Source organism: Sphingomonas sp. EC-HK361 (assembly GCF_902498785.1).
Classification (GTDB): Bacteria; Pseudomonadota; Alphaproteobacteria; order Sphingomonadales; family Sphingomonadaceae; genus Sphingomonas.
The window spans coordinates 113713-226946 of the sequence record NZ_LR701494.1 but is presented as its reverse complement, the minus strand read 5'-3'; the positions used below and the strand labels follow the sequence as shown (position 1 = coordinate 226946).

Below are 113234 nucleotides of genomic sequence, written 5' to 3'. Positions count from 1 at the left end.
CACGAAATCCTCAAGCAGCGTCGGACCGCGCGCCCCGCTCTTCAGGCTGTTCTGGTTGTCGGACACGCGGATGCCCTGGTTGGTCGTCAGCGCATCGCCGCCACCCGCCTGCTGGTGGGTTTCTCCGCCGTTGCCGGTCGTCGTCTTGATGGCGTCGGTCACTTGCGCGCTCCTGATGCGAGATGTGTCGTTGGTGTCCGAACGCCCTACCTCTCCGCTATGTCCCGTTCAGGAACGATTTCTCTTCCCGCAGGTAATGCCGAGCGCAGCGCCGCGTCACCAAGCTGTCGGCGCCGGCACAGGAGTTCGTTATGCGCAGATTTTCGATTACCCTCGCCGCAGCCGCGCTTTCGATCGGAGCCGCGGCGTCGATGCCCGCCCTCGCCCAATCATCCGCGGACGACGCTCGCTTCCGCGCAGCGCAGGATCGGTTCGACCGTGAGTATCAGATCTTCCGGCAGGAGGCCGATCGCTATCAGGCCGCGAGATCGCGCGGCGGATATTACGCCCCCCCGCCCCCATCCGGCGCATACCGCGAAGCCCCGGACTACACGCAGGACGATCGCTACGAGAACGGTTACGATCCGTCTCGCTATTATCGTTCCGGCTCCAGTTATCAGGAGCGGACGCTGAGCGCCGACGACCGTGTCTATGCCGGCACGGACGGGCGTTATTACTGCAAGCGGTCGGACGGCACGACCGGCCTTATCGTCGGCGGCGCGGCCGGCGGCATCCTTGGCAACGTGATCGATGGCGGCCATTCGCGTATCGTCGGCACGTTGCTTGGGGGTGCGGCGGGCGCGCTGGCCGGCAAGGCGATCGATCAGAACAACAGCCAGGTGCGCTGCCGCTGAACGGCCGATGCGCGGTCGGGTCAGTCCGGCTCGACCGCCATCAGCACCGATCCCGCATAGCGCGCATCGGTCGCGTCGAACTGCTCGCTGACTGTAAAACGCCGCGGCGTGATGCGGATCGGGCCGAGGCCCGCCAGCTTGAAGGTGCCGAACTTTTCCTCACGCGGCGGCTTGCCGTCGCGTTCCAGCGTGATGGCATCGACGTGCAGCTCGTCGTGGCGAGTATACAGGACGTGCGGCGCGAGGATCACCTCACCCCGATTATAGGTCGCGGCGACCGCCTGCTTCTTCACGATCGCCTCAAACATGGTCGGGGTCGTCGGAGGTGGCGGCTGGGTAGGACGCGGTGCTTCGGTCATCGCCCGCGTCCCTACCGCCCGCCGCTGCGTCGCAGCAAGACCCAAAAAGGTATCGGCCGTTACGGCTTTGCCGCTCCCATCAGTTTCTGCGCGAAATAGGTCATCTGCAGCGCCTGCAGCCGCGCGCCCTGCTTGATATCGGCGTCGCCGGAGTGGCCTCCCGCGGTATCCTCGTAGAACAGATAGGGCAGGCCGTATTCCTTCATCCGCGCCGCGAACTTGCGCGCATGCTGCGGTCCCACCCGGTCGTCCTTCGTCGTGGTCCAGATATAGGGCTCGGGATAAGCCACGCCCTTCTTCAGATTCTGGTAGGGCGAGATCTTCGCCAGGAATGCGCGCTCCTCGGGCACATCGACCGACCCGTATTCATCGACCCAGGACGCGCCCGCCGCGATCTTTTCATACCGCATCATGTCGAGCAGCGGCACCTGGATCGTCACTGCCTTCCACAAATCGGAATGCTGGTTGAACTCGACCCCCATCAGCAGCCCGCCATTGGAGCCGCCATAGATGCCCAGCTTCGCCGGCGACGTGATCTTGCGGGCAAACAGGTCCTTCGCGACGCTGGCGAAATCGTCATAGATCACCTGCCGTTTGGTCTTGCGGCCCGCATCATGCCACTTCGGTCCGAACTCGCCGCCGCCGCGGATGTTGGCGAGGACATAGGCCCCGCCCCGCTCCAGCCAGAGCTTGCCCGTCGTGGCCGCATAGCTTGGCGTCATCGGCAGCTCGAAGCCGCCATAGGCGGTCATGATCGTCGGCGTCGTGCCGTCGAGTTTTGCCCCAGCCTTGTGGACGACGAAATAGGGCACCTTCGTTCCGTCGGTCGAGGTCGCCTCGAACTGATCGACGGTAAGACCGGTGGCGTCGAATTTCGCGGGCAGCGTCTTGACGGTGCGCGGTCTGGCGTCAGCGCTGGCATCGAACCCCTGGAGCGTCGTCGGCGTCGTGAAGCCGGCGACCGTCAGATAGGCACGGTCGCTGCGATCGTCGCTTGCCGCCATATCGACCGACAGGTTGTCGGGAAGGTCGAGCGTCCGGCTCGTCCATCCCGACTTGCCCGGCGTGAAGACCATCGCGCGGCCACGGACGTTGTCATAGACGGCGGCGACCAGCGTGGACTTGGTCGTCATGACGCCATCGACCGTCTGGCGCGGCCCGGGGGCGAAGATCACGGTCGGGGTGAATTTGCCGGTCAAAACGCTGGCGAGCGGTGCGGACGCTATGGCGCCTGCCGGCACCGCTCCCCATTGCTCGCTCGTCTGGAAGATCACCTGACCATCGACCATCCCCGAGATCGTGGTGCGCGGTGGAATGTCGAGCTTCGTGATCCCCTTCGGCGTCCAGATCGCGGTTTCGCCGCCGAAAAAGGTCACGCCGCGGTATAGCGCGACGAAACGATTGCCCTGCCCGTCGGTCACGACTCCGGCCGCAGTGCGCAGCTGATCGGTCGGCGCGCCCTTCCACACCTCGGTTGCGGCCTCCAGGGGTTGGCCGCGCTTCACCATCTTGATGACGAACGGATAGCCCGACGCGGTCAGCGTATCCTTGCCCCAATCGCGCGAAACGAGCAGCGTGTCCTTGTCGATCCAGGCGGCACTCTGCTTCGATTTGGGCAGCGCGAAGCCGCCATCGACGAACTTGCCCGCCGCGAGATCGAACTCGCGCCACGTCACCGCATCCTCGCCGCCCTCCGACAGCGCGACGAGGCAGAGCCGCTCTTCGGGCTGGAGGCAGGTCGCGCCTTTCCAGACCCACTGCTTGCCCTCGGCCTTGCCGAGCGCGTCGAGGTCGATCAGCGTCGTCCATCTGGGCGACGCCGACGCGTAATCCGCCTCGGTCGTCCAACGCCACAGCCCGTGCGGATGATCCGCATCGCGCCAGAGATTGACGACCTTGCCACCCACCAGCCCCGGCATCGGAATCCGGTCCTTGGCGGCCGCGATCGTCAGCGCCTCGTCGTAGAAGGTCTTGTAGCGTGGATCGTTCTGCAGCCGCGGCAGCGTCTTCGCGTTCTCCGCCTCCACCCAGGCAAGCGCCTTGGCGCCGTCCTTGTCCTCGAGCCACAGATAGGGGTCTTCAGCATTTTTGGTCATCGCGGTGCTCTGCGCATGGATCGCGCCGCCGGCAAGCGTGCCACCCATCATCATCGCAGCCACAATCGCCCGCACACCGCTTCGCATCATTATCCCCTTTCGAACTTTCGCGCGATCATGCCGGCCAAAAAAGTGCCGCGCAATGCATCGCTTGGGCGATTTCGGTGTTAAGCGCGGCATCCATGCAGGACGGCCTTCCCAAACCCCGCCGCTACGTCGCGATCGCGGCGATGTCTTTCGGATCGGCGCTCGTCATCATCGATGGCGGCGTTGCGAACGTCGCGCTGCCGACGATCGCGCGCGATCTCCATGTCGATCAGAGCGCGGTCGTCTCGATCGTCACCGTCTATCAGGTGATGCTCGTCATGCTGCTCCTGCCTTTCGCGGGTCTCGGCGAACGGATCGGGCTGAAGCGCACCTACCAGGCGGGTCAGGCGATCTTCACGATCGCGACGCTGCTGTGCTTCTTCGCCAAAAGCCTGCCGTTCCTGCTGATCGTGCGGGCGGTTCAGGCGCTCGGCGCGGCGGGGGTGCTGAGCGTCGCGTCCGCGCTCATCCGCCAGATCTACCCGGCCAACCAGCTCGGTCGCGGACTGGGTATCAATTCGGTCGTGGTGACGAGTTCGGCCGCGATCGCGCCGACGATCGGCGGGCTTGTCCTCGCGGTCGCGCCGTGGCCCTGGGTTTTTGCCAGCGCGATCCCCTTTGCGTTGATGAGCCTCGCGCTCGGTCGCGCGATCCCCGACCCGAAACCGCGGCTCGCGACCTTCGATGTTCCAGGCGCGGTGCTGTGTGCATCGATGTTCGGGCTGGTGATCGGCGGGCTGGAAAGCGCCGTGCACGGCGACAGCCCGGTCATCTCCGCCGCCATCGTCATCGTCGGCATTCTCGTCGGCGTCTATTTTGTCCGGCGGGAGCGCGGCGAGGCCAACCCGATCCTGCCGATCGATCTCCTCGCGCGGCCGGTCCTCGCGCTTTCCGCGTTCGGCGGCTTCGTCGCCTTTACCGCGTCTATGACGCTGCTGATCTCCACGCCGTTTCGCCTTGCGACGATGGGCTTCGGTGCCGCCGCGATCGGCGCCGCCATCGCGCCGTGGCCGATGACCAACATGATCGTCGCCCCGCTGTCCGGCTTTCTCTCGGATCGCATCCCGGCAGGGCTTCTCGGTGGCATCGGCATGACCGTATCAATCACCGCGCTGCTCCTGATCGCCTTCATGCCGGCGCATCCCGGCTATTTCGACGTGGCTTGGCGGATGGCGCTGTGCGGATCGGGGTTCGGCACCTTCCTGCCGCCCAACGCCCGCCTGATCGTCGGCTCCGCCCCGCGCGAGCGCGCAGCGGCAGCCGGGGGCCTCGTCTCGACCGTGCGGCTTGCGGGGCAGACGACCGGCGCGACTCTGGTTGCCGCCCTGCTCGCGGTCGGGATCGGCACGGGTATGGCGCCGCCACTCGTCGCGGCCGGGCTGGCGCTCGTTGCAGGGCTGTGCAGCGTCGCGCGGCTTCGCCCGTCCATCCGCAACCCGACGATGACGGAAACGCGCGACGAAGTGCCGGTGCTGCGTCAGGCGCGCTGATCCACACATGCGCGGAACGCCTGCCAAGCCGCATCGTTAACGAAAACGTTCCTCCGACCAAAAGGACGTTCTTCAATGCCCTATATCAAGACGCGCGACGGCACCGATCTCTACGTCAAGGATTGGGGCAGCGGCCGCCCGGTCGTCCTCGTCCACGGCTGGCCACTCTCCGCTGACAGCTGGGATGCGCAGGCCATGGCGCTGGCTGATGCGGGCTTCCGGGCCATCGCCTATGATCGTCGCGGGTTCGGTCGCTCGGGCCAGCCGTGGAACGGCTATGATTACGACACGCTGTCGGACGATCTTGCCGACGTGCTCGACCAGACCGGCGCCGGCCAGGACGCGACGCTTATCGGCTTCTCGATGGGCGGCGGCGAGGTCGCGCGCTATATGAGCCGCCATGACGGCAAGGGCGTGATCGGCGCAGGGCTCATCAGCTCGGTCGTCCCCTATATGCTGAAGACCGAAGACAATCCTGACGGCGTGCCCGAAGAGACGCTGCAATCGATCGCCGACGGCATCAAGAAGGATCGCTACGGTTTCTTCCCCGGCTTTTTCCAGGATTTCTTCGGGGTCGGCTTTATTTCAAGCCCGGTCAGCAGCGAGACGGTCGACTGGGCCTGCCAGGTCACCAATCAGGCGGGACTGCGCGGTATCCTGAAGTGCGCGGAGAGTTTCGGGCATACCGATTTCCGGGGGGACCTTCCGGCGTTCCGCGTCCCGACGCTGATCGTCCACGGCACCAGCGACAAGACAGTGCCCATCGACGCGTCGGGCCGCGCGGCGGCGAAGGGCATCAGCCAGAGCCAGCTGGTCGAATATGACGGCGCACCGCACGGGCTGACGGTCACGGAAAGCGACCGCTTCACGGGCGATCTCCTGACGTTCCTGGGGCGCTAGTTCAGCGGAACGATGACCTCGTCCGGATGAGCGACATTCAGCTCCTTCCGGACGAGTTCGTCGACCATGTCCGGATTGGCGTGGCGCGGGTCAAGCAGGGCTACCCGGTTCTTCAACGTCGCACGCCGCGCGTCGAGCGCGGCATAATCATGCTCGCGCTTCGCAAGCTGACGCTTGTAATCGCCATAGGCGAGCAGGCCGTTGGGGCCGAGGACGGCATAGGCGCCGAAGAACGCCATCACGACCAGCGCCGCCGCGGGCAGCGCTGCACGCCGGAAGACGGCGTTGAATCGTGATGGTTTCCTGCTCATTAGCTACCGTCTTCGCACCGGCGAATCCCGGGATCAAGCGGTTTCAGCGCCGGATGATCGAACGTCCCGCATAAACCGCCGCATCGCCCAGTTCCTCCTCGATCCGGATGAGCTGGTTATACTTCGCGAGCCGGTCCGAACGCGCGAGGCTGCCGGTCTTGATCTGCCCGCAATTGGTAGCGACCGCGAGGTCGGCAATGGTCGCGTCCTCGGTTTCACCCGACCGATGCGACATCACCGCGGTGTAGCCCGCGCGCTGCGCCATCGACACCGCCTCCAGCGTTTCGGTCAGCGTGCCGATCTGGTTGACCTTTACCAGCAGCGAGTTGGCAATCCCGCCCTCGATGCCGGCCTTCAGTCGCTTCGGGTTGGTCACGAAATTGTCGTCGCCGACAAGCTGCACCTTGTGGCCGAGGAGTGACGTCAGCGCCTTCCACCCCTCGATATCGTCCTCCGCCATGCCGTCCTCGATCGAAAGGATGGGATAACGCGCGACGAGATCGGCGAGGTAGTCCGCCATCGCGCCCGGCTCCAGCACCTTGCCCTCGCCCGAAATGTCGTATTTGCCGTCCTTGAAAAATTCGGTCGCGGCGCAGTCGAGCGCGAGCATGACGTCATCGCCCGGTGTGTAGCCCGCGCGCTCGATCGAGGTCATGATGAAGTCGAGTGCGTCGGTCGTGCTCGCCAGATTTGGCGCAAAGCCACCCTCGTCGCCGACCGCGGTGTTCAGACCCTTCTCGCTCAGCCCCTTTTTCAGCGTGTGGAAGATCTCCGCCCCGCAGCGCACTGCCTCGACCAGGGTCGGCGCGCCGACCGGCATCACCATGAATTCCTGGAAGTCGATCGGGTTGTCGGCATGCTCGCCGCCATTGATGATGTTCATCATCGGGACCGGCAGGACGTGCGCCGCGACCCCGCCGACATAGCGGTAGAGCGGGAGCCCGCGCGAATCCGCCGCCGCCTTCGCCGCTGCGAGACTGACGCCAAGGATCGCGTTGGCGCCCAGCCGCCCCTTGTTGTCGGTGCCGTCGAGCGCGATGAGCGCCTGGTCCAGCTCGACCTGGTCTTCGGCTTCGAGGCCGAGCACCGCGTCGGCGATCTCGTCGTTCACCGCCGCAACAGCCTGATCGACGCCCTTCCCGCCCCAGCGCGTCTTGTCGCCGTCGCGCTTCTCCACGGCCTCGTGCGCGCCGGTGGATGCGCCCGACGGCACCGCCGCGCGGCCGAACGCGCCGTCCTCCAGCATCACCTCGACCTCGACGGTCGGGTTGCCGCGGCTGTCCAGGATCATGCGGCCATGAATGTCGATGATTGCGGTCACGAAATGATCCTTCTACGATTGCGGACGATGGATGCGCGCGCCTCTACATGCCCGTGCCCCCCGCCGTAAACCCGATCGCGGGGAAGGCGACGGAACCGGGCTCGGCTTCGCGTGGTTCTAGCGATCGATAATGGAAAGGCTTGGATCATGGCTGACACGCTGAAACCCGCCGATATCGCGACCGATATCGATGCGACCGCCGAAGACGCCGCCGGCAAGTTCGACAACGCCCGGCAGGCGCTCAAGGACAACACGCAGAAATTCACCGCCCAGGCCGGCGACAAGGCGCGCCTGTTCGCCGAGGACGGCAAGACGCGGGCTGGCGGCGCGCTCGACCAGCTCGCCGAGATGCTGACCGAAGCGGCCGGCAAGGTCGATGACAAGCTCGGCGAGCAATATGGCGGGTATGCCCGCAGCGCCGCGCAAGGCGTGGCCGGTTTTTCCGACAATCTGAAGGCGAAGTCGGTCGATGACCTGATCGGGGACATGCGCGAAATGGTGCGCAAGAGCCCGGCGGTTGCGATTGGCACCGCGGCGGCGCTCGGGTTCGTCCTCGCGCGTGTCATCGGCGCGGGTTTCGATCAGCGCGACAAGGACTGACCAATGACGGGGGCCGATCCGGAGGGTGGCGTCGGGGAGCTGTTCCAACGCCTGATCGAGGACGGGCGCGAAGTCGCCCGGTCCGAGATCGCGTTGCAACGCGCCAGGGTGTTGGCGCGAGTCGATCGCTACCGGGCGGCGGCGATCTTCTTCGCGGTCGCTGGCGCTTTGGCGCTTGCTGCCCTCGTCGCGCTGCTCGTCGGCCTCATCATGACGATGGCACCGCGGATCGGGCCGGGATGGGCAACGACGGTCACGGTTGGCGGGGCGATTTTGGTCGCAGGGCTCTTCGCCCTCATTGGCCGTGGCCGGCTGGAGCCGAGGGAAGTTTGATGACGACGAGCGTGACAGCGGCGGAATTGCGCGCGCAGGCGGCGAGAGCACGACTGTCGGGAACGGTCGGCGAATTGCAGGAACGTCTCAGCCCGCGGTCACTAGCGCGTGAAGCGACGCAGGGCCTTGCCGATACCGCAGACCGCGCTGCACGCGCGGGGGTCGATACCGTGCGCGACAATCCAGGTAAGGCCGCAGGTGCGGTTGCCGTTGCCGTCGCATTTCTCGCACGGCACCAGATCGCGCGGCTGCTGCGCAAAGGAAAACGCAACCTCACCGATTGACGGGCGTTCGAACCGACAAGCGGCCCCATGGGGCCGACAAGGAAGGAAGTTACGATGAGCGATACGATCTCCGACCCCAAGGCGACCGACCGCGTGAAAGACGGTATCGATACCGCCCGCGAAAAGGCCGCCCACGCCTACGAAGCCGCACGCGAACGGGCGACCGACGCCGTCGAAGCCTCGCGCGAAAAGGCGCAGCAGGCTGCTCGTCAGGCGGCGGAAACAATGGAGAGCAATCCGGTCGGCGTCCTCGTCGGCGGCCTTGCGCTCGGTGCGCTTGTCGCGGCAGTGATCCCGCGTGGCGAGCGCGAGAAGAAGCTGCTGGCGCCGATCGGCAAGGGCGTCGGCCTTGCCGCAACCGCCGCGATCGCGGCTGCAAAGGAAGCAGGCAAGGGTGAACTGGAGGCGCGCGGGCTGACTGCTTCCGCTGCCAAGTCGCAGGTCCGCGGGCTGCTCGGCGATATGGTCAAGGCCGCAACCAGCGCGGGAAATGCTGCGGTCAAAGCCGGGTCGGAGCAGGTCCGCAAGCGCTGATTTCCCACACGCAGCGGGTTCAATGTTGCAGCGCACAGCGCTAGAGGGTCCCGAAATCCATTTCGGGACCCTTTTCATGAGCAAGCTCCACCTTGTCTTCGGCGGCCGCGTCAGCGACCCGCGCACCCTCGACTTCAGCGATCTCGCTAGCATCGACGTCGTCGGGGTCTTCCCTGATTATGCCAGCGCGGAAAAGGCTTGGCGTGCGGCCGCCCAGCGGACCGTCGACGATGCCGAGATGAAATATGTCGTGGTGCATTTGCACCGCCTGCTCGAACCCGACCTGCTGAGCCCGCCCGCCGCCTGACCCGTCAGAACAGCTCGTCGAGGCAGCGGTGAAAACGCAAGCGACGTTCGTCGAGCTCGATGCCGAGCGCGGCGACGAATGCGTTTTGCGCCCCTTCTCCGAATTCAGCGAGGTTCTGCCAGAATATCGCGATGTCCTGATATGGATCGGCGAGCCCCGCGCGCCCGACATCTATGCAACCGACGACCGCGCCGTCTGCGAACAGCAGGTTGCCCAGCGAATAATCGCCATGGGTGACCGACCGCTCGGCCGCGAAGGGCTGGAGCGCGACGAGTTCGTCCCACACATCCTCCGCCGACCAGCCGTCATGATCGCTGTCGAAGTCCTCCTCGTCCACCAGCCCCGCATCGATGTTGCGGCGCGCGGCTGCGAGGCGGTGAGCATGGCCGGCCTCGAACGGGCAGTTCGCGGCAGGAATCGCGTGAAGGCGTCGCAGAAAAGCGGCTGCACCGTCGATGATGGTGGGAAGGTTGGCCGCGTCGTCCGCCAGCAGCGCATCCGCCGTCTGCCCCGGAATCGCGGTGGTCAGCAGCCAAGCTGCATCCGGCGTCGCCACGAAATGCCGCACTTCCGGCACCGGCAGCACGTCCGCAAGCCAAGTCAGGCGGGTCGCTTCATCAAAAATGTCGGCGGCGACGCGGCCTTTGCCGTGCTTCAAATAAAGGGATGGCAAGGCTTCGGCATCCAGCCGGAAAACCGTACCGCCGGATTCACCCGAGCGTTCACGCGCCCAGCGATAGCCATCGATCGTATCGGCTAGCGACGGCGGTAGCGTCACGGCCATATCAGGCGCTGCGGTAGCGCCAAAGAAGCAGCGGCCGGGCCAGCGCCAGCCCCGCGAGAAAGCCACCGATATGCGCGCCGATCGCGATGGCGCCACCCGCTATGCCGGCGACCCCGATCAGCAGTTGGATGCCGATCCAGGCGATGGCGAGCCACGCGACGTGGACGAACCCGGCGGAGAGCGGCCCGATCGCCCGGGTACGCTGGCGTCCGAAGAGCAGTGCATACGCCCCCACGACTGCGGAAATCGCACCCGACGCGCCGATCATCGGCATCGGCGAAGCGGGCTCGAACGCCCAGTGGCCGAGCCCAGCCGCATAGGCGCCGACCAGATAAAGCACGAGTATGCCGCCCGCCCCGATCGCGCGCTCTGCGATCAGCCCGCAATATACGAAAATGACGAGGTTGAGCGCAAGATGCGCTATGCCGCCATGGATCAGCGTCGCTGTAAGCGGCGTGAGCCAGGCGGGAACGGCGAAATAATGATCGGCCGGCGCAACCCCGCCATCGAAGCGCAGCGGAATGAACCCGCCCGCAATCGCCATGCCGGAGAGATTGTCTGTCGCAAGGATCGCAAGGGACACGGCAGCGGTGACGACCGCGATGACGATCGTCGCCAAGCCGCCGCGCGCCGCCATGCCGGTCAGATGAACTCGATCTTCGACACGACGTAATAGCGGTCACCCGAGGGCACCGTCACTTCGACCTCATCGTCGATACTGCGCCCGATCAGCGCGCGGCCGAGCGGTGAGTTGTAGCTGATCCGGCCCGTCTTCGCATCCGCCTCGGTCTGGCCGACGATCTGATATTTCACCGGCTTGTCATTCTCGTCGAGCAGCGTGACGGTGGCACCGAACACGACCTTGTCGCCGGAAAGATCGCGCGGATCGATGATCTGGGCGCGCGCCAGCTTGTCCTCGATATCGGCGATCGACGCCTCGATCTGGCCCTGACGTTCCTTTGCGGCGTGATATTCGGCATTTTCCGACAGATCGCCGTGCGCGCGCGCCTCCTCGATCGCATCCACGATCTCAGGGCGTTCCACCTTCAGCCGTTTGAGGTCGGCATTCAGTTTCTCATACCCCTCCTGGAGCATCGGCATCTTTTCGACGGTCGCCATCGCGTTCCCCAATTCCTCTTCGCCCCAAGCAGCCCGGTCAGGACCGCCCGCACATCCTCTTCAATTGTCGGGGATCAATTGTGCGATTGCGAATAATAGGATTGCAGCGGCTTGACTTCAAGGTGCGCGTCGCCCCCCGCCGCGATTGCCTTGGCTGCCTCCACGCTGGCCGGGGCCGTCGTGAAATACGGAATCTTCTGCCCCAATGCCGATGCGCGGATCGGCTGTGAATCCTTCAGGCTCTGCCACCCTTCGGTCGTGTTGAAGATCAGGTCGATCCCGCCGTCCTTGATCCGATCGACGATATGCGGGCGGCCTTGCGCCACCTTGTTCACCCGCTCGACCGGGATGCCCGCTGCTTGGAGATGATCCGCCGTGCCGCCGGTCGCGACGATCGACCAGCCGGCATCGACCAGCGTCCGCGCCGCGCCTGCGATCTGCGCCTTGTCGCCGTCCTTCACGCTGACGAACGCGGTGCCCGTGCGCGGCAGGATCGTGCCTGCGCCAAGCTGAGACTTCGCAAACGCAGTGGTGAAGTCCTTATGGATTCCCATGACTTCGCCAGTGGATTTCATTTCCGGTGACAACACCGGATCAATCCCGGGGAAGCGATTGAAGGGGAACACCGCTTCCTTCACCGCATAATAATCGATGTGACGGTCGATCGGCGGCAGGTCGGCAAGCTTCTCCCCGGCCATGACTCGCGCGGCGATCTTGGCGATGGGCGTGCCGATCGCCTTGGCGACGAAGGGCACGGTGCGGCTGGCGCGCGGGTTGACCTCGATGAGGTAGACCTTGCCGCTTTTCACCGCGAACTGGATGTTCATCAGCCCGACGACCGATAGCGCCTGCGCGAGTGCAACAGTTTGGCGCTCGATCTCGGCGATGACGTCGGCCGAGAGGCTGTAGGGCGGGATCGAGCAGGCGCTGTCGCCGGAATGGACGCCGGCTTCCTCAATGTGCTGGAGCAGCCCGGACACCACGACATCGGTGCCGTCGGCGATCGCATCGACATCCACCTCGATCGCGTCGCGTAGATATTGATCGATGAGAACCGGTGAATCGCCAGACAATTGCACCGCGGTCTGGATATAGTCTTCGAGCTGCTGGTCGCTATCGACGATCTCCATCGCGCGCCCGCCAAGCACGTAGCTCGGCCGCATGAGGACCGGGTAGCCGATGCGATTAGCGACCGCGAGCGCCTCTTCCCGACTGCGCGCGATGCCGTTCGCTGGCTGCTTGAGCTTCAGCTTGTTGACGAGCGCCGCGAAACGCTCACGGTCCTCGGCCAGATCGATCGCATCGGGTGATGTTCCCAGGATCGGAATCCCCGCCGCCTCCAACGCGCGCGCGAGGTTGAGCGGTGTCTGCCCGCCGAACTGAACGATAACCCCGACGAGCTCGCCCTTCGACTGCTCGACATGCAGGATTTCCAGTACGTCTTCTGCCGTCAATGGCTCGAAATAGAGGCGGTCCGAGGTGTCGTAGTCGGTCGAGACCGTCTCCGGATTACAGTTGACCATGATCGTCTCGAACCCGGCATCCGCCAGCGCGAAGCAGGCGTGGCAGCAGCAATAGTCGAACTCGATCCCCTGCCCGATCCGGTTCGGCCCACCGCCCAGGATCACGATCTTGCGCCGGTCGGACGGCTGCGCCTCGTTCTCCGGCTGGCCGAAGCCTGTTTCGAGCGAAGTCGAGAAGCTGGGCGCTTCGTAGGTCGAATACATATAGGGGGTCTTGGCGTCGAACTCCGCCGCGCAGGTGTCGATCCGCTTGAAGACAGGGCGGACGCCGAGCTTCAACCGGTGCTCGCGCACCTCGTCCTCGGTCACCCCGCCGGTCATCGCCTTTACCGCCTCGTGGATCAGCCCCGATCCCCGCGCGATGCCGCGCTGCATCCCCGCCAGATGCGCCGACTGGAGCGCAAGCCAGGCGAGCCGCTTGTCGCTGAACCCCATGGCTTTCAGCCGCCGCATGCCCGGTTCGTCGATCGGAAGGCCGTGCGCCATCACCTCGGCTTCCGCCGCAACGATCTCGGCGATCCGCTCAAGAAACCAGGGGTCGTATTTCGCGATCGCGTGGACCTCGGACACGGTGAACCCCTCACGCAGCGCCTGTGCCGCCACGAGCAGCCGATCGGGCGTGGCTAGTGCGAGCGCCGCCTCGATCTCGGCGCGCGGCGCGCCGACGAGCCGGTCGACCTGATTGAAACCCGACAGCCCCGTCTCAAGCCCGCGGAGCGCCTTTTGCAGCGATTCGTGGATGTTGCGCCCGATCGCCATGACTTCGCCGACCGACTTCATCGCCGTGCCGAGCACCGGCTCCGCGCCCTTGAACTTTTCGAAGGCGAAACGCGGGATCTTGGTGACCACGTAATCGATCGTCGGTTCGAATGACGCGGGTGTGGCGCCGGTGATGTCGTTTTCGATTTCGTCGAGCGTATAGCCCACCGCGAGCTTCGCCGCGACCTTGGCGATCGGGAAGCCGGTCGCCTTGGATGCGAGCGCCGACGACCGAGAGACGCGAGGGTTCATCTCGATGACGATGAGCCGCCCGTCCTTGGGGTTGACTGCGAACTGGACGTTCGAACCGCCTGTTTCGACACCGATTTCCCGCAACACCGCGATCGATGCGTTGCGCATGATCTGGTATTCCTTGTCGGTCAGCGTCAGCGCCGGCGCGACGGTGATCGAATCGCCGGTGTGAACCCCCATCGGATCGACATTCTCGATGGAACAGATGATGATGGCGTTGTCCGCGCGGTCGCGGACCACCTCCATCTCATATTCCTTCCAGCCGAGCAGCGACTCCTCGATCAGCACCTCGGTGGTAGGTGACAGGTCCAGCCCGGAGCGGACGATGGTCAGGAATTCCTCGCGATTATACGCGATCCCGCCGCCCGACCCGCCCATCGTGAAGCTGGGCCGGATGATCGCCGGCAGCCCGACCTTGTCGAGCCCTTCCAGCGCCTCGGCCTCGGTATGCGCGATCGCCGAGCGCGCGCTTTCCAGCCCGATCCGGTCCATCGCATTGCGGAATTTCAGCCGATCCTCGGCCTTGTCGATCGCCTCGGCATCGGCGCCGATCATCGTGACGCCGAACTTCTCCAGCGTGCCGTCGCGGAACAGCGCGAGCGCGGTGTTGAGCGCGGTCTGCCCGCCCATCGTCGGCAACACCGCATCCGGCCGCTCCGCCTCGATGATCCGCGCGACGACTGCGGGCGTGATCGGCTCGACATAGGTCGCGTCGGCCAATTCCGGATCGGTCATGATCGTCGCCGGGTTCGAATTGACCAGGACGATCCGGTAGCCCTCTTCCTTCAGCGCCTTGATCGCCTGGGTGCCGGAATAGTCGAACTCGCACGCCTGCCCGATGACGATGGGGCCGGCGCCGATGACGAGGATGGAGGAGATGTCGGTGCGTTTGGGCATTAGTAAGTTATCACCTCGACGGAACCTCCCAAAAAGGCCCCCGGATAGTGTTTATCGCGCCAGCGGACTGCGCAGATATGCTCTTCAGATTTGAACAGATAATCCGTTTTGATCTCGCGTCTCCCGTGCTTAGTTTTCACGTTCTTGAAGTCGCAATTACTTAGCGCGATGACGGCCTCCCGACGAAATCGAGCGTCTCCACTGACCGTTGTAACCGCAACAGTCCCTGATGTCGCCGCAACGAAGAATAGGACGAAGTTCACCGCAACGACCCCACGAACCGCTCGAACAAATAGAAGCTGTCCTGCGGCCCGGGGCTTGCCTCCGGATGATACTGCACGCTGAACGCCGGCCGATCCGTCAGTTCCAGCCCCGCGTTCGAGCCGTCGAACAGCGACACATGCGTTTCGCGCGCATTCGCCGGCAGGCTGTCGCGCTCTACTGCGAAGCCGTGGTTCATACTCGTGATCTCGACCGCGCCGTCCGAGAGGCGCTTGACCGGATGATTGGCGCCGCGATGGCCCTGGAACATCTTGGTCGTCTTAGCCCCCACCGCGAGCGCGAGGAGCTGGTGGCCGAGGCAGATGCCGAACAGCGGCTTGCCGGCTTCCAGCAGCTGCCGGATCACCGGGACGGCATACTCGCCCGTCGCCGCGGGGTCGCCGGGGCCGTTCGACAGGAAGATGCCGTCGGGGGCGAGCGCCATGATCTCGTCGAAGGTCGCGGCTGCGGGGACGACGGAGACTTTCGCGCCGGCGTGAACGAGGTTGCGGAAGATGTTGTGTTTGCTGCCGTAATCGATGGCGACGATGTGGGGCTTCTCGACTTCGGTTCTCGACAGGCTCGACCCTTCGCTCGAAACGAACGGGGCATTAGGGGTTCCGTTCGGTTCGAGCAGCTTCGAGCGAAGCCGAGAAGCGTCGGTCGAGAACCCGTCGCCATACCCGAACCCCAGCCGCCAGACGCCGCCATCCCAGCCGCCATGCGTCTCGCGTGTCACGGCCTTGGCGAGATCCTTCCCCTCCAGCCCAGGCCACGCGCGCGCCATCGCCAGCAGCGCATCGACGTCGAACACCCCATCCGGCGCATGTGCGATCACCCCGTTCGGCGCGCCGCCCGTTCTGATCCGCCGCGTCAGCGCCCGCGTGTCGATGCCGGACAGGCCGATCCGCGCATGCCGCTTCATCCAGCCGTCTAGACGCTCGACCGCGCGGAAGTTCGACGGTGCGGTCACGTCCTCGCGCACGATCATTCCGAGTGCGTGGGGCATATCCGCCTCCACGTCATCAGGGTTCGCGCCGACATTGCCGATGTGCGGGAAGGTGAAGGTGATGATCTGCCCGGCGAAGGACGGGTCGGTCATGATCTCCTGATAGCCGGTCATCGCGGTGTGGAAACACACCTCGCCAACCGCCTGCCCTTCCGCGCCAAAACCGCAGCCCCACACCACCTCGCCGCTCGCCAGGACGAGGACTCCCGTCGCCCCTTCAGGTTTTGGCGCAAGGCTAGCGTTGGCGTCGGCCATGATCGGCGGGCACTCCTTGAATGGATCAGCGATGTCGCTAAGCCCCGTGCGCTAAGGCCGCCCATCCGCGGCGTCAATCTGATATGAGATGAACCCATGATTCGAGACGACATCAAAGCCGCCCAGATCGCCGCGATGAAGGCCGGCGACAAGGACGCGCGCGGCGCGATCAGCCTGATGCAGGCCGCGATCAAGAACCGCGATATCGAGGCGCGCACCGGCAGCGCACCCGCGGATGACGACGCGCTGGTCGTCGAGGTTCTGCAGAAAATGGTGAAGCAGCGCCGCGAATCGATCGAGATGTACGAAAAAGGCGGCCGCCAGGAACTGGCCGACGCCGAAAAGGCCGAAGTCGCGGTGATAGAGCGCTTCCTCCCCACCCAGATGAGCGAAGCGGAGACGACGGCTGCGATCGAGGCGATCAAGGCCGATCTGGGCGCGGCCGGCATGAAGGACATGGGCCGCGTGATGGCGGAGCTGAAGGCGCGCCATGCGGCGAACCTCGACATGTCGAAGGCGAGCGGGCTGGTGAAGGCGGCGCTCGGCTAACTATTTTCGCGCGGCTTGCCACCGCCCCGCCTATGAGGGCATGGGTGTGATATAATGCCTGTGTGACCCTCACCCCCGCCTTCCTCGACGAACTGCGTGCGCGCACCGCGCTGTCGACGCTTATCGGCAAGACCACGAAGCTCACCAAGGCGGGCCGCGAATATAAGGGCTGCTGCCCGTTCCATAACGAGAAGACGCCCAGCTTCTACGTCAATGACGAGAAGGGCTTCTACCACTGTTTCGGCTGCTCGGCGCATGGCGACGCGATCCGCTGGATGACCGACCAGCGCGGACTGCCGTTCATGGATGCGGTGAAGGAGCTTGCCGCCGCGGCTGGGCTCGAAGTCCCCGCGCAGGACAAGCGGTCAGCGGAGAAGGCGGAGCGCGCGAAGGGCCTGCACGACGTCATGCAGGCCGCGGCCGACTGGTTCGAGGCGCAGCTTGGCGGGCTGGACGGCGCCGAGGCGCGCGCATTGCTCGAACGCCGCGGCGTCACCGATGCGGCCCGACGCGCCTTCGGCTTCGGCTTCGCGCCCGACGCTCGAGGCAAGCTGCGCACCGCCTTGCGCGATTTCGGTGACGCGATGCTGATCGAGGCGGGGTTACTCATCAGCGTTGAAGGCAAGGAGCCCTACGACCGGTTCCGCGGCCGGTTGATGATCCCGATCCGCGACCAGCGCGGGCGCGTGATCGCGTTCGGCGGGCGGATCATCGGAGACGGCGAGCCGAAATATCTGAATTCGCCCGACACCCCGCTCTTCGACAAGGGCCGCACGCTCTACAATCTCGACCGGGCGAGCCCCGCGACGCGCAAGGCCGCGCGGGTCTTCGTGGTCGAGGGCTATATGGATGTCGTCGCGCTCGCCCAGGCGGGGATCGGCGAAGCGGTCGCCCCGCTCGGCACGGCGCTCACCGAGCATCAGCTGGAGCGGCTCTGGCGGATGGTCGACGTGCCCCTCTTGTGCTTCGATGGCGATGCGGCCGGTCAGAAAGCCGCGATCCGCGCCGCGCACCGTGCGCTGCCCCTGCTCGCGCCCGGGCGAAGCCTCGCCTTCGTCACGCTGCCGCAGGGACTGGACCCCGACGATCTGGTAAAGGCGAAGGGCGCGGCCGGGTTGGAGCTACTCGTCAGCGAGGCGGAACCGCTTGTCGATCGGATTTGGACACATGAATTCGCAGCGGAACCACTAACCACACCGGAGCAGCGCGCCGGGCTCAAGAGCCGGCTTGGCGAGCTGGCGCAGACGATCGCCGATCCCTCAGTGCGCGGCGAATATCAGGCGGAGTTCCGCAACCGCTTCGATGACGCGTTCGTCCGCAAACGGCCGGAATGGACGCCGCGTGCACCGCGCAAGCCCGGCCAGAAGTGGGCGCCCCCACCCGCCCCTGTCACCGAAGACGCGAAGGCGTTCCGCGCCGCCGGCATCGACCGTGTTCTCGCCAAGGCGGTGCTGGCAGGGTTGATCCGCCATCCCATCGAGATTGCACGCCATATGGAGGTGCTTGGCGGCCTGCGTCTGGCTGGCGGCGCGCTGGGGCGGCTGTTCGAAGCAGTGGTCGATCTCGCGCTGGAAGATCAGGCGCTTGATAGCAGGCGCCTCGTCACCATATTGGTGAAATCCGGTTTCGAAACGGTCGCCAACGACCTGCTGAGAGCCGACACGATGCCGTATTCGTTCACTCAAGCCAGTGCCGATCCCGCTATCGCCCGTTCCGATCTGGACGAAGCGATCGCGATCCTTGTCGCAAGGCCTGAGGTCGACGCGATGCTCGCCGAGGCAACATCGACGATGCAGGCGCGTTTCAGTGACGAGGCATTCGAACGGCAGGTTGCGCTGGTGAAGGAGAAGCAGGCGCTGGAGCTTCGACTTGCAAATCTCGTGCAGTCGAACGAAGACGCCCGCGCGTTGGGACAGGCCTTAGGACTTAGGGAAGATTGATGGCGAAGGCGAACATGGCGGAAAACCCCGAAGTGAATGAAACCGGGGACGCTCCGCTGATCGACTTGAACGACGCGAACGTGAAGAAGCTCTTCGCGCGGGCGAAGAAGCGCGGCTACATCACCTACGACCAGCTGAACGACGCGCTGCCGCAGGACCAGATGTCGTCCGATCAGCTCGAGGACATCATGTCCGCGCTGAACGAGATGGGCATCAACGTCGTCGAGAACGAGGAAGCCGGCGAGGAAGGCGATTCGGACGAGGCGGCCGAGGAAGAGGTGGAATCGGTCGATTCTTCCGATGACAACGCCCCGCCGGTCGAAGCGAAGAAGAAGGAGACGGTCGATCGCACCGACGATCCCGTCCGCATGTACCTCCGCGAGATGGGGGCGGTCGAGCTCCTGTCACGCGAGGGCGAGATCGCGATCGCCAAGCGGATCGAGGCCGGACGCGACACGATGATCCTTGGCCTGTGCGAATCGCCGATCACCTTCAACGCGATCATCGACTGGTCGACTGCGCTCAACGAGGGCACAATGCAGCTGCGCGAGATCCTCGATCTCGACGCCATGCTCTCCAAGGACCCCGCTCCCGAGAGCCTGAGCGACGACGAGGAAGACGGCGACGGCGAGATCAGCGAGAAGAACGCCGGTCCTTCGTTCAAGGAGGAGGAAGAACCGGAAGAGGCATCCGCCGACGACGACGAGGAATCGATGACCGAGCGGCGCACGCCGCGCCCGTCCGACGACGAGGAAGAGGACAACACGCTCTCACTCGCGCAGATGGAAGAGACGCTGAAGCCGCAGGCGCTCGAGAAGTTCGCGAGCATCACCGCGCTCTACAAGAAGTTCTCGAAGATGCAGCAGTCGCGCCTTGACGCGATGGCGGTGGGCGGAGAGCTGTCGACTGGTGACGAGCGGAAGTATCAGAAGCTGCGCGAGGAGCTGACCGCAGAGGTCGAAAGCGTCCAGTTCCACAACGCCAAGATCGAATATCTCGTCGATCAGCTCTACAGCTTCAACCGGCGCCTGACCGCGCTGGGCGGTCAGATGCTGCGGCTGGCGGAGCGACACAAGGTCAACCGCAAGGATTTCCTCGACCGCTACATGGGCCATGAGCTCGACGACACCTTCCTGGCGACGGTGAACGGCCTCGACAAGAAATGGACGGCGTTTGCGACCAACGAGGCCGATGCGGTCGATCGCATCCGCATCGAGATCGCCGAAATCTCGCAGCAGACCGGCATGGCGCTCGGCGAGTTCCGCCGCATCGTCAACATGGTCCAGAAGGGCGAGCGCGAGGCGCGGATCGCCAAGAAGGAAATGGTCGAGGCCAACCTGCGCCTCGTGATCTCGATCGCCAAGAAATATACCAATCGCGGGCTGCAGTTCCTGGATTTGATCCAGGAGGGCAATATCGGCCTGATGAAGGCGGTCGACAAGTTCGAGTATCGCCGCGGCTACAAGTTCTCGACCTACGCGACCTGGTGGATCAGGCAGGCGATCACCCGCTCGATCGCCGATCAGGCGCGCACCATCCGCATTCCGGTTCACATGATCGAGACGATCAACAAGCTGGTGCGCACCAGCCGCCAGTTTCTCCACGAGCAGGGCCGCGAGCCCACGCCGGAGGAAATGGCGGAGCGGCTGAGCATGCCGCTCGAGAAGGTCCGCAAGGTGATGAAGATCGCCAAGGAGCCGATCTCCCTCGAAACGCCGATCGGCGACGAGGAGGATTCGCATCTGGGTGATTTCATCGAGGACAAGAATGCGGTGATCCCGGTCGATGCCGCGATCCAGGCGAACCTCAAGGAAACGGTGACGCGGGTGCTGGCGAGCCTCACGCCGCGCGAGGAGCGCGTGCTGCGCATGCGGTTCGGGATCGGCATGAACACCGATCACACGCTGGAGGAGGTCGGCCAGCAATTCAGCGTGACGCGCGAGCGTATCCGTCAGATCGAGGCGAAGGCGCTGCGCAAGCTCAAGCACCCGAGCCGCAGCCGCAAGATGCGTTCCTTCCTCGACCAGTAAGCAAAGAAAATCCCGGCGGAGAGGGACCAGCGCCCCGCCGGGATATGTTGCCTGCCTCCTTTGCAGGCCTTGTGCATTCGCCTGCCGGACCGTGCGGCGAACGGCTTTTCTGGGACCCTCGCGGCCCATTTCATGTGATGCCGCGACAGCCATGCTTCTAGCGTCGGGACGTTACGCGAGCACTGTCGCCATTCGGACAAAAACTCCGCAAACTGCGTAGTGCTAGGCCCGGCCTTGTCGCCCGCGGCCAAAACTGTTCGCTCCAATGCTAAGCCCCATCTCGCAAAGAATGTCCGTATCGGAGGGGTTCGGTTGCGTGGCCCCGCTTGGCTGGGGATCACCGACACATGATCCCGCATCCCCCGGTCCCGCAAAGTCGCGTCCCGCAAGGTCATGATCGCGCGAATCTCGTCACGGCGTCCGTCCTGGTGCGCCAGTTCGGTGTCTGGCAGGAGCGCGCCGCGCACGCGCCCGTCTATATCCTTCACCGCGGTCGCCCGCGGCTGGCGATGCTCTCGGTCGAGATCCTCGAGGCCCTGCTTGCGCCCGCAGCACGGGATGCCGATCCGCAGGGAGGCGCGTCCGAGATTATCGATTCTGTTCCGTCACCGCTGTTGCTGGTCGACGATCAGGCACGGATCACGGCGATCAACGGCGCGGCTCGCGCTTTGCTCGGCGCGCGTCCCGGCAACGGCACGACGCTGACTGCGCTGGCCGGAACCTCGGCCGGGCCGCTCGCATCCGCCATCCAACGCGCGTCGTCGGGTTCGCTTGGTGAAACGGCAGAAATCGCGTCCCCGCGCGACTCGGCCCGCACCCTCGCACTGACCATGACTCCGGTCCATGACGGGCTACTCGTCGCGATCACGGATGCGACTCTCAACGACGACATCCGGACGATTCAGGCCGAACGTCATGCCGAGGTCGAGGCGCGACAAGCAGCAGGCCGGTCCGCAAGCGCGCGGATTTCGTTGCGCGGCTATGTCGAAGTGCCCGACGAGTCGCTCATGGCGCTCACGGGGCTTGCTGCCGAAACGCTTGCGACCGCACGGTTCGTGTCGCTGTTCGACGTCGCCACCCGTGTGTCGGTCGGGTCCGCGATGGAGCGGGTCATCGATGGCAGCGGCGCTACCGGCCTCTCCGCTACCCTGCTCGTCAATCGTGGCGACCCGCTGTCCGTGCGAGTCGGCCTCGCGCCGATCCGCCGCGGGGCCGCCTCGATCGAGGGGGTCAGCGCCGCGATCGCGCACGCCGGCGATGATTTTCGGGACGGCTAACGTGGCATAAACCCTGTCTTTACGCGCTTTGCTATATCCCTGCTGCGAAGGACGGTGCCGCGGCGCCATGATCCGGTGGCACCACGGACGGGACAGCAGGATTTTGAACAGCGCAGAACGGGCATCGATGGCGGTTTCGGCGGGCGGGCTCGGCTCGCTGGTCGGACTGGACGGCAGCGACAGCCTCGCCCACGTCCATCGACTGTGCGGCTACCAGTCGCCGATGGTCGACCTGGCGGATGCGGTTCACGGCATCTGCGCAGTCCACGGCGCGCACCCCGGCATCGTCGATCACGCTCTCGCGCGCGATGGCGGCAGCCCCGCGGCCGAATGGCTCGCACGCGCCGCCACCGGGTTTGCAGTTGAGCGCACATACATCGCGACGCTGACGGCCTCGGTCGGCCCCCTGCCCTCGACTCCCGGCCAGGCGGAAACCGAAGCCGCGCTCGTCACCCAGCGTCATGCCCTCGACATGCTCGCCTGCTCCGATCGGTTCGGCGTTTCGTTGGGTGCGGCGGTGGCGCTGGTCCTCGACTGGCCGGCGATCCGCACGCTTCTGGATCACGCGGCCGAACGCTCGGGTATTGCGTGCGATGCGATGCTCCTGCCTCGTCCGGCAGCGACCAACGCGATGCTGGGTGCGCTTGCGCTGACGCCGGCGATCGACCGCGCGATGAAGTTCGGCACGCAGCAGGTCCTCGCCCAGCACCGCGCGCTGTGGCAGCTCCTGGAAGCGCGCGCCGAGGCCCGCGGCGCCCGCTGACCCGCGGCCGGGTTGCGCTGCCTCCCCAAAGCCCGCTATCGCCAGACCCGGTCTTCGAAAAGGACGGGACGGACGGCATGCAGCGCTTCGAGGGAACCCACAGCTACGTCGCAACCGACGACCTGAAAGTCGCGGTCAACGCGGCCGTCACGCTGCGCCGCCCGCTGCTGGTGAAGGGCGAGCCCGGAACCGGCAAGACCGTCCTCGCCTATGAAATCGCGAAGGCGGTCGGCGCGCCGCTGATCGAATGGAACATCAAGTCGACGACCAAGGCGCAGCAGGGCCTCTATGAATATGACGCCGTCGCGCGGCTGCGTGACGGGCAGCTCGGCGACGAGCGGGTGCACGACATCGCCAATTACATTCGCCGCGGCAAATTGTGGGAGGCGTTCACCCAGCCCGCCCCGCCCGTGTTGCTGATCGACGAGATCGACAAGGCCGACATCGAGTTCCCAAACGACCTGCTTCAGGAGCTCGATCGGATGGAATTCCATGTCTACGAGACCAAGGAGACGGTGCGTGCGGCCGAACGCCCGATCGTCGTCATTACCAGTAACAACGAGAAGGAGCTGCCCGACGCGTTCCTGCGCCGCTGCTTCTTCCACTACATCAAGTTTCCCGATCGCGAGACGATGCAGGCGATCGTCGACGTGCACTTTCCGGGTATCCAGAAAATCCTGGTCTCCAGGGCGATGGACATCTTCTACGACGTGCGCGACGTCCCCGGCCTCAAGAAGAAGCCGAGCACGAGCGAGCTTCTCGACTGGCTCAAGCTGCTGCTGCACGAAGACATGCCGCTCGACGTGCTGCAGAACCGCGATCCTACGAAGGCGATCCCGCCCTTGCACGGTGCGCTTCTGAAGAACGAGCAGGACGTGATGCTGTTCGAACGGCTGGCGTTCATGGCCAAGCGTCAGGCGAACAAGGGCTGACACCGCCCGCGATCGACGCGACGCGCTTCGCACGGATTCGCGCGCGGCTGGAGGCGGCGCAGCCGACCCACGGCGCACCGGCTGCCCTTTACGAATTCGCGCTGTTCGTCTTCAAACAGGGTTGGGCCTGCCTGTTCGGCGCGCTGATGCTCGTGCTGCTGCTTGCCACGCACCTCTGGTATCCCGCCGGCGCACCGCTGGCGCGGTATGACGCATTGGTGATCGGCGCGGCCCTCATCCAGGCCGGCATGCTCGCCTTCCGCCTCGAGACGCATGACGAGGCATGGGTGATCCTCGCCTTCCACGTCGTCGGCACCGTCATGGAGTTTTTCAAGACGGCGCACGGATCGTGGATCTATCCGGAGCCGAGCCTGCTGCGGGTCGGCGGCGTGCCGCTGTTCTCGGGGTTCATGTATGCAGCCGTCGGCAGCTATATCGCGCGGGTCTGGCGGATATTCGCGTTCCGTTTCACCTACTATCCCGCGCGGTGGATGACTGTCGCCCTCGCGGCGGGCATCTACGCCAATTTCTTCACCCACCACTGGGTCTATGACCTGCGCTGGCTGCTCTTCGCGGTCACGGCGGTGCTTTTCCGGCGCTGCCGCGTGCATTTCACGCCGTGGCGCGCCGAGCGATCGATGCCGCTGCTCGTCGGCTGGTTTCTGGTCGCGAGCTTCATCTGGTTCGCCGAAAATCTCGGCACCTTTGCGCGCGCGTGGGTCTATCCGGCGCAGCGCGATGGCTGGGCGCTCGTCTCGCCCGAGAAGTTGGGCGCATGGTATCTGCTGATGATCATCTCCTTCGTGCTCGTGTCGCTGATCCGCAATCCTACGCACGGGCCTCGAGAATCATGTTGAACGGCCCTTCGGCGGCGCGGCGCACATGGGCGAACCCGGCATCGTTGAGCACGCCGGTAATTGCCGCCTCCCCTGCCTGTGCACCCAGCGCTTCGCCAACTTCCTGCGCCAGCGACGTCGGCACGCAGATCATCGTCGAGGCATTGTAGTAGAGCCGGCTGACAGGGTTGCCCATATTGTCCGCCGGCCTGTCCGCCGCGATCGGCTCGACGATCATCCACGCGCCGCCGGTGGCGATCATCCCGCGGACATGGCGCGCGCAGCCGCGTGGATCGCCCATGTCGTGGAGGCAATCGAAGGCGGTCACCAGATCGAAGTCGCGCTCGGCGATGTCCTTCGCCGCTGCCGTCTCGAACCGCACGCGGTCGCCGACGCCGTGCGCCCTCGCGTGCGCGTTGGCCTCCGCGATCGACGGCGCGTGGAAATCATAGCCGACGAACTCGCTCTCAGGGAACGCGTCCGCCATCAGCAACGTCGAAAATCCGACCCCGCATCCGATATCGGCGACCTTCCCGCCCGCGCGCAACTTGTCGGTGACCCCGTCGAGCGCCGGCAGCCAGTTGGCGACGACATTGTTGAGATAGCCCGGGCGGAAGAACGCCCCGACCGCACAGAACAGGCACCCGGCCGATTCTCCCCAGGCGACGCCCTCGCCGGTCCGGAAGCCGTGTTCGACCTTCGGCTCGCCCTCGATCATCGCCGCGGCCAGGTCGAACGCGCCTTCGAGATAGACCGGGCTGTCCTTGACCGCGAAGATCATCGCCTGTTCGGGCGAAAGGCTGAAACTGTCCGCATCGCCGTCATAGCTAAGGTAACCATTGGCCGCCTGCGCGAGCGCCCATTCGCGCACATAGCGCTCGGCAAGCCCGCCAGCGCGCGCGGCGAGCTGTGCCGCCGTTGCGGGGCCGCCTTCCTGCAGCGCCTCGAACAATCCCAGCCGAAATCCTATGCGCGTCGTCGGAACACCATAGGCGCCGCCAAGGTCGCCGAGCATCTTCCCCACCAGCGCGTGGAGCCGCGATTCGTCGAAGTCTTCCATTGGTCGGTCCTAGCCAACGGCCCTGTTAGGCCAGTTCGCGACGCCGACCGGACCATAGCAAAATTTGGCCACTGCGTCATCGGATGGATCGGAACCGCCGCTCGCCCCGCCGCGAAAATCGCGATTTCGTCGCAAAAACAACAGCTACGGATGGACCGCGCCAAAGGTTAAGCGCATCTTAACCTTTCCGGCACACGCTTGGGCAAGAGCGGGCCGGGTAGAGGGGCTGCATGCGAGGCGTGTCGTATCTTGCGGGATTGTGCTTGCTGGCATCGACCAGCCTGCCCGCACACGCAGCCTCGTTGCTCGACTATGTCGGTCAGTGCGTGCCGTTCGCGCGGGCGGCATCGGGCATTCAGATCTATGGCGATGCATGGACGTGGTGGGGCCAGGCACGCGATCGTTATGACCGCGGCGACACGCCGAAGGTCGGCTCGGTCATCGTCTTCGCCAAAACCGCGCGGTTGCCGCTGGGTCATGTCGCGGTCGTCAGCCGGGTTGTGGAGAAGCGGGTCCTGATGCTCACCCATGCCAACTGGTCACGCCAGAATGGCGAGCGCGGTCATGCCGAGCAGGACGTGACGCTCTATGATGTGTCGGACGACAATGACTGGAGCCGCGTGAAGGTCTGGTACAGGGACAGCGACGGGCTGGGCGGCGGAATCTACCCGGTCTACGGTTTCATCTACGGGCACGGCCACGCCGCAAACGAACTGACTGCGCGCGCCCCCGATTTCGTCGGCGCCCTGATCGATGCCTACGCCCCCCGCTACGGTGCGATCACCCGCTAGGGGTTGTCCTCGCCCTTCGCGCTCTGCCATGGTCTCTGCGAACAGCGCAGGCCATACCGATGTTTCTGAACTTCCTCGACGAGCTTCGCGCGGCCGGCATTCCCGCCAGCATGAAGGAGCATCTGGTTCTCCTCGAAGCGCTCGACCGTGACGTCATTTCGCGCACACCCGAGGACTTCTACTACCTCGCCCGCGCTACCTATGTGAAGGACGAAGGGCTGCTCGACCGGTTCGATCAGGTCTTCGCCAAGGTCTTCAAGGGGATCGCGGCCACCTACGGCACGCAGAACGCCGAGATCCCGACCGATTGGCTGAAGGCTGTCGCCGAGAAATATCTGACGCCGGAGGAAATGGAGGCGATCAAGTCGCTCGGTTCCTGGGACGAGATCATGGAGACGCTCAAGAAGCGTCTGGAGGAGCAGCAGAAGCGCCACGAAGGTGGCAACAAATGGGTCGGCACCGGCGGCACCTCCCCGTACGGCAATTCGGGCTACAATCCCGAAGGCGTCCGCATCGGCGGCGAATCGAAACACAAGCGCGCGCTGAAGGTCTGGGACCAGCGCGAGTTCCGCAATCTCGACAACACGCGCGAGCTCGGCACGCGCAATATCAAGGTTGCGCTGCGTCGCTTGCGCCGGTTCGCACGCGAAGGGGCCGCCGACGAGCTGGATATCGACGCGACCATCGATGGCACCGCACGGCAAGGATGGCTCGACGTTCATATGCGCGCGGAGCGGCGCAATGCCGTGAAGCTGCTGCTGTTCCTCGACGTCGGGGGATCGATGGATCCGTTCGTGAAGCTATGCGAGGAGCTGTTTTCCGCTGCGACGAGCGAGTTCAAGAACCTCGAATTCTTCTACTTCCATAACTGCCCTTATGAAGGCGTATGGAAGGACAACACGCGCCGCTTTTCGGAGCGGACACCGATGTGGGACGTGCTCCATAAATTCGGGCACGACTACAAGCTGATTTTCGTCGGCGACGCGTCGATGAGCCCGTATGAGATCACGCATCCCGGCGGCTCGGTCGAGCACTTCAACGAGGAAGCGGGTGCGGTGTGGATGCACCGGATGACGACGACCTACCCGGCGGCGGCCTGGCTCAATCCTGTGCCCAGGGAGCAGTGGGGCTATTCGCAATCGGTCAAGATCATGCGCGATCTGATGAACGACCGTATGTTTCCATTGACGCTCGCCGGGCTCGACGAGGCGATGCGCGAACTGACGCGCAAGCGGTAAGCGTCAGCCGCCGAGCGCGGCGAGCTTCGCTTCGTAGATCTGAACGAGCGCCAGGCGCCGTTCCCGCGCGGCGGATGTCAGCGCACGGTGCGCGGCGGCACGCTCCGACTGCATACGCCGCAGATAATAGCGAACATCTGATTCCATCGTGGCGATCCCACCCCGGCGACTCGACCCGAAATGTGTCATACTCACATGGATTAATCCAACCAGCCCATGCGCCGGACTCTGTCCACGAAGCGACCGATTGCTGCGACGATCGGAACAATAAGGGCGGTTGTCCGGTTCAACCCGTAACACATTCGCAACGACGGAGGATCTTTCGATGTCCAGCATCCCCAACGCCGCCATGCCGCACCCGAAGCCGCACGAGGACGAGCCCGCGAAAAAGCCCCGGTCGGTGAAGCAGGCGGCAAAGGACGTGGTCGCCAAGGTCAAGGCCGATCCGCGGACGAAAACCGTGACGAAGGCGGTGAAGGATAACCCGAAGACCGCTGCCGCGATCGGCGCGACCGTTCTTGCGGGCGCGGCAGCCGCCATTGCCGCCCCCTTCGTGATCGACAAGGACAAGCCAACCCGGAAGACCGCGCCGAAGAAGACGGCGGCAACCAAGACGCCCGCCAAGAAGCCGGCTGCGAAAAAGCCCGCCCCCCGGAAAGCGCCTGCAAGCAAGCCGACGGCGCACTGATCCTCAACTTGTGATCGTCGGCGTCGCGCGGCGGCTGGAAAAGCGGACCGAACTCGCCTATGGGGCGCGTTCTCATGGCAACCCGTCTTCCCTCCCCGCCGCGCGTCGGCATGGTTTCGCTCGGCTGTCCCAAAAATCTGGTCGACAGCGAACGCATCCTTACCCAGCTTCGCGCCGACGGCTATCAGATGTCGCCCGACTATGCCGGGGCCGACGTCGTGCTCGTCAACACCTGCGGCTTTCTCGACAGCGCCAAGGAAGAGAGCCTGGAAGCGATCGGCGAAGCGATCGCCGAGAATGGCCGTGTCATCGTGACCGGGTGCTTCGGCAAGGAAGCTGAGGCGATCCGTGCGCGCTTCCCCCAGGTTCTCGCGATCACAGGCGCACACGAATATGAGCAGGTTGTCGAGGCGGTGCACGAGGCTGCACCAGCGAACCTCTCACCCTATCTCGATCTCGTGCCCGATGCCGGGCTCAAGCTGACGCCGCGCCACTACAGCTATTTGAAGATTTCAGAGGGCTGCAATCACCGCTGCGCCTTCTGCATCATCCCCAGCCTGCGCGGCGATCTCGTCAGCCGCCGTCCTGATGCGATCCTGCGCGAGGCGGAAAAGCTGGTCGCGGCGGGCACGCAGGAGCTGCTGGTCATCAGCCAGGATACCTCGGCCTACGGCGTCGACATCCGCCACGCGTCGAAGTCGTGGAAGGGCCATGAGGTCCGCGCGCACATGACCGATCTGGCGCGCGAGCTCGGCAAGATCGCGCCGTGGGTGCGCCTGCATTATGTCTACCCCTACCCGCACGTCGATCAGGTCATCCCGCTGATGGCGGAGGGGCTGATCCTCCCCTATCTCGATATTCCTTTCCAGCACGCCGCCCCCGCAGTCCTGCGCCGGATGAAGCGCCCGGCCAATGAAGCGAAGGTGCTGGAGCGTATCCATAGCTGGCGCGCGCTCTGCCCGGATATCGCCATCCGATCGACCTTCGTCGTCGGCTTCCCCGGCGAAACGGAGGACGACTTCCAGTATCTCCTCGACTGGCTGGACGAAGCGCAGCTCGACCGCGTCGGTGCCTTCCGCTTCGAACCGGTGGAGGGCGCGTCGGCCAACGCGCTCCCCGATCCGGTGCCCGAAGCGGTGAAAGAGGAACGCTACGCACGCATCATGGAAAAGACCGCGGCGATCTCCGCAGCAAAACTCCAGGCGAAGATCGGCCGGACGCTAGATGTCATCATCGACGCTGTGGGGGAAGAAGGCGCGACGGGTCGCTCCTATGCCGATGCGCCCGAGATCGACGGCGAGGTCCAGCTGCGCGATGCGGGCCATCTGACGGTCGGCAGCATCGTGCCGGTGGTGATCGAGGATGCCGACGAGCACGACCTGTTCGGCGTTCCTGCCTGACATGGTGCCCGCGCCCAGAGTGCTGGGTGCGATCATCGCCGGCGGCGCGGCACGACGTTTCGGTAGTGACAAGGGCGCGGCGCTCTTCGCTGGACGTGCGTTGATCGATCATGCGGTTGCGACACTTGCACCGCTGGTGGACGACGTCGCCATCGTGGGTCGGAAATGGGTGGGGCTCCAGTCCGTCCCGGACAGGCCAGGCCCCGGCCTAGGCCCCATGGGCGGTATTGCAGGCTCTCTCGGCTTCGCCCGCGACATGGATTATGCCGGCGTGCTCACCATGGGTTGCGATACGCCTGTCGTTCCACCGGCTCTCCTGAAGCGTTTGCTCGCCGAAGACGCGGCCTGGTGCACCGACAATCCGGTCATCGGCTTTTGGCCCGTCAGGAGCGCCGGCGAGGCTCTTGCCTATGCCGCCAGCGATCCGAAGCGTTCGGTGCGCGGCTGGGCCTCTTCGATCGGCGCCGTCGGCATCGCCTGGCCCGGCATCGCCAATCTCAATACGCCCGACGATCTCGCTCGGCTGGAAGCACGGTGAGTAGCCGAAGCGAGGCTCCGTGCGCCCTGACGCCGCATGGGCTTGAGAGGCACGCTCGCGACGTCGCGGTCGAAACGCCCGTCGCGATCGAGGTAGACGGTTTCGGTTATGCGGTCATGATGATGACCCCCACGCAATTGGCGGACTTCGCGCGTGGCTTCATGCTCACCGAGCGCCTGGCCGACACCATCGACGATATCCGCGCGATCGAGCCGTTCGAAACCGATCGCGGCTGGATCGTCCGTGTCGCACTCGCGCCGCGCTGCCGCGCCCGGATCACGGACAGGGTGCGGCACCGCACGAGCGACACCGGGTGCGGTCTCTGTGGTATCTCGGGTCTGGAACAGATCGACCGCCCCGTCGCCGCACTTGCGCCGCAGCCGCGAATTCAACGCACTGCCCTGTTTGCCGCCATCGCAGCGATCCGCGACCATCAACCGCTCAATCGGCTCACAGGCGCAGTCCACGCGGCTGCGCTCTGCGACCGCACGGGCGCGATCGTCATGGTTCGGGAGGATGTCGGCCGCCACAACGCGCTCGACAAGCTCATCGGTGCGCTCGCCGTGGACGGGCGGGGCGTGGACGGCTTCATCCTGCTCACCTCGCGGGTCAGCTTCGAGATGGTCGACAAGGCGCTGGTCGCCGGCGCGCCGATGGTCGTCGGCATCTCCGCGCCGACCACGATGGCGATCGATCACGCCCGTGCGCACCGCCTCACCCTCGTCGCGCTCGCCCGGGCGGACGCGATGCTGGTGTTCAACGATCCGTGGAAATGCCTCGGCGTGGTAGCGGAGGAGGGACTTGAACCCCCGACCCCAGGATTATGATTCCCGTGCTCTAACCAGCTGAGCTACTCCGCCCAACCACGCTGAGGAGGGGCGCCTATAGGTGCGCGGCGCGGCCGCCGTCAAGCGCGGTTTCGTCTTTGTCGGAGCGGGGCCGAAACAGGGTGGCAGCGGCCCCCTCGCCTGCTACCACCGCGGCCATGACCGACCAGCCAAATCGCAACGTCGCGCTCCTGATCGACGCCGACAATGCCTCGCACAACGATGTCGATCCGGTGCTGACGGTGCTGGCCGAGCTCGGCAACGTCAACGTGCGGCGCGTCTACGGCAACTGGACCAAGCCAGCGCTGAAGGGCTGGAAGGACATGACAGTCAAACACGGGATCGAGCCGCAGCAGCAGTTCGATATCACCAAGGGCAAGAACGCGACCGACATGAAGATGACGATCGACGCGATGGACCTGCTGTTCCGCGGTCGTGTCGACGGGTTCGGGATCATGTCGTCCGACAGCGATTTCATGCCGCTCGCCATGCGCATCCGGCAGGACGGCATCCCGGTCTACGGCTTTGGCGGCGCGAAGACGCCCGAAGCGTTCAAACAGGCGTGCACGCGCTTCATCGATGTCGGCGCGCTTCGCCAGGAAACCGAGCCCGCACAACCGACGCCGGCCGATGTACCGATCGAGCAATCCCTGCCGCCCGCGCTGGGCACGGCCACGGCGACTGCAAAGAAACCGACGGGCGTCGATCCCGAGCTGCTCAAGCTGCTGATCGACGCGTATGATTCGGTGAAGCGGGACGACAAGGGGTTCGTCAGCCTGTCGGCGATGGGCCAGCTCGCCGGCAACCGTTCCAGCTTCGATGCGCGCAATTACGGCTACCGCCGGCTGTCCGATCTCATCGAGGCGGTGCCGAACTTCCAGTCCGAACGCCGCGCGGACGGGCGCGTCTTCGTGAAGCGGCTGCGCTAAGCTATTACGCGGCGCGCGGATCGGGACAGGTTAGCACCGCGCGCGTGCCCGGCTCGGCATTCTCGAAGCGTATCTGACCGCGGAGCTGACGCGTCAGGCTTGCGATCATCCTCATGCCCAGGCTGCTGCGCGAACTGGTCTGCTCGTCGAAATCCTCGGGCATACCCGGTCCGCGATCGGTGACCGTCAGCGTCAACGTGTCATCGCGAAGCGCGATCGTCACCGACACCGGCCCTGCGTCCGCCGCATATTTCAATGCATTGGTGGTGAGTTCGGTGACGAGCAGCCCGATCGGGATCGCGCTGTCTGCGCTGATATCGATCTTGGCGACGTCGCACGACAGCGCGGCACCGTCGGCCTGCTCGCCCAGCCCCGAGACGATTCCGCAGACGAGCTCGTCAAGCGCGACCATGCCGACCTGATCGCCGCGCCACAATTTGTCGTGCGCCTGTGCGATCGCGGTGATGCGCGCCTGCGCGTCGCCGAGCAGTCGCACGATACGCGGATCGTCATCCTCCTGCATCTGCAGGTTGAGCATGGCTGACACCAGCGAAAGGCTGTTCTTCACCCGGTGGCTCGCCTCGCGGGTCAGAAGTTCCTGATGCTCGATTGCTTGATTGAGCCGAGTCTCCGCCTGCTGCCGTTCGATCGCGACGCCGATCAGGTTGGCGAAGCCGCGCATGAAGGCGAGGTCGTCCGCCTCGAACTTTCCTTCATCCCCGCTATCGACTTCCAGCACGCCGTATTTTTCGCCGCCCGCCTCGACCAGGACGTTGATCGCGCGGCGAATGCCGTGACTCGCCATGAAGCCGGGGGTGCGGAAGCGCTCTTCATTCTCGAGGTGGTTGGAGATCACGGCTTCGCCGGTCTTGAAGGCATACCCGGCCGGCGACCCGGTATCGGCGCCCATCTCGACCATCCCGACGACCCCGTCGTCCCAGCCCACGCCGTTGCGGACGAGCAGGCGATCGGCTTCAACGCAATATTCGAGGAATTTGGCGTAGCGCGACTGCATGCCCTGTGCGCACAGCGCGACCGCGCGCTGCAACATCGGGTCGAGATCGCGCGCACGAAGCGCCTCGATCCCGAAATCGGCCAGCACCGATTGCTGCCGCAGCCGATATCGCAGCGCACCCTGCGATGGCGGCTCGTCACCGCCCGGCGATTGCTCGATGACGCTCATGCCAATCCTCTCGGCCGCCGATCAGCGCGTGAGCTTCTTGTAGGCAAGCCGGGTCGGACGATCGGCGGCGTCGCCCATCCGGCGGCGCTTGTCCTCCTCGTAACTCTCGTAATTGCCCTCGAACCACTCGACGTGACTGTCGCCCTCGAACGCCAGGATGTGCGTGCAAAGGCGATCGAGGAAGAAGCGGTCGTGGCTGATGACCACCGCGCAGCCCGCGAACGTCTCGAGCGCCTCCTCGAGCGCGCGCAGCGTCTCGACGTCGAGATCGTTGGTCGGTTCGTCGAGCAGCAGGACGTTGCCGCCCTCCTTCAGCATCTTCGCCATATGGACGCGATTGCGTTCACCGCCCGACAGCTGACCGACCTTCTTCTGCTGGTCCGGCCCGCGGAAATTGAACGCGCCGACATAGGCACGCGTGCCGAGCTCCTGCTTGCCGAAACGGAAGACCTCCAGCTCGTCGGAAATTTCCTGCCACACATTCTTGTTCGGATCGAGATCGTCGCGGCTCTGATCGACATAGCCCAGCTTCACCGTCGACCCCATCTCGATCGTCCCGCCGTCGGGCTGTTCCTGCCCGGTGATGAGCTTGAACAGGGTCGATTTGCCTGCGCCGTTGGGGCCGATCACGCCGACGATGCCGCCGGGCGGCAGCGTGAAGGTCAGGTCCTCGAAAAGGACCTTGTCACCATAAGCCTTGGTCAGCCCGTTAGCCTCGATCACCTTGCCGCCCAGCCGCTCGGGAAGCTGGATCAGAATCTGCGCCTTGCCGGCGACGCGGTTCTCCTGCTTCTCCATGAGTTCGTCGAACGCGCGGATGCGGGCCTTGGACTTGGTCTGGCGCGCCTTGGGGGTCTGGCGCATCCAGGCGAGCTCATCGGCGATCGCCTTCTGCTTGCCCGCCTCTTCGCGCTCCTCCTGCTCCAGCCGCTTGGCCTTCTTTTCCAGATAGCCCGAATAGTTGGACTCATAGGTGTAGTAGCGCCCGCGATCGAGCTCCAGCACCCAGTTCACGACGTTGTCCAGGAAGTAACGGTCGTGGGTGACGAGGATGACGTTGCCCGTATATTCCTTCAGGAAGTTCTCCAGCCACGCGACGCTTTCGGCGTCGAGATGGTTGGTCGGTTCGTCGAGCAGCAGGATATCGGGCTTTTCCAGCAGCAGCTTGCAAAGCGCAACACGGCGTTTCTCACCGCCCGAAAGCTTCGTGACATCGGCATCGCCCGGCGGGCAGCGAAGCGCCTCCATCGCGACTTCAAGCTGGTTGTCGAGCGTCCAGCCATCGACTGCGTCGATCTTGGCCTGGAGATCGCCCATCTCTTCCATCAGCGCATCGAAATCGGTGTCGTCCCTGGGATCGCCCATCTCCGCCGAAATCGCGTTGAAGCGATCGACGAGATCCGCGACGGGCCGCACGCCGTCCTTCACGTTGCCCATCACGTCCTTCGACGGATCGAGCTGGGGCTCCTGCGCCAGATAGCCGACGCGCACGCCGTCCGCGGCCCACGCCTCGCCGGAAAACTCGGTGTCCATCCCCGCCATGACCTTCATCAGGGTGGACTTGCCCGCGCCGTTCGGGCCGATGATCGCGATCTTCGCGCCCGGAATGAACTGCAGGTGGATGTTGTTGAGCACCGGCTTGTTGGCGCCGGGGAAGGTCTTGGTCAGACCCTTCATGACATAGGTATACTGGACGGCCATGTGGGTGCCGGGCTCCGTGTTTCGACAGGGATGGAAATGGGTTGGGCGCCATGTAGCGATTGGGCGTCCGCTGCGCAAACGCTTGCCGAACCGCGGGCGCTTCTCCAAAGCGTGGCCGCATCACAAGGTGCGGGGAGAATGAGAATGACGCGGTCGCTTCCCTTGCTGCTGACGATGGTCGCCGTGCCGGCGCTCGCACAGCGAACTCTCCCCGCGCCGCTTCCACCCATCGATCCTGCGGTCGAGGACATGCGCGACGCGGCGCTGAAGGACGATGTGGCCTATGACATCGTCGAGGGTCTGACGACCGAAGTCGGTCCGCGCCTTGCCGGCACCGAGGCGGAAGCACGCGCGCGGACCTGGGCCGTCGCCAAGCTTAAGGCGCTGGGGTTCAAGAATGTGCGCGCCGAACCCTATCAGATGCCGGTCTGGGTTCGCGGGGCCGAAACGGCGGAGATCGTCTCGCCCTTCCCCCAGAAATTGTATCTGACCGCGCTCGGCAATTCCGGCGCGACGCCGGCCGAGGGGCTGACTGCACCGGTGGCCGTGTTCAAGGACTTCAATGCGTTGCTGGCGGCACCTGACAGCGCAGTGAAGGATCGTATCGTCTATGTCGGCAATGCGATGGAGCCGACGCAGGACGGGTCCGGCTATGGCGCGAACGGCGCGGCGCGTTTCGTCGGCCCGGCCCTTGCGGCGCGCAAAGGGGCGGCCGCGATGGTGATCCGCTCGATCGGCACCGATCATCACCGCATCCCCCATGCCGGCCTGACCAACTTCCCCGACGGCGTGACGCCGATCCCCGCCGCGGCGCTCTCCGTTCCCGATGCCGAGCAGATCGAACGGATGGCGGATCGCGGCAAGCCGATCACGCTGCATCTGACGCTCACCCCCCGCCAGATCGGCACGCGGGAATCGGGCAACATCATCGCAGAAGTGCCCGGCACCGATCCCAAGGCGGGGATCGTGCTGATCGGTGGCCATCTCGACAGCTGGGACCTCGGCACGGGCGCGATCGACGACGCGAGCGGGGTCGCGATCACCGCCGCTGCCGCGAAACGTCTGCTCGATTCGGGCAAGCGCCCGCGCCGCACCATCCGCGTCGTATGGTGGGGATCGGAGGAGGTCGGCGGCTTCGGCGGTCGCGATTACGCCGCACGCCACGGCAAGGAACGCCATGTCGTCGCCGCCGAGAGCGACTTCGGGGCAGACCGGGTGTGGCGGTTCGAAACCAACCTGCCCGAAAGTGCAAAGGCGGTGGGCGACCGGCTCCAGGTCGCGCTGTCCCCGCTCGGCATCACGCGCGGGACCGGCACCGCCGGCGACGGTTCCGACATCGGGCCGATCGTCGCGCTCGGTGTCGCCGGCGTCGATCTCAACCAGTCGGGCCTGCGCTATTTCGACACCCACCACACGCCTGACGACACGCTGGACCGGATCGATCCCGAACAGCTCCGCCAGAACGTCGCGGCGTGGACGGCGATGCTCGGCGTCGTGGCCAACGCGCCCGAAGATATCGGCCCGGTCACTCCGCGGAAATGAGCCGGGCCGAGCGTCCCACATTGACCGAGCATGAATTTGCCGATTGACGCGTGGGTCAGCTAGTTTAATTGCAGCCGCTTCGCGACGGCATCAGGGTCGGCCGCGATTGTTACAATGCTTGGGGAGCAACCCGAATGAAGAAGATCGCATTCGTTGCCGTCGCCGCCGGCCTGATGTCGCTGGCAGCCTGCAACAAGTCGCCGGAAGCGGCAGCCGTCGAGAACAACGGCGACATGATCGCGGACAACATGGACGCGATGGCCGACAACATGGCCGATATGTCGAACACCACTGCCAACCCGATGGCAGAAGACAACATGGAAGCCATGTCTGAAAACGTTCACGACGCCGCGGACAACGTCCGTGACGCCGCCGAGGACAAGGCTGACAACATGAACTGATCGAACCCCCGGGGTTTGATTGGAGGAGTTTATGATGAAGAAGCTGATCCTCGTTGCGGCCGCCGCCGGCCTGATGTCGCTGGCAGCCTGCAACAAGTCGCCGGAAGCCGCCGCTGTTGAAAACAACGCGGACATGGTCGCCGACAACATGGAAGCCGCTGCGGACAATATGGACGCGATGGCCGACAACACGGCGAACACGATGGCATCCGATGCGATCGAGAATGCGGCCGACAACATGAACGCCGCTGCCGACAACGTCCGCGATGCCGCTGACGCCAAGGCAGACAACATGCAGTAAGCCTCGTTTGGGCCCTCGGGCTCGAATGAAGTTCTACAGGAAAGGGCGTTCCTTCGGGGGCGCCCTTTTTCGTTGCGCAGTGGGTTGCCACCCCCGTCGTTACCCTCTAGGCGCAGCCCTCCAGTCGGGGAGTGGCGCAGTCTGGTAGCGCGCCTGCTTTGGGAGCAGGATGTCGCAGGTTCGAATCCTGTCTCCCCGACCACGGCGTGCTGCGCAAAGTCGTAGCGCAGCTACGACGAGCAAACCGCAGCACGCCCGGCCGGCGCGGCCATAGCCGCGACCGACGACGCGGCTTTGCCGCGGCGCTACCCCGTGCAAGTTCCCAGATTGTCTCCGAAAGCCCCGCCGCGGCAAAGCCGCTTCGTCGAACGGCGCCTTCAGCGGCGTCGGCCGCGCGCGCCTAGCGCCGCGCGATAGCTTCGCTATCGCGACGGCCGGCGCGCGGTGGGCCCGGCAGGACTCGAACCCGCAACCTAGCCGTTATGAGCGGCCAGCTCTAACCATTGAGCTACAGGCCCCCCACGCGCCCCAAGCGCCTAGCGGAGCGCGCCCGCCAAGCGCAAGGCTTCACCGCGCCGCCGCGAGAATGTCGTCGAGCGACGCCGGCTCGCACCCAAGCTGCGCGAGCAGATCGAGCACCCCGTCCCACCAAGCGTTAAACCTGCGTAGATCCGCGGTATCGCGCACATAGGGCGTCCATCCAGGGACCAGCGACGGGGTATGGAAGCCGAAATTGAGCAGCCGCAAGCCTTCGCCGAGCGCAACCCGAACCGCCTCCCTCGCCTCGCGCAGCGGCACGCCTTCCGGCGTCAGCGGGACGCGCGACAGCAGCTTCGTTCGCGCCAAAATGCCACGCCCCCGCCATATACGGCCAGCGACGCCGTGCACCCCCGACCCGCGCCGACGCAATACCCCGGTATAGATCGTCGTCGGCGGAACCTCGATCAGATCGCCACACTTCCCAAACCAAAAACTTTCCGGCCCTATGCCCGCATAATCGGGGCCTCCTTGTGTCGAATAATCATGGCGCGCGCGCATCGACGTATCCAACCGATATCCTCTAGTCGCAAGCATCGCCGCACTGGCCGATCCCAGCCCGTAGCGCCCCGCCCGATACGCGATCGGCCGAACCCCGAAGGATGCCGTGATCGCGTCGGTCAGCACGTCCAGCTTCGCCCTCTCCAGCGACGGCGGCAGATTTCCCGGAAAGCTCGCCAGGACCGAAGGCTCCTCCTCGAAAGGCGGATTGACCCAGGCATGAAGCTGCGTGCCGATCACCGACCGGCCATCGGCGAGGCATGCCTTCAGAGCATCGACCGCAGCGGCATCGGTCGCGACCGGGTGGTCGACCATATAGGTGACGGCAATCCCGCGATCCGACAGGCGCCGATGGAAGGCCGGCAACGCCGCCATCGCCGTCGTCGCGCGCTGGGTGCGGTCGAACGGCCGCGACCAGTCGAACTCCTCCTCGGCATCGACGAACAGGCAGAAGCGGGACCCGAAGCTTTCCGGCCAGCGGATACGTGCGCCGGGCGCGGGCGCGGCCGGCCGGAACACGCCGGATGGTGCCGCCGCGCCAGTCACGTCAGTGGATCGACGCCTGCTCCATGGGTGCATAAGGCACGGCGGGCAAACGCAGAGTCAAGCGGCGCGCCTCGAGCTGTAATTCGCCGCCAAGCTCCAGCGCGAGATTGCGCGCAAGGCGCAGAGCAAAGCCTGTGCCGAGAAGCGGCGCGCCGGGCATCGCCGCCTCGCTTTCCGCGTCGATCCGCAGCAGCGCATCGTCGCCGATCGCCGCGAGCGCGGCCGGGCGGTCCACATCGATCGCGATAGCGTCGTTTTCGCGGCGAAGCGTAATGCCGATCGCTTCGCCCGGGCCACCGGCCGAAACAATCGCCGACAACAATCGCCCGATCAGCCGCTCCACCGCGCGGTCGTCGCCCGCGACGGCAACCGCGGCGTCTATTGCGTCGAGCGTTACGCGAGAGCCGCGAAGGCTCGCCAAGGGTTCGAGGTCCCGGATCAAACCCCGGATCAACGCCCCTGCATCGACCTGGCCGGGACGCAATTCGAGCGTATCGCCCGCAATACGCGCCGCGATATCGAGATCCTCGATCGCGGCAATCAGGTCGCCTGCCTGCAGGCGGATCGCGCGGGCGCGATCGCGGTAGCGCGGGTCGATCGGGCCCATGAGCTCGGTTTCGATCAATTCCGAAAAGCCCGCGATCGCGTTGGTCGGCGTGCGGAGTTCGTGCACCAGGCGACGAAGCGATTCGGATGCGCCGATATTCACCGACCGTCTCGGCGCCGCGCTTTCATCGGCGCGCGGGCGCCTTGCGAGCCCGCGGAAGCCAGTAAACCGTCCGCTATGTTCGTCGAAGCACGGCACCGCCGAAATGCGCCAGGGCCCGGCCATTGCCGATCCGCCGCCGACCGTCATCCGCGCATCGCGAAAGCCGCTACGCCGACGGAAGGCGCCCGCCACGACGCCGTCCACGACGTGACCGTCCTCCCCCTGCAGCCCGGTCAGCGACAGCCCGATCAGCGCACCGCGCACGCCGGCGCCGACCCAGCAGACGATCCCGCCGGCATCGGTTTCGAAATCGAAGCGGTCGGCCGGGGCGTCGCTGGCTGAGGCCTCGGGAACCGTTCGGTCCTTTTGGTAGGCGGCGATCCGCGCGACAAGGTCCGAAATCTCGAAATGCGGCGCTGTGGCTGGCGCGTCTTCCGTCTGCGCACCCTCGGCATGGCGGAGCGCCTCCTCCACGACGGGCAATTTGCGCGCGACCTCGCCCAGCGCCACGAAGGGTCCCGCACCGTGCGCGGGTGCCGTAGGCTGGTTGACCGCTGCCGGCGCAGATGCTGCCACTTTCGGGCCAGGAAGCGAGAAGTCGACCGACCCGAAGCTGTCGAGTCCGCGCATGACTTCTGCTGGTAGATCGCGCCGCGATCGCAACACCGCGCGCCCGGTCGGGCCAAGGCCGGACAGCAGACCGCACCACGCCTCCGGCGTCAACGTGACGCCGCGCAGGACGGGGGCGGCGATCGATGGCTCATCCTCGGCGAAGAACGCCACGAGCGGCGCTTCGGGAACCGCGAGCGCCAGCGCCCGGGCACAGGCGGCGCGAACGCTCGCCGGCACGTGCGCACGAAGCACCCGCAGGCGGTCGATATGGTCGGGGTCGCTCGAGATTCGACGGCGGCCGAGGAGATCGACGAGCTGGCGGAAAGCCGACTGCGCACCGAATGCCGTGGTCGTATCGGCAGCCAGGACGGTCTTCAGGCTGTCGTCGAACCGCACTCGTCGCCCCTTGCTCCGCGCGCATCGGCGATGCGGCGCGGCGATTGTTTAACCTGCTCGAGTCCGCGGTGGAAGCGGGCATTTGCCCCCACGTTGCAATGTGGGACAATTGCGTTCAGGGGTAATTATCTTATGGTCAAACGCACCAGCGTCGGCCGATTGTGGCGTAAAAGAGAGGGGCTTTGGAATGGCGTTCGATCGGATCGACCGGCAAATCCTGAAATTGTTGCAGGAAGACGGTCGGATGACCAACGTCGATCTGGCGGAGCGCGTCGGGCTGACCGCCCCACCCTGCCTGCGCCGGGTGCGCGCACTGGAAGAAGCGGGCGCGATCCGGGGTTATCATGCCGATCTCGATCCCGCGCGGCTTGGTTTCCCGATCACGGTCTTCGCAATGGTCAGCCTGCGCAGCCAGGCTGAACGCGACCTCGCGAGCTTCGAGGACCACGTCGCCGCGATTCCCGAAGTCCGCGAATGTCATATGCTGAACGGCGAGATCGACTTCATCCTGAAGATCGTCGCCGCCGATCTGGAAAGCTTCCAGCGCATCCTGACGACCCACCTCACACCTGCGCCCAACGTCGCGAGCGTGAAGACGTCGCTGACGATCCGCACCGCGAAGTCGCAATCGGGCGTCCCCGTCATCGACTGATACGAAAAGGGCGGCACCAAGGCACCGCCCTCTCCTCAGGTCAGGTTCGACGGGTCAGCCCGCGACGGGCGGATTGTCGAGGAAAGTCGTCCAGAATTCGGCGATCTGTGCGCGCGGCTGGCCCTTCACCAAGGCAAATGTGGCCTTGGCGCTTGCCTTGTCACCCGACAGCGCCTGCGCGATACCGAGATGCGTGTTGACCGCGTCGGCATCGACGCTGCCCTTCTGCAGCGCAACCTTGTAGAGTTCGATGGCCTGCGCGTAATTGCCCGAGCCGAGATACGCATCGCCGGTGCCGACCGCGAGCTTGCCGTTTGCCGCCGCCTTCGCCTTGGTCACTAGCCCCGCCAGCGAGCCTTCGTTGGCGATCGACTTGTTCGCCGCAGCCAGCAAGCTGTTGGCGTTGTCGCTGTTCGCTGGGATCTTGCCCGAAGCCTTGCCCTCGGTCAGCACCGCCTTCGTTTCGTAGGGGATGCCGGCGTCGAAGACCCACTGGCCGTAGATCTCGTAATCATACTGGTCGGCCAGCGCCTTGCCCGCGCGTAGCAGGCGATAGAGATCGACCTTCTGCCCCTTGTCGAGGGTGGCGAGCGCGTTGGGCTGGATGCCGTAGAGCACCATTGCGTCTCGCCAGTTCTTGGTTGTCGGATAAGCCACGACCCACTTCTTGACCCACCCAAGCGTTGCCGCGCTGTCCTTCTTCGCGTTGTTCTTCGCGATGGCATATTTGTAAAGCTGCTCGTCAGCCTTGCCGCCCGCTGCGGTCTGCGCATCGATCGCGGCCTGAAGTGCGGCGCTGCCGCCCGCGATATCGCCCGAGTCCATCTTGGCCTTCACCATCTGAAGGTCGATATTGGCATCCTTGTAGCCGAGCTGCTTGGCGCGCGCGAAGCTCGTGTTCGCGGTCGCATAGTCCTTCTCGTTCAACGCGATGACGCCGCGCTGATAGACGAAGCGCGGCAGGTCGGTCGCCGGCGTCTTCGGGTTCGCGATCAGCGCGTCGAGCGGTGCCTTGAGCGCGGCCTCGCCGGCGCCGTTCTGGCCCTGAAGCTTGGTCGCCTCCAGCTGCAGGCGCAGCGCCTGCGCGACATAGCGATCGTCCTCCGTCTTCGCGGCCGCCTCGATCTGCGCGACCAGCGGCGTCGCCGTCGCCACGTCCTTTGCGGCAAGCGCGGTCTGCGCGGGCTGCGCTGCCTTGATGACGTCAGGGCTGAGCTTCAGCGCGGGCGCCTTGTTCTCTTCCTTCTTGTCCTTGGCGAAGGCCGGGGTCGAAATTGCGACACTTCCGGCGCCGGCCATCAGCGCCGCAGCAAACGCCATTTTCGAGACCATCTTCATCGTCGAAACTCTCCTGGTGCAGCGCAGGGGATGCGCCGTAGTGCAGCGCTGCTCTAGACAGCGCATCGGAATCGTTCAAGCGAACGCCCGAGCCGCGATGCAGTTGCCGCCCCACCGCTGAACGACGATTGAACACTGCCCGCCGCGCGGTTAGGCGCAGCCGCGATGATCGCAACGCTCTCGCCCGCCAAGACGCTCGATTACGAATCGCCGCTACCCATGGCAGCCATCGGCACGCCGCGCTTCGCGGCAGAGGCCGAAATGCTGGCAGCGGCGGCGGCCCGGCTCGGCCACAAGAAGCTCGGTGCGCTGATGCATATTTCCGACAAGCTCGCAAAGCTGAACAGTGACCGTTTCCGCGCCTTTGCCGATGCCCCCGCCCGCCCCGCGATTTTTGCGTTCGCGGGCGATGTCTACACCGGGTTGGAACCAAAGACCCTCGACGAAGCCGCGATCGCCTTCGCGCAGGATCACGTCCGCCTGCTTTCCGGCCTGTATGGCCTGCTGCGCCCCCTCGACCCGATGAAGCCCTATCGCCTGGAAATGGGCACCCGCTGGGCGCCGCGGCGCAAGAAACTGACCGACTGGTGGCAGGATCGCATCGCCCGCGTGCTGGCCGAAGATGTGGAGGCGGAAGGCTCGGGGACGATCCTGAATCTCGCCAGCCAGGAATATTGGGCATCGGTCGACGGGCAGCTGCCGCCTGACATCCGCGTCATTGCGGTCGAATTCCAAGAAGCGGACGGCCGGTTCATCAGCTTTCACGCGAAGAAGGCGCGCGGGATGATGGCGCGCTGGCTGGTCGAGCACCGGATCGATCAGGTCGAGGCGATGAAGGGGTTCGACAGCGCCGGTTATGCCTTCGACGCTGCGGGGAGCGACGCCAATCGCTGGCGCTTCGTGCGGCAGTCATGAGCGCGGTCGTCATCGGCGCGAGCGGGGGGATCGGCAAGGCGCTCGCGGACGCGATCGAGGACGAGGGCGTGGACGTCCACCGCCTCGCCCGCTCCTTCGGATCGCGGCATATCGACCTGACCGACGAGGAAAGCATCGCCGCCGCCGCGACGACCGTCGGCTCACCCGATCTGGTCATCGTCGCGACCGGGCTGCTTCATGATGGCGAGCATGGCCCCGAAAAGGCGATGCGCGACCTCGACCCCACCTGGCTGGCACGCAATTTCGCGACGAACGCGGTCGGCCCCGCGCTCGTCGCCAAGCATTTCCTGCCCGTCATGCCGCGCTCCGGCCGCTGCATCTTCGCCGCGCTGTCCGCGCGGATCGGCAGCATTTCCGATAACCGGCTGGGCGGATGGTACGGATATCGCGCCTCAAAGGCCGCGCTCAACCAGTTCATCCGAACAATCGCGATCGAGGAGCGCCGTCGCAACGACGGCACGATCGTGGTCGGGCTGCATCCCGGCACCGTGGACACTGCGCTGTCCAAGCCGTTTCAGGGTAATGTCGGCCCCGGGCGCCGCTTTGCACCCGACCGCGCCGCGGTGCAGCTTCTCGATGTGCTCGACGGGTTGAAGGCGCCGGACAGCGGCAAGGTCTTCGACTGGGAGGGCCGCGAAATCGCGCCGTAATCCGGCGATTGCGCGGATGACGACGATTTCATCGCGACGCCACCGCAACGTCAGCCGATCCGGCGCATATCATGATCCACAGGTCGCGGTCCCCCCGGCGACCGTGCACAGGAGATGGATCATGACGAAATCCCTGCCCTTCACGTTGCTCGCCGGCGCGGCACTCATCAGCGGCGCCAGCGCGTTCGCGGCGACGACGCCCGCCAAGACGACGGCGACGAAGACGGTCGCGATGAAGACGACGACCCACGCCGTCGCGCGCACCACGCATCCGGCTGTGGCCGGCCGGATGGTCACCACCAAGACCAGCACCGGCAAGTCGATCACCTACAACTGTTCGAAGGCGGGCAACGCGAACAAGACGGCCTGCAAGAAATAGCGGAAAGCGCCACCCCCGCGCGCACGCGTACACGTGCGCGCGGGGGTGGTCAGGCGCCGCGCGCTGGGCTAGGGATGTGTCACCAATTCGACACAACCCGAAAGCCTTGAGATTTGACCGACGAGACCGTCCTCGCCGACCCTTCGGACATTGCCCCCATCTCCATCGTCGAGGAGATGAAGACGAGCTATCTCGATTACGCGATGAGTGTGATCGTCGCCCGTGCGCTGCCCGATGTGCGCGACGGGCTGAAGCCGGTGCACCGGCGCATCCTGCATTCCGCGAACGAAAACGGCTTCCTCTACAACCGCCCCTATCGCAAGTGCGCCCGCATCGTCGGTGACGTGATGGGTAAATACCATCCGCACGGCGACAGCTCGATCTACGAGGCGCTGGTGCGGATGAGCCAGGACTGGTCGATGCGGCTGCCGCTGATCGACGGTCAGGGCAATTTCGGGTCGATGGATCCCGACAAGGCCGCGGCCATGCGCTACACCGAGGCGCGGCTTGCGAAGTCGGCCAATGCGCTGCTCGAGGATATCGACAAGGACACCGTCGATTTCGTCCCCAATTATGACGGATCGGAACGTGAGCCTGCCGTCCTGCCGGCACGCTTTCCCAACCTGCTGGTCAACGGCGCCGGCGGTATCGCGGTCGGCATGGCGACCAACGTCCCGCCGCATAATCTGGGCGAAGTCATCACCGCGTGCCTTGCCTTCATGGACCGGATGGAGAGCGGCGAGGCCCAGCTGACGACCGAGGAGCTGCTCGAGATCGTCCCCGGCCCCGATTTCCCGACGGGGGCGATCATCCTCGGCCGCTCGGGCGCGCGATCGGCCTACGAAACCGGCCGTGGCTCGATCCTGCTGCGATCGCGCCACATCATCGAGGAAGGACGCGGCGATCGGCGATCGATCGTGCTGACCGAAATCCCGTTCCAGCAGGGCAAGAACGCGCTGGTTGAAAAGATCGCCGAAGCCGCGAAGGACAAGCGGATCGAGGGCGTCAGCGACATTCGCGACGAATCGAACCGCGAAGGCGTGCGGATCGTCATCGACCTGAAGCGAGACGCGACCCCCGAAGTCGTGCTCAACCAGCTTTGGCGGCACACCCCCGCGCAGGGTTCGTTCGCCGCCAACATGCTCGCGATCCGCGGCGGTCGGCCCGAACTGCTGAACCTGCGCGACATTATCTCGGCGTTCATCGGCTTCCGCGAGGAGGTCATCACCCGGCGTTCGAAGTTCGAGCTCGCCAAGGCCCGTGACCGCGCGCACATCCTGCTCGGCCTTGTCATCGCGGTCACCAACCTCGACGAGGTGGTGAAGATCATCCGCGGCGCGTCGTCGCCCGCCGATGCGCGCGCGAAGCTGCTCTCGCGGGATTGGCCGATCGCGGAGATCGCGCCCTATATCCGCCTCGTCGAAGCGGTCGAGGCCGAAGTCACCGGCGACACCTACCGCCTGTCCGAAATCCAGGTCCGCGCGATCCTCGACCTGCGCCTCCACCGTCTGACCGCGCTGGGGCGTGACGAGATCGGCAACGAGTTGCAAGGCCTTGCCGACTCGATCGCGGAATTGCTCGCCATCCTCTCCGATCGCAAGAAGCTGTTCGCGGTGATGCGCGACGAACTGATCGCGGTCCGCGATGAATCGGCAACCCCGCGCCGCACCGAGATCGCCAACGCCGCCGACGGCATCGACGACGAAGACCTGATCGAGCGGGAGGACATGGTCGTCACCGTCACGGTCGAGGGCTATATCAAGCGCACCAGCCTCGCGACCTTCCGCGCGCAGAAGCGCGGCGGCAAGGGCCGCGCCGGGATGGCGACGAAGGACGAGGACGTCATCACGAACCTGTTCGTGACCTCGACGCACACGCCCGTCCTGTTCTTCTCGACCGCGGGCAAGGTCTATCGTCTCAAGGTATGGCGCCTGCCCGAAGGTGGTCCGGCGACCCGAGGCCGCCCGATGGTCAATCTCCTTCCGCTCGAAGCGGGCGAGACGATCTCAACCGTGCTGCCGCTCCCCGAGGATGAGGCGGAGTGGAGCAAGCTTCACGTCATGTTCGCGACAGCGAAGGGCAGCGTGCGGCGCAATTCGATGGACGCGTTCGCCAACATCCGATCGTCGGGCAAGATCGCGATGCGGTTCGAGGACGGATCGGACGACCGGCTCATCGGCGTATCGCTGCTGACCGAGGATGACGACGTGCTGCTCGCCACCCGCGCGGGCAAGGCGATCCGCTTCTCGTCGACCGACGTCCGCGAGTTCCAGAGCCGCGATTCGACCGGCGTGCGTGGTGCCCGGCTGGCCGATGGGGATGAAGTCATCTCGCTCTCGGTCCTGCGCGGCTTCGACGCGACCCCGCAGGAGCGCGAGGATTATCTGAAAGCCGCCCCGTGGAAGGACGGCGACCGCGAGGTCACGCTCAGCGCCGAACGCATGGCCGAGTTCGAGGCGGCGGAGGAGTTCATTCTCACCGTCACGGCCAACGGCTATGGCAAGCGGACGTCCGCCTACGAATATCGCCGCACCAACCGCGGCGGTCAGGGCATTACGAACATCGTCACGTCGGAGCGCAACGGCCCCGTCGTCGCCAGCTTCCCCGCGCATAATGGCGAGCAGCTGATGCTCGTGACCGACCAGGCGAAGCTGATCCGTACGACCGTTGGCGACATCCGTGTCGCGGGACGAAACACCCAGGGCGTCACCATCTTCCGCGTCGCCGAAAACGAGCACGTCGTCTCCGCGGCGCGGATTGAAGAGAGTGAGGACGAAGCGGAAATCGACCTGTCCGATGGTCCCGTCGCCGAAGCGCCGGTGCCCGATGCTCTACCGGGCGACGACCTTGCCGAAGGCCCGGAGGACGGCCAGTGAGCGATGCAGCCGTAGCACCGTCCACCGCCTACAAGGTCCTGACGAGCGAGCAGATGGCGGCGCTCGAGGCTGACGGCGGCTTCGCCGGGGCGCCGATCGATCTGGCGGATGGCTACATTCACCTCTCGACGGCGGCGCAGCTCACCGAAACCGTCGACAAGCACTTTGCCGGACAAAGCGGCCTTCACGTCGCCGCTGTCGATCTGGACGCGCTCGACGATCCGGTGAAATGGGAAGAATCGCGCGGAGGCCAGCTTTTCCCGCACATCTACGGCCCCCTCCCGCTTGCCGCGGTCCTCGCCTACGGTCCGCTGGAGCGCGATCATGCTGGCAAGGTCCGTCTGCCCGTCGCGGGCTAGGGATAGAGGTCCACGACTTCCGCCCTTTCCGCCACCGCCTGCAACAACAGCGTGCGGTGGCAGTGACAGGGATCGCGCTCGTAGCAGAGCAGCGCGCTCGGCATCGCGCGTGCGAGGTCGAGCATCTGCGCCGCCTGCGCCTGTGCCTCAGGCAGTTCGAGCTGGCCCGCATAGACCGCCTCCAGCGTCGCGACATCGCCCTTCTTCGCCGCGTCGCGCCCCGCCTTCGGTGTGCCCAGCGCCTTCAGATGGACATAGCCGATCCCCGCATCGTTCAGCGAAGCGGCAAGCGAGGATTTGGAGAAACCCGGCCGGCGCGAAAGTGGAAGCGCGCGCACGTCGATCACCCGCTCGACACCGGCACGCGTGAGCGCGGCGAGGAAATCGGCCATCGTCGTGGCTTCATAGCCGATCGTGAAAATCTTCATCGCGCACATCCCATCGTGATGACATGGGTAATGCAGGAATGCCGTGATTGTTCGCCGCATCGCCAGATCGACCGGCGAGTTATGGTGACCCCTACGGGAATCGAACCCGTGTTTCAGCCGTGAAAGGGCCGCGTCCTAACCGCTAGACGAAGGGGCCGTCAGGCGTGAAGGGCGGTTAGGGAAATGCTGGGGTGCGGTCAAGGGCTTCAATCGGCCCAGGCGGCATCGTCGATGTGCAGCTCGGCTGCGGGCCGCTGCGACCAGTCGTCGATCTTCGCGCGCCCTGCGAGCCAGAGCCGGCGGTGCGGCGGCGCGCCGAGGAGGGCCGCGCCCAGCGCGGTGTCGGCGGCGCGGAATGCGACTGCCTTGATACTGCGCCCGTCGTCGCCCGCCACGACCGCCCGGACATGGCCGTTGCCGACGATATCGACCTTGATGAGCCGCACCGGGCCGGCGACCACGCGCGGACTCGGCCAGCCGGTGCCATACGGCCCGCCGACGTCGAGCGCGCCGACGAGATCGGGGTTCACCCCCGCCGGTGCGACGATGGTGTCGATCAGCAGCGCACGGTTTTCGGACGCGCGCGCAACGTCCGCCGCAAGCCGGTCTTCGAGGAATTCGGCAAAGGCCGGCACGTCCGCCGCCGCGATCGTCAGCCCGGCAGCCATCGCATGCCCGCCGCCTGCCACCAGCAATCCGTGCTCCTTGGCCGCAAGGATGGCCGCGCCGAGATCCACCCCGGTGATCGACCGTCCGGAGCCCTTGCCTACGCCATTCCCGTCGATGGCAATGACGATTGCGGGGCGACCGAGTTTCTCCTTCAGACGCCCGGCGACGATGCCAATGACACCGGCGTGCCAGCCCTCGCCCGCGATCACCATGATCGACCGGTCGCGCGCGATCATCGCGTCGGCCGCTTCCTGCACCGCGGCCTCGATCGCGCGGCGCTCCTCGTTCAGCCGGTCGAGCTCGGCCGCGATCGCGCGCGCCTCGTCAGGATCGCGCGTCGTGAGCAGCCGGACGCCGAGATCGGAACGCCCGACCCGCCCGCCAGCATTGATTCGCGGCCCGAGCGCGAAGCCGAGATCGCTGCACACAGGGGCACCCGTCAGGCGCGACGCCTCGATCAGCGCGGCGATGCCGATGTTGCGGCGCTGCGCCATAACCTTCAGACCCTGCGCCACGAACGCGCGGTTGAGTCCGCGCAGTTGCGCCACATCCGCCACGGTGCCTAGTGCGACAAGGTCGAGAAGATCGATCAGCCGCGGCTCCGAGCGCGCCGCGAAAAAGCCGCGCGCTCTCAGCACGCGAATTAGCGCGGCGCCGAGAAGAAAGGCCACGCCGACCGCCGCGAGATGACCGTGCGCGGCGCCTTCGCCCTCATCCAGCCGGTTGGGATTGACGAGCGCGTGCGCCACGGGAAGCGCGCTTGCACATTTGTGATGATCGACGACGACCACATCGATCCCGGCCCGATGCGCGATATCGAGCGCGTCGAACGCCTGCGCGCCGCAATCGACGGTCACGATCAGTGACGCGCCCTCGTCCTTCAGCCGAACGAGCGCAGGCCCGGTCGGGCCATAGCCTTCCAGCATGCGATCGGGGATATACGGCCGCGCCTCGATCCCCAGATCGCGCAGCAGCAGGACGAGAAGCGCCGCCGACGTCGCGCCATCGACGTCGTAATCGCCGAAGATCGCGACCTGCTCCTTCGCCTCCACCGCATCCGCCAGCCGCGCCGCCGCCTTGTCCATGTCGCGGAAAATCGAAGGATCGGGCATGAAGGCCCGGATGGTCGGGGTGCGGTGCGCGTCCAGTGTTTCGCGCGTGCTGCCCCGCGAAAGCAGAAGCTGCGTTACCAGATCATCCGGCACGAACCCATCGCGCTGGTCGGCCGCAAGCGCGCGCCACCGCCAAGGCTGGCCGAGGATCGAACGATCGATACCCAGGACCGTCGTCATCGGGGCTTACCGCGTCCGATAGCACTGCCGGTGCGGGGGGCTTCGATCATCATCCCGCTGCTACAGCACGAATGGGCCACGTGGAACACCCCGATCCGCTACCCCTTCCGTCGCCTTCCGGCTTCCCCCAAAGGCGACGATGGCAGTGTGGGTGCTCGTCAGCTAGGACCAGGCACGGCCCGTAATTTGCCGCATATTTTCGAAAGCCCCCGCCATGAACCTGCCGGATTATTATCACAGCCTCATCGACTGGATCGGCGACGGCACCGGCCTGCCGGACACGATTCTCCATATCCATGCGGGAATGGCAGTGTTGATGCTCGCGCGCATCGTCACCCGCCGGTCGCTCGGCACGCTCGTCCCGCTTTCGGTGGTGATCGCAGCAGAGGCCGGCAACGAAATCCTTGATCGCCTGCATTTCGGCTCATGGCGTTGGGACGATACCTTGAGCGATATCGGCAACACACTGTTCTGGCCGACCGTCATCTGCATCGGCATCCGCCTGCGTCCAATGCTCCACCGCAACGAACAGGTTCCCGTTCTGGAAACCTGACCCACCAATCACTGCAACGACGCATGCAAACAATGCATGTGGCAGCACTTCACTTATATAAGCATGCTTATTATATGGGTGCCCATGAAACAGGGGCTCCTGATCCAGTTGAGCGACGTATCGCGCATCGCCCGGCGGCAGTTCGACGAACGCGCCCGCGCGATCGGCGCGACGCGTGCGCAGTGGAAGACGCTGACCACGCTCAGCCGCAACGAGGGCATGAACCAGGGCGGCCTCGCCGATCTGCTCGAGATCGAGCCGATCACGCTGTGTCGCATGATCGACCGTCTGGAGGATGCCGGCCTCGTCGAGCGCCGCCGCGATCCCGGCGACCGTCGCGCCTGGAACGTGTTTCTCACCGAGGCGTCCCGCCCCATGCTGACCGATTTGCGCGCCATTGCCGACGATCTGACCGCGGGCGCGCTCGAAGGGATCGACGCGGCGGACCAGGCGAAGTTCGCCGACATTCTCGCGCGCATTCGCACCAATCTTCAGACGCCCTCGCCCAATCAAGAGACCGCCCATGGCTGATGCCGACCCCCAACGCCCGATCGTCGCCGACGATCGTATCGAAACGCCCGTCGTCCAGACCGCTCCGGCGGAGGATACGCCGACGCCCGCAAAGACGCGCAAGCGCTGGGTCCGTCCCTTGCTGATGTTCGGCGTGCCGCTCCTCCTTGCCGCGATTGCGGGCTATGTCTGGCTCACCTCCGGACGCTTCGTCTCGACCGACAACGCCTATGTGTCGCAGGACAAGGTCTCCGTCTCGTCCGACGTTGCCGGCCGCATCGTATCGGTCGCCGTGCGCGAGAACCAGCCGGTAAAGGCCGGCGACCTCCTCTTCCGCATCGACCCCGAGCCTTACCGCATCGCGCTGGAACAGCAGGACGCGGCTCTTGCCACCGCGCGCGTCCAGGTCAGCACGCTCGCCACCGACACCGGCAGCGCCGCCGCGGACATCGCGAGTGCGCGCGCCGATATCGCGCTCGCTCAGGCGACCTATGATCGCCAGGCCGCCCTGATGAAGCGCGGCTTCACGACCAAGGCCAGCTTCGACGCGGCGTCGCACGAGGTCGCAGCGGCCAAGGCCCGGCTGGAGACCGCGCAGGCGAGCGCCGCCAAGGCCCGCAGCCAGCTCGGCAGCGGCACCAGCGCCTCGGGTCGCCCCGCCGCGATCCAGGCCGCGATGGCACAGCGCGACAAGGCCGCGCTCGATCTGAAGCGCACGTCGGTCTACGCCCCCTATAGCGGCACGATCAGCCAGTCGGACCGGCTCCAGGTCGGCGCACAGATGGTCACCGGACTCCCCGCGGTATCGATCGTCAAGAGCGACCGGTCCTGGGTGGAGGCGAACTTCAAGGAGACGGAGCTCAACAACATGCGCGTCGGCCAGCCCGCCAAAGTGACCTTCGACGCATACAAGGGCTTGAAGCTGAAGGGCCATGTCCAGTCGATCGGCGCGGGCACCGGTTCCGAATTTTCGGTCCTTCCTGCGCAGAACGCGACCGGCAACTGGGTGAAGGTGACGCAGCGCGTGCCCGTCCGCATCGCGATCGACGAAAAGAGCCCGCGCCCGCTCATCGCCGGCCTCAGCGCCGACGTGACGGTCGACGTCCGCAACCATGGCAACCGCTAGCATCAACCCGGCAGCGGCTCCGGCGAGCGAATCGCCGGAGCCGCTGGAGGAGCGCGCCGCCCTCTACACCAGCAACCGCCCGTTGCTGACTGTCGGCGTGATGGCCGCGACCATCATGCAGATCCTCGATTCGACGATCGCCAACGTCGCGCTTCCGCACATGCAGGCCTCTCTCAGCGCCACTGCCGACACGATCACGTGGGTGCTGACGAGCTACATCGTCGCGTCCGCGGTGGCGATTCCGATGACCGGCTGGCTTGCCGACCGGATCGGCAGCCGCAACCTGTTCCTCTACGCGATCGTCGGCTTCGTCGCCGCGTCGATGCTCTGCGGCCTGGCGACCAGCCTGCCCGAGATGGTCGCGTTCCGCCTGCTGCAAGGCGTCGCCGCCGCGTTCATGAATCCGCTCAGCCAGACGGTCATGATGGACATCAACCCCAAGTCGAAACAGGCCAGCGCCATGTCGATCTGGGGCATGGGCGTCATGGTCGGCCCGATCCTCGGCCCCGTCATCGGCGGCTGGCTGACCGACAATTACGACTGGCGCTGGTGCTTCTACGTCAACGTGCCCGTCGGCATCGCCTGCTTCGCTATCCTCTGGGCGCTGCTCCCCAGCCGCGAGATCAAGCGCCGCGGGTTCGATCTCTTCGGCTTCTCGATGCTCGCAGTCGCGATCAGCGTCTTCCAACTGATGCTCGACCGCGGCCAGACGCAGGACTGGTTCGACAGCTGGGAGGTCTGGCTGGAAGGCCTGATCGCGCTCGCCGCCGCATGGATGTTCCTCGTCCATATGATCACCGCGAAGGAGCCGATGTTCGAGCGCAGCCTGTTCACCAATCGCAACCTCCTGACCGGCATCGGCTTCATGGCGGTGAACGGCGTGCTGATGACCGCAACGCTCGCGCTGCTCCCGCCGATGCTCCAGAACCTGTTCGGCTATCCGGTGCTGACGACCGGCATCCTCCTGATGCCGCGCGGTGTCGGGATCGTTGCGAGCATGTATCTCGCCGGCCGGCTGATCCAGCGCAACTTCGACCCGCGCATCATGGTCGGCGGAGGGCTGGCAATCGTCGTCTGGTCGCTATGGGACATGACCGGCTGGACGATCGAAATGGGCTCCACGCCCTTCATCGTCACAGGGCTGATCCAGGGCATCGGCCTCGGCTTCGTCTTCATCCCGCTCAACATCATCGCGTTCGGCACCCTGCCCCCGCACCAGCGGACCGAGGGCGCGAGCCTGATGAACCTGTCGCGCAACATCGGCGGCTCGGTCGGCATTTCGGTGGTCACGGCGCTGCTGGCGCGCAACATCCAGACCAACCACTCGGTCCTCGCCGCGCACATCCCCGATCCGGGCCTGACCGCGTCCGATCCGGTCGTGAGCTCGATGCTCGGCAGCTCGACCGATAGCGTGCTCGCGATGGCCGATGCGATCGTCAACCAGCAGGCCGCGATGATCGCCTATCTCGACGACTTCAAGCTGATGATGATCCTGACCCTGGTCGCGATCCCCCTGGTGCTGCTCCTGAAGCGGCCAGCCCCTGCAAAACCGGGCGAGGACACGCCGCACGTCGCGATGGATTGAGGCGGGTCGGCCACAGCCCGCCGTCACTCCCCACCGTCAGCCAGGTCCTGTTCCGGGTCGATCTCGAGGGCTGAAGCGGAACGTAAAGCCTCGCCTTACCAACTTCGTAAAAGTTAGAAGTCCATATTCGCCGCGTTGTCCATCTGATGCGCGAGAAATGAGGCGAACTCTTCCATGTCGCCGCCAGAGCGCATGGCTGCTGCATACGTTCCGTCTATAACATAGGTCAGGATTGCCGGATGCTGGTAATCTTGAATATAGATCTTTGCTGGAGCACGTGCCCCTGTCCAAAAATGTTCGATGAACGACTTGATGAGCGCGATCGACGGCTCAAGTCGAAAATCGAGACCGGAGCCGAAGCGATAGGCTGTCCTGCTGTGGTTGTGCGGCAAAAGCATCGGCACTGCGCCAGCGCCTGAATGAAAGTGAAGCGCCTCGCCATCCTTGCCGAATGATCCGTGCGCTACGAAATTGCGTAGCTGACGGCGTAGATCAGTAAGTTGATCATAGTAGCGTTTGTCAGCCGTATTGTTGACATCGAGCGCCATCTTGTATTTAACGGCCCATCCGGCCTTCGCGAGATCACCCACCTCCTTACCTGTCGATAGAGCACCGTTAAGGATTGCGACGTGAATAAATACATGCTCTGTCCAACTAAAGAATCCCTCAATCACGGCAATCGCATAGTATCGAGCCTCGCGCCGCAAATCGTAAGATGGCCAGTGCGTTGTCCATGCGTTGGGCCTGATCTGGGTCGTGATAACCTCGTCTTTGCGAGCCTCCGCTTCCGCTGCCCGCGTTTCATACTGATTGAGATGGAAGTGAACATAGTCCATTAAGTCTCGCGAGCGGTTAGCCACGTTGAGATGCGATTGGCTGGCGGCAGTTTCCGCCCGCCAATCAAAGTAGGGTTGCGCCACCTTCACTGCCCGATGCAGGCAAGTTGCAACCCGCGCTGCGGTGACCTCCGTGGCCGGTCCATTAATCCCGAAGATGCCAAGTCCGAACTTGCGATGATCGATCAGGAACGGCGTTCCCTCAAGCTCGACCGAGACAGACCACGCTGTCTTTTCCCCCTGCCCGTTGTTGCGAAAACCGAGCAAGTCAACCAGTAGGAAATAAATTAAATAATAGGCTGGCAGCTGCCGCCCGGCATCCGTCCGCTTCGCTGACATAAGCAGTTGCAGATAGGCCTCAGCATCAAGCTCGGCTTGCTTGAGAGGTTTAATCGCCTTTGACGTGCGCCGCCTGATCTCTTCCAGATTCATGGTAAAGTCTTAGGGCAGGCTATGCAGGTCGACAACTGCGCCAACAATGGGCTGCGCTCTGGAAATGCCCGTTCAGCCACCCACGTAATTCCCGACATCCGCTACTTATCTATAAGTGGCCGATCTATCCGACAAGCCGATGATCCACCCTTAACACCCCTGTCCCCCCGCCCGTAAATCTGGCAGCCGACACTCATGACCCCGCTCATCCCCGTCGAAGAAGCGCAACGCCGCCTGCTCTCCACCCTCACGCCCGTGCCCATCGAGCACGTCACCCTCACCGAAGCCATCGGACGCTGGGCCGCAGCCGACATGCCCGCGCGCCGCGATCAGCCTGCGGTCGACCTCTCGGCGATGGACGGCTACGCGATCCGCCACGCCGACATGCCTGGCCCTTGGCGTATCGTCGGTGAGAGCGCGGCCGGGCGCCCCTTCGACGGCACGGTCGGCCCCGGCGAGGCAGCGCGCATCTTCACCGGCGCCGCGATGCCCGCCGGCACCGATAGCGTGCTGATCCAGGAAGAGGCCGCGCGCGACGGCCAGCACCTGACCCTCACCGGCGAAGGCCCGCCCGCCCGCGGCCGCAACGTCCGCCCCCGCGGGCTGGACTTCTTCGCAGGCGACACGCTGGTCAGCGCGGGAGAGCGGCTGACCCCCGCCCGCCTCGCCGTCCTGGCGATCGGTGGCCACAGCCAGGTCCCCGTCCGCCGCCGCGTCCGCGTCGCGATCGCCGCGACGGGGGACGAACTCGTCGCCGCGGGCCAGCCCGTCACCGGCACCGCGCTCCCGGAATCGAACCGGCTGCTCCTGTCCGCGATGCTCGCCGACCTGCCCGTCGACATCATTGACCTCGGCATCCTGCCGGACGAGCTGACCGTCCTGCGGGATGCGTTCGCCGGGGTGGAGGCGGACCTGCTCGTCACCACCGGCGGCGCGTCGGTGGGCGATCACGATCTCGTCCGCCCAGCACTCGAAGCAGCGGGCGGCACGATCGACTTCTGGCGCGTTGCGCTGCGCCCCGGCAAGCCGATGATGGCCGGCCGGATCGGTGCGATGCCGGTGCTGGGGCTCCCCGGCAACCCCGTTTCCGCCTTCGTGACGGCGCTGCTCTTCGTCCGCCCGGTCATCGCCGCGCTCGCCGGCGCCGGCGATCCGCTGCCCGTCCCCGTCACCGCCACCCTCGGCGAGGACCTCCCCGCCAACGGAGCGCGTACCGACTATCTGCGCGCGACCCTGCAAGCCGGCCGCGTCTTCGCCTCGACGATCCAGGACTCCTCGATGCTGCGCACCCTTGCCCGTGCCGACTGCCTCGTCATTCGCCCCGCCCATGCTGCATCGGCGCGAGCCGGCGAATCGGCGGAAATCCTGCTGCTCGGATAAAACAAGCGCTTGACGTTCCGCGCGATGTTCTATTAAGGTTCGGCATCTGTTCGATGCGGAAGGGACCGCCATGCTCACGCGCAAGCAGCACGAACTCATCTGCTTCATCGACGATCGATTGAAGGAGACGGGTGTTTCTCCCTCGTTCGAGGAGATGAAGGACGCGCTCGAGTTGAAGTCGAAGTCCGGTGTCCACCGCCTCATCAGCGCGCTCGAGGAGCGCGGCTTCCTGCGTCGCCTGCCCAATCGCGCCCGCGCGCTCGAGATTTTGAAACTGCCCGAACGCGCCGATGCGAAGGCTCGGGCCGGGGCGAAGGTCCACGATCTGTCGCTGTCCCGGAACCTTCGGAACCTTCCGGAACCCGCCAACGACGTGGTCGAGATCCCGTTGCACGGCCGGATCGCCGCCGGCATGCCGATCGAGGCGTTCGAGGGCACGTCGATGCTGTCCGTGCCCGCCGCGCTGCTCGGCACCGGCGACCATTATGCGCTCGAAGTGTCCGGCGATTCGATGGTCGAGGCGGGCATCCTCGACGGCGACTATGCCCTCATCAGGCGGCAGGAGGTGGCCCGCGACGGCGAGATCGTCGTCGCGCTGATCGACGAGAGCGAGGCGACGCTCAAATTTTTCCGCCGTGAAGGCGCGATGGTCCGCCTCGATCCCGCCAACCGCGCCTATGATCCGCAGCGTTACGCCCCCGATCAGGTCCGCGTGCAGGGTAGGCTCTCCGGTATCCTCCGCCGCTACGACTGACGCCGGCGACGACCCACGGGTGCTGGTCGCCGGGTGAGCGCACGGTCTGGATTCGACCGGTCGCGAGCGTGATCGCGATGCCTCCGGTTCGCGTGAGCGCGGACTTGTCGAGTTTCAGCCAGCGGGGGCGGCAGTTTTTCGGCAATCGGCGCTCGCTGACCACGATGTCCGCGCCGGCACATGCTGTGACGAGGTCGGCGCTGGGCACGAGATACGTGCTCCGCGTCGCCAGAATGCGGAACCGGCGTCCGCCGGCCGTCCGATCAACGAGGCAGAGATCGCGGCTGCACCGTGCGGTCTGCACGTCCGACAGCAGCAGTGGTTCGCCGTCGATGCCTCCATTCTCCGCCAGCATCGCGCGGGTATAGTCACCCGCCCGATCCCGCAGCATCGCCATGTCACCTCCAGCCGTCCGCACCGCGATATGCCGCCCGTCGCCCGTTATCAGCAGGTCCGGAGCCGGCGTCAGAAGCGTCCAGATCGCCCCGACGCCAATCGGCACCAGCCCCAGCATCCGCCAACGCGTCCGCCAGAGCGCCAGCCACAGCCCGCCAGCCACCATTGCCGCAAAGGCCTCCTTCGGCATTGCTGGGAGCATCGCCACCGACCCCGGCGCATCGGCGGTGACATGCGCGAGCCACAACAGCAACGCGAGCGCCTTTCCGCAAAACCACCAGAAGGGTCCACCAGCGCCAACCGCGTCGCACACCAGCGCCAAGGCCTCGAGCGGCATCACCACAAAGGTCGTCAGCGGGATCGCGACGATGTTGGCGAGCGCGCCGTAGACCCCGGCCTTGTGGAAATGGAACGCGGCGATCGGCATCAGCGCGAGTTCGACGACGAGGCCCGTCAGAAGCAGCGAGCCGCCTTCGCGCGCCCAGCGTCGCCACGCGGCCTCGTCTCGTCTCACGAACCAGCGGTGCACCTGCGGACTTTCGTGGAGCGCGACGATCGCGGTGACCGCTGCGAACGACAGCTGGAAGCTCGGCCCGGCGAGCGACTCCGGCCACAGCAGCAGCACGATCAACGCGCCAGTCGCCACGAGCCGCAGCGTGATCGCCTCACGCCCCAGCGCCATCGCGGCGAGCACCATCAGCGCCGCGATGCACGATCGCACCGTCGGCACCTCGCTTCCCGTCAGCAACGTATATCCGATCGCCGCAGCGGCAGCGATGCCGGCCGCGACAAGCGGCAAGCTCCATTTGAGCGCCAGCCAAGGGCTGAGCGCCAGCAACCGCATCGCCGCCAGCATCGTCAGCCCGACGACCGCGGTGATGTGCAATCCGCTGACCGACAGCAGATGCGCCAGCCCCGCCCGCCGCATCGCCTCCGAATCGTCTTCGCCGATCGCGCCGGTATCCCCGGTCGCGAGCGCCGACGCGATCCCGCCCGCGCTTCCCGGCAGCCGGGCTTCGATGTGCCGGGACAGCCGCGCGCGCAGCCCGTCGCGTGGCGGGTCCCCCGCGAGCCGTTCGATCGGGGCGAAGGCGCGTCCGGTCGCCCCGATACCCAGGAACCAGGCGGTTTGCGCGAAGTCATACGCTCCCGGTAACGCGCGTTCGGGCGGCGGCATCAGTCGCGCCCGCAACTTTAGCCGATCGCCCACGCCGAGTCCCGCAGGTGTATCCGCGGTCGCGATGTTCACGCACACCGATGGCGGCAGCACCGCCGTCTTGTCACGCCCCGCCGCGGTTGCCCGCCCTTCTGGTCGCAACCACACCCGCACCAGATCGCGCGCCGGGAGCGTATCGACCCGCATCACCCGCGCCTCGAAGCTGGCGATCGTCGGCGCCGCCAGCACCGGTGCCGCGACATGCTCCGCCCTCCACCAGATCGACCCGGTGCCGAGGATGGCCGCCGCAGCGGCGATCGCTATAGCGCGACCGGCGCGTCCGCCCCGCCCGAGTGCCACCGCGGCAAGCGCCATCGCCGCCAGTCCCAGCATTGCCGCAATCCAGGCGTGCGGCGCCGGCAACAGGAACCACAACGCCGTCCCAAAGCCGACCGAAACCGGCAGCCACAGCGGCAACTGGTCGCGCTCCGCCTCCAGCCAGCGCTCCAGTCGGGTGCGCGCAGCGCGCACCCCCGGCGCGATTTGAAGCCGCACAGGCTGCGTGCTAGGGGCTGGCGCGGCTGAACTGGCCATCGACTTCACAGCTTGGGAGCACGCGCGCTTGGGCGCAACCACCGATCTCGCCGCGGGCAGCCCCGCGCGTTCAACCGATACCGTCGTCACGCGCTTCGCGCCCTCGCCTACGGGATTTCTCCACCTCGGCGGCGCACGCACCGCGCTGTTCAACCTCCTCTATGCGCGCCATCACGGCGGCGAGTTCCTGCTGCGGATCGAGGACACCGATCGGGCCCGCTCGACCCAGCCGGCGATCGACGCGATCCTGGCCGGCATGCGATGGCTCGGGCTCGATTGGGACGGCGAACCCGTTTTCCAGTTCGCCCGCGCCGATCGCCACGCCGCAGTGGCGCAGGAGATGGTCGCGAACGGCCATGCCTATCGCTGCTACCTGACGCAGGACGAGCTCGCCGCGATGCGCGCCGCCGCCCAGGCCGCGAAAACGCCGCTGCGCATCCGGAGCCCATGGCGCGACCGCACTGATCACCCGGCCGATCAGCCCTATGTCGTCCGCCTGAAGGCCCCGACCGAGGGCGCGACGACGATCCGCGATCTCGTACAGGGCGAGGTAACGGTCCAGAACGGCGAGCTCGACGACCTCGTCCTCCTGCGATCGGACGGCACGCCGACCTATATGCTCGCGGTGGTCGTCGACGATCACGACATGGGCGTCACCCATGTTATCCGCGGTGACGATCACCTCAACAACGCCTTCCGCCAGTTCCCGATCATCCGGGCGATGGGGTGGCCGGAGCCGACCTACGCCCACATCCCGCTGATCCACGGCGCGGACGGGGCGAAGCTGTCCAAACGCCACGGCGCGGTCGGGATCGAGGCATATCGCGACGAGATGGGCATCCTGCCGGAAGCGTTCGACAACTATCTGCTTCGCCTCGGCTGGGGGCACGGCGACGACGAAATCATCAGCCGCGAGCAGGCGACGGAATGGTTCGATCTGGCGGGTGTCGGCAAGAGCCCTTCGCGCTTCGACATCAAGAAGCTCGAGAACCTCAACGGTCACTATATCCGGATGGCGGATGATGAGCGGCTCGCCGATCTCGTCGCCGGAAAGCTGGATTTCGAGCATGACGACACTCGCCGCGCCGTCCTCACCCGGGCGATGCCGGCGCTGAAGCCACGCGCGGCCAATATCAACGAAATGGCGGATGGCGCCGCGTTCCTGTTCCACACCCGGCCGATCGCGATGGATGAGGCCGCCGCGGCCCTGCTAAACGCTGATTCCGCTCCGATTTTGAACGCCGCGCACGCTGCGCTTGACGCCGCGAACGAGTGGGATACGGAGACGCTCGAAAGCGCAGTACGGCGTGTGGCCGAGGAGCAGGGCGTGAAGCTCGGCCAGGTCGCGCAGCCGCTCCGCGCCGCCTTGACCGGGCGCAAGACCTCGCCCGGTATCTTCGACGTGCTCGTCCTCTTGGGACGGGATGAAAGCCTGGCGCGCCTCGCCGATGCGGCCGCGCGCCTGAACGCTAGGAAGGACGATCAATGACGGATGCCGCAAAGCTCAATCTGGCGGACAAATCCTTCGACTATCCGGTGATGCACGGCAGCGTGGGTCCGGACGTCATCGATATCCGCAAGATGTACGGGCAGACGGGTGCGTTCACCTACGATCCCGGCTTCACCTCGACCGCATCGTGCCAGTCGAAGCTGACCTATATCGACGGCGACGAGGGCGTCCTGCTCCACCGGGGCTATCCGATCGGCGAGCTGGCCGAACAGTCGAGCTTCATGGAGGTCTGCTACCTCCTCCTTAACGGCGAGCTGCCGAATGCGGATGAACTCGCGACGTTCGAGAGCACGATTACCCGCCACACGATGCTCCACGAGCAATTGGCCACGTTCTTCCGCGGTTTCCGCCGCGACGCGCACCCGATGGCGGTGATGTGCGGCGTCGTCGGCGCGCTCTCGGCCTTCTACCACGATTCCACCGACATCCACGATCCGCAGCAGCGCATGATCGCGTCGCACCGGCTGATCGCCAAAATGCCGACGATCGCCGCCATGGCCTATAAATACAGCGTCGGGCAGCCTTTCCTCTATCCCGACAACTCGCTTTCCTACACCGGCAATTTCCTGCGCATGACCTTCGGCGTGCCGGCCGAGCCCTATGAGGTGAACCCGGTCATCGAAAAGGCGATGGACCGCATCTTCATCCTCCATGCGGATCACGAGCAGAACGCCTCGACCTCAACGGTGCGCCTCGCCGGATCGTCGGGCGCAAACCCGTTCGCGTGCATCGCGGCCGGCATCGCCTGCCTTTGGGGTCCGGCGCATGGTGGCGCCAACGAGGCCGCGCTCAACATGCTGCACGAGATCGGCTCGGTCGATCGCATTCCCGAGTTCATCGCGCGGGCGAAGGACAAGAACGACCCGTTCCGCCTGATGGGCTTCGGCCACCGCGTCTACAAGAACTACGATCCGCGCGCGACGGTGATGCAGAAGACGGTGCGCGAGGTTTTCGACGCGCTGAACGTATCGGACCCGGTGTTCGACGTGGCGCTGAAGCTCGAGGAAATCGCGCTCAACGACCCGTATTTCGTCGAAAAGAAGCTGTTTCCGAACGTCGATTTCTATTCGGGCGTCATTCTCTCGGCGATCGGCTTTCCCACCTCGATGTTCACGGCTCTTTTCGCGCTCGCCCGCACCGTCGGCTGGGTCGCGCAGTGGAACGAGATGATCACCGATCCCGACCAGAAGATCGGCCGCCCCCGCCAGCTCTACACCGGCCCGACCCAGCGCAGCTACGCTCCAATCGGGGAGCGTTGATCGATGCAGATCAGGCCCATCCTCGTCTTGGTCGGCGTCATCATGGCGTTGATGGGCCTGCTCTTCATCGGGCAGGGGCTTGGTTATATCCACTGGCCGGCATCCAGCACGATGCTCGATCAGCGCGTGTGGGCCGATCGCGGCGCCGCGATCGCCGTGCTCGGCCTGCTGCTGATCCTGGTCGCGCGGCGGATGCGCCGCTAGCCGTCAGGCTGGCAGCGTAAGGGTGAAACGCGCGCCCTGCCCGGCCGCGCTGTCCAGAGTCAGGTCCCCGCCCATCGCCCGCGCCAGGCGCCGCGCGATGTAGAGGCCAAGTCCGTTGCCGCCGGGCTCGCCCGGATCGACGCGGCCGAATTTCTCGAACACAAGCCCTTGATCGGCCTCGGCGACCCCCTTGCCGGCATCGCTGACGCTGATCCAGCCGCGCGTCGAATCCCCGGCGACCGCAACGATCACCTCCGATCCGCGCGGCGCATAGCGGATGGCGTTGCCGATCAGGTTGACCAGGATCTGCAGGACGCGGCGGAATTCACCCATCGCCATCAAGCTGGTGCCTTCGGGTGGCCGAACGATCGTCACCTCGGCATCGGCAGCGCGCACCGCGAACAGCCCCGCTGCACGACGCGCGAGATCAGCGAGGTCGATAGGCTCGGCGTCGATGCGAAAATCCGGTCGCTCGATCGCCTCCAGATCGACCAGATCGTCAATCAGCGCCATCAGATGGCGTCCGGCATTGGCGATGTCGGCGGCGTAGCCCGCATAATCCTCGCTCACCGGACCATCGGCCTGCGCGTGGATGCTGTCGGCATTGGCGATGATCTGCCCCAGCGGTCCGCGCAGCGCTTGGTCGAGCCGCGAGGTGAACAGATCGTTCAGCCCGGGCGCATCGGTCGGGCGGGCAGCCGCGCGCACCGCCGCGCCGCGATACCCGGCGAACAGCCCGTCGCGATCAAGCCGCGGCACTGCGCTTACCAGCACCTCCGTTCCGCTGCCTTCCATCGCTGCCGGTTGTTCGGAAAAACCCTGCTCGTCGAGCGCCGAGCCCTTACCGAACACAAAAAGCTGATCGATCGGCCGTCCGAGCACATGTTCCAGGCTCTCAGCACCGGCCGACACGAACGTGATTCGCCCGGCCCGATCGGTCTCCCACTGCCAGGCCCCGATCGGCGCGGGTAATCTTCGCGCCAGTGCAGTCTGGCTCCCCGACGGTCGTTCGCGAATTTGCGACAACGTCAGACGCAATCCGTCACTTTCCGGCTGCACGCGCGCCCAGGCATCGATTTCGCGATCGCCGTCGGCAAAGGTCACCTCGCGCGAGATGAGTGTGCCCAGCCGCCGTGCGAGCCGCACGAGTGTCGCCAGCGCCGGCAGCGCCAATGGTCGCCCCGCGTCGCCGCCCGCCGCGCCGTTGATCAGCGCGAACGCACGGTCGCCCTCCAGCAAGCACCCCTCGCCATCGAGTTTGGCGTGCAGGATCGGCGCGATCATGTCGCGTCTTCCAGAGCGCGGCGGGCCGCGCGGAAATCGCGGGGAATGCTCAGGTCCGAAATCGCGGCCTGCGCCGCCTCCACATCAATCGCAAACGCCCAATCGATCCAGTCGGCAATCGCATGCACATCGCGCCGGCGATCTGCCGCTGTCAGCGCAACACCGATCTCGGCCATGAACGGTCGCGCGACATCCTGCGCGCGCAGCAACAGCCAGAGCCGGTCCCCCTCCGGATCGAGCACCGCCTGACGTACGTTGTCGAAGCTCGTGCCCGTCGCGCGCGCCAGCACCGCGATGAACAGCGCGAGGCGGGTATCACCCAGAGCGGCGAGCAGCACCTCGCCCAGCTCTGCAGGCCGGGCGTCAATCGCCGCCGCCAGCCGCGAGGCACAGGCTTCCACGCGCTCGCCCTCATCATGGGTGCCGAGAATGGCCAGCGCGGCATCGACGATCATGCGGTCCGTGGCGGGCTGCGCGATCATGTCCTGAACCGCCGCCGCCACCCACCAGACCATCCGGTGATGAAGCTCGGCGGGAAGCTCGGTTCCGCCGGAGCCTGCGCGGCGCCGGTTTTCAGCGCGCAACAATGCCGTTGCTGCCGATGCGACCCGGTCATCCGGACAGTCCGAAAGGCGCACGAGAAAGCTTGCTTCACTCTCGCGAGCGATCAGCGGCAATCGCGACGCGATCCGTGACAGGCGCGCCCGATCGATCACCTCCCCGACAAGGTCAGTGTCGCGCAGCATGCCGGCCCTCGCCAGCCGTACGCTTACGGCTTCGGCGTCGATTTGGTGCACCGCCATCCGGTCGCAAAGGGCGCGCACGATATCGCCTACAAACGCAACGATGAGGTCCCCGACGTCGGCGCGCGTCTCGTCGTCGAGCCGTACCGCGTCACGCGGAAAGACGCCGCGAGCTTCGGCGCCATTCAAAAGCAGTATCGCTTTACGCGCGCCGTTATCGGCAGCGTCGAGGGATTTGACCGGCATTCTTCCGCCCATAGCCGCAATGTCGTTAAAGGGGCGCTAAGCGTGCCGGCGCAGCGTCTCGATCGCGTGCGCCAGCGTCGCGCTGGCATAGAGCGCCACCGCGCTGAGCCCGGTCATCGGCCAACCGACGATCGCAAAGGGGAGAAGCAGCGCCAGATAACCGGGCGCGGTGCCCCACCAGCGCCGCCGGTGGTGCTCGTCCGCTGCGCGCTCGGCGAGCCCCGCCGCCATGACCGCGAACAGCGCGAGCAGCCCGCCGCTGACTTCGCCGCTCAGCCGGTCGACCGCCCGCCCATACAGCAGCAACCCCGCCGCCGGGAGCACCATCACCCCGATCGCCAGCGCGCGGCCGAGATGCAGCTCGTCACGCAACCACGCGAGCGCCGCGGCGATCGCCGCGGCGATTGTCCCCGCCAGCATCAGCAGAACGCCGATCCCGCCATGCCCCCAGCCGATCGCCACGACGCCGAACACCGCCAGAAGCGCTCCACCGACCGCGACGGGCACCGTCGGCACCGCGCCGCGCGTCAGCCGCGGCATCACGAGCCTCGCGAGCGGAGCGACGATCCACCGGTCGAACCAAGCGCGCCGGCCCGACAGCGCGGACGCCATCACCGCGTCGCCGCGCAGATCGAGCGCTGCCGCCCGGTGCTCTATGCCGTGCCCCTGCTTCAGCTCGCGGTCGGTGAGCAGCAGATGCTGTGCGCGGGCCTGCGCGGCGACGCGCAGCAGTGCGGACTGGATATCGTAATCGCGCGGCAGCGTCGCGACCTCGCTCAGGCGCTGCGGGTCGAGCCGCGCGACACCAGCCCAGGCCGCGCGCCCGCCGACCCGCTCGAACCCCGCAGGCGCCTCTGCTTCGTCGATCACCAGCAGCGTGTCGGCGCCCTCGCGCGCCAGCGGCGCGACGACGGCTTCGGTCGTCACCAGCCCGTCGGCCAGCACCAGCACGCGCGACAGCGGATGGACCTTCGCCGCCGCTTCCGCCGCCGAGCGGACGGTATCCACCGTCACCCCCCGCTTGCCGATCCGCGCGATCGCCCCAAGCAATTCCGGCATCAAACGCGACACGACGACGATGATCTGCCCCGCCCCGGCCTGCATCAGCAACCGCGCCTGATATTCGATCAGGGTCACGCCGCCGAACGGCAGCGTGGCCGTCAGCGCGCCGGCCCGGTCCTCGGCATCATGGGTAGCGAACAGCAAGCCAGCGATCATGCGCCAAGCTGTTAGGGGGTGGCGCCCGCAAAGCAAAGACCGTGCTGGTCTTGCAGGTGTTTACAGCCGCGCGACCGCGCGCTGCAGCTTGCGGACCATTTCGACGTCGCCGAACCGGGCTTCGCTCGCTTCGCCGGCAAGCGCCATCAGGCGAACCGCACCGAAGCTCGCGGCAAGCCCGCGCAGCCGATAGGCCGCCGCACGCCATGCCTCGCCATCGCGCGCCGCGTCCAGGGCCGCGACATGCGCCTGCGCACCTTCGAGGAACGCGAGCCGCAGCTCCGCGATCAGTCCGGGTTCGTCGCCCACTGCCGCGGCCAGCGCCGCATCGATCTGTCCGGGATCATACGCCATCACCCGCCACAATAATGCGACAGACTTAAGGGATGGTTTCGCCCACGAAGCTTTCGGTCACGTGGAAACGTGATAGGATGGGGCATGAACGGGGGATCATCGATCATCGGGATTCACGGCGATGCCGTGGATCGGGCGCCACACGCAGATGTGGAGCCGGCTGAGACGCATGTCGTGGACGCTCATCCTGCGTCGATCGATGTCGACCAGGTCTGGTCGGATGGCGAATGGGAGGACAAGCCGTCATCGCCGTGGCGCATTGTCGGTCCTGTCGCGCTCGCGATCGTTTCGCTGGCCTGGGTCGGAGGGATGCTGTGGCTCGCTCGCGCTGCCCTGCCCACCATGCCAGCCCCCGCGCTTGCCCAGTTCATCGCCGCGCTGTGTGTGGTGCCCATGCTGGCCGGCATCGTATGGCTCGTAGCGCTACGCTCCAGCACGGCGGAAGCGCAGCGATTCGGCAAGACCGCGCGCGCCATGCGAGCGGAGGCAGACAGCCTCGAGCAACGCGTCGCCGCGCTGTCGCAGACGATTGCCGCCAACCGCGATGCCCTGGCCGACCAGATCCGCGCGCTGACCGCGATCGGTGACAGCGCGACACAGCGCCTCGCCGCGATCGGCCGCAACCTGTCGGAAGAGATCGACCAGGCCGATATCAATGCCCGGTCGCTCGATCAGTCCGCTACGGTCGCGCACAACCAGCTGTCGGTCCTCCTCTCCACCATGCCACGCGTCCAGGCGGAGGCGGAGGCGCTCGGCCAGATGCTCGACGACTCGGCTCTGTCGGTCAGTCGTCACGCGTCGGCGCTCGATGCGCAGGTCGTGGCGCTCGCCGATCGCGGCCGCGAGGCCGAAGTGGTCGCTGGCGGCGCCGCGCAGAAGCTCGCCGCACACATCGCGCGCATGGAAGCGACGAGCGAGACTGCGAGCACCCGCCTCGAATCGGTGACGGCGGAAATGGCCGCGGCGGTCGATCAGCTGCTCGATCGCACCGCACAGGCAGTGGACGAATCGCGCAAGGGCATCGCCGCGCAGGGTGATGCGATGCTCGCGATGGTCGGTGCCAATCAGGCCGCGCTCGATTCGGCCGCGCGGGGCAGCGCCGAAGCGCTCGCCGAGCGGATCGCGGGAGTCGAAGCCCTTATCGACCGCATCGCACAAAGGCTGGAGGTTCAGCGCCGATCGGGTGACGCGATCGTCGGCCAGCTCGAATCGGGGCTTGCCGGTGTTCACGGCCAGCTCGATACGCTCCACACCCAGGGCGTTGAACGCTCGCAGATGCTCGCCGCCTCGATCAGCGCGCTCGGTGGATCGGCCGATGCGATGACGGAGGCGCTGAAGGCAGGCGATACGATGGCGACGCGCGCGATCGGGACGGCGGAATCGCTCCTCATCGCGCTCGACGCCTCGGCGCGCGAGATCGACGAGACGCTGCCGGACGCGCTCGACCGGCTCGACCAGCGCATCCACGCCAGCCGCTCGGTCGTCGGCGCGGCAAAGCCCGAACTCATGGCGCTCGTGACCGCGGCGGAGAGTACCCACGACGCGATCGAAGCCGTCGCGCAGGTCATCGCCGACCAGCGCCGCACGGTGGATCAACTCTCGGGTACCCTGCTCGAAACGCTCAATTCCGGCCGCGCGAAGGCCGATGCGCTCGGCATCATGGTCGAGGAGACGATCGGCCAGGCCAACCGCTTCGCCGACGAGGCCGCGCCGCGCCTGCTCGACGCGCTGCTGCGAGTCCGCGACACCGCAAGTGCCGCGGCCGAACGCGCGCGCGAGACGCTCGCCACCGTCATCCCCGAAGCCGCCGAAGCGCTGGAAGCCGCCAGCGGCGACGCGATGCGCCGTGCGACCGAATCAGGCGTCGAGGTTCAGGTGAAGGCGATCGCCGACGTCGCCGAAGCCGCGGTCGGCGCCGCCAGCCGCGCCTCCGAACGGCTCGAACGCCAGATCCAGGCCATCGCCGATGCGACCGCGATCGTCGAAACCCGGATCGAGGCCGATATAGCGCGGCGTGAGGATGCCGACCGCGACAGCTTCGCCCGCCGCGCCTCGCTCCTCATCGAGGCGATGAACTCCGCCGCGATCGACATCACCCGCACCTTCGGCCCCGAAGTCGCCGACAGCGCCTGGGCGGCCTATCTGAAGGGCGACCGCGGGGTCTTCACGAGACGGGCCGTGCGCCTGCTCGACGCCAACGAACAGCGCGACATCGCGCGGCTCTACGACGACGACGCGTCATTCCGCGACCAGGTCAACCGCTACATCCACGACTTTGAGTCGATGCTGCGCACGATCCTCGCCCAGCGCGACGGCTCACCGCTCGGCGTGACGCTGCTCTCGTCGGACATGGGCAAGCTCTACGTCGCGCTGGCGCAGGCGATCGAGCGACTGCGCTAGATCGACGCCGCGCGGCTCATGCGGGGCTCGGCATAGCTGAGATTGCGGTGCGCCGCGCTCGGGTGGCGAACTTTGGAGGGGCGGCCTTGCGCGCGCATTCGCCGGTCCGCTTCGACCCAATCCGGCAGCACGCTCTCGACCTGGTTCCAGTGAACGATGCTCGCCTCGTCGCACCAATCGAGCAGCTTCGGCATCGCCTTCCGGTGGGCGCCGTCGGTGATGAACCGCTTCATATTGGCGGAATTGCGCCATAGCGTCATCGTCCAGAAGGTCCGCGCGCGGTCGGGCAGAAGCGATCCGGCGAGGAAACCGTCGGCGCGTCGCGCCTGTCGCGTCGTCATCCAGGTCAGCACCGCGAAGGACGGCATGAAACGGTAAGACCGGATACGCAATCGCGTGATGCTTACGTGCGGCATGCGGCCAATTTCTCGCGAAACCGACGCCGGCGCAACCTCGGCTCACTCAGCGTTAACGACATCCCACACGTCGAGCATGTCGGTCGTGATCCACCCGAACACATAGTTTGCGTAGAACAAGGCGAAGATCACCGTCGCGACGATCGTCACCCGCACCGCGATTCGCCCGAGCGCGAACTCGTGCGGCGCGCTCTCCGCCTGACCGGGGACGGCCTCGCCCCCCGCCTCGCGCGTGGTGCGCACGCCCCAAGGAAGGACGAGGAAGACCGAAAACGCCCAGATAAGGAAGTAGATCGCGAGCATCGACGTCCAGCGCACGGACTCAGACCTCGATCAGCAGCACGTCGACGATCGGCTTCTTGCCCGTCCAGCGCGTCGCGACGCGGCGCACCGCCAGGCGGATACCCTCGCGCAGCTTGTCACGGTCGCGACCCCCGCCCCGCGCCGCTTCCGCGGCGGCCGCCACGGCCTCCGCGGTGAAGGGAGGACGATCCTCCTCGACCGGCACACCCTGAAGCCGAACCTCCGGCTCGCCCTTCAACCGGCCGTCACGACCCACCGCTACCGCAACCGAAATCTGGCCGTGCAGCGAGACCTTGCGTCGCTCGTTGATCGTGGTGCCGTCGGCGGGCAGGATCACGTCGCCGTCGAGCACCAGCCGCCCGACCTGCACATGGCCGATCTTCTCCGCCGCGCCCGGCAGCAACCGAACGACATCGCCATCCTTCTGCACCAGTGCCTGCGGGATGCCCTGCGACAGCCCGAAACGCGCATGCTCCATCATGTGGCGCATTTCGCCGTGCACTGGCAGCAGCAGGTCGGGCTTGATCCAGCCATACATCGCCGCAAGCTCGGGGCGGCCGGGATGGCCGGAGACGTGGACGTGCGCCTGCCGCTCGGTCACCATCTCCACCCCGCGACCGGCGAGGGTGTTCTGAATCCGCCCGATCGCCACCTCGTTGCCGGGAATCTGCTTGGACGAGAAGATCACCGTATCCCCCGCGTCCAGTGCGATCGGATGGGTACCCTCGGCGATGCGGGCAAGCGCCGCGCGTGCCTCGCCCTGTCCGCCCGTTGCAACGATCAGCACCTTGTCGCGCGGCAGGCGCATCGCAGTATCGGCGTCGATCGTCTCGGGAAAATGCTTCAGATACCCGCAGGCCTTGGCGACGCGGATGATCCGGTCGAGCGAGCGCCCGGTGACGCACAGCTTGCGCCCGGTTTCCTTCGCAACCTCGCCCAGCGTCGCGACGCGCGCGGCATTGGAGGCAAAGGTCGTGACCACCACGCGTCCACGCGCCTTGGCAACGGCCTGCGCCAGACCCAGCCGCACCTCGCCCTCGGACCCGGAGGCCTCGGCGTTGAAGACATTGGTCGAATCGCAGACGAGCACGTCGACGCCGTCGTCGCCGATCGCGGTCAGCTGCTCCGCGGTCGCCGGCGATCCGATCAGCGGGGCGGCATCCAGCTTCCAGTCGCCGGTGTGAAACACCCGGCCGACAGGCGTGTCGATCAGCAAGGCGTTGGCTTCCGGAATCGAATGCGACATCGGCACGAACTGGAAGCCGAACGGCCCCAGATCGAAACCCTTGCCGGGTTCGATGACATGGAGCTTCACGCGGTCCGCAATCCGCTCCTCTTCCAGCTTGCCGCGGATGAGGCCCGCGGTGAACGGCGTCGCGAACAGCGGCACGCCCAGGTCCTCGGCAAGATAGGGCAACGCACCGATATGGTCCTCATGCCCATGCGTGAGCACGATGCCGAGCAGGTCGTCGATCCGCTCCTCGATAAAGGCGAGGTCGGGCAGGATCACGTCGATGCCGGGATAGTTCAGATCGGCAAAGGTGATGCCGCAGTCGACCATCACCCACTTGCCCTGGCAGCCATAGAGATTGACGTTCATGCCGATCTCGCCCGATCCACCGAGGGCGCAGAACAAAAGCTCGTTCTTGGGAGTCACGTAAAAACTTTCGAAAAAGAGAAATTCAGGTCGCCCGCAGGCCGTCTCGGCGCGAGCGCGTTGGCTTCACATATGGGCACGCCGCCACATCATCGCCAGTCCCTGTATCGTGAGATCGGGCTCGATGGCGTCGAAAACATTGGTGTGCTGTTCGAACAATGTCGCAAGTCCCCCGGTCGCGATGACCTTCACCGGGCGCCCGACTTCGGCCTTCATCCGCGCAACGAGGCCTTCGATCATGCCGATATAGCCCCAATAGATGCCGATGTTCATCTGATCGACGGTGTTGCGGCCGATGACGCTGTCCGTTGCCGGCGCCTCGATCGCGATCCGCGGCAGCTTCGCGGCGGCGCTCACCAGCGCGTCGAGGGAGAGGTTGATTCCCGGCGCGATGATTCCGCCCTTATAGGCGCCCGAATAGTCGGAAAGGTCGAACGTCGTCGCGGTGCCGAAGTCGATGACGATCAGGTCGCCCTCATACAGCGCGTGCGCCGCGATCGTGTTGACCGCACGGTCCGCGCCGAGCGAGGCCGGTTCGTCGACATCGATCGCGACGCCCCACTCTACCGGTGGACGACCGGCGATCAGCGCCTCGGTCCTGAAATATTTGCTGGCGAGAACCTGCAGGTTGTGGAGCGCACGCGGCACGACAGTCGCGATGATGACCGCGCTCACCGATTTGTGATCGAAACCTTCGAGGCTCAGGAGCTGGCTCAGCCACACCGCATATTCGTCTGCGGTGCGGCGCGGGTCGGTCGCGATCCGCCAGCGCGCCGCGATGCGCTCCCCGTCCACGAGCGCGAACACGACATTGGTATTGCCGGCATCGATCGCGAGCAGCATGGGACCCTCAGACCAGGAACACGTCGCCGGCGTGAATGACACGCCGCGTGCCATCCGCCAAGCGCAGGACCAGCGCGCCGTCGCTGTCGAGACCGTCGAACAACCCCTCGACCGCGTCGCCATCGGGCAGCCGGGCGGTGAGCGCGGTGCCGACCGGATGCGCCATCTCCAACCATCGGTGGCGAACCGGCGCCAATCCTTCGCCACGCCAGCGCGCAAGCCAGCGCGCAAACGTCTCGGCCAGCGTTTCGAGGAACGCAGTCGCCTCCACCGCACTGCCATGCGCGCCGAGGTCGGTCGTCGGCCGGTCAGGCAAGTCGGGATGGCCGACGAGGTTGACCCCCGTCCCGACCACAACCGCGTCATCGGCGCGTTCCAGCAGGATACCTGCCACCTTCGCGCCCTCGACCAGCACATCGTTGGGCCATTTGATCGTCACGGCCTCAGATTTAGGAACATAAACGCGTGCCGTCTCTGCGACGGCGACCGCCGTTACCAAGGCGAGCGATGCGGCGGCGGGATCGGTGCGACGCAACCGCACGAGCGTGCTCGCATGAAGATTGCCAGGCGGGGAGACCCATTCTCGCCCCTGCCGTCCGCGCCCCGCGGTCTGTCGCTCCGCACGCAGCCACAGCCCCTCTTCGGCCCCGCTGCGGGCAAGCGCGATCAGATCGGCGTTGGTCGATCCCGTCTCGGCAACCGTGCGAATGACGCTCAGAACAGGGCTTTCGCAGCAGCCATCGACCATGCGGTAAGCGCCGGAATCGCGAGATAGCCAAGCGGCGAGACGAACGCGGCGCTCAGCACGATCAGTCCGCCCTCGACCCGGTTGTCCATAGGCGCATAGGCGGGTGCCGGATCGTCGAAATACATCGTCTTCACGATGCGCAGGTAATAATAGGCGCCGATGACCGACGCCGCGATGCCGAGAACCGCGAGCGGGAACAGCCCCGCCTGCACGGCTGCGTAGAACACCGCGAACTTCGCGTAGAAGCCGAACAGCGGCGGGATGCCGGCGAGCGAGAACATGAAGATCGCGAGCGCCGCCGCGAGCCCCGGCCGCGTGCGCGACAGGCCCGACAGGCTCGCGATCGTCTCGATCGGCTGACCGTCATCACCGCGCATCTGGAGCACGACGAGGAACGATCCGAGCGTCATCGCGATGTAGATCGTCATGTAAGTCAGGACAGCGGCCGCACCCTCCGCGGTGCCCGCGGCGAGACCGATCAGCGCGAAGCCGACATTGTTGATCGACGAGTAGGCAAGCAGGCGCTTGATGTTCGTCTGACCGATCGCCGCGACCGCACCGAGGATGATCGACGCTAGCGCGGCGAAGATCACGATCTGGCGCCACTGGTCGGTCGCCGGCCCCATCGCCTCGATCGCGACGCGCACCGATAGCCCCATCGCCGCGACCTTGGGGGCCGACGCGAAGAAGGCCGTGACCGGCGTCGGCGCGCCCTCGTAGACGTCGGGGGTCCACATGTGGAACGGCACGGCCGAAATCTTGAACGCCAGCCCCGCGAACACGAAAACCAACCCGAAGATCAGCCCCAGCGATTTCGCTCCGCTCGCCGCGTTGCCGGCATAGGCCTGCGCGATCTGATCGAACATCGTCGAGCCGGTGAAGCCATAAACGAAGCTGATGCCGTAGAGCAGGATGCCGCTGGCGAGCGCGCCCAGCACGAAATATTTCAGCCCCGCTTCTGCCGACCGCGTATCGCGGCGCATGAAGCTGGCGAGGACATAGGCGGCAAGGCTCTGGAGCTCGAGTCCGACATACAGCGTCAGCAGGTCGCCCGCCGACACCATGATCCCCATGCCTGCCGCCGAGAGCAGGATGAGCACCGGATATTCCGGCCGCAGATCGTCGCCCGAGGTGCGCTGGAAGAAGCCGGGCGCCATGACGATGCCGATCGCCGCGGCGATATAGATCAGGACCTTGGCGAACGCGGCGAACGCGTCGGCGCGGTACAGCCCGTCAAACGCCGGGCCGCCCGTGGAGGCCGGTCCGAGAAGCGCGAAGGCGGCGCCTGCGAGCACGACCACCGAAGCCCACGACACGGCGCGGGTCGAAGCCTGCCCACCCCATGCAGCGACGAGCATCAATGCAAGCGCACCGAGCGACAGCACCACTTCGGGCAGCGTCATCGCAAGATTGGCGGCATAATCCATCAGTGCGCTCCCCCGCGCGAAACGTCAGCGTGAGCGGCTGCCACCAGGCCCTTGCCCTCGGTCGGGCGCGAATCCCCGGCCGGCCTCGCCCGCTCGATCCGCGCCAGCAGCGTCTGCGTATCCTTGCGCATCGGCGCGAGAAAGCTCTCCGGATACACGCCCATCCACAGCACCACGGCGGCGATCGGTGCGAGCAGCCAGAGCTCGCGGCTCGACAGATCGGGCATCGCGCGCACCTCGTCGGACCTGATCTCGCCGAAGACGACGCGGCGATAGAGATACAGCATATAGGCTGCGCCCAGGATGATCCCGGTCGTGCAGACGAGCGTGATCGTGGTGGACACCTGATAGGTGCCCATGAGGCTCAGCAATTCGCCGACGAAGTTGCTTGTCCCCGGCAGCCCCACCGACGCCATCGTGAACAGCAGGAACAGCACCGCGTAGCGCGGCATATTGTTCGCAAGACCACCGTAGCGCGCGATTTCGCGGGTGTGCAGCCGGTCATAAATCACGCCGACGCACAGGAAAAGCGCACCCGAAACGAGGCCGTGGCCGAGCATCACCATCATCGCGCCCTCGATCCCCTGCGCGTTGAAGGCGAAGAGGCCGATCGTCACGATCGCCATGTGCGCGACGGAGGAATAGGCGATGAGCTTCTTCATGTCCGACTGCACCAGCGCGACGAGGCTGGTATAGACCACCGCGATCGCCGACAGCAGGAACACGAGCCAGGTGAGTTGCGCCGAGGCTTCCGGGAACATCGGCAGCGAGAAGCGCAGGAAGCCGTATCCGCCAAGCTTCAGCAACACGCCCGCCAGGATCACCGATCCCGCGGTCGGCGCCTGGACGTGCGCGTCGGGCAGCCAGGTATGGACCGGCCACATCGGCATCTTCACCGCGAACGACGCGAAGAACGCAAGCCATAGCCACGTCTGCACATGCGCCGGGAAGTCATGCGCCATCAGCGCCGGGATGCTCGTCGTCCCCGCGTCGATCGCCATGTAGAGCATGGCGATGAACATCAGGACCGAGCCGAGCAGCGTATAGAGGAAGAACTTGTAGCTCGCGTAGATGCGGTTCGCGCCGCCCCAGATGCCGATGATGAGATACATCGGGATGAGGCCGGCTTCGAAGAAGATGTAGAACAGGAACAGATCCTGCGCCGCGAAGGTGCCGATCATCAGCACCTCGGTCAGCAGGAAGGCCGACATATATTCCGGCACCCGCTTCTCGATCGCCTGCCAGCTAGCGCCGATGCAGATCGGCATCAGGAAAACCGAAAGCATGATAAGCATCAGCGCGAAGCCGTCGATGCCCAGCGCCCAGCCGAAACGGCCGAACAGCGGCGCGTATTCGACGAACTGCCACTGTGCGCCGCCGATATCGTAATTGGCCCAGAGCAGGACGCCGAGCGCCAGATCGACGAGCGTCGCCGCCAGCGCCAGCCAGCGCGCGGTGCTGGCCGACAGGAACAGGCACGCCACCGCCGCAATCGCGGGGACGGCGAGCATCAGCGAGAGGATGGGAAATCCGGTCATCGTCCGCCCCTCAACCCGCAATGGCCCAGGTGATCGCGGCGGTAAGCCCGATCAGCATGACGAACGCATAGGTATAGACATATCCCGTCTGAAGCTTGCCCGCGGCGCGCGCGCCCATCTGCACGACCCAGGCCGAGCCGTTCGGCCCGAACCGGTCGATCGTGCCTTCGTCGCCCTTGTGCCAGAGCAGCCGCCCGATCGCGAAGGCGGGGCGAACGAAGAGGAAGTTGTAGAGCTCGTCGAAATACCACTTGTTGAGGAACAGGCGGTAGATCGGCTGGAACGTATCCGCGAACTTCGCCGGGAACTCCGGATTGCGGATATAGCTCGCCCAGGCGACCACGAAGCCGGTCAGCATGACGATCGTCGCGGACAGCTTCACCCATACCGGCACGCCGTGCATGGCGTGCATCAGATGCTCGTTGAAGAAGACGCTGCCCTTCCAAAATTCCTCGCCCGCGGTCGGCTCGATGAACCAGCGGTTGAAGACATAGCCCGCCGCGACCGCGCCGATCGACAGTACGATCAGCGGGATCAGCATCGTTAGCGGGCTTTCGTGCGGGTGATAGCCGCCCGTGCCCGCCGGCACTTCGTCCGCGCCGCGCGCATGGGCGGAGGGCGCATGGCCGGCATCCTCGTGCGCGGCATCGCCGTGGCCATGCGCCTCGTCATGACCATGCCCATGCGCATCATGGAGCGCGTGCTGGATGTGCTCGGACGCGGCCCAGCGCGGCTTGCCCCAGAAGGTCAGGAACATCAGCCGCCACGAATAGAAGCTTGTCAGCAGGGCCGCGAACACGCCGACGAAGAACGCCATCTGCCCACCGCCCCCGGCTGCGAACGACGCCTCGAGGATGGCGTCCTTCGAATGATAGCCGGCAAAGCCGCCGATGCCGTAGATACCAACCCCGGTGATCGCGAGCGTGCCTAGCAGCATCGCCCAGAAGGTGATCGGAATCTCCTTCCGCAGCCCGCCGTAGAAACGCATGTCCTGCTCGTGGTGCATCGCATGGATCACTGAGCCGGCACCGAGAAACAGCAGCGCCTTGAAGAACGCGTGCGTGAACAGGTGGAACATCGCCGCGCCGTATGCGCCGACGCCCGCTGCGAAGAACATGTAGCCGAGCTGCGAGCAGGTCGAATAGGCGATGACGCGCTTGATGTCGGTCTGCGTCGTGCCGACCGTGGCGGCGAAAAGGCAGGTCGCGGCGCCGATGAACGTGACGAAGCCCATCGCGGTCGGCGACGTTTCGAACATCGGCGACAGGCGGCATACCATGAACACCCCCGCGGTCACCATCGTCGCTGCGTGGATCAGCGCCGACACCGGGGTCGGACCCTCCATCGCGTCGGGCAGCCAGGTGTGCAGCCCAAGCTGCGCCGACTTGCCCATCGCACCGACGAACAGCAGCAGGCACAGCACCGTCATGGTGTCGAAACGGTGGCCGAGGAAACCGATCGTCGAACCGGCCATGCCGGGCGCCGCCGCGAGAATCTCGGGGATCGAGACGGTGTTGAACACCAGATACGTGCCGAAAATGCCGAGCATGAAGCCCAGGTCACCGACCCGGTTGACGACGAACGCCTTGATCGCGGCGGCATTGGCCGACGGCTTCTTGAACCAGAAGCCGATCAGCAAGTAGCTCGCGAGCCCCACGCCCTCCCAGCCGAAGAACATCTGGATGAGGTTGTCCGCGGTGACCAGCATCAGCATCGCGAAGGTGAACAGCGACAGATAGGCGAAAAACCGCGGCTGATCCGGATCCTCCTCCATATAGCCCCAGCTATACAAATGGACGAGCGCGGAGACCGACGTGATGACCACGAGCATCACCGACGTCAGTGCATCGACGCGCAGCGCCCATGCGGCATTGAACGTGCCGGACTGCATCCACTGGAACACCGGCGTGACGGTCGCTGCATTCTCGCCGCTCAGAAAGCCGATGAAGATCGGCCATGACAGCAGGCACGACGCGAACAGTGCGCCCGTCGTCACGACCTTGGCGGGCACGTTGCCGATCGCGCGGTTGCCGAGCCCTGCGACGGCCGCCGCCAGCAGCGGCAGGAAAGCGATGAAGAGGATCACTGCGGACTTATCCCTTCATCCGGCTGGGATCGTCGACCGAGATCGAGCCCCGGCCGCGGAAGAAGATGACGAGGATGGCAAGCCCGATCGCAGCCTCGCCCGCCGCGACGGTCAGCACGAACATCGCGAAGACCTGGCCGACAAGGTCACCCAGCGCCGCCGAGAAGGCGACGAGGTTGATGTTCACCGCAAGCAGGATCAGCTCGATCGCCATCAGGATGACGATGATGTTCTTGCGGTTCAGGAAGATGCCCAGCACCCCCATGGTGAACAGGATCGCCGCCACCACGAGATAGTGAATCAGCCCAATCTGCGCGTTCACAGCGAAACCCCCTGCCCGACCTGGGGCTTCATATTACGCGTCGCGTCCTGCGGGCGCCGAGCGACCTGACGCGCGATGTTCTGTGGGCGAACGCCCGCGCGCTGGCGGTGGGTCAGCACGATCGCGCCGATCATCGCCACCAGCAGCACGAAGCCTGCCGCCTCGAACACGAACAAATAGCGCGTGTAGAGCAGATCGCCGATCGCGCGGATGTTGCCGACTGACGGATCGATCGGCGCGGCGCGTCGGCCGAGCGCGATTTTTCCGGAGCTCCACGCACCGATACCGATAAGGATTTCACTGACGAGCGCGAGGGCAAGAACCAGGCCGATGCCAGCGTAGCGCACGAACCCCGCACGCAGCTCCGCGAAGTCGATGTCGAGCATCATCACGACGAACAGGAACAGCACCGCGACCGCCCCGACATAGACGATGACCAGCAGCATGGCGATGAACTCGGCGCCGACAAGCACCATCAGCCCGGCCGCGTTGAAGAAGGCAAGGATCAGCCACAGCACCGAATGCACCGGATTGCGCGACGAGATCGTCATCGCGCCCGACAGGATCGTGACGAGCGCGAAGAGGTAGAAGGCGATTGCCTGGATCATGCCGGGAGCCGGTCCATGTTGCATGCCAGCACCCCCGCGCAGGCGGGGGTCCAGCCCAAAAGAAGAGACTGGGTTCCCGCCTTCGCGGGAACACGATCAGCGAATGTTCGCGCCATTACCGATACGCCGCATCGGCGGCAAGGTTCGCCGCGATCGCGCTTTCCCAACGGTCGCCGTTGTCGAGCAGTTTCGCCTTGTCGTAGATCAGCTCTTCGCGCGTCTCGGTCGCGAACTCGAAGTTCGGCCCCTCGACGATTGCATCGACCGGGCACGCCTCGGCGCACAGCCCGCAATAGATGCACTTGGTCATGTCGATGTCGTAGCGGGTCGTGCGGCGGCTGCCGTCGTCGCGCGGCTCGGCCTCGATCGTGATCGCCTGGGCGGGGCAGATCGCCTCGCACAGCTTGCACGCGATGCACCGCTCCTCGCCGTTCGGATAGCGACGCAGCGCGTGCTCACCCCGAAAACGCGGCGAGATCGGGTTCTTCTCATACGGATAGTTGATCGTCGCCTTGGGCTTGAAGAAATACTTCAAGGTCAGCGCGTGCGCCTTGAGGAACTCCCAGAGCGTGAAGGCCTTGATCGTGGAGGCGATACTCATCTCAAAATCCCACCCGCATCCACATCAGGACGCCGGATACGAGGAAAACCCAGAACAGCGACAGCGGCAGGAATATCTTCCACCCCAACCGCATCAACTGGTCGTAGCGATAGCGTGGCACGGTCGCCTTCACCCAGCTGAACAGGAAGAAGAAGAACAGCATCTTGGCGAAGAGCCAGATGATGCCCGGCACCGCATACAGGATCGGAATGTCCAGCGGCGGGAGATACCCGCCCCAGAAGAGCGTCGCGTTGAGCGCGCACATCAGGATGACGTTGGCATATTCGCCGAGCCAGTAGAGCGCGAAGCTCATCGACGAATATTCGGTCTGATACCCCGCGACGAGCTCGCTTTCCGCTTCGGTCAGGTCGAACGGCGCGCGCTGCGTCTCGGCCAGGCTCGAGATGAAGAACACGACCGCCATCGGGAACAGCAGCGGGTTGATCCAGAAGCCGTTGACGAGGCCGAGTCCGACGCCCTTCTGCGCCTCGACGATCGCGGTCAGGTTGAAGCTGCCGGCCCACAGCACGACGGAGATCAGCACGAAGCCGATCGCGACTTCGTAGCTCACCATCTGCGCCGCCGCGCGGATCGCGGAGAAGAACGGGTATTTCGAGTTCGATGCCCAGCCCGCCAGAATGATCCCGTAGACCCCGAGCGAGGACGCCGCGAGGACGTAGAGCAGCCCGACATTGATGTCCGCGAGGAGCACGCCCGCCTGGAACGGCACCACCGCCCACACGATCAATGCGACGGTGAAGGTGATGATCGGCGCGAGCAGGAACAGGCCGCGATTGGCGGCGGTCGGGATGATGGTTTCCTGCAGGAACACCTTCAGTCCGTCCGCGAACGACTGGAGCAGCCCGAGCGGCCCCACCACGTTGGGTCCGCGGCGCAGCGCCATCGCCGCCCAGATCTTGCGATCGGCATAGATGATCATCGCGACCGCCAGCATGACGGGCAGCGCGATCAGCAGGATGCCGGCGATCGTCGCCAGGAACCACGCCCAGCCGTAATCCATGCCCCAGGCAACAAACTGCGCGGTCATTCCGCGGCCTCCGCAAACGCTTCACCGTGGAGCAATTCGGCCGAGCAGCGCTGCATCGTCGGCGACGCGCGGCAGATCGCGTTGGTGAGGTAGAAATCCTTGATCGGGTAGCCGCTCATCACGCCCTCGGCCTTCGTATCGAGCGCCGGCGGGTTCCAGTCGAAGCGGACGAGCCCCTCGTTCGCCAGTTCCGGCACGTCGAGCGCCATCGCCGCGCGAAGCTCGCCCAGCGTATCGAACGGCAGCGTCTTGCCCAGCGCTTCGGATAGCGCGCGCAGGATCGTCCAGTCTTCGCGCGCATCGCCCGGCGGGAACACCGCCCGCTCGCCGCGCTGGACACGGCCCTCGAGGTTGACCCACGTGCCCGACTTCTCGGCATAGCTCGCGCCCGGCAGAACGACGTCGGCGTGATGCGCGCCGGCATCGCCGTGATGCCCGATATAGACCTTGAACCCGGCAAAGCGGGTATAGTACACCTCGTCCGCGCCCAGGAAAAACGCGAGCTTGGCATCGTGCAGCGCGGAAATGCCCGCCTTCTGTGCGTAGCCGAGCATCAGCCCGCCCATCCGCGATGCCGCCATATGGACGACGTTGAAACCGTTCCAGCCCTCACGCACGAGGTTCAGCGTCTTGGCGAGACCGATCGCGGCGCCGTGCGCGCCCTTCAATGCGCCACCACCAACGATCACAGCCGGCCGCTCCGCCTTGCCGAACGCCTCGGTCACCGCATCGGGCAGATTGCCGAGCAGCGCAAGGTCATCGCCGAGCCACTCAACCTTGTAAGTCAGATCCGTTTCCGGCCCGACCGCGAAGACCTTCGCGCCCTTTTTAATCGCCTTCCTGACCCGCGTGTTCACCAGCGGCGCTTCCCAGCGCAGATTGGTGCCGACGAGCAGGATCGCGTCCGCCGTTTCGACGCCCGCTATCGTGGTATTGAAGTTCACCGCAGCGAGGCTGGACGTGTCGTAGTCCATGCCGGTCTGGCGGCCTTCGAGCAGATCGGAACCGAAGCTCTTCACCAGCGCCTTGGCCGCGAACATCGTCTCGCAATCGACGAGATCGCCCGCAACCGCCGCAACGCTGTCGCCGGCATCCTTCGCAACATCAGCAATCGCCGCGAACGCCTCGTCCCAGGTTGCCGCGACCAGCTTGCCACCACGCCGCACGAACGGCCGGTCGAGCCGCCGCCGCACCAGCCCGTCGACCGCATGGCGCGTCTTGTCGGTCGCCCATTCCTCGTTCACGTCGTCATTGATCCGCGGCACGCAGCGCAGCACCTGCCGCCCGCGGCTGTCGAGCCGGATATTGGTGCCGACCGCATCCATCACGTCGATGGTCAACGTCTTCTTCAGTTCCCACGGCCGCGCCTCGAACGCATAGGGCTTCGAGGTCAGCGCGCCCACCGGGCAGAGATCGACCACGTTCCCCGAAAGCTCGCTCTTGGCAGCATGCTCCAGATAGGTCGTGATCTGCATGTTCTCGCCGCGGAAGATCGCACCAATCTCCTCCACGCCCGCGACCTCCTCGGCGAAGCGGACGCAGCGGGTGCACTGGATGCACCGCGTCATCACCGTCTTCACGATCGGACCCATATATTTCTCGGTCACCGCGCGCTTGTTCTCGACATAGCGCGAATGGCCGCGACCATAGGCGATCGACTGGTCCTGCAAGTCGCACTCACCGCCCTGGTCGCAGATCGGGCAGTCGAGCGGGTGGTTGATGAGGAGGAACTCCATCATCCCCTCGCGTGCGTGCTTCACCATCGGCGTGGTGGTGAAAATCTCCTGATTATCCGCCGCCGGCAGCGCGCACGAGGCCTGCGGCTTGGGCGGACCGGGCTTCACCTCGACGAGGCACATCCGGCAATTGCCCGCGATGGACAGCCGCTCGTGATAGCAGAAGCGCGGGATTTCCTTCCCCGCCAGCTCGCACGCCTGAAGCACGGTCGCGCCCTGCGGGACCTCGATCTCTACGCCGTCGACTTTGACCTTAGGCATTGTTCATTCCGAATTGATGAGCCGCAACGATCATCCGCTCGAGCGCAGCATTCTGACTTGCGAGGGCGCCCTTGATCTCGACCAGATCATCTTGGATGCGGACAAGCAGGTCAAAGGCGAGGCGGGACTGTTCGTCCGTCACTCCGCCGCCTCCATCATCGGCGCCGCGTCGCCGCCACGCTCGACGATCCGGCGTTCCAGCTCCGGCCGGAAATGCTTGATCAACCCCTGGATCGGCCACGCCGCCGCATCGCCCAGCGCGCAGATCGAGTGGCCCTCGACCTGCTTCGTCACCTGCTGGAGCATGTCGATCTCCTCGATCGCCGCGTCGCCGGTGCGCAGCCGCTCCATCACCCGCCACATCCAGCCGGTGCCTTCGCGGCACGGCGTGCACTGGCCGCAGCTCTCATGCTTGTAGAAATAGGAGATGCGGCTGATCGCACGGACGACGTCGGTCGATTTGTCCATGACGATGATCGCCGCGGTGCCGAGGCCCGATCCGACCGCCTTCAGCCCATCGAAATCCATCGCGCAGTCCATGATCTGCGCCGCTGGCACCAACGGCACCGACGATCCGCCCGGGATCACCGCGAGCAGATTGTCCCAGCCGCCGCGGATTCCGCCGCAATGCGTCTCGATCAGGTCGCGAAAGCTGATGCTCATCGCCTCTTCGACGACGCATGGGCGGTTCACATGACCGCTGATCTGGAAAAGCTTGGTGCCCTTGTTGTTTTCGGCCCCGAACGACGCAAACCACTCCGCGCCGCGTCGCAGGATCGTCGGCGCGACCGCGATCGATTCGACGTTGTTGACCGTCGTCGGGCAGCCATAAAGCCCCGCGCCCGCCGGGAAGGGCGGCTTCAGCCGCGGCTGGCCCTTCTTGCCCTCCAGACTTTCGAGCATCGCGGTTTCTTCGCCGCAGATATAGGCGCCAGCACCACGGTGGACGAACACGTCGAAGTCATAGCCCGACCCGCATGCGTTCTTGCCGATCAGCCCCTTGTCATACGCTTCGGCGACGGCAGCGAAGAGCACCTCCGCCTCGCGGATATATTCGCCGCGGATGTAGATGTACGCCGCGCGCGCGCGCATCGCATAGCCCGCGATCAGCGCACCCTCGATCAGCTTGTGCGGATCGTGGCGGATGATCTCGCGGTCCTTGCAGGAACCGGGCTCGGACTCGTCGGCGTTGATGACCAGGAAGTTCGGCCGATCGGGCTTCGGCTCCTTGGGCATGAAGCCCCATTTCGTGCCGGTCGGGAACCCCGCCCCGCCCCGCCCACGCAGCCCTGACGCCTTGATGACGTCGATGATCGCGTCCTGCCCCTTGGCCATCAGCGCCTTGGTATCATCCCAATCCCCGCGCGCGATCGCCGCGTCGAGCTTCCATGACTGAAAGCCGTAGAGGTTCGTGAAGATGCGGTCCTTGTCAGCGAGCACGGCGTGCGCCCTCCAGATTTCCTGCGTCACCCCGGCCTTGAGCCGGGGTCCCGCTGACTTGTCCCGCAGAAAGAGAAGCGGGACCCCGGGTCAAGGCCGGGGTGACGATGAAGGCAAGCATCACGCCCACTCCCCGCGATAATCGTGATTTTCGTCGACCATCGCCGCGAGCGAGGTCACCCCGCCCGCCGGCTCGCTCGACTTGCGCCCCGTCTGCGACCCCGGCGTCGGCTGCTCGCCCTTGGCCAGCGCCTCCAGGATGCGCGTCGTCGAATCGTAATCGAGGTCTTCGTAATTATCGTCGTTGATCTGCATCATCGGCGCGTTCGAGCAATTGCCCATGCACTCGACCTCGGTCAGCGTGAACACGCCGTCGGGGGTCGTCCCGCCCTTTACCAGCCCGCGGTTCTTGCACGCGGCGAACACATCGTCGGAGCCTTGCAGCACGCACGGCGTCGTCCCGCAGACCTGCACATGATAGCGGCCGACCGGCGCCATGTTGAACATCGTGTAGAAGGTCACGACCTCATAGACGCGCATGTACGGCACGCCGATCTGGCGCGCGACGAACTCGATCACCGGCACCGGCAGCCAGCCCTGCGTATTCGTCTCCGCGCCGACCTGCCGCTGGGCGAGATCGAGAAACGGAATCGACGCCGACTGCTCGCGACCCTTGGGATAGCGGCCAAGAATTTCGTTCGCCTTCACCTGGTTCTCGTCCGTCCACGTGAAATCGCCCCAGCGCGCGCGGGTTTCTGCCTCGTCGGGAATTTGAGGTGCGTCAGCCATTAGTACGGCTCTCTATCAGCGATGGGTGAACCCGTTTCGTCGATACGCTTCTGAACGGCACGATCGCGTCGAACGAAAAAAACACCGACCGCAAGCATGAAGAACACGACTGCGACGCCCGCAATATCTTTATACCTCGCAGGAATATCGAAAACATTTAGCAGGACGGCGACCGGAATCACGACAAATCCAATCAGAGCCGAGATATGCTGATATCGCCAATAATAGCGATCGCCATACTGCTCAGGCATTTCCATTGACGCATCGAGTGTGTCGCCAATTTCGCGGCGCCAGGTCATCACCGGTCGCACTCCCCGAACACGATATCCAGCGCACCCAGAACAGCGGTTGTATCCGCCAGCATGTGGCCCTTCATCATGAAATCCATCGCCTGCAAATGACTGAACGCAGTCGGCCGGATCTTGCAGCGATACGGCTTGTTCGTCCCGTCAGAGACCAGATACACGCCGAACTCGCCCTTGGGGCTTTCGGTCGCGACATACACGTCACCCGCCGGCACGTGATACCCTTCGGTGTAGAGCTTGAAGTGGTGGATCAGCGCTTCCATCGACTGCTTCATCTCGCCGCGCTTCGGCGGCACGACCTTGCGATCGAGGCTTGCGATCGGCCCTTCGGGCATCTCAGCGAGGCACTGTTTGATGATCTTCGCCGACTGGCGGACTTCCTCGACGCGAACCATGAACCGGTCGTAGCAATCGCCGCGGGTGCCGACCGGCACCTCGAAGTCCATCCGGTCATACACGTCATAGGGCTGCGACTTGCGCAGGTCCCACGGGATACCCGAGCCGCGGATCATCGGGCCGGAGAAGCCCCATTTGATCGCATCGTCGCGGCTCACCACCGCGATATCGACGTTGCGCTGCTTGAAGATGCGGTTGTCGGCGACGAGGCTGATCGCATCCTCGAACAGCCGCGGCAGCCGCGTGTCGAGCCAGTCGCCGATATCGGCGAGCAGCTTCAGCGGCGCATCCTGATGCACGCCGCCCACGCGAAAATAGTTCGAGTGCATCCGCGCGCCCGAAACGCGTTCGAAGAAGTTAAGGCAATCCTCGCGCACCTCGAACATCCACAGGTTCGGCGTCATCGCGCCGACGTCCATGACATGGCTGCCGAGGTTCAGCATGTGGTTCGAAATGCGGGTCAGTTCCGCGAAGAGCACCCGCAGATACTGTGCGCGGAGCGGCACCTCGAGGTCGAGCAGCTTCTCGACCGCCAGCACATAGCTGTGCTCCATGCAGAGCGGCGAGCAGTAATCGAGCCGGTCGAAATATGGCAGCGCCTGCGCGTACGTCTTGTATTCGATCAGCTTTTCGGTGCCGCGGTGGAGCAGCCCGACATGCGGATCGACCCGCTCGACGATCTCGCCGTCCAGCTCCATGACGAGCCGCAGCACGCCGTGCGCCGCGGGATGCTGCGGGCCGAAGTTGATCGTGTAGTTCTGGATCGCGACGTCGCCCTCGGAAGGATGTGCATCGTCCGTGCGATGCAGCATCTTCTCGATCGCGGGATCGGGCGCTTGGACGGTATCAACCATATACCACCGTTCGGGCTGAGCTTGTCGAAGCCCCGTCCTTCCGTTCGACAGGAGAAAAGAAAAAACGGCACTTCGACAAGCTCAGTGCGAACGGGGACAAAACAGAAGTCACTTGCTCTTCTCCGCGCCGTCACCCTTCACGACATCGGCATCCGCCGGCTTGCCCTCCGGCTTGTTACCCGGATGCGGCTCGCCGGCGCCGGTCTTCGCGGTGCTGTCGCTCGTCTTCGCCTCGGTCGGCTCCGCCTTCGCGGTCTGCGCGGCGTCGGCCTTCTGGATCTCGTCCGCCTTCAGCGGGGTCGGCGCGCCCTTGGCTTCGGGCAGCTTCGCCTTCTCGTCCCCCGGCAGCACATATTCGGCGCCTTCCCAGGGCGAGGTGAAATCGAACGTGCGGAAGTCCTGCGCCAACTGCACCGGCTCATACACGACGCGCTTCGCCTCTTCCGAATAGCGCAGCTCGACATAGCCGGTGAGCGGAAAGTCCTTGCGCTGCGGGTGTCCGCGAAAGCCGTAGTCGGTCAGGATGCGACGCAGGTCGGCGTTCCCCGCAAAGAGCACGCCGTACATGTCGTAGACTTCGCGCTCCAGCCAGCCCGCGACTGGCCACAGCCCCGTCACCGACGGCACCGGCGTATCTTCGGTCGCCGAGACATGAACGTGGAGGCGGTGGTTCCGCGTGAGGCTCAGGAGGCAATACACCACCTCGAACCGCTCCGCGCGCTCCGGATAGTCGACGCCCGCAATCTCCATGAGCTGCTGATATTCGAGGCCGGGCGTATCGCGCAGCGCGGTCATCGCGGGCAAGAGCCCCTCGCGCGTCACGAACAGCGCGACCTCGCCGACCGCGTCGCGCGCATCGAGCAGCGCCGCGCCGATCGCACCCCGCGCCGCGTCGATCGTCGCGCCGTTCAGATCGGCGGCAAAGGCAGGAGCCGGCGCCCTCATAGCAAATCACCGTTTGGGCTGAGCTTGTCGAAGCCCTGCCCTTGCTTCTTCTGCACGCAAGAAGAACGGCACTTCGACAAGCTCAGTGCGAACGGAAGATGATTGTGCATCAACGCTCGATGCTCCCGCTGCGGCGGATCTTCCGCTGGAGCTGCATGATCCCGTAGAGCAGCGCCTCGGCGGTCGGCGGGCAGCCCGGCACGTAGATATCGATCGGCACGATCCGGTCGCATCCGCGCACGACGCTGTAGCTATAGTGATAATAGCCGCCGCCGTTCGCGCACGACCCCATCGAGATCACGTATTTCGGCTCCGACATCTGGTCGTAGACCTTGCGGAGCGCCGGCGCCATCTTGTTGCAGAGCGTGCCCGCGACGATCATCACGTCCGACTGTCGCGGCGATGCGCGCGGCGCGGCGCCGAAGCGCTCCAGATCGTAGCGCGGCATGTTGACGTGGATCATCTCGACCGCGCAGCACGCCAGCCCGAACGTCATCCACCACAGCGATCCGGTGCGCGCCCACTGGAACAGCTCCTCGGTCGAGGTGACCAGGAAACCCTTGTCGGTCAGTTCGCCGTTCAGGCTATCGAAGAAACCCTGATCCGGGGGCAGCACGGCCGAACCGGTCGCGGGCGTAAGCTCTACTCCCAATCGAGGGCTCCCTTCTTCCAGGCATAGACGAGGCCGAGCGCAAGCTCGCCGATGAAGATCATCATGCTGATCCAGGCGGTCCAGCCCAGGCTGAAGACCGACACCGCCCAAGGATATAGGAACGCTGCTTCAAGATCGAAGATGATGAAGAGGATCGCGACCAGATAAAAGCGCACGTCGAACTGGCTGCGCGGGTCCTCGAACGCGGGAAAGCCGCACTCATATTCGCTCAGCTTTTCCGGGTTCGGCTTGTGCGCGCCCGTCAGACGTCCGACCGCCATCGGCAGGAACACGAACGTCGCCGAAAGGGCGAGCGCGACCCCCAGGAACAGGAGAATCGGCAGATATTGCGACAGGTCGACCATTTTCTCTCGCAGGTGCGGTATAGGCGTGGCGGCGCTTTAGGACGATGACCCGATAGGGGCAAGGCATAGGGCCGTGAGAATGACTCTCAATTGACGTTCTGCGGCAATCCTATCGAAGCGCGTTCGCGACGAGCTTGTGGAGCTTGGAATGCAGTACGTCGTTCGCCGCAAGATATTCCGCGCGCTCCATCGGCCGATCGCCGCCGCGGAAATCGGTGACGAAACCGCCGGCTTCCTTCACCAGCAGCAGCCCGGCGGCGACATCCCACGGCTTCAGGTCGCTCTCCCAGAAGCCGTCATAGCGCCCGGCCGCGACCCAGGCGAGGTCGAGCGCAGCCGATCCGAAGCGGCGGATATCCGCGACCTGCGGCGCAACCGCACCGAAGATCCGGCTCCACTGGACGAAATCGCCATGGCCCAGGAACGGGATGCCAGTCGCGATGAGCGCGTCCGACAGATCACGCCGCGACGACACGCGAAGCCGTTCCGACTGAACCCACGCTCCGCGGCCCTTTTCGGCCCAGAAGCTCTCGTCGGTCAGCGGGTTGTAGATCAGTGCCGTCGTGATCTCGCGCCTGCCGTTCGGCAGCGGCTCCTCGACCGCGATCGACATGGCGAAATGCGGGATGCCGTGCAGGAAGTTCGAGGTGCCGTCGAGCGGATCGACGATGAAGCGCGGCTTGTTCGGATCACCCGCAACCTCGCCCCGCTCCTCCATGAGGAAGCCCCAGTCCGGCCGCGCCTTGGAGAGTTCCTCGTACAGCGTCTGCTCGGCGCGCTGGTCGGCCATCGACACGAAGTCGGCCGGCCCCTTGCGGCTGACCTGAAGCTGCTGGACCTCGTTGAAGTCCCGGCGCAGCCGCGGCCCCGCCTTGCGCGCGGCACGCTCGATGATGGTGAAGAGGCCGGAATGGGAAGGCATGTCGAAAACTCCCCCCTCCCTGCAAGGGAGGGGTAGGGGTGGCATCGGGCGGCTGGTGCGGTATAATCCGCCTTCAGCCACTCCCACTCCGTTTGCCCTGAGCGAAGTCGAAGCACCTTGCGATCCCGTCCCTTCGACTTCGCTCAGGGCAAACGGAGTGGGAGTGGCTGAAGGCGGATTATACCGCACCAGCCGCCCGATGCTCGGCAGGAAGCCGCGATACGGGTCCTCCGCATACACCCGGTTCTCGACCGACCAGCCGTTGATGCCGATATCCGCCTGCGCGAACGCCAGCCGCTCCCCCGCCGCGACGCGGATCATCTGTTCGACCAGATCGAGCCCGGTGATCTCCTCCGTCACCGGATGCTCGACCTGGAGCCGGGTGTTCATCTCGAGGAAGTAGAAGCTCTCGCCGGTGGTATCCGCGCCCGAGACGATCAGCTCCACCGTGCCTGCGGAGTAATACCCCACCGCCCGCGCGAGCGCGACGGCCTGCTCGCCCATCTTGCGGCGCATCTCCGGCGAAACGAACGGCGACGGCGCCTCCTCGACGACCTTCTGGTGGCGGCGCTGGATCGAGCATTCGCGCTCGTTCAGATAGACGATGTTGCCGTGCTGATCGCCTAGCACCTGGATTTCGATGTGCCGCGGGCTTTCGATGAACTTCTCGATGAACACGCGGTCGTCGCCGAAGCTAGCCAGCCCCTCACGCTTCGTCGCCTCGAAGCCCTCGCGCACGTCCTGCTCGGACCAGGCAAGCCGCATCCCCTTGCCGCCGCCGCCCGCGCTCGCCTTCATCATTACCGGGTAGCCGATGTCGCCGGCGATCTTCACCGCGGCATCGGTGTCGGCGATCTCGCCCAGGAAGCCGGGGACGACGTTGACGCCCGCGTCCTTCGCCAGCTTCTTCGATTCGATCTTGTCGCCCATCGCCGCGATCGCGTTCGGCGGCGGGCCGATGAACGCGATGCCGGCCTCGGCGCAGGCCCGCGCGAAGCTCTCGCGTTCGGAGAGGAAGCCGTAGCCGGGATGGATCGCGTCGGCGCCGGTCTCCTTCGCGGCGAGCAGGATCAGCTCGGCCTTGAGGTAGCTCTCCGCCGCCGGCGCCGGCCCGAGCCTGACCGCCTCATCCGCCATCAACACATGCGGCGCGCGCGCGTCGGCGTCGGAATAGACCGCAACGGTGGCGATGCCCATGCGCTTGGCGGTGCGGAAGACGCGGCACGCGATCTCGCCGCGATTGGCGACCAGGATTTTCTTGAACATTAGTTTGGCTTTTTCGTCCCGAGAAGTTCGACTTCCAGCAGAGTTGCAACCGTTCCCTCTCCACCAAAGTCACGAAGCCCAACGATTTTCGTGCCATCGGGCGCGAGTTCGGCCTGAACTAAAATCATGGGATGCTTTGAGCCCGTTTCATCAGTCCACCATACATATTGAGGAATTGCGATGGGCAGGGCACCCTGACTCTTTCCGTCCATCGAGAAAGTGGCGTTACCTTTTTTAGCGTCTTCGACAGTCGCCGTCCGGCCCACGACAAAGCCGGTTGTTGGCAGGTCTGGCCAAGTGATCCCTTCGCCAGCCAGCGCGGGGGACGCCGCTAGGCCAAGCATCGTCGCAAGACGTCCAATTAGCCTCATCCCACCAACTCCGCCGCCACCCGCATCGGCTCCTCCGCCACCATTGGCCGCACGCCGAGCTTCGCGAACAGCGCCGCGTCCGCATCATCGCCGCGGTTGCCGGTGGTCAGCAGCTTGTCGCCGGTGAAGATCGAGTTCGCGCCCGCGAGGAAGCAGAGTGCCTGCGTCGCCTCCGACATGCTCTCGCGCCCTGCCGACAGCCGCACCATGCTCATCGGCATCGTGATCCGCGCGACGGCGACGGTGCGGACGAATTCGATGTCGTCGATCTTCGCGAGCGGCGTGTCGGCGAGCATGTCGCCGAGCACCGTGCCCTTCACCGGCACAAGTGCGTTGACCGGCACGCTTTCGGGATGACGTGGCAGGGTGGCGAGGGCGTGGATGAAGCCGACGCGATCGCTGCGGGTCTCGCCCATGCCGACGATGCCGCCGCAGCACACGTTGATGCCGGCTTCTCGCACATGCTCCAGCGTCTCCAGCCGCTCGCCGAAGGTGCGGGTGGTGATGACCTCGGCATAGCGTTCCGGCGAGGTATCGATATTGTGGTTGTAGTAATCGAGGCCCGCGTCCGCGAGCATCCCGGCCTGCGCGGGCGTGAGCATGCCCAGCGTCATGCAGGTCTCCATCCCCATCTGGCGGACGCCCTTCACCATCTCGACGATGGCGGGCATGTCCTTGTCCTTGGGGTTGCGCCACGCGGCGCCCATGCAGAAGCGCTGGCTGCCGCTATCCTTCGCCTGCGCCGCCATCTGAAGCACCGCGCGCGGGTCCATCAGCTTCGTCGCCTTGACGCCGCTGTCGGCGTGCGCGGACTGCGAGCAATAGCCGCAATCCTCCGGACAGCCGCCGGTCTTGATCGAGAGCAGCGTGCAGAGCTGCACCTCGCCCGCGGCGTGATGCGCGCGGTGCGTGGTCTGGGCGCGGAACATCAGCGCGTCGAAGGGCAGGTCGAACAGGTCCGCGATCTCGTCGCGGGTCCAGTCGGTGCGGATGTCGGTATCGGTCACGGGTGCTTCCAACGGAGGGCTATGAGCTGCTTGGTGCGGTCGCGGGTCAGGCGGGCGGCGCATTGTGCGCGGGTCATGGGTTGCAGCGATCCACCGGCGAACTCGCCGCCTTCGATCACGCATTCGGCATCACGGTACTTCAACCACGCGCGCTGGCTGTTGAGCGCCGCCGCCGCATAGCCGAAGCCGCCGCCGCGCGACGTGTCCTGCGCGTCGAGGCGCTTCATATAGGCGTAGGTGCGCGTCCACTGCGCGGTCATCACGGCGTCGGCGGCCTTGAAGGCGGAGCCGGCCTGCTGGTTCATGTCGGTCTGGGTCTGCGCGGTGGCGGGGACTGCGAGCATCCCGGCGGCAATGAGCATGAGGCGGTTCATTCGGCGGCTTCCTCCATCGGGGGCATGTTGTGACCGAGCAGACGCAGCACATCGGCGGCGCATTCGACCACGTTCGATCCGGGACCGTATATGCCCTGCACGCCGGCATCGCGCAGAAATTCATAATCCTGCGGCGGGATGACCCCGCCGGCGATCACCTTGATGTCGCCGCGGCCAGCCTCGCGCAGTCCGCGGATCAGTTCCGGAATCAGCGTCTTGTGCCCCGCCGCGAGGCTGGACGCGCCGACCGCATCGACCCCGCTGTCGATCGCCAGGACGACCGTCTCGTCGGGCGTCTGGAACAACGGCCCGGAAACCACATCGAAGCCGAGGTCGCCGAACGCGCTGGCGATGACGTTGGCGCCGCGGTCATGCCCGTCCTGCCCCATCTTCGCGACCAGCAGCTTCGGCTTGCGGCCCAGGCGGCGCGCGACCGCCTCGACCCCCGCGATGACCTGCGCCCAGCGCGTGTCGTCCTTGTAGGGCGCGGCGTAGACGCCCTTTACCGGGGTCGGCTGCGTGCCGTAGCGGCCGAATACATCCTCCATCGCGGCGGAGATTTCGCCCAGCGTCGCGCGCGCGCGCGCCGCTTCGACCGCGAGGGCGAGGATGTTGTGCTTCAATCCTCCCCTGGAAGGGGAGGTGGCAGGCGCGTCAGCGTCTGACGGAGGGGTGTCACGCTCTCGAGAGGGCGCTCCCCCTCCACCATGCTGCGCATGGTCCCCCTCCCCTTGCAGGGGAGGACTTTCGCGAGCCGCTTCCCTCAGCGCGTCCAGCGCCGCCTGGCACGCCGCCTCGTCCCGGGCCGCCTTCACCTTCGCGATCCGCGCAATCTGGCCCTCCCGGACCCTCGCATTATCCACCTCGAGCGTCTCAAGATGATCCTCGCTCTCGCGGCGATAGCGGTTCACCCCGACGATCACGTCCTCGCCGCGATCGACCCGCGCCTGCCTGGCGGCGGCAGCCTCTTCGATCATCGCCTTGGGCCAGCCGTGTGCGACGGCCTTCGCCATGCCGCCATCGGCTTCGACCCGCTCGATGATCGCCCACGCCTTGTCGACCAGCTCCTGCGTCAGCGCCTCGACATAGTAACTTCCGCCCAACGGATCGACGACCTTGGTCATCCCCGTCTCTTCCTGGATCACGATCTGCGTGTTGCGCGCGATTCGGGCGGAGAAATCGGTGGGGAGCGCGATCGCCTCGTCCAGCGCGTTGGTGTGGAGGCTCTGCGTGCCGCCGAGCATCGCCGCCATAGCCTCGATCGTAGTGCGGATGACGTTGTTGTACGGGTCCTGCTCGGTCAGCGAGACACCGCTCGTCTGGCAGTGGGTGCGCAACATCTTCGAGCGCTCGTCCTTCGCGCCGAGCTGCGTCATCACTCGGTGCCATAGAACCCGCGCAGCGCGCAGCTTCGCGACCTCCATGAAGAAGTTCATGCCGATCGCGAAGAAGAAGCTGAGGCGGCCGGCGAACTTGTCGATATCCAGCCCCGACGCGACGCCATATTTCACATATTCGCGCCCGTCGGCGATGGTGAAGGCAAGCTCCTGCACCTGCGTCGCGCCGGCTTCCTGCATGTGGTAGCCGCTGATCGAGATCGAATTGAACTTTGGCATCTCGGCGGAGGTGTAGGCGAAGATGTCCGAGATGATCCGCATGCTCGGCTCGGGCGGGTAGATATAGGTGTTGCGGACCATGAACTCCTTCAGGATGTCGTTCTGGATGGTCCCGTCGAGCAGCTTGCGATCGACGCCCTGTTCCTCGCCGGCGACGATGAAGAAGGCGAGGATCGGGATGACCGCGCCGTTCATCGTCATCGACACGCTCATCTGATCGAGCGGGATGCCGTCGAACAGGATCTTCATGTCCTCGACGCTGTCGATCGCGACGCCAGCCTTGCCGACATCGCCGACGACGCGCGGGTGGTCGCTATCATAGCCGCGGTGGGTGGCGAGATCGAAGGCGACCGACAGCCCCTTCTGCCCCGCGGCGAGGTTGCGGCGATAGAAGGCGTTCGATTCCTCCGCGGTCGAAAAGCCCGCATATTGCCGGATCGTCCACGGCCGCCCCGCATACATCGATGCGCGGACGCCACGGGTGAAGGGCGCAAAGCCGGGGAGGCCGGGGTCCGCGGTCACGTCGTCAGAAGTGTAAAGAGGCTTTACCTCGATGCCCTCGGGCGTCGGCCAGATGAGGTCGCGACCCTTCACCTCCTTGGCAGCGAGCGCGTTCCAGTCGTCGAGGGTGTGCTTTTCAGTCATCGTCTTCAAATACCGTTTGTGCTGAGCCTGTCGAAGCACCGTTCTTTCCCGTTCCGCAAGCGCAGGAGGTCAGCCCTTCGACAAGCTCAGGGCGAACGGAGGGATTAGCGCCCCGAAAACATTGGCTTGCGCTTTTCCAGAAAACTCATCGCCCCCTCGCGCGCATCCTGCGCGCCGCCCGCGATACGCTGCCCGGCGGCCTCCGCATCCAGCGCCTGCGCGTAGGTCCCGTCGAGCGCAGCCGCGATGTTCCGCCGCATCACCCCCAGCGCTACCGTGGGCCCAGCCGCCAGCCGGGTCGCGAGCGCCAGCGCTTCGTCCATCAGCACCGCATCGTCGACTGACCGGTGGATCAGTCCCCAGCCTTCCGCCTTCTCCGCGCCGATCCGCTCGCCCAGCAGCATCATCTCGGTCGCGCGCGCTTTGCCGACCAGCCGCGCGAGCATCCAAGACGCGCCGCCATCGGGGACCAGCCCGATATTGACGAACGCCTGGAGGAAATACGCGCTGCGCCCCGCGATTACGAAATCCGCCGCCAGCGCGATGGAGCAGCCGATCCCCGCCGCCGCGCCGTTCACCGCGCTCACCACCGGCACCCCCAGGTTGGCGAACGCCATCATCGTGGGATTATAGTGGCGGGTCAGCGCCATGTGGCTGGCATCGCCCCCACCGATCGCCCGGTCGCCCCGCGCCTGCAGGTCCGCCCCCGAACAGAACGCTCGCCCCGCCCCGGTAACGAGCACCGCCCGCGCACCGTCCAGGTCATAAAGCGCGGCCGCGAGATCATCCGCCATCTGAAGCGACGCGGCGTTCAGCCGGTCAGGCCGGTTGAGCGTAAGGACCAGCACATCGCCGCGCCGCTCGGTCAGGATCGTCTCGTAAGCCATTGTGGCTCCAACCTTACGTTTGCCCTGAGCGAAGTCGAAGGGCGGTGGCAGGACGTGCTTCGACTTCGCTCAGCACAAGCGGGGGTTGGGTTTAATGTCCACCCTTCGGCGTCTCCATCAACTCCACCAGCATCCCGCCGAAATCCTTCGGATGCACGAACACGATCGGCGTCCCGTGCGCTCCAATCCGCGGCTCGCCGAGCACGGTCGCGCCCTTCGCCTTCAGGTCAGCGACCGCTTCATAAATATCCGACACCTCGAAACACACATGATGCTGCCCCCCCGCCGGATTCTTCTTCAGAAACCCCGCGATCGGCGAGCTTTCGTCGTACGGCTCGATCAACTCGATCTGCGTGTTGGGCGCATCGATGAAGCACACCTTCACCCCTTGCGCCGGCAGATCGAACGGCTCCCCGATCGCAGTCGCGCCGAGGAGATTGCGGTAGATCTCAATCGACTTCTCGATCGACGGCGTCGCCACGCCGACATGGTTGAGGCTGCCCAATTGCATCAGCCCGTTACCTTTCGATTCTTGGCGTAGCGCTGCCGCCGCTTCCGCGCGACATTTCGATCATCGTCTCGATACGGATCACGCGCTTGTCGATCGTCTGAACATATTCGTTCACGCCCTTAACGTCCGCCGAGATGCGCGAAATGTCGCGTTGCACGCCTTCCAGGCGCTCCTGCAACAACACGATATTCTTCAAGGCGGCCAGCGCATCGCCAAGTGTGCTCACTTGCGGATCCCGACAGCGCGCAAGGTACGGTCGACATCCTCGTGCGTCGCGCGGAGCATAGCGCTCATCTCATCCAACTGCTCGATCATGTGCGGCACCGCCCTGTTCACCTCGGCTACCAGCAAGGCAAGTTCGGCTTCCTGCTCTGGCGTCAGTTCATCCTCATCTTCAACCTTACGCCGAACATACTGCCCGATCGACATGCTCTGTGCCGCTGCCCGCGCCGCCAGAGCGGCCTTCTTTGCAGGAGTCATCAAAATCGTCACGCGTTCGGTCTGCATTGGCCGCTCCTTAACATCACATTATAATGTGCAGACCGAAGCATCACAATGGAATGTTGTCATGCTTCTTCCATGGATTCTCGAGACTCTTCCCCCGCAGCTTGCGTAATCCCAACGCGATCCGTCGCCGGGTCGAGTGCGGCTGGATGACCTCGTCGATGAAGCCCTTCGACGCCGCCACGAACGGATTAGCGAACCTCGCCTCATATTCCGCCGTCCGTTCGGCGATCTCCTCGGGCGTCTTCCCACGGAAGATGATCTCGACCGCGCCCTTCGCGCCCATCACCGCGATCTCGGCGGTGGGCCAGGCGTAATTCAGGTCGCCGCGCAGGTGCTTGGAGGCCATCACGTCATACGCGCCGCCATAGGCCTTGCGGGTGATGACGGTGATCTTGGGCACGGTCGCCTCGGCATAGGCGAACAGCAGCTTCGCGCCGTGCTTGATGATGCCGTTATGCTCCTGGGCGGTGCCGGGGAGGAAGCCCGGCACGTCGACGAAGGTCACGATCGGGATTTCGAACGCGTCGCAGAAGCGCACGAAGCGCGCCGCCTTTTTCGACGAATTGATGTCGAGCACCCCGGCCAGCACCATCGGCTGGTTCGCCACGATGCCGACCGTCCGGCCTTCGATCCGCCCGAAGCCAACGATGATGTTGCCCGCATGTGCAGGCTGCACCTCGAAGAAGTCGCCCTCGTCGACGGTCTTCCGGATCAGCTCGTGCATGTCGTAGGGTTGGTTGGCGCTCGCCGGGATCAGCGTGTCGAGGCTGTCCTCGATGCGGTGCCACGGGTCCGCGGTCGGTCGCTCGGGCACCGCTTCTCTGTTCGACAGCGGCAGGAAATCGAAGAAGTCGCGCGCCGCCAGCAGCGCCTCGATATCGTCGTCAAACGCATTGTCCGCGACGCTCGTCCTGGTCGTGTGGGTGACGGCGCCGCCCAGCGCCTCCTGCGTCACGACCTCGTTCGTCACCGTCTTCACCACGTCGGGGCCGGTGACGAACATGTAGCTGGAATCCTTCACCATGAAGATGAAGTCGGTCATCGCCGGCGAATAGACCGCGCCGCCCGCACACGGCCCCATGATGAGGCTGATCTGCGGCACCACGCCCGATGCCAGCACGTTGCGCTGGAACACCTCGGCATAGCCGCCAAGGCTCGCGACGCCCTCCTGGATTCGCGCGCCACCTGAATCGTTCAGGCCGATGACCGGCGCGCCGACCTTCAACGCCATGTCCATGACCTTGCAGATCTTCTGCGCGTGGCGCTCGCTCAAAGACCCGCCGAAGACGGTGAAATCCTGGCTGAAGACGAAGACGAGGCGGCCGTTGATCGTGCCCGATCCGGTGACGACGCCGTCGCCCGGGATCACCTGCGTCTCCATGCCGAAATCGACGCAGTTGTGCTCGACATACATGTCGAGCTCTTCGAACGACCCTTCGTCGAGCAGCACGTCGAGCCGCTCTCGGGCGGTGAGCTTGCCCTTGGCGTGCTGTGCGGCGATGCGCTTTTCGCCGCCTCCCAGGCGCGCGGCACTGCGACGACGTTCGAGCTCGGCGATCGTTGACGACATATTCTCTCCGTTCGCCAAATCCCCTTTCAAGGATTCGCGCCCGGCGCAAGTCTCGGGTCAGTCGTCGGCCGGCGGATCAGATCTTTGCAGCGAAAATCATGCGATTGGGGCCGAGCCGGTCGAAGACGCGGGCGAGATCGTCGTCGCCGACAGCGAAGCAGCCCTGGCTGCGGCCGAGCATGCCGTGCTTGGCGATCATGTCGGGGTTCGAATACCAGGCGGCGTGGACGACGATCGCGCGGTCCAGCGCATTGTTGTTGGTCGAATCCAGCCCGACGAGACGCTGCGAGCGACCGTGCTGGCCGTAATAATAGTCGTCGGTCCTGAACGCGCCTTCCGACGACGCATTGGACCCCTGCTCGTTCGAGAAGCGCTGGAGCCAGCCCGTATGCGCCGGGTCCGATCCGCTGCCGTGCGCGACCAGGAACGAGGTCGAATGGCCGTTCGTCAGATCGACGATGTGAAAGCGGCGCTCGTTAGACGGCGCGGCGAAATCGGCGATGGCGAAGCGGTCGCGCGTTATCCCGTGCGAGCTGTGTGCATCGAGCGACGCCATCGCGCGGCGCATCAGGTCCGGGCGGACGACGCGGGGCGACGTGATCGGCTGCGCGAAGGCCTTTGGCGGCAGATACGCTTCGGGCGTCCTGGGCGCCGGCGCCGGATTCGCCATGCGGAACGACGCCGCGGCAAGATCGGGAATGAACAGCGTGCCGGCGAGAACGCCACCGGTCTTGAGCAAGGAACGGCGCGAACGCGCGCCCGTGGAGGTTTCGGTCATACTCACCTGTGAAAATGCCCCTCAGCGGCATTCCCTATAGCATGAAATTGGCGCCGCTTTTCTTAATGTTCCGCACATCCACCGCGCCTGCGCCGCGCTTCACCGCGCATTCCGCGCCGTCCGTCGCGGTTGAACCGATGCTGCGACGAATCGTTGGAGGGGGGACAGTTGCCGGAAACACCGGTCCGGAAAATCCTTGAAGGAGCAAGTTCATGTCGCCACGTACAGCCCTCCTCCTTCCCCTCGTGCTTGGTCTCGCCGCGACGCCGGCGCTGGCGCTGGCGGGTGGTTCGGGCGGCATGGCCGATGTCGCGGTGGCGGCGGAAGCGCTGGCGCCGAACCGCTATGTATGGAACGATGCCAGCACCGTGGCGCCCGTCGCCGCTGCCCCGGTTGCGATCGTCGTCAGCATCCCGGACCAGCGCGCCTATGTGTATCGCGGCACCGCACTCGTCGCGGCATCGACCGTTTCGACGGGCCGTGACGGCAACGAAACCCCGGTCGGCGCCTTCACCATCCTCCAGAAGGAGGAGGTGCACCATTCCAACCTCTATGACGACGCCGCGATGCCCTACATGCAGCGCCTGACCTGGGACGGGGTCGCGCTCCACGCGGGCAAGAATCCGGGGTTCCCGGATTCGCACGGCTGCATCCGCCTGCCCGCCGCCTTCGCCAAGAAGCTGTTCGCCGCGACGAAGCTCGGCGGCACCGTCGTCGTCACCGACGAGGTGATCGACCCGGCCAGCTATGGCGAGGCGATCCCGTCGACCGTGGCCGACGATGCCGCGGCGACCGCCAAGGCCAATAGGGTTGCTAGCGATATCGCGACGAATTTCGACCAGTAATCGCGCATCAACTCGCCGGCTGCATCTCCGCGATCAGCGCGTTGTCGCGCGTCTTCGCGCGCTTATAGGCCTCGCGCGCTTCCAGACGCTCGGCATAGGCGACGAACCCCTCGCGCTTGGGCAGCGATCCGAACTGCACGCCCCACAAAACCTGCGACCCGACATAGACATCGGCCATCGTGAACCGGCTGCCGGCGATGAACGGATGCGCGGTCACCGCTTTTTCGAGAACATCAACCGCCAGATCGTAATTGCCATAGCCAGCCATCCGCTGCTGCTGGTCGGTCGGCGCGAAATTCATCGACTTGTTGGTGACCGCCTGCTCGACCGGTCCGGCGGCGAAGAACAGCCAGCGATAATAATCGGCGCGCTCTTCCGCGGTCGGCGCAAGCCCTGCCGCCGGAAACGCCTCCGCCAGATACGCGCAGATCGCGGCGCATTCGGTGACGACATGCCCCTGATGGACGATCGCCGGCACCTTCCCCATCGGGTTGACGGCGAGATACTCCGCCCCCTTCATCGTCGAGGCATAATCGAGGATCACCTCGTCATACGCGGCGCCCGACTCCTCGAGCGCCCAGCGCGCGATCTGCCCGCGCGACATGGGGTTGGTGTAGAATGTGATCGCGCCGGCCATCGCTGCTCTCCCGATTTGTCAGAACGAAAATGGAACAGAGCGAGCGTCAGCCGTCAAGATGACGATGGAGAAATGCGATGGTCCGCCCCCAGGCGAGGTCCGCCGCCGCCTTGTCATACCGCTCCTGTGAGGTATCGTTGTTGAACGCGTGATCGACACCGGGATAGGTGAACGCCTCCACCGACTTCCCCGCCGCCTTGAGCGCCGCGACCCAGGGCTCGCCGGTCTGCGCGACGCGCGCATCCTTGCCGGCATAATGGAGCAGCAGCGGCGCGCCGACCTTCGCCGCCTCGGACGGATCGGGCGCCGGGCCGTAATAGGCGACGCCCGCGTCCACCGCATCGCCCGCCGACACCGCGACGCGGTCGACCATCGCACCGCCCCAGCAGAAGCCGATAATGCCCACCTTCGTCCGGTGGGGCGTGCCGCCGAAGTGGCGGACGCTATCGACGACTTCCTGCGTGACGGCGGCGAGATCCGCCTTGCCGATCATCTCGCGGGCCTTGTCCTCGTCCGCCGGCGTCCCGCCCTGGTCGGACAGCAGATCGGGTGCGACCGCGAAAAATCCGGCAAGCGCCACCCGCCGCGCGACATCCTGGATATGCGGGGTGAGCCCGCGATTTTCGTGGATGACGAACACGGTCGCCTTCGCGGCCGCGCCCTTGGGTCGCGCGATATAGCCGCGCAGCGTCTTGCCGTGAGGCAACGGAAGACCGGCCTTCGCATCGATCTTCAACCGCGGGTCGTCTGCTGCGACGATCGCCGCCGCCGCCGGCGAGGCCGCGATGCCGGCGATCAGCGCCTCCGCCGCCGCGACCGACCCGGCAAGCGCGGTCATCCGTTTCAGCAATGTGCGCCGGTCATGATGCTCGTGGGTGAAATCGTCGTAGAGGCGCACCGCCTCGTCACGCAGCCTGGGGTCGATCATCACGCTCTCCCGTTCGATATGCTTGCCGGAATGCAGCAGGTTACGTCAGCCGCGCGCGTACCACCACACCCCGTCGCGTGTCTCGCGCACCGCGCGGCCCTCGACCTCCAGCCGGCGCAGATGCGCGAGCGCTTCGCCGGTCGCCATGCCGATGACGTCAGGGCCAATCGCGCGGCGGAACAGCCGCGCAAAACAGTCCACCGCCCGGCGCGGCTCGGTGAGATACGCCTCCAGCCCATCCAGCCGCTCGCGGTGTTCGGCATCGAGCGCATCCAGTCGCGCGTGCAGTCCGTAGAAGGGATCGCCATGCCCCGGCAGCACCAGCAGGTCGTCAGGGAGCCGTTTCAGCTTGGCGATCGACGCGAGCCAGTCACCCAGCGGGTCGCCCTCCGGCTCACTCACCGTCAGCGACACGTTCGAACTGATCCGCGGCAACACCTGATCGCCCGCGATCAGCACCCGGCGCTCGCGGTCGAGCAGACACGCATGTTCGGGACTGTGGCCGCTGCCGGTCACCACCTCCCACGCAGCACCATCGATCGTCAGCGCCTCACCATCGCGCAACCGCGTGAACCCGATCGGCAGGCGCGAGACATATCTGCCGAAATTGCCCCAGCCGCGCGCGCTGGCGGTCGCGATCTGCGCCGCGTCCCAGCCCGCGCCGCGCCAGAAATCGGTCATGCCCTGCGGCACCTCGGGCTGCGCATCGGCGACGAGCATGCGCACCATCAGCCATTCGGTGCGCGTCATCAACAGCGGCGCGTCGAATCTGTGGCACAGCCACCCCGCAAGCCCGACATGATCGGGGTGGAAATGCGTGCACAACACGCGCGAAACCGGCGTATCGGCGAGCGGCCCGGCGAGCAGCGCCTTCCACGCGGCGACGCTGTCCTCACCACGCGTTCCGGTATCGACCGCCATCACGCCGGCGCCATCGTCCAGGATCAAGCCGTTGACGTGCTTCAGCGGCCCCGACATCGGCACCCGCCACCAGCGGATGCCGGGCAACACGGTGACGAGTTCGCCCGGTGCCGGCGCCCGCCCGCCGAACGGATAGGTCAGCCCCCCTTCGACGCCGCCTGCGGCGTCGCTCAGGACATGCATGTGGCTCGTCGGAACAAGGCCTTCGTCAGCGACAAGGCCGCGGTCGATCGCGGTGGCCATCATTAGCGGGTAGCAACGTAACCGCAGTTACGTCACGCGATTTCTGCGGGCCTTTGCCTCCTTCAGAATTGCGTCGACAGCGTCACGCCATAGGTCCGCGGCTCGCCCGGTTGCCCCACGATCAGCCCGGTGCTGCCCGATTGGGTCGCCAGCACCTCGTAGTAATCCTGGTCGAACGCGTTGCGCAGCCACGCGAAGACGTTGATTCCGTCGCGCTGCTTGAAGCCGAGCCGGAAATTGCTGAGCGCATAACCGTCGATCTCTGTATAGCGCGAGGGCGACGGGTTGGACGAGAAGCGCGAGCGGTAGCTGCCGTCATATCCGGCATAGACCTGCCCATCCAGGCCCGCGATCCGGGCGGGCAAGTCATATTCGGCACCGTAGGAAAACGCCCATTTCGAGACGCCCGGCAGGCGCTGGCCGGAAATGTCGCAGTTCTGCGGGCTGATCCCGCCGGGCGTGGCCGCCGGGCTCGGCGCCTGTCCCGCCGCCGCGGTCGTTCCGCCTGCCAGCTCCGGCGGGCACGGTGCGTCGACGAAGCGGAGATATTTGGCGTCGGTGTAGGCACCGTTCACATACAGGTTGAGCCGCTCGGTCGGCCGGAACGCCGAGTCGAACTCGACGCCTCGCGTGCGGACCTTGCCGGCATTGGCCAGATATCCGCGCAGCACGCCGAGCTGGCCGTTGGTCACCGTCGCCTGGTAATCCGTGATCTCGGTCCAGAACCCCGCAAGGTTGAACGTCGCGCGACGATCCAGGAACTGCGTCTTCAGCCCGATCTCATAGTGATTGACCTTTTCAGGCTTGACCGTCGCCGAGGTCAGGATCGGGCCGTTGTTCGCATCGAGCGGCAGGCCGGACAGGTTGATACCGCCCGACTTGTAGCTGCGCGCATAGGTCGCATAGGCATGGATATCGGGCGTGACCGTATAGGCGACAGTGATGTCGCCCGACAGGTTCCAGTTGTCGAAGGTGGGCGAATAGCTTTGCGGGGACAGCACGCCGCAACGATCGCGGACGGTCGAGCTCGCCGCCTGCGCCGCCACGCTGCAATCGAGCGTGGCCCCCGCCCCGGTCGTCACCACCGAGACATAGGACCCGTCCTTCTTGTCGTAGTTGACGCGCAGGCCCGGCGAGATCGAAAGCGCATCGGTGACGTGCCAGGTCAGCTTCCCGAAGGCGGCGGCACTGGTGTTGGTGAAGCCGATCGTGTTGCGCGCGGTCAATCCGTTCAGCACCGCCGGGTTGCAGGCATTGGTCGTCGGCGTCGCGCAGGCGCCGGGTGCCGAGCCGGCCGGTGCCGTGCCCGGATTGAGCAGGAACCGGCTCGCCGCCTGACCCTGCACCTGCAGCCCCTGCGTATCGATCGTCTGGTAGAAATAGAACAGCCCGAGCGTGTAATCGACGGCGCGCTTGCCGTTCGATCCGATCCGCAGCTCCTGGCTGAACTGGCTCTGTTGAGAGGGGTTCGCCGACACGGTCGTGATCGGCAGCCCGATAAAGTCGCGGTCGTTCGACGGGTCCCAGTGCCAGAATCGCCACGCCGTGACCGACGTCAGCGTCGCGGGCCCCAAATCCCAGTTGGCGAGCAGCGACAGCCCGCCAAGTTCCTGCTTTGCGCGCAGCGGCGTATCGACGTCGGTCAGCCGGTCGAACGCGTCGGTCGACGGCACCGCATAGCCCTGCGCCGCTGCCAGCGCTGCATATTGCCGGTTGAGCGGGCGCTGCGTCGTCCCAACCCGGGCATAATATTGCACACAGCAATTCGGGTTCTGGTGATTGTAATCGCCGTAGAGCGTCAGATCGATCGACGGAGAGGCCCGCCACAGGATCTGCGCGCGCAGGCTCTGGTTGTCCTGCGCGTTCTCGTGTTCCCCTTGGCGCACATTATAGATCGTGCCCTCGCGCCGCGTGACCGAGGCCGACAGCCGGATCGCGACCTTGTCATCCACCAGCGGGCCGCTGACGGACGCCTTCGCCTGAACGAACTTGTAGTTGCCCGTGCTCAGTTCCAGCCGAGCCTCCGGCGTGAAACTGGGCTTGCGGGTCGTGATGTTGATTGCGCCCGCGGTCGTGTTCTTGCCATAGAGCGTGCCCTGCGGCCCGCGCAGGATCTCGATCCGTTCGGTATCGGTGAAGTCGAACGTCGCCGATGCGATACGGCTGTAATATACCTGATCGACATAGATGCCGACCCCCTGTTCGATCCCGTCATTGGTCAGCCCGAACGGCGCGCCGAGCCCGCGGATATTGGCGGCGGAGTTGCGCGGATTGGTCGAATAGAATTGCAGCGTCGGCTGCAGCTGCGTGATCCGGCCGACATTATAGGCGCCGGTGTCGGCGATGGCGGTGCCGCCGATGACCGACATCGCGATCGGCACACTCTGCACCGTTTCCGCGCGCCGCCGTGCCGTCACGACGATATCACCGCCCGCGTCGGGGGCGGCCGGACCTGCCCGAGTGCCATCGTCGTCCGCCTGCGCGGGAACCGGCGGATTGGGCACTGTGGTCTGGTCGGCAACCTGCAACGCAAAAGACAGCAATTCGATCAGCATCGCGCATCTCCCTGACAACCTCGATAAACTCTATCGGATTGGTGGGATTACCAATGGCTATTTCGATCTATTGCCTAAAGATCAGCTTTGCCCTGCCACGGCTCGCCGTGGCTAGCGGGCAAGCATGGCCTTCTTCAATCTGGCGTGGGCCGCGCTCTTGATCTGGCACACGCGCGCGGCCCCGATGCCGAGGACCTGACCGATCTCCTCCAGGTTCAGTTCCTCGACATGATAGAGCTGGATCACCAAAGCCTCGCGCTCGGGGAGCTTTGCAATTGCAGCGATCAGCAAGTCGCGCTGCTCGCTCTCGGCCAGCTGGTCGAACGCGTCGGGCTCACCGCTCGCGAACCAGGGCGCGTCGTCGGTATAGACGTCGTCGATCGGCTCGAAGCGCACCGCCTCCGCTGTCGCATAATCCTGGCGCAGCTTGTCGAGCGTGACGCCCAGATGCCCCGCGATCTCGCGCTCGGTCGGCGTCCGGCCGAGCGCCGCGTTCAGCGCCGACAGCGCGCGGTTATAGTCCTTGCGCCGGCGGATCGCGCCGCGCGTCATCGCCGCGTGGCGCCGGAGCTCGTCGATCATCGCGCCGCGTACGCGGGTGGCAAGATACTGCCGGAACGTCACCAGCCCGCGATCCTCGAAGCCCGCCACCGCCTCGACCAGCGCGACGAGGCCGACCTGGACGAGGTCCTCGACCTCGACCGCGGTGCTCATGCTGCCGTGGACATGCCAGGCGAGCTTCTTCACGAGCGGCAGATGCTCGCGCACGAGCGCGGATTCGTCGCGGCGCTGCGCCGGTTTGTAGGTCAGCGGCGCATTGATCGGCTGGGCGTTCTCGAACGCCCCTTTCATCGGTTCGTGACTCATGCCGGGATCGCCTGTGGGGCGCCGATGACAGCGACGACCTCGACCGCCTTGTCCTCGGGCACTTCGAAAAAGCTCATGACCGGCGTGTCCGGGAGGACCGTCTTCACGAGCTTGCGGATGGCAACGCGGATCGCCGGCTGGACGACGAGCGCGAAGGGCTTGGCCTCGGCGATCATCGGCTGCGCGGCGCGCTGCAGCGCCTCGACGATGCGGCGACCGAGATCGGGTTCGATAACGTGGCGGCGCGACGGATCGCTGCGCACCGCCTGGTTCAGGATGCCTTCCAGCCCGCCTTCCAGCGTCATCACGCGCAGCGGCTCCCGCACGCTGCACAGCTTCTGGATGATCAGCGCACCGAGATCGGGGCGGATCAGCTCAAGGATTTCCTCGGCATCCTGCGTGCGCTGCGCGGCGACCGCGATCGACGCGGCGATGCGACGGAACTCCTTGAGCGGGATTCCCTCGGCGAGCAGCGACTTCAGCACGGTGGTCAGCGTCGTCAGGGAAAGCGGGCTGGGCGACAGCGACGCGACAAGGTTCGCCGCGCGCTCCTTCAGCCCGTCGAGCAGCGCCTGCACCTCATCGGGGCCGAGCAGATCGGACGCGTTCGCGCCGAGCACATGGTTCAGATGCGTGGCGACGACCGTGCCCGCATCGACGACGAGATAGCCCGAACCGGTCGCGACATCGGCGTCGCCCGGCTGAATCCATGTGGCGTCGAGCCCGAAGGTCGGGTCCTTCGCCTTCTTGCCGTGCAGCTGCCCGACCGCGTTGCCGGTATCGAGCGCCAGCATCTCGTCGGGCGACGCACTGTCCTCGCCCACGACAACCCCATTTACGAGCAGACGGTAGGTGAAGGGCGCGAGGTTGATGTCATCGCGCACGCGGACCTGCGGCACCACGAAGCCGAGTTCCTTCGACAGCTGGCGGCGCACCCCGGTGATGCGGCCCATCAGCGGCGCGCCCTTGCGCTCATCGACCAGCGGCACCAGGCCATAGCCGATGTCGAGATTGACCTGCATCGCGTCGGTCACCTCGTCCCAGCCGATCTTGGACTGATCGAGCGGCTCGGCAGCGATCACCTCGACCGGCGCCGGGCGGCGGGCGATCTGGCGCAGCTTCCAGGCGGTGAAGCCGGCGATCCCGGCGGCGGGCAGCAGGACCATGTGGGGCATCCCCGGCAGGATGCCGAGCAGGCCGAGGATCGCCGCCACCGGCGTCCAGGTCTTCGCCGACCCGAACTGGCTGCCGATCTGGCCGGCAAGGTCCTTTTCCGAATTGACGCGGGTGACGATCGCGGCGGCGGCGATCGACAGCAGCAGGCTCGGGATTTGGGCCACGAGCGCGTCGCCGATCGCGAGCAGGATATAGGTCTTGGCCGCGACGCCGATCGCGAGGCCGTGGCTGACAGGGCCGAGGATGAGCCCGCCGATGATGTTGGCGAAGAGGATCAGCAAGCCGGCGACGGCATCGCCCTTCACGAACTTCGACGAACCGTCCATCGATCCGTAGAACTCGGCCTCGGTCGCGACATCGACGCGGCGCTTCTTGGCTTCGTCGGGGGTGATGAGGCCGGCGTTGAGGTCGGCGTCGATCGCCATCTGCTTGCCAGGCAGCGCATCGAGCGTGAAGCGCGCCGACACCTCGGAGACGCGGCCGGCACCCTTCGTGACCACGATCAGGTTGATAATGACGAGGATCGCGAAGACGAAGATGCCGACGACATAATCGCCGCCGATCAGGAAGCTGCCGAACGCCTCGATGACATGGCCCGCCGCCGCCTCGCCCTCATGCCCGTGCGCGAGGACGACGCGGGTGGAGGCGACGTTGAGGCCGAGGCGGAAAAGGGTCGCGAACAGGAGAACGGTCGGGAAAGCGGAGAAATCGAGCGGCTTCTGCGCGTTGAGCGCGACCATCAGCACCGCGAGGCTGATCGCGATGTTCATCACGAAGAAGATGTCGAGCATCGCCGCCGGGATCGGCACCGTCATCAGCACCACGAGGAGCAGGATCGCGGCCGGGAGCGCGCTGGAGCGCATGTTGGGCAGCAGGCGGCCCATCATGCCTGCCCTCCAAGGCTCGCGAGCATCATATAGGCGAGCCGCGCAGTGTCAGGCGTCGGGCGCAGCACGCTCGCGCTCTGCGCCATCTGTTGTGCGGTGGTCTGCGCGCCGCGGAGCTGGTCGAGCGTCGTGCTGGCCCATTGCACCGCCTCGCTCGCATCTTCGCCAGCACCCGTAATGACGGTCGCCTCGCCACCCAGCCCAAGGGTGCGCGAAACCATGTCCATCGGCGCCAGCGGCTGCGTCGTGCCGGCCGCTGCCGCGCTCGCCCCAAGCTTGTCGGAGAAGCGGTTGTAGATGTCGGCAAGCGACTTCGCGGAGCCGTCGGCGTTGTAGAAGACGTTCCGGTTGGCGCGAGCCGCCGCGGGAAAGAGCGCTGCGCCCGATGCGCCCGGGCTCGCCTGCATCGCGCCGAGGAACTTGCGCGCGCCGCCCAGCCCCAGGAAGTGCGCCATGTAAAGGTCGGTGCCGTTGGCGGTGCGCCCCAGCGTCGATTGCAGCGCGTCGGCATTGTCCGACGCGTGCTCCGCCGCCATCGCCGCCGCCACGTCGGGATTGTTGCGCAGCGCCAGGATCGCCTGCCGGGTGCCGGCATCCGCCACGCTCATCCGCCCGCCCGACGACTGGATGCTGTCCGCCGCCCAGCCCAGCCCATATTGCGCGCCGTGCTGCTTGACGACCGACAGCCAGCTCTGGTCGATGAACTGGTAAAGCCCCGATGCCGACGACGTCGATGCGCGCGCACTGGCGTTCAGCCCGCTCTCGAGCTTCGCCTGTCCCAGCAGATAGCTGAAATCGACCCCGGCCTTGTTAGCAGCCCACGCAATCGCGGACTGGATGCGGCCGGTATTGGAAATCGGAGTGACGGTCATGCCGTGCGATCAGCAAGAGGCGTGCCAGTCTTTGGAGGCACCGGTCAGGCGTGCATAAAATCCTCCCCTGCAAGGGGAGGTGGCAGCGCGCAGCGCTGACGGAGGGGTATCGCGCTATCGAGAGGGCGACACCCCTCCACCATGCTTCGCATGGTCCCCCTCCCCTTCCAGGGGAGGATTTATGTGTCTTGTAACTCGGAGGGTTAAGCGTAAGCCGCGTGAACCCCGCGGCCGTAGGCCTGCCCGCTGTTACCGGACAGGATTTGCAGGCGGCGGCGAACATTTGCCGCCATCAGGTTCACATAGATGCGGCACGTCTCGTTGAGCCGGTCCGCTTCCTCCGCCAGCGCGCGCAACTCCGGACCCGCAGGCCCGTCGCCAAGCGCGCGCAGCGTCTCGATCGCATCGAGCTTGCCCGCGGTCGCCCGCTCCAGCGCGTTCACGTCATTGGTCTTCAGCGCCTCGATCTCGTCGTGGAGGAGATCGATCACGCGAACGAGCGCGTCACGCCTGGTCATCGCGCATCCACTCGAGACGCAGCGCGATAAGCTGGTCGGCGATCTTGGCGGGCAGGATCGGGAAGGTGCCCGCCTGCACGGCTGCCTTGATCTCGGCGATCCGGTCCAGATCGACCGGCGCCGCCGCGGCCAGTTCCGCGGCGAGCGTCTGCGGGGCCTGCACCGCCGCCGCCTCGCCTGCATTCGCGGCCGAAAAGACCGTTCTGACCGTCTGCACACGCGTGACCGCCCCGACCCTGCGGTCGGTGATCGAACCCGGCACTGATCCTACTGAATCCACCATCTTCGCACCTATCGGTGATCGACAACGGATCAGGAAACGACCGATGCGCCGCGGGGTTTAACATTTTATTCGCTCCAGCCCGGCAGCGTCGCCCGGCCTGCCTCGACCGCGACCGCCTGAATGGGGCCTTTGGCACCGTCGATCTTCACGAGAAAGCGTCCGCCCGCGGGCGCGTCACCCATCGCGACGCCGTCACGCTGGATTGCGAAACCGCTCCCGCCCGCCTCTACGAGGATCGGGTCGCCGCGCTTGATGACGACCACCGGCTTGGCCGCAGGCGCAGTGATCGCGCCCGTCGCGACGGGTGTCGCAATGGCCGGGGCAGCGCGCACCGGCACGAAGATGCGCCAGTCCGGCCCGGTGCAGCTGACGACGACGGCGTCATGCGCCTCGCTGCGCCACGCCATCGTGACCATCGGGCAGGTCTTCAGCCGCAGCCGGCTGTCGACCTCGGTACGCGCGCCGCCGATCGCGCCGATCGCCTGCCCGGTGAAGCCGGCCACGCCGCGGTCGATCGCGGTGGTATCCTGAAATCCGGGCGCGGCGAGTGCGGGCGTCGCCACCGCAAGCGCGGCCAGCGTGAGAAAACGCGTCATTGATGCCTCCTGTCGCCGGCAAAGCCCATCGTCACCACCACCTGGCGGCGCCCGCGGGTCGCGGCGTCTGCATTCACGATAAGGAACCGGTCGCTCGGCACGCCCGCTGCGGCAAGGCTGGCGGCGACGGCGCGGGCACGGTCAGCGGCAAGCACGGTGCGGCTGCCGGTCGCGGCATCGACGTCGGCGGGCGATCCGTCGGTGCTGCCCGCGATGGTCAGCGCCACGCGCGGATCGGAAAGCGTCGCGCGGGCCCAGGCGGCAAGGCTCGCGCTGTCCGACGGCAAGGCTGCCGATGCCGGCGCGAAGTTCAGCATCGCGGCTGCCGCCATCGGGATCGGGGCCGGCGTCACCGTGCCGCCGAAGCGCTCGCGGATGCCGCGCGCCAGTGCCTCACGGTCGCCGTGGCTCGTCGCCTGGATCAGAACGAAGAAGCCGACGAGCAGCAACGCCAGATCGGCGAGCGTCATCAACCAGATCGGCCGCGCGGGCGGGCTGGAGGGAAATTCGTTGGTCACGCCGCGTCTTCGATTCCGTCGATCATCGCGTCCGCCGCATCGTCGATCGGTTCTGCATAGAGCGTGTCCGACGCGGGCATGAAATGAACCGCGCGCGGCGCCTCACGTGCGGCGAGGGCCACGAGCGCCGGCTCGAGCCGCTGGCGTCCCACGGCCTCCGCCCGGCCCGCGCTGCGCAACCGCGCTGCGATCGGCATCGCGATCAGATTTGCAAGGACCGCGCCATAGAGAGTAGCGAGCAACGCGACCGCCATCGCCCCGCCTATCGTCGCCGGATCGCTCATCCGCGTGAACATCGCGACGAGGCCGATCAGCGTGCCGATCATCCCCATCGCCGGCGCGACTTCGGCCGCGCCCGCCCACACATCGGCGGCGGCAGCGTGCCGCTCGATCCGCGCGCGGCGGAGCTGGGCGAGGTGGTCGCCCACCGCATCGGGCTTCGCGCCGTCGACGATGTCGGCGATCGCGGCTGCGACATCGGGATCGGCGATCACGGTGCGGTCGAGCGCATGGACCCCGTGCTTGCGCGCGATCCGGGCGAGCGCCGCGATCTGATCGAGTGCCGCGTCGGCATCGTAGCGGCGCCGCAGCAGCACCGGCAGCGCCGCCACGGCCCGTCCCGCATCGCGCGCCGGCGCGCGCAGGACGGTCGCGAGCAGAGTGCCCCCGCCGACGACGGCAAGCGCGATGGGATCGAAAAAGGCGGCCGGATCGAGCGTGGTCATGGCGCATACGATGCAAGGCGCGGGCCAGTTGTGCTCAGCAGCCTGCAACACTGTGTATTCCCGCGAAGGCGGGAATCCAGACTGGGCTCCCGCCTTCGCGGGAGCACAACCGGCGGCAACGCCTGCCGCTGACCGGCAACCGCCCGGCAACATCTTGCCGCCCTCCCCGCCCCCGCACTTCGCTAAACTCCTTCAGCGGCGGCGCCCCCCCGGCCCCGCCGCTGAAGGAAATCCAGGTCGTGCGGATCGGAGGCGGCTGGCGCTATGCGGCGGTCGCGGTGCTGAGCGCAGCGGCCGGCATCGCCGCGACCTGGCTCGCGGTGCACGGCTGACGATGGCGCGGCCGGCCCCGCCACTCTGGCTGACCCGCCCGACGCGCATGGCGCGGCTGACGCGGCGCGATGCGCGGATCGTCGTCGCGATCCTTGCCGGGTTCCTCCTCCTCTCGCTGACCGCGCTCATCAGCGCCGGCCCGCCACCAGTCACCCGCGATGCGAGCGGCGGCATCGCCAAGGTCGAGGACCGCGCCGACGTCCTGTTCTACCAGTCGGTGATCGCGGGACTTCGCGGGGGGGGCGACTATTACCACGTCGCAGCCGACGCGCAGCGCGCGAGCGGCTATCCGATGCGGCCCTTCGTCACGATGCGGCTGCCCACACTCGCGCTGGTGCAGGCCGCACTTCCCGATTGGGCGACGCTGTTCCTGCTCTACGCGCTGGTCGCCGCCGTGCTCGCCGCGTGGCTGGCGCGGCTCCGGCCGCTCTTCGTGCGCACGCCGCCGCTGCTCATCGCGGTCATCCTGATCGGGTGCGGATCGATGGTCTATGTCCGCGCGGATCTTTCGCCCTTCCATGAAATCTGGGCGGGGCTGCTGATCGCGCTGTCGCTCGCCTGGTGGCGGCCGGATCGCTGGGTCGGTGCGGTCGCGCTCGGGGCGTGCGCGATGGTCATCCGCGAAACCGCGGCGCTCTATGCCATCGCGATGTTCGCCATGGCGCTGCTCGGCGGGCGCCGGCGCGAGGCGATCGGCTGGTGCGTCGCGCTGGCGCTCCTCGCGCTCGTCGTCGCGGCGCACATCCATGGCTGGAGTCAGGTCGTGCGCACCGATGACGGCACCGGGCCAGGCTGGTCGGGGATGCTCGGTTTCGGCTTCTTCGTGAAGACGATGACGCTGCTGACCGCGCTCGACGCAATCCCGCTGGCGCTGGGCGCGCTGCTCGTCGCGCTCGCGCTCTTCGGATGGACAGCGCTGCCTGACCCGGTGGCACCGCGAGCGGTCGCGGTGTTCGCCGCCTATGCCGCGCTGATCGCGCTCTTCTGCCGCACCGATACCTATTATTGGGGGCTGCTCGTCGCACCGATCTTGCTCGCCGGGCTTGCGTTCGTGCCTGACGCGCTGCGCGACCTCTACCGCGCCGGCACCGACCGGCGGCGGATCACCATCACCCGCGTCCGCCGCACCGATTCGCCGGAGATCACGCCGTGAGCCGAATTCTCCTCATCGTCGGCGGCGGCATCGCCGCCTACAAGGCGTGCGAGCTTGTCCGCCTGCTCCGCAAGCGCGGCCATGCGGTGCGCTGCGTGCTGACCGAGGGCGGCAGCCACTTCGTCACCCCGATGACGCTCGCCGCACTCAGCGAGGACAAGGTCTACACGACGCTGTGGGACCTGAAGGACGAAGCGGAGATGGGCCATATCCAGCTCAGCCGCGAGGCCGATCTCGTCGTCGTCACGCCGGCGACCGCCGACCTCATGGCAAGGATGGCCGCCGGGATCGCCGACGATCTCGCGACGACGCTGCTGCTCGCCACCGACACGCCCGTGCTCGCGGCGCCTGCGATGAACGTGCGGATGTGGCAGCATGCCGCGACGCGCCGCAACGTCGCCCAGCTCCGCGCGGACGGCGTGCACGTCATGGAACCCGACGAAGGCGCGATGGCGTGCGGCGAATACGGCCCCGGTCGCCTGCCCGAGCCCGCCGCGATCCTCGCCGTGATCGAGGACCGGCTCGGCGCGGAGGCCACCGGCACTTTGGCGGGCAAGCACGTCCTCGTCACCGCCGGGCCGACGCATGAGCCGATCGATCCGGTGCGCTACCTCGCCAACCGGTCGTCGGGGAAACAGGGTTTCGCGATCGCCGCCGCGCTCGCCAATCTCGGCGCGCGCGTCACGCTCGTCGCCGGCCCGG

General features: G+C 65.8%; 112 protein-coding genes, 4 tRNA genes and 1 pseudogene (2 of these 117 only partly in view). 45 read left to right on the top strand and 72 right to left on the bottom strand.

Annotated elements, in window-relative coordinates:
* Nucleotides 1–162 carry the beginning of a catalase gene (locus BOS5A_RS08260; protein ID WP_199857296.1) on the bottom strand. 1908 nt of this gene lie to the left of the window's left edge, so 162 of the gene's 2070 nt are visible here — the first part of the coding sequence; it begins with the start codon at nt 160–162; the stop codon falls past the left edge of the window.
* Nucleotides 163–311: 149 nt separating this feature from the next.
* Between BOS5A_RS08260 and BOS5A_RS08255 the strand changes: the two genes are divergently transcribed.
* Entirely contained in the window at nt 312–854 is a 543-nt protein-coding gene (locus BOS5A_RS08255) for a glycine zipper 2TM domain-containing protein (RefSeq protein ID WP_151954750.1), read from the top strand.
* 20 nt (nt 855–874) lie between these two features.
* On the opposite strand, the gene BOS5A_RS08250 is transcribed toward BOS5A_RS08255, so the two are convergent.
* Together BOS5A_RS08250 and BOS5A_RS08245 are read right to left on the bottom strand one after the other, a co-directional pair.
* Entirely contained in the window at nt 875–1213 is a 339-nt protein-coding gene (locus BOS5A_RS08250; protein WP_151954749.1) for a hypothetical protein, read from the bottom strand.
* Between the two features lie 59 nt (nt 1214–1272).
* Nucleotides 1273–3399: a prolyl oligopeptidase family serine peptidase gene (locus BOS5A_RS08245; RefSeq protein ID WP_442800511.1), complete on the bottom strand. Its 2127-nt coding sequence runs from the start codon at nt 3397–3399 to the stop codon at nt 1273–1275.
* A gap of 92 nt (nt 3400–3491) precedes the next feature.
* On the opposite strand from BOS5A_RS08245, the gene BOS5A_RS08240 reads away from it, so the two are divergent.
* Together BOS5A_RS08240 and BOS5A_RS08235 are read left to right on the top strand one after the other, a co-directional pair.
* Nucleotides 3492–4886 (top strand): MFS transporter, encoded by a 1395-nt coding sequence (locus BOS5A_RS08240; RefSeq protein WP_151954748.1) that lies wholly within the window; start codon nt 3492–3494, stop codon nt 4884–4886.
* A gap of 75 nt (nt 4887–4961) precedes the next feature.
* A complete protein-coding gene (locus BOS5A_RS08235; RefSeq protein WP_151954747.1) occupies nt 4962–5786 on the top strand; it encodes an alpha/beta fold hydrolase in 825 nt (274 codons plus the stop codon).
* Here BOS5A_RS08235 and BOS5A_RS08230 read toward each other — a convergent pair.
* A complete protein-coding gene (locus tag BOS5A_RS08230; protein ID WP_151954746.1) occupies nt 5783–6097 on the bottom strand; it encodes an FtsB family cell division protein in 315 nt (104 codons plus the stop codon). The genes BOS5A_RS08235 and BOS5A_RS08230 overlap by 4 nt on opposite strands.
* 43 nt (nt 6098–6140) lie before the next feature.
* Nucleotides 6141–7418, bottom strand: coding sequence for a phosphopyruvate hydratase (gene eno, locus BOS5A_RS08225; protein ID WP_151954745.1), 1278 nt, complete (start codon nt 7416–7418; stop codon nt 6141–6143).
* A 147-nt stretch (nt 7419–7565) separates the two neighbouring features.
* Between eno and BOS5A_RS08220 the strand changes: the two genes are divergently transcribed.
* The 5 genes from BOS5A_RS08220 to BOS5A_RS08200 all read left to right on the top strand — a co-directional run bounded on the left by BOS5A_RS08220 (nt 7566) and on the right by BOS5A_RS08200 (nt 9476).
* Complete coding sequence (locus BOS5A_RS08220; protein WP_151954744.1) at nt 7566–8018, top strand: hypothetical protein; 453 nt, start codon at nt 7566–7568, stop codon at nt 8016–8018.
* Between the two features lie 3 nt (nt 8019–8021).
* Nucleotides 8022–8351: a phage holin family protein gene (locus BOS5A_RS08215; RefSeq protein WP_151954743.1), complete on the top strand. Its 330-nt coding sequence runs from the start codon at nt 8022–8024 to the stop codon at nt 8349–8351.
* Nucleotides 8351–8635, top strand: coding sequence for a DUF3618 domain-containing protein (locus tag BOS5A_RS08210; protein WP_151954742.1), 285 nt, complete (start codon nt 8351–8353; stop codon nt 8633–8635). Before BOS5A_RS08215 ends, BOS5A_RS08210 begins: the two co-directional genes overlap by 1 nt.
* Before the next feature lie 54 nt (nt 8636–8689).
* Nucleotides 8690–9169, top strand: a complete 480-nt coding sequence (locus BOS5A_RS08205) for a hypothetical protein (protein WP_151954741.1) — start codon at nt 8690–8692, stop codon at nt 9167–9169.
* A 76-nt stretch (nt 9170–9245) separates the two neighbouring features.
* A complete protein-coding gene (locus BOS5A_RS08200; RefSeq protein WP_151954740.1) occupies nt 9246–9476 on the top strand; it encodes a DUF4170 domain-containing protein in 231 nt (76 codons plus the stop codon).
* 4 nt (nt 9477–9480) lie between these two features.
* On the opposite strand, the gene BOS5A_RS08195 is transcribed toward BOS5A_RS08200, so the two are convergent.
* From BOS5A_RS08195 to carA, 5 genes are all read right to left on the bottom strand, one after another.
* Nucleotides 9481–10260, bottom strand: a complete 780-nt coding sequence (locus BOS5A_RS08195) for an APH(3') family aminoglycoside O-phosphotransferase (protein WP_151954739.1) — start codon at nt 10258–10260, stop codon at nt 9481–9483.
* A 1-nt stretch (nt 10261) separates the two neighbouring features.
* Nucleotides 10262–10897 carry a rhomboid family intramembrane serine protease gene (locus tag BOS5A_RS08190; protein WP_151954738.1) on the bottom strand — a complete coding sequence of 212 codons (636 nt, stop codon included), beginning with the start codon at nt 10895–10897 and terminating at the stop codon, nt 10262–10264.
* Nucleotides 10898–10902: 5 nt separating this feature from the next.
* Nucleotides 10903–11379 (bottom strand): transcription elongation factor GreA, encoded by a 477-nt coding sequence (gene greA / locus BOS5A_RS08185; protein WP_151954737.1) that lies wholly within the window; start codon nt 11377–11379, stop codon nt 10903–10905.
* Nucleotides 11380–11453: 74 nt separating this feature from the next.
* Entirely contained in the window at nt 11454–14810 is a 3357-nt protein-coding gene (carB, locus tag BOS5A_RS08180; RefSeq protein ID WP_151954736.1) for a carbamoyl-phosphate synthase large subunit, read from the bottom strand.
* Nucleotides 14811–15069: 259 nt separating this feature from the next.
* Nucleotides 15070–16335, bottom strand: coding sequence for a glutamine-hydrolyzing carbamoyl-phosphate synthase small subunit (carA, locus tag BOS5A_RS08175; RefSeq protein ID WP_151954735.1), 1266 nt, complete (start codon nt 16333–16335; stop codon nt 15070–15072).
* 96 nt (nt 16336–16431) lie between these two features.
* On the opposite strand from carA, the gene BOS5A_RS08170 reads away from it, so the two are divergent.
* From BOS5A_RS08170 to BOS5A_RS08140, 7 genes are all read left to right on the top strand, one after another.
* Entirely contained in the window at nt 16432–16884 is a 453-nt protein-coding gene (locus BOS5A_RS08170) for a GatB/YqeY domain-containing protein (RefSeq protein WP_151954734.1), read from the top strand.
* A 62-nt stretch (nt 16885–16946) separates the two neighbouring features.
* Complete coding sequence (gene dnaG, locus BOS5A_RS08165; protein WP_151954733.1) at nt 16947–18824, top strand: DNA primase; 1878 nt, start codon at nt 16947–16949, stop codon at nt 18822–18824.
* A complete protein-coding gene (gene rpoD, locus BOS5A_RS08160) occupies nt 18824–20854 on the top strand; it encodes an RNA polymerase sigma factor RpoD (RefSeq protein WP_151954732.1) in 2031 nt (676 codons plus the stop codon). Before dnaG ends, rpoD begins: the two co-directional genes overlap by 1 nt.
* Before the next feature lie 347 nt (nt 20855–21201).
* Nucleotides 21202–22131: a PAS domain-containing protein gene (locus tag BOS5A_RS08155; RefSeq protein WP_151954731.1), complete on the top strand. Its 930-nt coding sequence runs from the start codon at nt 21202–21204 to the stop codon at nt 22129–22131.
* Nucleotides 22132–22258: 127 nt separating this feature from the next.
* Nucleotides 22259–22894, top strand: a complete 636-nt coding sequence (locus BOS5A_RS08150) for a DUF6975 family protein (protein WP_151954730.1) — start codon at nt 22259–22261, stop codon at nt 22892–22894.
* Between the two features lie 77 nt (nt 22895–22971).
* Nucleotides 22972–23826, top strand: a complete 855-nt coding sequence (locus tag BOS5A_RS08145) for an AAA family ATPase (RefSeq protein ID WP_151954729.1) — start codon at nt 22972–22974, stop codon at nt 23824–23826.
* A complete protein-coding gene (locus BOS5A_RS08140; protein WP_442800523.1) occupies nt 23823–24683 on the top strand; it encodes a DUF817 domain-containing protein in 861 nt (286 codons plus the stop codon). The genes BOS5A_RS08145 and BOS5A_RS08140 overlap by 4 nt, the downstream gene beginning before the upstream one ends.
* Here BOS5A_RS08140 and BOS5A_RS08135 read toward each other — a convergent pair.
* Complete coding sequence (locus BOS5A_RS08135; protein WP_151954727.1) at nt 24655–25722, bottom strand: class I SAM-dependent methyltransferase; 1068 nt, start codon at nt 25720–25722, stop codon at nt 24655–24657. The two genes, BOS5A_RS08140 and BOS5A_RS08135, sit on opposite strands and share 29 nt — an antisense overlap.
* Nucleotides 25723–25952: 230 nt before the next feature.
* Here BOS5A_RS08135 and BOS5A_RS08130 point away from each other — a divergent pair, with 230 nt between their 5' ends.
* Together BOS5A_RS08130 and BOS5A_RS08125 are read left to right on the top strand one after the other, a co-directional pair.
* On the top strand, nt 25953–26513 hold the full coding sequence (locus BOS5A_RS08130; protein WP_151954726.1) for a CHAP domain-containing protein: 561 nt from the start codon (nt 25953–25955) through the stop codon (nt 26511–26513).
* 59 nt (nt 26514–26572) lie between these two features.
* On the top strand, nt 26573–27751 hold the full coding sequence (locus BOS5A_RS08125) for a vWA domain-containing protein (protein ID WP_151954725.1): 1179 nt from the start codon (nt 26573–26575) through the stop codon (nt 27749–27751).
* A 3-nt stretch (nt 27752–27754) separates the two neighbouring features.
* Here the strand turns inward: BOS5A_RS08125 and BOS5A_RS08120 are convergent, their stop codons facing one another.
* The gene (locus BOS5A_RS08120; RefSeq protein WP_199857295.1) at nt 27755–27898 is read right to left on the bottom strand and encodes a hypothetical protein; all 144 of its coding nucleotides are present in this window, start codon (nt 27896–27898) and stop codon (nt 27755–27757) included.
* 178 nt (nt 27899–28076) lie between these two features.
* Here BOS5A_RS08120 and BOS5A_RS08115 point away from each other — a divergent pair, with 178 nt between their 5' ends.
* The 4 genes from BOS5A_RS08115 (at nt 28077) to fdhD (ending at nt 31204) form a co-directional block, all read left to right on the top strand.
* Complete coding sequence (locus BOS5A_RS08115; RefSeq protein WP_151954724.1) at nt 28077–28439, top strand: hypothetical protein; 363 nt, start codon at nt 28077–28079, stop codon at nt 28437–28439.
* A 74-nt stretch (nt 28440–28513) separates the two neighbouring features.
* Nucleotides 28514–29839, top strand: coding sequence for a 30S ribosomal protein S12 methylthiotransferase RimO (gene rimO, locus BOS5A_RS08110; RefSeq protein ID WP_151954723.1), 1326 nt, complete (start codon nt 28514–28516; stop codon nt 29837–29839).
* A gap of 1 nt (nt 29840) precedes the next feature.
* Entirely contained in the window at nt 29841–30377 is a 537-nt protein-coding gene (mobA, locus tag BOS5A_RS08105; RefSeq protein WP_199857294.1) for a molybdenum cofactor guanylyltransferase, read from the top strand.
* 116 nt (nt 30378–30493) lie between these two features.
* Entirely contained in the window at nt 30494–31204 is a 711-nt protein-coding gene (fdhD, locus tag BOS5A_RS08100; RefSeq protein ID WP_325058553.1) for a formate dehydrogenase accessory sulfurtransferase FdhD, read from the top strand.
* Here fdhD and BOS5A_RS08095 read toward each other — a convergent pair.
* Nucleotides 31161–31237: transfer RNA gene (locus tag BOS5A_RS08095), tRNA-Met, on the bottom strand. The two genes, fdhD and BOS5A_RS08095, sit on opposite strands and share 44 nt — an antisense overlap.
* 125 nt (nt 31238–31362) lie before the next feature.
* Here BOS5A_RS08095 and BOS5A_RS08090 point away from each other — a divergent pair.
* Nucleotides 31363–32133: an NYN domain-containing protein gene (locus tag BOS5A_RS08090; protein ID WP_151954721.1), complete on the top strand. Its 771-nt coding sequence runs from the start codon at nt 31363–31365 to the stop codon at nt 32131–32133.
* A 4-nt stretch (nt 32134–32137) separates the two neighbouring features.
* On the opposite strand, the gene BOS5A_RS08085 is transcribed toward BOS5A_RS08090, so the two are convergent.
* Together BOS5A_RS08085 and ettA are read right to left on the bottom strand one after the other, a co-directional pair.
* Nucleotides 32138–33316, bottom strand: a complete 1179-nt coding sequence (locus tag BOS5A_RS08085; RefSeq protein ID WP_234419271.1) for a sensor histidine kinase — start codon at nt 33314–33316, stop codon at nt 32138–32140.
* Nucleotides 33317–33337: 21 nt separating this feature from the next.
* Nucleotides 33338–35017 (bottom strand): energy-dependent translational throttle protein EttA, encoded by a 1680-nt coding sequence (gene ettA / locus BOS5A_RS08080; RefSeq protein ID WP_151954720.1) that lies wholly within the window; start codon nt 35015–35017, stop codon nt 33338–33340.
* Nucleotides 35018–35155: 138 nt separating this feature from the next.
* Here ettA and BOS5A_RS08075 point away from each other — a divergent pair, with 138 nt between their 5' ends.
* The 4 genes from BOS5A_RS08075 to BOS5A_RS08060 all read left to right on the top strand — a co-directional run bounded on the left by BOS5A_RS08075 (nt 35156) and on the right by BOS5A_RS08060 (nt 37463).
* On the top strand, nt 35156–36559 hold the full coding sequence (locus BOS5A_RS08075) for a M20/M25/M40 family metallo-hydrolase (protein ID WP_442800510.1): 1404 nt from the start codon (nt 35156–35158) through the stop codon (nt 36557–36559).
* A 134-nt stretch (nt 36560–36693) separates the two neighbouring features.
* On the top strand, nt 36694–36960 hold the full coding sequence (locus BOS5A_RS08070; protein ID WP_151954718.1) for a hypothetical protein: 267 nt from the start codon (nt 36694–36696) through the stop codon (nt 36958–36960).
* A gap of 34 nt (nt 36961–36994) precedes the next feature.
* Nucleotides 36995–37261 carry a hypothetical protein gene (locus tag BOS5A_RS08065; protein ID WP_151954717.1) on the top strand — a complete coding sequence of 89 codons (267 nt, stop codon included), beginning with the start codon at nt 36995–36997 and terminating at the stop codon, nt 37259–37261.
* Nucleotides 37262–37386: 125 nt separating this feature from the next.
* Nucleotides 37387–37463 (top strand) — tRNA-Pro (locus BOS5A_RS08060).
* A gap of 243 nt (nt 37464–37706) precedes the next feature.
* Here the strand turns inward: BOS5A_RS08060 and BOS5A_RS08055 are convergent.
* The 3 genes from BOS5A_RS08055 to BOS5A_RS08045 all read right to left on the bottom strand — a co-directional run bounded on the left by BOS5A_RS08055 (nt 37707) and on the right by BOS5A_RS08045 (nt 40562).
* Nucleotides 37707–37779, bottom strand: a tRNA-Ile gene (locus BOS5A_RS08055).
* A 49-nt stretch (nt 37780–37828) separates the two neighbouring features.
* Nucleotides 37829–38845, bottom strand: a complete 1017-nt coding sequence (locus BOS5A_RS08050; protein ID WP_234419270.1) for a WalW protein — start codon at nt 38843–38845, stop codon at nt 37829–37831.
* Between the two features lies 1 nt (nt 38846).
* Nucleotides 38847–40562 carry a sensor histidine kinase gene (locus BOS5A_RS08045; protein WP_151954716.1) on the bottom strand — a complete coding sequence of 572 codons (1716 nt, stop codon included), beginning with the start codon at nt 40560–40562 and terminating at the stop codon, nt 38847–38849.
* A 187-nt stretch (nt 40563–40749) separates the two neighbouring features.
* Between BOS5A_RS08045 and BOS5A_RS08040 the strand changes: the two genes are divergently transcribed.
* Nucleotides 40750–41214 (top strand): Lrp/AsnC family transcriptional regulator, encoded by a 465-nt coding sequence (locus BOS5A_RS08040; RefSeq protein ID WP_151954715.1) that lies wholly within the window; start codon nt 40750–40752, stop codon nt 41212–41214.
* Between the two features lie 54 nt (nt 41215–41268).
* Here BOS5A_RS08040 and BOS5A_RS08035 read toward each other — a convergent pair whose 3' ends face one another.
* The gene (locus tag BOS5A_RS08035) at nt 41269–42552 is read right to left on the bottom strand and encodes a hypothetical protein (protein ID WP_151954714.1); all 1284 of its coding nucleotides are present in this window, start codon (nt 42550–42552) and stop codon (nt 41269–41271) included.
* Nucleotides 42553–42717: 165 nt separating this feature from the next.
* Here BOS5A_RS08035 and yaaA point away from each other — a divergent pair, with 165 nt between their 5' ends.
* The 5 genes from yaaA to BOS5A_RS08010 all read left to right on the top strand — a co-directional run bounded on the left by yaaA (nt 42718) and on the right by BOS5A_RS08010 (nt 47752).
* Complete coding sequence (gene yaaA / locus BOS5A_RS08030) at nt 42718–43467, top strand: peroxide stress protein YaaA (RefSeq protein ID WP_151954713.1); 750 nt, start codon at nt 42718–42720, stop codon at nt 43465–43467.
* Nucleotides 43464–44138, top strand: a complete 675-nt coding sequence (locus BOS5A_RS08025) for an SDR family NAD(P)-dependent oxidoreductase (RefSeq protein ID WP_151954712.1) — start codon at nt 43464–43466, stop codon at nt 44136–44138. Before yaaA ends, BOS5A_RS08025 begins: the two co-directional genes overlap by 4 nt.
* A gap of 121 nt (nt 44139–44259) precedes the next feature.
* A complete protein-coding gene (locus BOS5A_RS08020) occupies nt 44260–44517 on the top strand; it encodes a hypothetical protein (protein WP_151954711.1) in 258 nt (85 codons plus the stop codon).
* Between the two features lie 113 nt (nt 44518–44630).
* Nucleotides 44631–47393, top strand: coding sequence for a DNA gyrase subunit A (gyrA, locus tag BOS5A_RS08015; protein ID WP_151954710.1), 2763 nt, complete (start codon nt 44631–44633; stop codon nt 47391–47393).
* On the top strand, nt 47390–47752 hold the full coding sequence (locus tag BOS5A_RS08010; RefSeq protein ID WP_325058536.1) for a DUF952 domain-containing protein: 363 nt from the start codon (nt 47390–47392) through the stop codon (nt 47750–47752). The genes gyrA and BOS5A_RS08010 overlap by 4 nt, the downstream gene beginning before the upstream one ends.
* Here the strand turns inward: BOS5A_RS08010 and BOS5A_RS08005 are convergent.
* From BOS5A_RS08005 to recJ, 3 genes are all read right to left on the bottom strand, one after another.
* On the bottom strand, nt 47749–48180 hold the full coding sequence (locus BOS5A_RS08005; protein ID WP_151954709.1) for a DUF488 domain-containing protein: 432 nt from the start codon (nt 48178–48180) through the stop codon (nt 47749–47751). The genes BOS5A_RS08010 and BOS5A_RS08005 overlap by 4 nt on opposite strands.
* An 82-nt stretch (nt 48181–48262) precedes the next feature.
* Nucleotides 48263–48337: transfer RNA gene (locus BOS5A_RS08000), tRNA-Glu, on the bottom strand.
* A 49-nt stretch (nt 48338–48386) separates the two neighbouring features.
* Nucleotides 48387–50141 (bottom strand): single-stranded-DNA-specific exonuclease RecJ, encoded by a 1755-nt coding sequence (recJ, locus tag BOS5A_RS07995; protein WP_151954708.1) that lies wholly within the window; start codon nt 50139–50141, stop codon nt 48387–48389.
* A gap of 214 nt (nt 50142–50355) precedes the next feature.
* Between recJ and BOS5A_RS07990 the strand changes: the two genes are divergently transcribed.
* The 4 genes from BOS5A_RS07990 to BOS5A_RS07975 all read left to right on the top strand — a co-directional run bounded on the left by BOS5A_RS07990 (nt 50356) and on the right by BOS5A_RS07975 (nt 53915).
* Nucleotides 50356–50694 carry a hypothetical protein gene (locus tag BOS5A_RS07990; RefSeq protein WP_151954707.1) on the top strand — a complete coding sequence of 113 codons (339 nt, stop codon included), beginning with the start codon at nt 50356–50358 and terminating at the stop codon, nt 50692–50694.
* 84 nt (nt 50695–50778) lie between these two features.
* Nucleotides 50779–51225 (top strand): MarR family winged helix-turn-helix transcriptional regulator, encoded by a 447-nt coding sequence (locus tag BOS5A_RS07985; RefSeq protein WP_151954706.1) that lies wholly within the window; start codon nt 50779–50781, stop codon nt 51223–51225.
* Entirely contained in the window at nt 51218–52330 is a 1113-nt protein-coding gene (locus BOS5A_RS07980; protein WP_151954705.1) for an HlyD family secretion protein, read from the top strand. The genes BOS5A_RS07985 and BOS5A_RS07980 overlap by 8 nt, the downstream gene beginning before the upstream one ends.
* Nucleotides 52317–53915, top strand: a complete 1599-nt coding sequence (locus tag BOS5A_RS07975) for a DHA2 family efflux MFS transporter permease subunit (RefSeq protein ID WP_151954704.1) — start codon at nt 52317–52319, stop codon at nt 53913–53915. The genes BOS5A_RS07980 and BOS5A_RS07975 overlap by 14 nt, the downstream gene beginning before the upstream one ends.
* 113 nt (nt 53916–54028) lie before the next feature.
* Here the strand turns inward: BOS5A_RS07975 and BOS5A_RS07970 are convergent, their stop codons facing one another.
* Complete coding sequence (locus BOS5A_RS07970) at nt 54029–55183, bottom strand: hypothetical protein (RefSeq protein ID WP_151954703.1); 1155 nt, start codon at nt 55181–55183, stop codon at nt 54029–54031.
* A 195-nt stretch (nt 55184–55378) separates the two neighbouring features.
* Here BOS5A_RS07970 and BOS5A_RS07965 point away from each other — a divergent pair, with 195 nt between their 5' ends.
* Together BOS5A_RS07965 and lexA are read left to right on the top strand one after the other, a co-directional pair.
* On the top strand, nt 55379–56563 hold the full coding sequence (locus BOS5A_RS07965) for a molybdopterin molybdotransferase MoeA (RefSeq protein WP_151954702.1): 1185 nt from the start codon (nt 55379–55381) through the stop codon (nt 56561–56563).
* Nucleotides 56564–56633: 70 nt separating this feature from the next.
* Nucleotides 56634–57317 carry a transcriptional repressor LexA gene (lexA, locus tag BOS5A_RS07960; RefSeq protein ID WP_151954701.1) on the top strand — a complete coding sequence of 228 codons (684 nt, stop codon included), beginning with the start codon at nt 56634–56636 and terminating at the stop codon, nt 57315–57317.
* Between the two features lie 7 nt (nt 57318–57324).
* On the opposite strand, the pseudogene BOS5A_RS07955 reads toward lexA, so the two are convergent.
* A pseudogene (locus BOS5A_RS07955) lies at nt 57325–59463 on the bottom strand (ComEC/Rec2 family competence protein); the annotation flags it as partial.
* A 28-nt stretch (nt 59464–59491) separates the two neighbouring features.
* On the opposite strand from BOS5A_RS07955, the gene gltX reads away from it, so the two are divergent.
* The 3 genes from gltX to BOS5A_RS07940 are packed head-to-tail and all read left to right on the top strand — an operon-like array spanning nt 59492 to nt 62436.
* On the top strand, nt 59492–60952 hold the full coding sequence (gene gltX / locus BOS5A_RS07950; RefSeq protein WP_151954700.1) for a glutamate--tRNA ligase: 1461 nt from the start codon (nt 59492–59494) through the stop codon (nt 60950–60952).
* Nucleotides 60949–62232 (top strand): citrate synthase, encoded by a 1284-nt coding sequence (locus BOS5A_RS07945; RefSeq protein ID WP_151954699.1) that lies wholly within the window; start codon nt 60949–60951, stop codon nt 62230–62232. Before gltX ends, BOS5A_RS07945 begins: the two co-directional genes overlap by 4 nt.
* A 3-nt stretch (nt 62233–62235) precedes the next feature.
* A complete protein-coding gene (locus BOS5A_RS07940; RefSeq protein ID WP_151954698.1) occupies nt 62236–62436 on the top strand; it encodes a hypothetical protein in 201 nt (66 codons plus the stop codon).
* A gap of 3 nt (nt 62437–62439) precedes the next feature.
* On the opposite strand, the gene BOS5A_RS07935 is transcribed toward BOS5A_RS07940, so the two are convergent.
* From BOS5A_RS07935 to BOS5A_RS07920, 4 genes are read right to left on the bottom strand one after another with little or no spacing between them, the layout of a single operon-like run.
* Nucleotides 62440–63720 carry a sensor histidine kinase gene (locus BOS5A_RS07935; protein WP_151954697.1) on the bottom strand — a complete coding sequence of 427 codons (1281 nt, stop codon included), beginning with the start codon at nt 63718–63720 and terminating at the stop codon, nt 62440–62442.
* Nucleotides 63717–64709: a DUF2336 domain-containing protein gene (locus tag BOS5A_RS07930; RefSeq protein WP_199857293.1), complete on the bottom strand. Its 993-nt coding sequence runs from the start codon at nt 64707–64709 to the stop codon at nt 63717–63719. Before BOS5A_RS07930 ends, BOS5A_RS07935 begins: the two co-directional genes overlap by 4 nt.
* A gap of 36 nt (nt 64710–64745) precedes the next feature.
* Nucleotides 64746–65927: a hypothetical protein gene (locus BOS5A_RS07925; RefSeq protein ID WP_151954695.1), complete on the bottom strand. Its 1182-nt coding sequence runs from the start codon at nt 65925–65927 to the stop codon at nt 64746–64748.
* Between the two features lie 60 nt (nt 65928–65987).
* A complete protein-coding gene (locus tag BOS5A_RS07920) occupies nt 65988–66281 on the bottom strand; it encodes an Hpt domain-containing protein (protein ID WP_151954694.1) in 294 nt (97 codons plus the stop codon).
* An 84-nt stretch (nt 66282–66365) separates the two neighbouring features.
* On the opposite strand from BOS5A_RS07920, the gene BOS5A_RS07915 reads away from it, so the two are divergent.
* Complete coding sequence (locus BOS5A_RS07915) at nt 66366–68681, top strand: hypothetical protein (protein ID WP_234419269.1); 2316 nt, start codon at nt 66366–66368, stop codon at nt 68679–68681.
* Here BOS5A_RS07915 and BOS5A_RS07910 read toward each other — a convergent pair.
* The 32 genes from BOS5A_RS07910 to BOS5A_RS07750 form a co-directional block, all read right to left on the bottom strand.
* Complete coding sequence (locus tag BOS5A_RS07910; protein WP_199857291.1) at nt 68678–69049, bottom strand: DUF3291 domain-containing protein; 372 nt, start codon at nt 69047–69049, stop codon at nt 68678–68680. The genes BOS5A_RS07915 and BOS5A_RS07910 overlap by 4 nt on opposite strands.
* Before the next feature lie 90 nt (nt 69050–69139).
* On the bottom strand, nt 69140–69415 hold the full coding sequence (locus BOS5A_RS07905) for a DUF1467 family protein (protein ID WP_151954692.1): 276 nt from the start codon (nt 69413–69415) through the stop codon (nt 69140–69142).
* A gap of 4 nt (nt 69416–69419) precedes the next feature.
* Nucleotides 69420–71057, bottom strand: a complete 1638-nt coding sequence (locus BOS5A_RS07900) for a ribonuclease J (RefSeq protein ID WP_151954691.1) — start codon at nt 71055–71057, stop codon at nt 69420–69422.
* Between the two features lie 66 nt (nt 71058–71123).
* Nucleotides 71124–71900 (bottom strand): type III pantothenate kinase, encoded by a 777-nt coding sequence (locus BOS5A_RS07895; RefSeq protein WP_151954690.1) that lies wholly within the window; start codon nt 71898–71900, stop codon nt 71124–71126.
* 7 nt (nt 71901–71907) lie between these two features.
* A complete protein-coding gene (locus BOS5A_RS07890; protein WP_151954689.1) occupies nt 71908–72648 on the bottom strand; it encodes a biotin--[acetyl-CoA-carboxylase] ligase in 741 nt (246 codons plus the stop codon).
* Nucleotides 72615–74075: an NADH-quinone oxidoreductase subunit NuoN gene (gene nuoN / locus BOS5A_RS07885; RefSeq protein ID WP_151954688.1), complete on the bottom strand. Its 1461-nt coding sequence runs from the start codon at nt 74073–74075 to the stop codon at nt 72615–72617. Before nuoN ends, BOS5A_RS07890 begins: the two co-directional genes overlap by 34 nt.
* On the bottom strand, nt 74075–75613 hold the full coding sequence (locus BOS5A_RS07880) for an NADH-quinone oxidoreductase subunit M (protein ID WP_151954687.1): 1539 nt from the start codon (nt 75611–75613) through the stop codon (nt 74075–74077). The genes nuoN and BOS5A_RS07880 overlap by 1 nt, the downstream gene beginning before the upstream one ends.
* Nucleotides 75614–75623: 10 nt before the next feature.
* Nucleotides 75624–77699, bottom strand: coding sequence for an NADH-quinone oxidoreductase subunit L (nuoL, locus tag BOS5A_RS07875; protein WP_151954686.1), 2076 nt, complete (start codon nt 77697–77699; stop codon nt 75624–75626).
* A 7-nt stretch (nt 77700–77706) separates the two neighbouring features.
* Entirely contained in the window at nt 77707–78009 is a 303-nt protein-coding gene (gene nuoK / locus BOS5A_RS07870) for an NADH-quinone oxidoreductase subunit NuoK (RefSeq protein ID WP_151955901.1), read from the bottom strand.
* Between the two features lie 8 nt (nt 78010–78017).
* A complete protein-coding gene (locus tag BOS5A_RS07865) occupies nt 78018–78629 on the bottom strand; it encodes an NADH-quinone oxidoreductase subunit J (protein ID WP_151954685.1) in 612 nt (203 codons plus the stop codon).
* Between the two features lie 115 nt (nt 78630–78744).
* Nucleotides 78745–79230 (bottom strand): NADH-quinone oxidoreductase subunit NuoI, encoded by a 486-nt coding sequence (nuoI, locus tag BOS5A_RS07860; RefSeq protein ID WP_151954684.1) that lies wholly within the window; start codon nt 79228–79230, stop codon nt 78745–78747.
* A gap of 1 nt (nt 79231) precedes the next feature.
* A complete protein-coding gene (gene nuoH, locus BOS5A_RS07855; RefSeq protein ID WP_151954683.1) occupies nt 79232–80278 on the bottom strand; it encodes an NADH-quinone oxidoreductase subunit NuoH in 1047 nt (348 codons plus the stop codon).
* Complete coding sequence (gene nuoG / locus BOS5A_RS07850) at nt 80275–82275, bottom strand: NADH-quinone oxidoreductase subunit NuoG (protein ID WP_151954682.1); 2001 nt, start codon at nt 82273–82275, stop codon at nt 80275–80277. Before nuoG ends, nuoH begins: the two co-directional genes overlap by 4 nt.
* On the bottom strand, nt 82268–82417 hold the full coding sequence (locus BOS5A_RS07845) for a hypothetical protein (RefSeq protein WP_199857290.1): 150 nt from the start codon (nt 82415–82417) through the stop codon (nt 82268–82270). Before BOS5A_RS07845 ends, nuoG begins: the two co-directional genes overlap by 8 nt.
* A complete protein-coding gene (gene nuoF / locus BOS5A_RS07840; RefSeq protein WP_151954681.1) occupies nt 82414–83715 on the bottom strand; it encodes an NADH-quinone oxidoreductase subunit NuoF in 1302 nt (433 codons plus the stop codon). Before nuoF ends, BOS5A_RS07845 begins: the two co-directional genes overlap by 4 nt.
* Nucleotides 83716–83835: 120 nt before the next feature.
* The gene (locus BOS5A_RS07835; RefSeq protein WP_151954680.1) at nt 83836–84504 is read right to left on the bottom strand and encodes a complex I 24 kDa subunit family protein; all 669 of its coding nucleotides are present in this window, start codon (nt 84502–84504) and stop codon (nt 83836–83838) included.
* A complete protein-coding gene (locus tag BOS5A_RS07830) occupies nt 84504–84803 on the bottom strand; it encodes a hypothetical protein (protein ID WP_151954679.1) in 300 nt (99 codons plus the stop codon). Before BOS5A_RS07830 ends, BOS5A_RS07835 begins: the two co-directional genes overlap by 1 nt.
* Nucleotides 84803–86017 carry an NADH-quinone oxidoreductase subunit D gene (locus BOS5A_RS07825; protein ID WP_151955900.1) on the bottom strand — a complete coding sequence of 405 codons (1215 nt, stop codon included), beginning with the start codon at nt 86015–86017 and terminating at the stop codon, nt 84803–84805. The genes BOS5A_RS07830 and BOS5A_RS07825 overlap by 1 nt, the downstream gene beginning before the upstream one ends.
* Nucleotides 86018–86167: 150 nt before the next feature.
* Nucleotides 86168–87004 (bottom strand): NADH-quinone oxidoreductase subunit C, encoded by an 837-nt coding sequence (locus tag BOS5A_RS07820; RefSeq protein ID WP_151954678.1) that lies wholly within the window; start codon nt 87002–87004, stop codon nt 86168–86170.
* Between the two features lie 109 nt (nt 87005–87113).
* Nucleotides 87114–87656, bottom strand: a complete 543-nt coding sequence (locus tag BOS5A_RS07815; RefSeq protein WP_151954677.1) for a NuoB/complex I 20 kDa subunit family protein — start codon at nt 87654–87656, stop codon at nt 87114–87116.
* Nucleotides 87647–88021: an NADH-quinone oxidoreductase subunit A gene (locus BOS5A_RS07810; protein ID WP_151954676.1), complete on the bottom strand. Its 375-nt coding sequence runs from the start codon at nt 88019–88021 to the stop codon at nt 87647–87649. The genes BOS5A_RS07815 and BOS5A_RS07810 overlap by 10 nt, the downstream gene beginning before the upstream one ends.
* Before the next feature lie 109 nt (nt 88022–88130).
* Entirely contained in the window at nt 88131–90209 is a 2079-nt protein-coding gene (locus BOS5A_RS16150; protein WP_151954675.1) for an inositol monophosphatase family protein, read from the bottom strand.
* On the bottom strand, nt 90209–90475 hold the full coding sequence (locus BOS5A_RS07795) for a hypothetical protein (RefSeq protein WP_199857289.1): 267 nt from the start codon (nt 90473–90475) through the stop codon (nt 90209–90211). The genes BOS5A_RS16150 and BOS5A_RS07795 overlap by 1 nt, the downstream gene beginning before the upstream one ends.
* Before the next feature lie 101 nt (nt 90476–90576).
* Nucleotides 90577–91572 (bottom strand): biotin synthase BioB, encoded by a 996-nt coding sequence (gene bioB / locus BOS5A_RS07790; RefSeq protein WP_234419394.1) that lies wholly within the window; start codon nt 91570–91572, stop codon nt 90577–90579.
* An 11-nt stretch (nt 91573–91583) separates the two neighbouring features.
* Nucleotides 91584–91961 carry a lysozyme inhibitor LprI family protein gene (locus BOS5A_RS07785; protein ID WP_234419268.1) on the bottom strand — a complete coding sequence of 126 codons (378 nt, stop codon included), beginning with the start codon at nt 91959–91961 and terminating at the stop codon, nt 91584–91586.
* A complete protein-coding gene (scpA, locus tag BOS5A_RS07780; protein WP_151954673.1) occupies nt 91958–94222 on the bottom strand; it encodes a methylmalonyl-CoA mutase in 2265 nt (754 codons plus the stop codon). Before scpA ends, BOS5A_RS07785 begins: the two co-directional genes overlap by 4 nt.
* A 104-nt stretch (nt 94223–94326) precedes the next feature.
* Nucleotides 94327–95109, bottom strand: coding sequence for an enoyl-CoA hydratase-related protein (locus BOS5A_RS07775; protein ID WP_151954672.1), 783 nt, complete (start codon nt 95107–95109; stop codon nt 94327–94329).
* 91 nt (nt 95110–95200) lie between these two features.
* The gene (gene mce / locus BOS5A_RS07770) at nt 95201–95620 is read right to left on the bottom strand and encodes a methylmalonyl-CoA epimerase (RefSeq protein ID WP_151954671.1); all 420 of its coding nucleotides are present in this window, start codon (nt 95618–95620) and stop codon (nt 95201–95203) included.
* A gap of 7 nt (nt 95621–95627) precedes the next feature.
* Complete coding sequence (locus BOS5A_RS07765; RefSeq protein WP_151954670.1) at nt 95628–95846, bottom strand: hypothetical protein; 219 nt, start codon at nt 95844–95846, stop codon at nt 95628–95630.
* A complete protein-coding gene (locus BOS5A_RS07760; RefSeq protein WP_151954669.1) occupies nt 95843–96127 on the bottom strand; it encodes a hypothetical protein in 285 nt (94 codons plus the stop codon). The genes BOS5A_RS07765 and BOS5A_RS07760 overlap by 4 nt, the downstream gene beginning before the upstream one ends.
* Nucleotides 96128–96170: 43 nt before the next feature.
* The gene (locus BOS5A_RS07755; RefSeq protein WP_151954668.1) at nt 96171–97697 is read right to left on the bottom strand and encodes an acyl-CoA carboxylase subunit beta; all 1527 of its coding nucleotides are present in this window, start codon (nt 97695–97697) and stop codon (nt 96171–96173) included.
* 76 nt (nt 97698–97773) lie between these two features.
* Nucleotides 97774–98475 (bottom strand): murein L,D-transpeptidase catalytic domain family protein, encoded by a 702-nt coding sequence (locus BOS5A_RS07750; RefSeq protein WP_151954667.1) that lies wholly within the window; start codon nt 98473–98475, stop codon nt 97774–97776.
* Nucleotides 98476–98687: 212 nt separating this feature from the next.
* Here BOS5A_RS07750 and BOS5A_RS07745 point away from each other — a divergent pair, with 212 nt between their 5' ends.
* Nucleotides 98688–99320: a L,D-transpeptidase family protein gene (locus BOS5A_RS07745; RefSeq protein WP_151954666.1), complete on the top strand. Its 633-nt coding sequence runs from the start codon at nt 98688–98690 to the stop codon at nt 99318–99320.
* Between the two features lie 7 nt (nt 99321–99327).
* On the opposite strand, the gene BOS5A_RS07740 is transcribed toward BOS5A_RS07745, so the two are convergent.
* The 12 genes from BOS5A_RS07740 to BOS5A_RS07685 all read right to left on the bottom strand — a co-directional run bounded on the left by BOS5A_RS07740 (nt 99328) and on the right by BOS5A_RS07685 (nt 111046).
* On the bottom strand, nt 99328–99957 hold the full coding sequence (locus tag BOS5A_RS07740) for a glutathione S-transferase family protein (RefSeq protein WP_151954665.1): 630 nt from the start codon (nt 99955–99957) through the stop codon (nt 99328–99330).
* A gap of 46 nt (nt 99958–100003) precedes the next feature.
* Nucleotides 100004–100885, bottom strand: coding sequence for a dienelactone hydrolase family protein (locus tag BOS5A_RS07735; RefSeq protein ID WP_151954664.1), 882 nt, complete (start codon nt 100883–100885; stop codon nt 100004–100006).
* Between the two features lie 45 nt (nt 100886–100930).
* The gene (locus tag BOS5A_RS07730) at nt 100931–102049 is read right to left on the bottom strand and encodes an MBL fold metallo-hydrolase (RefSeq protein WP_151954663.1); all 1119 of its coding nucleotides are present in this window, start codon (nt 102047–102049) and stop codon (nt 100931–100933) included.
* Nucleotides 102050–102111: 62 nt separating this feature from the next.
* On the bottom strand, nt 102112–104604 hold the full coding sequence (locus tag BOS5A_RS07725) for a TonB-dependent receptor (RefSeq protein ID WP_151954662.1): 2493 nt from the start codon (nt 104602–104604) through the stop codon (nt 102112–102114).
* 111 nt (nt 104605–104715) lie between these two features.
* Nucleotides 104716–105471, bottom strand: a complete 756-nt coding sequence (locus BOS5A_RS07720; protein WP_151954661.1) for a sigma-70 family RNA polymerase sigma factor — start codon at nt 105469–105471, stop codon at nt 104716–104718.
* Nucleotides 105468–107531, bottom strand: coding sequence for a flagellar biosynthesis protein FlhA (gene flhA, locus BOS5A_RS07715; RefSeq protein ID WP_151955897.1), 2064 nt, complete (start codon nt 107529–107531; stop codon nt 105468–105470). The genes BOS5A_RS07720 and flhA overlap by 4 nt, the downstream gene beginning before the upstream one ends.
* Complete coding sequence (locus BOS5A_RS07710; RefSeq protein ID WP_151954660.1) at nt 107531–108406, bottom strand: lytic transglycosylase domain-containing protein; 876 nt, start codon at nt 108404–108406, stop codon at nt 107531–107533. The genes flhA and BOS5A_RS07710 overlap by 1 nt, the downstream gene beginning before the upstream one ends.
* Nucleotides 108407–108609: 203 nt before the next feature.
* Nucleotides 108610–108924: a flagellar protein FlgN gene (locus BOS5A_RS07705; RefSeq protein WP_151954659.1), complete on the bottom strand. Its 315-nt coding sequence runs from the start codon at nt 108922–108924 to the stop codon at nt 108610–108612.
* The gene (gene flgM, locus BOS5A_RS07700) at nt 108911–109207 is read right to left on the bottom strand and encodes a flagellar biosynthesis anti-sigma factor FlgM (RefSeq protein ID WP_151954658.1); all 297 of its coding nucleotides are present in this window, start codon (nt 109205–109207) and stop codon (nt 108911–108913) included. The genes BOS5A_RS07705 and flgM overlap by 14 nt, the downstream gene beginning before the upstream one ends.
* A gap of 65 nt (nt 109208–109272) precedes the next feature.
* Nucleotides 109273–109803: a hypothetical protein gene (locus BOS5A_RS07695; protein ID WP_151954657.1), complete on the bottom strand. Its 531-nt coding sequence runs from the start codon at nt 109801–109803 to the stop codon at nt 109273–109275.
* Nucleotides 109800–110321 carry a flagellar motor protein MotB gene (locus BOS5A_RS07690; RefSeq protein ID WP_234419267.1) on the bottom strand — a complete coding sequence of 174 codons (522 nt, stop codon included), beginning with the start codon at nt 110319–110321 and terminating at the stop codon, nt 109800–109802. The genes BOS5A_RS07695 and BOS5A_RS07690 overlap by 4 nt, the downstream gene beginning before the upstream one ends.
* Complete coding sequence (locus BOS5A_RS07685; protein ID WP_151954656.1) at nt 110318–111046, bottom strand: motility protein A; 729 nt, start codon at nt 111044–111046, stop codon at nt 110318–110320. Before BOS5A_RS07685 ends, BOS5A_RS07690 begins: the two co-directional genes overlap by 4 nt.
* Nucleotides 111047–111380: 334 nt before the next feature.
* Between BOS5A_RS07685 and BOS5A_RS07680 the strand changes: the two genes are divergently transcribed.
* Complete coding sequence (locus tag BOS5A_RS07680) at nt 111381–112532, top strand: hypothetical protein (RefSeq protein ID WP_151954655.1); 1152 nt, start codon at nt 111381–111383, stop codon at nt 112530–112532.
* Nucleotides 112529–113234 carry the 5' portion of a bifunctional phosphopantothenoylcysteine decarboxylase/phosphopantothenate--cysteine ligase CoaBC gene (coaBC, locus tag BOS5A_RS07675; RefSeq protein WP_151954654.1) on the top strand. It continues 476 nt past the right edge of the window, so only the first 706 of its 1182 coding nucleotides appear in the window; it begins with the start codon at nt 112529–112531; its stop codon lies off the right edge, out of view. The genes BOS5A_RS07680 and coaBC overlap by 4 nt, the downstream gene beginning before the upstream one ends.

Bases quoted from the DNA above. Each gene is read 5' to 3' on its own strand.
- BOS5A_RS08255 (WP_151954750.1), top strand. From the start codon at position 312: ATGCGCAGATTTTCGATTACCCTCGCCGCAGCCGCGCTTTCGATCGGA.
- BOS5A_RS08250 (WP_151954749.1), bottom strand. From the start codon at position 1,213: ATGACCGAAGCACCGCGTCCTACCCAGCCGCCACCTCCGACGACCCCG.
- BOS5A_RS08245 (WP_442800511.1), bottom strand. From the start codon at position 3,399: ATGATGCGAAGCGGTGTGCGGGCGATTGTGGCTGCGATGATGATGGGT.
- BOS5A_RS08240 (WP_151954748.1), top strand. From the start codon at position 3,492: ATGCAGGACGGCCTTCCCAAACCCCGCCGCTACGTCGCGATCGCGGCG.
- BOS5A_RS08235 (WP_151954747.1), top strand. From the start codon at position 4,962: ATGCCCTATATCAAGACGCGCGACGGCACCGATCTCTACGTCAAGGAT.
- BOS5A_RS08230 (WP_151954746.1), bottom strand. From the start codon at position 6,097: ATGAGCAGGAAACCATCACGATTCAACGCCGTCTTCCGGCGTGCAGCG.
- BOS5A_RS08220 (WP_151954744.1), top strand. From the start codon at position 7,566: ATGGCTGACACGCTGAAACCCGCCGATATCGCGACCGATATCGATGCG.
- BOS5A_RS08215 (WP_151954743.1), top strand. From the start codon at position 8,022: ATGACGGGGGCCGATCCGGAGGGTGGCGTCGGGGAGCTGTTCCAACGC.
- BOS5A_RS08210 (WP_151954742.1), top strand. From the start codon at position 8,351: ATGACGACGAGCGTGACAGCGGCGGAATTGCGCGCGCAGGCGGCGAGA.
- BOS5A_RS08205 (WP_151954741.1), top strand. From the start codon at position 8,690: ATGAGCGATACGATCTCCGACCCCAAGGCGACCGACCGCGTGAAAGAC.
- BOS5A_RS08200 (WP_151954740.1), top strand. From the start codon at position 9,246: ATGAGCAAGCTCCACCTTGTCTTCGGCGGCCGCGTCAGCGACCCGCGC.
- BOS5A_RS08195 (WP_151954739.1), bottom strand. From the start codon at position 10,260: ATGGCCGTGACGCTACCGCCGTCGCTAGCCGATACGATCGATGGCTAT.
- BOS5A_RS08190 (WP_151954738.1), bottom strand. From the start codon at position 10,897: ATGGCGGCGCGCGGCGGCTTGGCGACGATCGTCATCGCGGTCGTCACC.
- greA (WP_151954737.1), bottom strand. From the start codon at position 11,379: ATGGCGACCGTCGAAAAGATGCCGATGCTCCAGGAGGGGTATGAGAAA.
- carB (WP_151954736.1), bottom strand. From the start codon at position 14,810: ATGCCCAAACGCACCGACATCTCCTCCATCCTCGTCATCGGCGCCGGC.
- carA (WP_151954735.1), bottom strand. From the start codon at position 16,335: ATGGCCGACGCCAACGCTAGCCTTGCGCCAAAACCTGAAGGGGCGACG.
- BOS5A_RS08170 (WP_151954734.1), top strand. From the start codon at position 16,432: ATGATTCGAGACGACATCAAAGCCGCCCAGATCGCCGCGATGAAGGCC.
- rpoD (WP_151954732.1), top strand. From the start codon at position 18,824: ATGGCGAAGGCGAACATGGCGGAAAACCCCGAAGTGAATGAAACCGGG.
- BOS5A_RS08155 (WP_151954731.1), top strand. From the start codon at position 21,202: ATGATCCCGCATCCCCCGGTCCCGCAAAGTCGCGTCCCGCAAGGTCAT.
- BOS5A_RS08150 (WP_151954730.1), top strand. From the start codon at position 22,259: ATGGCGGTTTCGGCGGGCGGGCTCGGCTCGCTGGTCGGACTGGACGGC.
- BOS5A_RS08145 (WP_151954729.1), top strand. From the start codon at position 22,972: ATGCAGCGCTTCGAGGGAACCCACAGCTACGTCGCAACCGACGACCTG.
- BOS5A_RS08135 (WP_151954727.1), bottom strand. From the start codon at position 25,722: ATGGAAGACTTCGACGAATCGCGGCTCCACGCGCTGGTGGGGAAGATG.
- BOS5A_RS08130 (WP_151954726.1), top strand. From the start codon at position 25,953: ATGCGAGGCGTGTCGTATCTTGCGGGATTGTGCTTGCTGGCATCGACC.
- BOS5A_RS08125 (WP_151954725.1), top strand. From the start codon at position 26,573: ATGTTTCTGAACTTCCTCGACGAGCTTCGCGCGGCCGGCATTCCCGCC.
- BOS5A_RS08120 (WP_199857295.1), bottom strand. From the start codon at position 27,898: ATGGAATCAGATGTTCGCTATTATCTGCGGCGTATGCAGTCGGAGCGT.
- BOS5A_RS08115 (WP_151954724.1), top strand. From the start codon at position 28,077: ATGTCCAGCATCCCCAACGCCGCCATGCCGCACCCGAAGCCGCACGAG.
- rimO (WP_151954723.1), top strand. From the start codon at position 28,514: ATGGCAACCCGTCTTCCCTCCCCGCCGCGCGTCGGCATGGTTTCGCTC.
- mobA (WP_199857294.1), top strand. From the start codon at position 29,841: ATGGTGCCCGCGCCCAGAGTGCTGGGTGCGATCATCGCCGGCGGCGCG.
- fdhD (WP_325058553.1), top strand. From the start codon at position 30,494: ATGATGATGACCCCCACGCAATTGGCGGACTTCGCGCGTGGCTTCATG.
- BOS5A_RS08090 (WP_151954721.1), top strand. From the start codon at position 31,363: ATGACCGACCAGCCAAATCGCAACGTCGCGCTCCTGATCGACGCCGAC.
- BOS5A_RS08085 (WP_234419271.1), bottom strand. From the start codon at position 33,316: ATGAGCGTCATCGAGCAATCGCCGGGCGGTGACGAGCCGCCATCGCAG.
- ettA (WP_151954720.1), bottom strand. From the start codon at position 35,017: ATGGCCGTCCAGTATACCTATGTCATGAAGGGTCTGACCAAGACCTTC.
- BOS5A_RS08075 (WP_442800510.1), top strand. From the start codon at position 35,156: ATGAGAATGACGCGGTCGCTTCCCTTGCTGCTGACGATGGTCGCCGTG.
- BOS5A_RS08070 (WP_151954718.1), top strand. From the start codon at position 36,694: ATGAAGAAGATCGCATTCGTTGCCGTCGCCGCCGGCCTGATGTCGCTG.
- BOS5A_RS08065 (WP_151954717.1), top strand. From the start codon at position 36,995: ATGAAGAAGCTGATCCTCGTTGCGGCCGCCGCCGGCCTGATGTCGCTG.
- BOS5A_RS08040 (WP_151954715.1), top strand. From the start codon at position 40,750: ATGGCGTTCGATCGGATCGACCGGCAAATCCTGAAATTGTTGCAGGAA.
- BOS5A_RS08035 (WP_151954714.1), bottom strand. From the start codon at position 42,552: ATGAAGATGGTCTCGAAAATGGCGTTTGCTGCGGCGCTGATGGCCGGC.
- yaaA (WP_151954713.1), top strand. From the start codon at position 42,718: ATGATCGCAACGCTCTCGCCCGCCAAGACGCTCGATTACGAATCGCCG.
- BOS5A_RS08025 (WP_151954712.1), top strand. From the start codon at position 43,464: ATGAGCGCGGTCGTCATCGGCGCGAGCGGGGGGATCGGCAAGGCGCTC.
- BOS5A_RS08020 (WP_151954711.1), top strand. From the start codon at position 44,260: ATGACGAAATCCCTGCCCTTCACGTTGCTCGCCGGCGCGGCACTCATC.
- BOS5A_RS08005 (WP_151954709.1), bottom strand. From the start codon at position 48,180: ATGAAGATTTTCACGATCGGCTATGAAGCCACGACGATGGCCGATTTC.
- recJ (WP_151954708.1), bottom strand. From the start codon at position 50,141: ATGACGACGGTCCTGGGTATCGATCGTTCGATCCTCGGCCAGCCTTGG.
- BOS5A_RS07990 (WP_151954707.1), top strand. From the start codon at position 50,356: ATGAACCTGCCGGATTATTATCACAGCCTCATCGACTGGATCGGCGAC.
- BOS5A_RS07985 (WP_151954706.1), top strand. From the start codon at position 50,779: ATGAAACAGGGGCTCCTGATCCAGTTGAGCGACGTATCGCGCATCGCC.
- BOS5A_RS07980 (WP_151954705.1), top strand. From the start codon at position 51,218: ATGGCTGATGCCGACCCCCAACGCCCGATCGTCGCCGACGATCGTATC.
- BOS5A_RS07975 (WP_151954704.1), top strand. From the start codon at position 52,317: ATGGCAACCGCTAGCATCAACCCGGCAGCGGCTCCGGCGAGCGAATCG.
- BOS5A_RS07970 (WP_151954703.1), bottom strand. From the start codon at position 55,183: ATGAATCTGGAAGAGATCAGGCGGCGCACGTCAAAGGCGATTAAACCT.
- BOS5A_RS07965 (WP_151954702.1), top strand. From the start codon at position 55,379: ATGACCCCGCTCATCCCCGTCGAAGAAGCGCAACGCCGCCTGCTCTCC.
- lexA (WP_151954701.1), top strand. From the start codon at position 56,634: ATGCTCACGCGCAAGCAGCACGAACTCATCTGCTTCATCGACGATCGA.
- BOS5A_RS07945 (WP_151954699.1), top strand. From the start codon at position 60,949: ATGACGGATGCCGCAAAGCTCAATCTGGCGGACAAATCCTTCGACTAT.
- BOS5A_RS07940 (WP_151954698.1), top strand. From the start codon at position 62,236: ATGCAGATCAGGCCCATCCTCGTCTTGGTCGGCGTCATCATGGCGTTG.
- BOS5A_RS07935 (WP_151954697.1), bottom strand. From the start codon at position 63,720: ATGATCGCGCCGATCCTGCACGCCAAACTCGATGGCGAGGGGTGCTTG.
- BOS5A_RS07930 (WP_199857293.1), bottom strand. From the start codon at position 64,709: ATGCCGGTCAAATCCCTCGACGCTGCCGATAACGGCGCGCGTAAAGCG.
- BOS5A_RS07925 (WP_151954695.1), bottom strand. From the start codon at position 65,927: ATGATCGCTGGCTTGCTGTTCGCTACCCATGATGCCGAGGACCGGGCC.
- BOS5A_RS07920 (WP_151954694.1), bottom strand. From the start codon at position 66,281: ATGGCGTATGATCCCGGACAGATCGATGCGGCGCTGGCCGCGGCAGTG.
- BOS5A_RS07915 (WP_234419269.1), top strand. From the start codon at position 66,366: ATGAACGGGGGATCATCGATCATCGGGATTCACGGCGATGCCGTGGAT.
- BOS5A_RS07910 (WP_199857291.1), bottom strand. From the start codon at position 69,049: ATGCCGTCCTTCGCGGTGCTGACCTGGATGACGACGCGACAGGCGCGA.
- BOS5A_RS07895 (WP_151954690.1), bottom strand. From the start codon at position 71,900: ATGCTGCTCGCGATCGATGCCGGCAATACCAATGTCGTGTTCGCGCTC.
- BOS5A_RS07890 (WP_151954689.1), bottom strand. From the start codon at position 72,648: ATGGTCGATGGCTGCTGCGAAAGCCCTGTTCTGAGCGTCATTCGCACG.
- nuoN (WP_151954688.1), bottom strand. From the start codon at position 74,075: ATGGATTATGCCGCCAATCTTGCGATGACGCTGCCCGAAGTGGTGCTG.
- BOS5A_RS07880 (WP_151954687.1), bottom strand. From the start codon at position 75,613: ATGACCGGATTTCCCATCCTCTCGCTGATGCTCGCCGTCCCCGCGATT.
- BOS5A_RS07865 (WP_151954685.1), bottom strand. From the start codon at position 78,629: ATGATCCAGGCAATCGCCTTCTACCTCTTCGCGCTCGTCACGATCCTG.
- nuoI (WP_151954684.1), bottom strand. From the start codon at position 79,230: ATGAGTATCGCCTCCACGATCAAGGCCTTCACGCTCTGGGAGTTCCTC.
- nuoH (WP_151954683.1), bottom strand. From the start codon at position 80,278: ATGACCGCGCAGTTTGTTGCCTGGGGCATGGATTACGGCTGGGCGTGG.
- nuoG (WP_151954682.1), bottom strand. From the start codon at position 82,275: ATGCCTAAGGTCAAAGTCGACGGCGTAGAGATCGAGGTCCCGCAGGGC.
- BOS5A_RS07835 (WP_151954680.1), bottom strand. From the start codon at position 84,504: ATGGCTGACGCACCTCAAATTCCCGACGAGGCAGAAACCCGCGCGCGC.
- BOS5A_RS07830 (WP_151954679.1), bottom strand. From the start codon at position 84,803: ATGACCTGGCGCCGCGAAATTGGCGACACACTCGATGCGTCAATGGAA.
- BOS5A_RS07825 (WP_151955900.1), bottom strand. From the start codon at position 86,017: ATGCTGCATCGCACGGACGATGCACATCCTTCCGAGGGCGACGTCGCG.
- BOS5A_RS07820 (WP_151954678.1), bottom strand. From the start codon at position 87,004: ATGAGGGCGCCGGCTCCTGCCTTTGCCGCCGATCTGAACGGCGCGACG.
- BOS5A_RS07810 (WP_151954676.1), bottom strand. From the start codon at position 88,021: ATGGTCGACCTGTCGCAATATCTGCCGATTCTCCTGTTCCTGGGGGTC.
- BOS5A_RS16150 (WP_151954675.1), bottom strand. From the start codon at position 90,209: ATGTTCAAGAAAATCCTGGTCGCCAATCGCGGCGAGATCGCGTGCCGC.
- BOS5A_RS07785 (WP_234419268.1), bottom strand. From the start codon at position 91,961: ATGAACCGCCTCATGCTCATTGCCGCCGGGATGCTCGCAGTCCCCGCC.
- scpA (WP_151954673.1), bottom strand. From the start codon at position 94,222: ATGACTGAAAAGCACACCCTCGACGACTGGAACGCGCTCGCTGCCAAG.
- BOS5A_RS07775 (WP_151954672.1), bottom strand. From the start codon at position 95,109: ATGGCTTACGAGACGATCCTGACCGAGCGGCGCGGCGATGTGCTGGTC.
- mce (WP_151954671.1), bottom strand. From the start codon at position 95,620: ATGCAATTGGGCAGCCTCAACCATGTCGGCGTGGCGACGCCGTCGATC.
- BOS5A_RS07760 (WP_151954669.1), bottom strand. From the start codon at position 96,127: ATGCAGACCGAACGCGTGACGATTTTGATGACTCCTGCAAAGAAGGCC.
- BOS5A_RS07755 (WP_151954668.1), bottom strand. From the start codon at position 97,697: ATGTCGTCAACGATCGCCGAGCTCGAACGTCGTCGCAGTGCCGCGCGC.
- BOS5A_RS07750 (WP_151954667.1), bottom strand. From the start codon at position 98,475: ATGACCGAAACCTCCACGGGCGCGCGTTCGCGCCGTTCCTTGCTCAAG.
- BOS5A_RS07745 (WP_151954666.1), top strand. From the start codon at position 98,688: ATGTCGCCACGTACAGCCCTCCTCCTTCCCCTCGTGCTTGGTCTCGCC.
- BOS5A_RS07740 (WP_151954665.1), bottom strand. From the start codon at position 99,957: ATGGCCGGCGCGATCACATTCTACACCAACCCCATGTCGCGCGGGCAG.
- BOS5A_RS07735 (WP_151954664.1), bottom strand. From the start codon at position 100,885: ATGATCGACCCCAGGCTGCGTGACGAGGCGGTGCGCCTCTACGACGAT.
- BOS5A_RS07730 (WP_151954663.1), bottom strand. From the start codon at position 102,049: ATGGCCACCGCGATCGACCGCGGCCTTGTCGCTGACGAAGGCCTTGTT.
- BOS5A_RS07725 (WP_151954662.1), bottom strand. From the start codon at position 104,604: ATGCTGATCGAATTGCTGTCTTTTGCGTTGCAGGTTGCCGACCAGACC.
- BOS5A_RS07720 (WP_151954661.1), bottom strand. From the start codon at position 105,471: ATGAGTCACGAACCGATGAAAGGGGCGTTCGAGAACGCCCAGCCGATC.
- flhA (WP_151955897.1), bottom strand. From the start codon at position 107,531: ATGGGCCGCCTGCTGCCCAACATGCGCTCCAGCGCGCTCCCGGCCGCG.
- BOS5A_RS07710 (WP_151954660.1), bottom strand. From the start codon at position 108,406: ATGACCGTCACTCCGATTTCCAATACCGGCCGCATCCAGTCCGCGATT.
- BOS5A_RS07705 (WP_151954659.1), bottom strand. From the start codon at position 108,924: ATGACCAGGCGTGACGCGCTCGTTCGCGTGATCGATCTCCTCCACGAC.
- flgM (WP_151954658.1), bottom strand. From the start codon at position 109,207: ATGGTGGATTCAGTAGGATCAGTGCCGGGTTCGATCACCGACCGCAGG.
- BOS5A_RS07695 (WP_151954657.1), bottom strand. From the start codon at position 109,803: ATGACGCGTTTTCTCACGCTGGCCGCGCTTGCGGTGGCGACGCCCGCA.
- BOS5A_RS07685 (WP_151954656.1), bottom strand. From the start codon at position 111,046: ATGACCACGCTCGATCCGGCCGCCTTTTTCGATCCCATCGCGCTTGCC.
- BOS5A_RS07680 (WP_151954655.1), top strand. From the start codon at position 111,381: ATGGCGCGGCCGGCCCCGCCACTCTGGCTGACCCGCCCGACGCGCATG.